The organism is Gemmata sp. SH-PL17 (assembly GCF_001610855.1).
Classification (GTDB): Bacteria; Planctomycetota; Planctomycetia; order Gemmatales; family Gemmataceae; genus Gemmata; species Gemmata massiliana.
This window is the reverse complement of record NZ_CP011271.1, coordinates 977,953-1,093,295: the sequence shown is the minus strand read 5'-3', so window position 1 is coordinate 1,093,295 and position 115,343 is coordinate 977,953. Positions and strand designations below refer to the sequence as shown.

Annotated in this window: 95 protein-coding genes and 1 pseudogene; 42 read left to right on the top strand and 54 right to left on the bottom strand. The window is 64.6% G+C overall.

Annotation, left to right across the window (positions count from 1 at the left end):
- Nucleotides 1–374: 374 nt before the first annotated feature.
- Complete coding sequence (locus tag VT84_RS04385) at nt 375–1,406, bottom strand: TolB family protein (protein ID WP_082838652.1); 1,032 nt, start codon at nt 1,404–1,406, stop codon at nt 375–377.
- A gap of 127 nt (nt 1,407–1,533) precedes the next feature.
- Here VT84_RS04385 and VT84_RS04380 point away from each other — a divergent pair, with 127 nt between their 5' ends.
- Nucleotides 1,534–1,815, top strand: coding sequence for an HNH endonuclease (locus tag VT84_RS04380; RefSeq protein WP_052553094.1), 282 nt, complete (start codon nt 1,534–1,536; stop codon nt 1,813–1,815).
- A gap of 144 nt (nt 1,816–1,959) precedes the next feature.
- Here the strand turns inward: VT84_RS04380 and VT84_RS04375 are convergent, their stop codons facing one another.
- Nucleotides 1,960–2,220 carry a hypothetical protein gene (locus VT84_RS04375; protein ID WP_052553096.1) on the bottom strand — a complete coding sequence of 87 codons (261 nt, stop codon included), beginning with the start codon at nt 2,218–2,220 and terminating at the stop codon, nt 1,960–1,962.
- A 585-nt stretch (nt 2,221–2,805) separates the two neighbouring features.
- Here VT84_RS04375 and VT84_RS04370 point away from each other — a divergent pair.
- From VT84_RS04370 to VT84_RS04360, 3 genes are all read left to right on the top strand, one after another.
- Nucleotides 2,806–3,918 (top strand): fatty acid desaturase family protein, encoded by a 1,113-nt coding sequence (locus tag VT84_RS04370; RefSeq protein ID WP_082838650.1) that lies wholly within the window; start codon nt 2,806–2,808, stop codon nt 3,916–3,918.
- 27 nt (nt 3,919–3,945) lie between these two features.
- Complete coding sequence (locus tag VT84_RS04365; protein ID WP_052553099.1) at nt 3,946–4,200, top strand: hypothetical protein; 255 nt, start codon at nt 3,946–3,948, stop codon at nt 4,198–4,200.
- A gap of 136 nt (nt 4,201–4,336) precedes the next feature.
- Nucleotides 4,337–4,717 (top strand): RNA recognition motif domain-containing protein, encoded by a 381-nt coding sequence (locus VT84_RS04360; RefSeq protein WP_082838649.1) that lies wholly within the window; start codon nt 4,337–4,339, stop codon nt 4,715–4,717.
- A 141-nt stretch (nt 4,718–4,858) separates the two neighbouring features.
- On the opposite strand, the gene VT84_RS04355 is transcribed toward VT84_RS04360, so the two are convergent.
- The 4 genes from VT84_RS04355 to VT84_RS04340 all read right to left on the bottom strand — a co-directional run bounded on the left by VT84_RS04355 (nt 4,859) and on the right by VT84_RS04340 (nt 7,375).
- Nucleotides 4,859–5,479, bottom strand: coding sequence for a metallophosphatase domain-containing protein (locus tag VT84_RS04355; protein ID WP_082838648.1), 621 nt, complete (start codon nt 5,477–5,479; stop codon nt 4,859–4,861).
- Nucleotides 5,480–5,592: 113 nt separating this feature from the next.
- Nucleotides 5,593–6,072, bottom strand: a complete 480-nt coding sequence (locus VT84_RS04350; RefSeq protein ID WP_082838647.1) for a hypothetical protein — start codon at nt 6,070–6,072, stop codon at nt 5,593–5,595.
- Nucleotides 6,073–6,422: 350 nt separating this feature from the next.
- Nucleotides 6,423–6,812, bottom strand: coding sequence for a hypothetical protein (locus VT84_RS04345; protein WP_052553103.1), 390 nt, complete (start codon nt 6,810–6,812; stop codon nt 6,423–6,425).
- A gap of 167 nt (nt 6,813–6,979) precedes the next feature.
- The gene (locus tag VT84_RS04340) at nt 6,980–7,375 is read right to left on the bottom strand and encodes a hypothetical protein (RefSeq protein ID WP_082838646.1); all 396 of its coding nucleotides are present in this window, start codon (nt 7,373–7,375) and stop codon (nt 6,980–6,982) included.
- A 281-nt stretch (nt 7,376–7,656) separates the two neighbouring features.
- Here VT84_RS04340 and VT84_RS04335 point away from each other — a divergent pair, with 281 nt between their 5' ends.
- The 4 genes from VT84_RS04335 to VT84_RS04320 all read left to right on the top strand — a co-directional run bounded on the left by VT84_RS04335 (nt 7,657) and on the right by VT84_RS04320 (nt 11,860).
- Nucleotides 7,657–7,986: an FG-GAP repeat domain-containing protein gene (locus tag VT84_RS04335; protein WP_082838645.1), complete on the top strand. Its 330-nt coding sequence runs from the start codon at nt 7,657–7,659 to the stop codon at nt 7,984–7,986.
- Between the two features lie 192 nt (nt 7,987–8,178).
- Complete coding sequence (locus tag VT84_RS04330) at nt 8,179–8,688, top strand: FG-GAP repeat domain-containing protein (RefSeq protein WP_052553109.1); 510 nt, start codon at nt 8,179–8,181, stop codon at nt 8,686–8,688.
- 121 nt (nt 8,689–8,809) lie between these two features.
- The gene (locus tag VT84_RS04325; protein WP_052553110.1) at nt 8,810–10,534 is read left to right on the top strand and encodes an ATP-binding protein; all 1,725 of its coding nucleotides are present in this window, start codon (nt 8,810–8,812) and stop codon (nt 10,532–10,534) included.
- 402 nt (nt 10,535–10,936) lie between these two features.
- Complete coding sequence (locus tag VT84_RS04320; RefSeq protein ID WP_082838643.1) at nt 10,937–11,860, top strand: BON domain-containing protein; 924 nt, start codon at nt 10,937–10,939, stop codon at nt 11,858–11,860.
- Nucleotides 11,861–12,103: 243 nt separating this feature from the next.
- Here VT84_RS04320 and VT84_RS04315 read toward each other — a convergent pair whose 3' ends face one another.
- Nucleotides 12,104–12,361: a hypothetical protein gene (locus tag VT84_RS04315; protein WP_157469182.1), complete on the bottom strand. Its 258-nt coding sequence runs from the start codon at nt 12,359–12,361 to the stop codon at nt 12,104–12,106.
- Between the two features lie 397 nt (nt 12,362–12,758).
- Here VT84_RS04315 and VT84_RS04310 point away from each other — a divergent pair, with 397 nt between their 5' ends.
- From VT84_RS04310 to VT84_RS04295, 4 genes are all read left to right on the top strand, one after another.
- Nucleotides 12,759–13,538, top strand: a complete 780-nt coding sequence (locus tag VT84_RS04310) for a metallophosphoesterase family protein (RefSeq protein ID WP_052553114.1) — start codon at nt 12,759–12,761, stop codon at nt 13,536–13,538.
- A gap of 99 nt (nt 13,539–13,637) precedes the next feature.
- The gene (locus tag VT84_RS04305; protein WP_082838641.1) at nt 13,638–13,871 is read left to right on the top strand and encodes a hypothetical protein; all 234 of its coding nucleotides are present in this window, start codon (nt 13,638–13,640) and stop codon (nt 13,869–13,871) included.
- Nucleotides 13,872–14,084: 213 nt separating this feature from the next.
- Complete coding sequence (locus VT84_RS04300) at nt 14,085–14,996, top strand: HEAT repeat domain-containing protein (protein WP_082838640.1); 912 nt, start codon at nt 14,085–14,087, stop codon at nt 14,994–14,996.
- A 274-nt stretch (nt 14,997–15,270) separates the two neighbouring features.
- Nucleotides 15,271–16,578, top strand: coding sequence for a hypothetical protein (locus VT84_RS04295; RefSeq protein ID WP_157469180.1), 1,308 nt, complete (start codon nt 15,271–15,273; stop codon nt 16,576–16,578).
- A gap of 130 nt (nt 16,579–16,708) precedes the next feature.
- Here VT84_RS04295 and VT84_RS04290 read toward each other — a convergent pair whose 3' ends face one another.
- The gene (locus VT84_RS04290; protein ID WP_162271586.1) at nt 16,709–17,620 is read right to left on the bottom strand and encodes a HEAT repeat domain-containing protein; all 912 of its coding nucleotides are present in this window, start codon (nt 17,618–17,620) and stop codon (nt 16,709–16,711) included.
- A gap of 179 nt (nt 17,621–17,799) precedes the next feature.
- Entirely contained in the window at nt 17,800–18,453 is a 654-nt protein-coding gene (locus VT84_RS04285) for a hypothetical protein (protein WP_082838637.1), read from the bottom strand.
- A gap of 60 nt (nt 18,454–18,513) precedes the next feature.
- Here VT84_RS04285 and pyk point away from each other — a divergent pair, with 60 nt between their 5' ends.
- Both pyk and VT84_RS04275 read left to right on the top strand, forming a co-directional pair.
- Complete coding sequence (pyk, locus tag VT84_RS04280; protein ID WP_052553125.1) at nt 18,514–19,953, top strand: pyruvate kinase; 1,440 nt, start codon at nt 18,514–18,516, stop codon at nt 19,951–19,953.
- 443 nt (nt 19,954–20,396) lie between these two features.
- Nucleotides 20,397–23,786: an Ig-like domain-containing protein gene (locus tag VT84_RS04275; protein WP_082838636.1), complete on the top strand. Its 3,390-nt coding sequence runs from the start codon at nt 20,397–20,399 to the stop codon at nt 23,784–23,786.
- Between the two features lie 156 nt (nt 23,787–23,942).
- Here VT84_RS04275 and hemW read toward each other — a convergent pair whose 3' ends face one another.
- The 6 genes from hemW to VT84_RS04245 form a co-directional block, all read right to left on the bottom strand.
- Nucleotides 23,943–25,118 (bottom strand): radical SAM family heme chaperone HemW, encoded by a 1,176-nt coding sequence (gene hemW, locus VT84_RS04270; RefSeq protein WP_239465680.1) that lies wholly within the window; start codon nt 25,116–25,118, stop codon nt 23,943–23,945.
- 128 nt (nt 25,119–25,246) lie between these two features.
- Nucleotides 25,247–26,404: a hypothetical protein gene (locus tag VT84_RS04265; RefSeq protein WP_157469178.1), complete on the bottom strand. Its 1,158-nt coding sequence runs from the start codon at nt 26,402–26,404 to the stop codon at nt 25,247–25,249.
- Nucleotides 26,334–27,827: an IMP dehydrogenase gene (guaB, locus tag VT84_RS04260; RefSeq protein WP_052553131.1), complete on the bottom strand. Its 1,494-nt coding sequence runs from the start codon at nt 27,825–27,827 to the stop codon at nt 26,334–26,336. Before guaB ends, VT84_RS04265 begins: the two co-directional genes overlap by 71 nt.
- 177 nt (nt 27,828–28,004) lie before the next feature.
- A complete protein-coding gene (locus VT84_RS42110) occupies nt 28,005–28,463 on the bottom strand; it encodes an anti-sigma factor domain-containing protein (protein WP_410000377.1) in 459 nt (152 codons plus the stop codon).
- Nucleotides 28,464–28,771: 308 nt separating this feature from the next.
- The gene (locus VT84_RS04250; RefSeq protein ID WP_239465676.1) at nt 28,772–29,407 is read right to left on the bottom strand and encodes a sigma-70 family RNA polymerase sigma factor; all 636 of its coding nucleotides are present in this window, start codon (nt 29,405–29,407) and stop codon (nt 28,772–28,774) included.
- Nucleotides 29,408–29,446: 39 nt separating this feature from the next.
- Nucleotides 29,447–30,280 carry a hypothetical protein gene (locus tag VT84_RS04245; protein WP_082838634.1) on the bottom strand — a complete coding sequence of 278 codons (834 nt, stop codon included), beginning with the start codon at nt 30,278–30,280 and terminating at the stop codon, nt 29,447–29,449.
- A 432-nt stretch (nt 30,281–30,712) separates the two neighbouring features.
- On the opposite strand from VT84_RS04245, the gene VT84_RS38075 reads away from it, so the two are divergent.
- From VT84_RS38075 to VT84_RS04220, 4 genes are all read left to right on the top strand, one after another.
- Complete coding sequence (locus VT84_RS38075; protein ID WP_052553135.1) at nt 30,713–31,687, top strand: hypothetical protein; 975 nt, start codon at nt 30,713–30,715, stop codon at nt 31,685–31,687.
- A 283-nt stretch (nt 31,688–31,970) separates the two neighbouring features.
- On the top strand, nt 31,971–33,599 hold the full coding sequence (locus VT84_RS39945; RefSeq protein WP_082838633.1) for a DUF1559 domain-containing protein: 1,629 nt from the start codon (nt 31,971–31,973) through the stop codon (nt 33,597–33,599).
- Nucleotides 33,600–33,717: 118 nt separating this feature from the next.
- On the top strand, nt 33,718–35,433 hold the full coding sequence (locus VT84_RS04225; RefSeq protein WP_162271585.1) for a DUF1559 domain-containing protein: 1,716 nt from the start codon (nt 33,718–33,720) through the stop codon (nt 35,431–35,433).
- A gap of 249 nt (nt 35,434–35,682) precedes the next feature.
- Entirely contained in the window at nt 35,683–37,095 is a 1,413-nt protein-coding gene (locus VT84_RS04220; RefSeq protein WP_082838631.1) for a DUF1501 domain-containing protein, read from the top strand.
- Between the two features lie 96 nt (nt 37,096–37,191).
- Here VT84_RS04220 and VT84_RS04215 read toward each other — a convergent pair whose 3' ends face one another.
- From VT84_RS04215 to VT84_RS04200, 4 genes are all read right to left on the bottom strand, one after another.
- Entirely contained in the window at nt 37,192–37,971 is a 780-nt protein-coding gene (locus tag VT84_RS04215) for a TIGR03000 domain-containing protein (protein ID WP_239465901.1), read from the bottom strand.
- A gap of 104 nt (nt 37,972–38,075) precedes the next feature.
- A complete protein-coding gene (locus tag VT84_RS04210; RefSeq protein WP_082838630.1) occupies nt 38,076–42,395 on the bottom strand; it encodes a zf-HC2 domain-containing protein in 4,320 nt (1,439 codons plus the stop codon).
- Nucleotides 42,396–42,607: 212 nt separating this feature from the next.
- Nucleotides 42,608–43,030, bottom strand: a complete 423-nt coding sequence (locus VT84_RS04205; RefSeq protein ID WP_082838629.1) for a hypothetical protein — start codon at nt 43,028–43,030, stop codon at nt 42,608–42,610.
- Nucleotides 43,021–43,647 carry an RNA polymerase sigma factor gene (locus tag VT84_RS04200; RefSeq protein ID WP_082838628.1) on the bottom strand — a complete coding sequence of 209 codons (627 nt, stop codon included), beginning with the start codon at nt 43,645–43,647 and terminating at the stop codon, nt 43,021–43,023. Before VT84_RS04200 ends, VT84_RS04205 begins: the two co-directional genes overlap by 10 nt.
- Before the next feature lie 375 nt (nt 43,648–44,022).
- Here VT84_RS04200 and tnpA point away from each other — a divergent pair, with 375 nt between their 5' ends.
- On the top strand, nt 44,023–44,475 hold the full coding sequence (gene tnpA, locus VT84_RS04195; protein WP_052553152.1) for an IS200/IS605 family transposase: 453 nt from the start codon (nt 44,023–44,025) through the stop codon (nt 44,473–44,475).
- A 225-nt stretch (nt 44,476–44,700) separates the two neighbouring features.
- Here tnpA and VT84_RS04190 read toward each other — a convergent pair whose 3' ends face one another.
- Nucleotides 44,701–48,579: a hypothetical protein gene (locus VT84_RS04190; RefSeq protein ID WP_082838627.1), complete on the bottom strand. Its 3,879-nt coding sequence runs from the start codon at nt 48,577–48,579 to the stop codon at nt 44,701–44,703.
- A gap of 371 nt (nt 48,580–48,950) precedes the next feature.
- On the opposite strand from VT84_RS04190, the gene VT84_RS04185 reads away from it, so the two are divergent.
- From VT84_RS04185 to VT84_RS04180, 3 genes are read left to right on the top strand one after another with little or no spacing between them, the layout of a single operon-like run.
- Nucleotides 48,951–50,867, top strand: coding sequence for a hypothetical protein (locus VT84_RS04185; RefSeq protein WP_082838626.1), 1,917 nt, complete (start codon nt 48,951–48,953; stop codon nt 50,865–50,867).
- Complete coding sequence (locus VT84_RS38065; RefSeq protein ID WP_162271584.1) at nt 50,864–52,561, top strand: hypothetical protein; 1,698 nt, start codon at nt 50,864–50,866, stop codon at nt 52,559–52,561. Before VT84_RS04185 ends, VT84_RS38065 begins: the two co-directional genes overlap by 4 nt.
- Before the next feature lie 45 nt (nt 52,562–52,606).
- The gene (locus tag VT84_RS04180) at nt 52,607–53,470 is read left to right on the top strand and encodes a carbon-nitrogen hydrolase family protein (protein ID WP_082838625.1); all 864 of its coding nucleotides are present in this window, start codon (nt 52,607–52,609) and stop codon (nt 53,468–53,470) included.
- A 117-nt stretch (nt 53,471–53,587) separates the two neighbouring features.
- Here VT84_RS04180 and VT84_RS04175 read toward each other — a convergent pair whose 3' ends face one another.
- The 4 genes from VT84_RS04175 to VT84_RS04160 form a co-directional block, all read right to left on the bottom strand.
- Nucleotides 53,588–54,247: an RraA family protein gene (locus tag VT84_RS04175; protein ID WP_082838624.1), complete on the bottom strand. Its 660-nt coding sequence runs from the start codon at nt 54,245–54,247 to the stop codon at nt 53,588–53,590.
- 100 nt (nt 54,248–54,347) lie between these two features.
- Nucleotides 54,348–55,304, bottom strand: coding sequence for a metallophosphoesterase family protein (locus tag VT84_RS04170; protein ID WP_052553161.1), 957 nt, complete (start codon nt 55,302–55,304; stop codon nt 54,348–54,350).
- Nucleotides 55,305–55,427: 123 nt separating this feature from the next.
- Nucleotides 55,428–55,883 (bottom strand): hypothetical protein, encoded by a 456-nt coding sequence (locus tag VT84_RS04165; RefSeq protein WP_052553163.1) that lies wholly within the window; start codon nt 55,881–55,883, stop codon nt 55,428–55,430.
- Nucleotides 55,884–55,902: 19 nt separating this feature from the next.
- On the bottom strand, nt 55,903–56,817 hold the full coding sequence (locus tag VT84_RS04160) for a DUF1559 domain-containing protein (RefSeq protein WP_052553165.1): 915 nt from the start codon (nt 56,815–56,817) through the stop codon (nt 55,903–55,905).
- A 293-nt stretch (nt 56,818–57,110) separates the two neighbouring features.
- Here VT84_RS04160 and VT84_RS40470 point away from each other — a divergent pair, with 293 nt between their 5' ends.
- Both VT84_RS40470 and VT84_RS04155 read left to right on the top strand, forming a co-directional pair.
- On the top strand, nt 57,111–57,443 hold the full coding sequence (locus VT84_RS40470) for a GntR family transcriptional regulator (RefSeq protein WP_239465675.1): 333 nt from the start codon (nt 57,111–57,113) through the stop codon (nt 57,441–57,443).
- Nucleotides 57,440–58,246, top strand: a complete 807-nt coding sequence (locus VT84_RS04155) for a LacI family DNA-binding transcriptional regulator (protein ID WP_239465674.1) — start codon at nt 57,440–57,442, stop codon at nt 58,244–58,246. The genes VT84_RS40470 and VT84_RS04155 overlap by 4 nt, the downstream gene beginning before the upstream one ends.
- 23 nt (nt 58,247–58,269) lie before the next feature.
- On the opposite strand, the gene VT84_RS04150 is transcribed toward VT84_RS04155, so the two are convergent.
- From VT84_RS04150 to VT84_RS04100, 11 genes are all read right to left on the bottom strand, one after another.
- Entirely contained in the window at nt 58,270–60,570 is a 2,301-nt protein-coding gene (locus tag VT84_RS04150; RefSeq protein ID WP_082838622.1) for a dienelactone hydrolase family protein, read from the bottom strand.
- A gap of 47 nt (nt 60,571–60,617) precedes the next feature.
- Complete coding sequence (locus VT84_RS40465; RefSeq protein ID WP_082838621.1) at nt 60,618–61,727, bottom strand: DUF1501 domain-containing protein; 1,110 nt, start codon at nt 61,725–61,727, stop codon at nt 60,618–60,620.
- 75 nt (nt 61,728–61,802) lie between these two features.
- Nucleotides 61,803–62,987: a glycosyltransferase family 4 protein gene (locus VT84_RS04140; RefSeq protein WP_162271583.1), complete on the bottom strand. Its 1,185-nt coding sequence runs from the start codon at nt 62,985–62,987 to the stop codon at nt 61,803–61,805.
- 161 nt (nt 62,988–63,148) lie between these two features.
- The gene (locus VT84_RS04135) at nt 63,149–64,111 is read right to left on the bottom strand and encodes a glycosyltransferase family 2 protein (protein WP_162271582.1); all 963 of its coding nucleotides are present in this window, start codon (nt 64,109–64,111) and stop codon (nt 63,149–63,151) included.
- Nucleotides 64,108–65,103, bottom strand: coding sequence for a glycosyltransferase (locus tag VT84_RS04130; protein ID WP_082838618.1), 996 nt, complete (start codon nt 65,101–65,103; stop codon nt 64,108–64,110). Before VT84_RS04130 ends, VT84_RS04135 begins: the two co-directional genes overlap by 4 nt.
- Nucleotides 65,100–66,194 (bottom strand): glycosyltransferase, encoded by a 1,095-nt coding sequence (locus tag VT84_RS04125; protein WP_082838617.1) that lies wholly within the window; start codon nt 66,192–66,194, stop codon nt 65,100–65,102. The genes VT84_RS04130 and VT84_RS04125 overlap by 4 nt, the downstream gene beginning before the upstream one ends.
- Nucleotides 66,195–66,208: 14 nt before the next feature.
- Nucleotides 66,209–67,129 (bottom strand): FkbM family methyltransferase, encoded by a 921-nt coding sequence (locus VT84_RS04120; protein ID WP_082838616.1) that lies wholly within the window; start codon nt 67,127–67,129, stop codon nt 66,209–66,211.
- Nucleotides 67,130–67,145: 16 nt separating this feature from the next.
- Nucleotides 67,146–68,384 (bottom strand): ABC transporter ATP-binding protein, encoded by a 1,239-nt coding sequence (locus VT84_RS04115; protein ID WP_082838615.1) that lies wholly within the window; start codon nt 68,382–68,384, stop codon nt 67,146–67,148.
- 147 nt (nt 68,385–68,531) lie between these two features.
- Complete coding sequence (locus VT84_RS04110; protein ID WP_082838614.1) at nt 68,532–69,446, bottom strand: ABC transporter permease; 915 nt, start codon at nt 69,444–69,446, stop codon at nt 68,532–68,534.
- 9 nt (nt 69,447–69,455) lie between these two features.
- A complete protein-coding gene (locus VT84_RS04105; protein ID WP_162271581.1) occupies nt 69,456–70,790 on the bottom strand; it encodes a VanZ family protein in 1,335 nt (444 codons plus the stop codon).
- Complete coding sequence (locus tag VT84_RS04100) at nt 70,787–71,860, bottom strand: exosortase/archaeosortase family protein (protein WP_162271580.1); 1,074 nt, start codon at nt 71,858–71,860, stop codon at nt 70,787–70,789. The genes VT84_RS04105 and VT84_RS04100 overlap by 4 nt, the downstream gene beginning before the upstream one ends.
- 250 nt (nt 71,861–72,110) lie before the next feature.
- Here VT84_RS04100 and VT84_RS04095 point away from each other — a divergent pair, with 250 nt between their 5' ends.
- The 7 genes and pseudogenes from VT84_RS04095 to VT84_RS04065 all read left to right on the top strand — a co-directional run bounded on the left by VT84_RS04095 (nt 72,111) and on the right by VT84_RS04065 (nt 79,077).
- Entirely contained in the window at nt 72,111–73,631 is a 1,521-nt protein-coding gene (locus tag VT84_RS04095) for an FHA domain-containing protein (RefSeq protein ID WP_082838611.1), read from the top strand.
- 121 nt (nt 73,632–73,752) lie between these two features.
- The gene (locus VT84_RS04090) at nt 73,753–74,208 is read left to right on the top strand and encodes a TIGR03067 domain-containing protein (protein WP_082838610.1); all 456 of its coding nucleotides are present in this window, start codon (nt 73,753–73,755) and stop codon (nt 74,206–74,208) included.
- A gap of 334 nt (nt 74,209–74,542) precedes the next feature.
- A complete protein-coding gene (locus VT84_RS04085) occupies nt 74,543–74,974 on the top strand; it encodes a carboxypeptidase-like regulatory domain-containing protein (RefSeq protein WP_082838609.1) in 432 nt (143 codons plus the stop codon).
- A gap of 80 nt (nt 74,975–75,054) precedes the next feature.
- Nucleotides 75,055–75,459, top strand: a pseudogene (locus VT84_RS41610) (DUF1559 domain-containing protein); the annotation flags it as partial.
- A gap of 134 nt (nt 75,460–75,593) precedes the next feature.
- Nucleotides 75,594–76,103 (top strand): DUF1559 domain-containing protein, encoded by a 510-nt coding sequence (locus VT84_RS41605; protein ID WP_255359530.1) that lies wholly within the window; start codon nt 75,594–75,596, stop codon nt 76,101–76,103.
- A gap of 179 nt (nt 76,104–76,282) precedes the next feature.
- Complete coding sequence (locus VT84_RS04070) at nt 76,283–78,154, top strand: 3-oxoacyl-[acyl-carrier-protein] synthase III C-terminal domain-containing protein (protein ID WP_204249712.1); 1,872 nt, start codon at nt 76,283–76,285, stop codon at nt 78,152–78,154.
- Nucleotides 78,155–78,156: 2 nt separating this feature from the next.
- Entirely contained in the window at nt 78,157–79,077 is a 921-nt protein-coding gene (locus VT84_RS04065) for a DUF6999 family protein (RefSeq protein ID WP_052553196.1), read from the top strand.
- Between the two features lie 266 nt (nt 79,078–79,343).
- Here VT84_RS04065 and VT84_RS04060 read toward each other — a convergent pair whose 3' ends face one another.
- The gene (locus tag VT84_RS04060) at nt 79,344–80,444 is read right to left on the bottom strand and encodes a Gfo/Idh/MocA family protein (RefSeq protein WP_082838606.1); all 1,101 of its coding nucleotides are present in this window, start codon (nt 80,442–80,444) and stop codon (nt 79,344–79,346) included.
- 131 nt (nt 80,445–80,575) lie between these two features.
- Between VT84_RS04060 and VT84_RS04055 the strand changes: the two genes are divergently transcribed.
- The 3 genes from VT84_RS04055 to VT84_RS04050 are packed head-to-tail and all read left to right on the top strand — an operon-like array spanning nt 80,576 to nt 85,309.
- Entirely contained in the window at nt 80,576–83,695 is a 3,120-nt protein-coding gene (locus tag VT84_RS04055; protein ID WP_082838605.1) for a DUF1553 domain-containing protein, read from the top strand.
- 3 nt (nt 83,696–83,698) lie between these two features.
- Nucleotides 83,699–83,830 (top strand): hypothetical protein, encoded by a 132-nt coding sequence (locus tag VT84_RS41600; protein ID WP_255359529.1) that lies wholly within the window; start codon nt 83,699–83,701, stop codon nt 83,828–83,830.
- A 21-nt stretch (nt 83,831–83,851) separates the two neighbouring features.
- Nucleotides 83,852–85,309, top strand: coding sequence for a DUF1501 domain-containing protein (locus tag VT84_RS04050; RefSeq protein WP_082838604.1), 1,458 nt, complete (start codon nt 83,852–83,854; stop codon nt 85,307–85,309).
- A 163-nt stretch (nt 85,310–85,472) separates the two neighbouring features.
- Here VT84_RS04050 and VT84_RS04045 read toward each other — a convergent pair whose 3' ends face one another.
- Nucleotides 85,473–86,249: an acyl-CoA desaturase gene (locus VT84_RS04045; protein WP_239465672.1), complete on the bottom strand. Its 777-nt coding sequence runs from the start codon at nt 86,247–86,249 to the stop codon at nt 85,473–85,475.
- 311 nt (nt 86,250–86,560) lie between these two features.
- On the opposite strand from VT84_RS04045, the gene VT84_RS04040 reads away from it, so the two are divergent.
- A complete protein-coding gene (locus tag VT84_RS04040; protein WP_052553203.1) occupies nt 86,561–87,007 on the top strand; it encodes an SRPBCC domain-containing protein in 447 nt (148 codons plus the stop codon).
- 81 nt (nt 87,008–87,088) lie between these two features.
- Here VT84_RS04040 and VT84_RS04035 read toward each other — a convergent pair whose 3' ends face one another.
- The 9 genes from VT84_RS04035 to VT84_RS03995 form a co-directional block, all read right to left on the bottom strand.
- Nucleotides 87,089–87,700, bottom strand: coding sequence for a hypothetical protein (locus VT84_RS04035; protein ID WP_082838602.1), 612 nt, complete (start codon nt 87,698–87,700; stop codon nt 87,089–87,091).
- Between the two features lie 13 nt (nt 87,701–87,713).
- Nucleotides 87,714–88,886 carry an ABC transporter permease gene (locus VT84_RS04030; RefSeq protein WP_204249711.1) on the bottom strand — a complete coding sequence of 391 codons (1,173 nt, stop codon included), beginning with the start codon at nt 88,884–88,886 and terminating at the stop codon, nt 87,714–87,716.
- An 8-nt stretch (nt 88,887–88,894) separates the two neighbouring features.
- Complete coding sequence (locus VT84_RS04025; protein ID WP_082838600.1) at nt 88,895–89,848, bottom strand: ABC transporter ATP-binding protein; 954 nt, start codon at nt 89,846–89,848, stop codon at nt 88,895–88,897.
- Between the two features lie 78 nt (nt 89,849–89,926).
- Nucleotides 89,927–90,502, bottom strand: coding sequence for a POTRA domain-containing protein (locus tag VT84_RS04020; protein ID WP_157469174.1), 576 nt, complete (start codon nt 90,500–90,502; stop codon nt 89,927–89,929).
- 183 nt (nt 90,503–90,685) lie between these two features.
- Nucleotides 90,686–91,084 (bottom strand): metallopeptidase family protein, encoded by a 399-nt coding sequence (locus tag VT84_RS04015; protein WP_052553212.1) that lies wholly within the window; start codon nt 91,082–91,084, stop codon nt 90,686–90,688.
- 31 nt (nt 91,085–91,115) lie between these two features.
- Nucleotides 91,116–92,375 (bottom strand): TIGR02996 domain-containing protein, encoded by a 1,260-nt coding sequence (locus tag VT84_RS04010; protein ID WP_082838598.1) that lies wholly within the window; start codon nt 92,373–92,375, stop codon nt 91,116–91,118.
- A 32-nt stretch (nt 92,376–92,407) separates the two neighbouring features.
- Complete coding sequence (locus tag VT84_RS04005; RefSeq protein ID WP_082838597.1) at nt 92,408–93,658, bottom strand: TIGR02996 domain-containing protein; 1,251 nt, start codon at nt 93,656–93,658, stop codon at nt 92,408–92,410.
- A gap of 24 nt (nt 93,659–93,682) precedes the next feature.
- On the bottom strand, nt 93,683–94,927 hold the full coding sequence (locus VT84_RS04000; RefSeq protein ID WP_082838596.1) for a TIGR02996 domain-containing protein: 1,245 nt from the start codon (nt 94,925–94,927) through the stop codon (nt 93,683–93,685).
- Between the two features lie 108 nt (nt 94,928–95,035).
- On the bottom strand, nt 95,036–96,301 hold the full coding sequence (locus tag VT84_RS03995) for a TIGR02996 domain-containing protein (RefSeq protein ID WP_082838595.1): 1,266 nt from the start codon (nt 96,299–96,301) through the stop codon (nt 95,036–95,038).
- Nucleotides 96,302–96,600: 299 nt separating this feature from the next.
- Between VT84_RS03995 and VT84_RS03990 the strand changes: the two genes are divergently transcribed.
- Complete coding sequence (locus VT84_RS03990; protein WP_082838594.1) at nt 96,601–97,812, top strand: hemolysin family protein; 1,212 nt, start codon at nt 96,601–96,603, stop codon at nt 97,810–97,812.
- A gap of 88 nt (nt 97,813–97,900) precedes the next feature.
- A complete protein-coding gene (locus tag VT84_RS03985) occupies nt 97,901–99,601 on the top strand; it encodes a sigma-70 family RNA polymerase sigma factor (protein ID WP_082838593.1) in 1,701 nt (566 codons plus the stop codon).
- Nucleotides 99,602–99,674: 73 nt separating this feature from the next.
- On the opposite strand, the gene VT84_RS03980 is transcribed toward VT84_RS03985, so the two are convergent.
- Entirely contained in the window at nt 99,675–100,448 is a 774-nt protein-coding gene (locus VT84_RS03980; RefSeq protein WP_162271579.1) for a WD40 repeat domain-containing protein, read from the bottom strand.
- Between the two features lie 184 nt (nt 100,449–100,632).
- Here VT84_RS03980 and VT84_RS03975 point away from each other — a divergent pair, with 184 nt between their 5' ends.
- Nucleotides 100,633–100,899 (top strand): WD40 repeat domain-containing protein, encoded by a 267-nt coding sequence (locus VT84_RS03975; protein ID WP_082838591.1) that lies wholly within the window; start codon nt 100,633–100,635, stop codon nt 100,897–100,899.
- Nucleotides 100,900–100,902: 3 nt separating this feature from the next.
- Here the strand turns inward: VT84_RS03975 and VT84_RS03970 are convergent, their stop codons facing one another.
- Both VT84_RS03970 and VT84_RS03965 read right to left on the bottom strand, forming a co-directional pair.
- Nucleotides 100,903–101,346: a hypothetical protein gene (locus VT84_RS03970; RefSeq protein WP_052553226.1), complete on the bottom strand. Its 444-nt coding sequence runs from the start codon at nt 101,344–101,346 to the stop codon at nt 100,903–100,905.
- Nucleotides 101,347–101,426: 80 nt separating this feature from the next.
- Nucleotides 101,427–102,422 carry an ROK family protein gene (locus VT84_RS03965; RefSeq protein WP_082838590.1) on the bottom strand — a complete coding sequence of 332 codons (996 nt, stop codon included), beginning with the start codon at nt 102,420–102,422 and terminating at the stop codon, nt 101,427–101,429.
- 339 nt (nt 102,423–102,761) lie between these two features.
- Here VT84_RS03965 and VT84_RS03960 point away from each other — a divergent pair, with 339 nt between their 5' ends.
- Nucleotides 102,762–103,418 (top strand): HEAT repeat domain-containing protein, encoded by a 657-nt coding sequence (locus VT84_RS03960; protein WP_052553233.1) that lies wholly within the window; start codon nt 102,762–102,764, stop codon nt 103,416–103,418.
- 48 nt (nt 103,419–103,466) lie between these two features.
- Here VT84_RS03960 and VT84_RS03955 read toward each other — a convergent pair whose 3' ends face one another.
- A complete protein-coding gene (locus VT84_RS03955) occupies nt 103,467–104,141 on the bottom strand; it encodes a hypothetical protein (RefSeq protein ID WP_082838589.1) in 675 nt (224 codons plus the stop codon).
- A 1,013-nt stretch (nt 104,142–105,154) separates the two neighbouring features.
- Here VT84_RS03955 and VT84_RS03950 point away from each other — a divergent pair.
- Nucleotides 105,155–106,000 (top strand): hypothetical protein, encoded by an 846-nt coding sequence (locus VT84_RS03950; RefSeq protein ID WP_082838588.1) that lies wholly within the window; start codon nt 105,155–105,157, stop codon nt 105,998–106,000.
- A 9-nt stretch (nt 106,001–106,009) separates the two neighbouring features.
- Here VT84_RS03950 and VT84_RS03945 read toward each other — a convergent pair whose 3' ends face one another.
- From VT84_RS03945 to ispE, 4 genes are all read right to left on the bottom strand, one after another.
- Complete coding sequence (locus VT84_RS03945) at nt 106,010–107,308, bottom strand: hypothetical protein (RefSeq protein WP_082838587.1); 1,299 nt, start codon at nt 107,306–107,308, stop codon at nt 106,010–106,012.
- 112 nt (nt 107,309–107,420) lie between these two features.
- Nucleotides 107,421–108,395, bottom strand: a complete 975-nt coding sequence (locus tag VT84_RS03940) for a TIGR02996 domain-containing protein (protein ID WP_082838586.1) — start codon at nt 108,393–108,395, stop codon at nt 107,421–107,423.
- Between the two features lie 404 nt (nt 108,396–108,799).
- Nucleotides 108,800–109,384 (bottom strand): SpoVG family protein, encoded by a 585-nt coding sequence (locus VT84_RS03935; protein WP_052553244.1) that lies wholly within the window; start codon nt 109,382–109,384, stop codon nt 108,800–108,802.
- A 21-nt stretch (nt 109,385–109,405) separates the two neighbouring features.
- Nucleotides 109,406–110,362, bottom strand: a complete 957-nt coding sequence (ispE, locus tag VT84_RS03930) for a 4-(cytidine 5'-diphospho)-2-C-methyl-D-erythritol kinase (RefSeq protein WP_082838585.1) — start codon at nt 110,360–110,362, stop codon at nt 109,406–109,408.
- A gap of 337 nt (nt 110,363–110,699) precedes the next feature.
- Between ispE and VT84_RS03925 the strand changes: the two genes are divergently transcribed.
- Nucleotides 110,700–111,644, top strand: coding sequence for a hypothetical protein (locus VT84_RS03925; protein ID WP_157469172.1), 945 nt, complete (start codon nt 110,700–110,702; stop codon nt 111,642–111,644).
- A gap of 205 nt (nt 111,645–111,849) precedes the next feature.
- Nucleotides 111,850–115,290 (top strand): PVC-type heme-binding CxxCH protein, encoded by a 3,441-nt coding sequence (locus tag VT84_RS03920; protein WP_082838584.1) that lies wholly within the window; start codon nt 111,850–111,852, stop codon nt 115,288–115,290.
- Nucleotides 115,291–115,343: the final 53 nt, after the last annotated feature.

The window sequence follows — 115,343 nt, the reverse complement described above, 5'->3', positions numbered from 1 at the left end:
AAGCAAAATGACACCGGGGAAGCGCCAGCGCTTCCCCGGTTCGTGCGTGTCGAATCACTGCGTTTACTTCTGAACCTGGTTCGCGGAACGCTCACGGCACCGCCGACCGCGGTGACCTCATCAGTGAGGCGGAACCACGATCCGCGGGGTTGCTCCCGACCGCCTCACTGATGAGGTCACCGCGGTCGAAAGCGGTGCTGGAACAGCGTTCCCCGAGACGAGTGGAAGAGCAGGCGCTCGGACGACGCAACATCGTCCTGTGGGAAGCCCACGAGCTAAACGCAGGCTACGACACGTTAACTGCGGTTCTAACCGCAAACGCTCCGTTCCGCAAGCAACGGAATTTACTCATTTGCGAAGGGTCACAACACCGGTCACTCCTTCGGCGGGGTGAAGTCGGCGATGTAGATTTGGGCCGCCTTCCCGCCCTCGCGGGACGAGGTCCACATCACCTTCGTGTAGTCCGGGCTGAACACCGGGAGCACGTCCTGGCCGGGCGCGAAGGTGATCCGCGCCTTCTTGCCCGACTCGGTGTCCATCCAGTGCAGGTCGTAGTTGGGCGGGGCCAGCGGGTTCGAGTGGTCCGCGCCGGTGTAGATGATGTGCTTGTTGTCCTTGTACCAGTACGGCGCCCAGAACACCCACTTGTCATCGGCCGTGAGCGCCTTCTCACCTGTACCGTCACTGTTGATGACGTAGAGCTGGAGCCGGTCCTTTTCCTTGCGGTCGGCGCGGAACACGATCTTCTTCCCGTCCGGGCTGAAGAACGGGCCGCCGTTGTAGCAGTTGGGCGCGTCGGTGACGCGCTTCGCGTTCGTGCCGTCGGTGCCCATTGTGAACAATTGCACATTTCCCGCGTTGCCCGCGCTGTACACGATCCGCTTGCCGTCCGCGGAGTAGCTGCCCTCGGCGGTGTACACCTTCGCGTCCGGGGTGAGGCACTTGAGCCCCGTCCCGTCGAGGTTGGCCTCGTAGATCTTCATGTGCGGGTCGAAGTCCCACGAGTACCGCCGGCGCACGCCCTTCTTCTTGTCCTCTTCGCGCTGCTTGTACTCGGCCTCCTGGTGCTTCTTCGCGTCCGGGTCGCCGTGGCTCGACGCGAAGAGAACCTTCTTGCCGCTCGGGTGGAAGTACCCGCAGGTGGTGCGCCCGATTCCGGGGCTGATGCGAGTGGCTTTGCCCGTCTTCAGGTCCATGATGAAGATCTGGTAGAACGGATTCCCGGTGTCCTTCTCCTCGGCCTGGAAGATGATCTTGGTGCCGTCCGGCGCGAAGTAGCCCTCACCGGCCCGCACGAAGTCGGTCGTGAGCTGCTTGATGTTCTTCAGGTGCGCGGTTTCGGCGGTCTTCCAGTCGTCCGGCTGAGCCGCCGGAGCGAGCGCGAGGGAGAGCAACAACACGTTCATGCGGCGTGTCCTTTCGGGTAAGCGCGAACCAATCGTGCTTCAGTGTATCATTCCTGGAAGTGGGAAGTACACCGGCGTTCTGTCGCCTCACCGCGAGCGGGCACGTGGTATGAACGAGCCGAAGCCAATGCCCTGCGGCCTGTGCGGGCGCGGGTTCCCCAAACCCGCTCTCACGCAGCACCACTGCCTGCCGAAATCCAAGGGCGGCACGAGTGACGACGTCGCGATGATCTGCTCGCAGTGCCACGGGATGGTCCACGCGACCTACACCAACGCGACGCTCGCGGCCGTGTACCCGACGATCGAAGCGCTGCGAAAAGCGCCCGAGCTAGTCGCGTTCATCAAATGGGTGCGCAAACAGCCGATCACGCGCCGAAAGCGAAACAAGGAGCGCCGCGACAAGTTGTAAGGCGCTCGGATCTTGAGGTGGTTAGTAGCGCTCGTAGGCCAGGCGCCACCAGGTACCGTTCTTCACCATAGGGTCGTGTGCGGGGAGTTCTGCGCTATGGGAAAACTCAAACGGGGGCCGGAGCCCCCGTTCGCTGCACGTCTTTTAGCTGGCTGAGTGCCACTCGCGTCCCAAGGACGTTGATACTTTCTCCAGCGCTAGCCCCACCAACACTCCGGCCGTTTCCGGAGACAAATTGCCCCCACCCGACCAGTGCCGCGCGACCCGAGCGAGGTCGGAAGGGGTCACCTGCTTTGCACCCAGCCACAGCTCGTCCGAGCGGCCCTCTTGGGATTGATACCGCAGCCGCACCCGCCCACTCTCGGTCAGCCACTCCAAGAAATCGATGGTTAGTTCATCGCTCACTATGTCTCCCTGTTTGAGTGCCGCGGCGGGTCGATCATAGCAGAGTTGACAGTGCCCCGTTCGACTATTCCGAAATAGCGCCGCCTTACCGCGGCGGTGCGGTGTCCGCGGGGATGCAGAAATCACGGACCCAGTTCGTGCCGGGTTCCGTACCACTTCGGCTCCCCGGGCACCGCCTTTACGGGATCATTTTTTCTTTGGTGGAGGTGCGGTCTTCACGGGCGCCCCCTTCGCGGCCTTCGGCTTCTTCTTCTCTCGCCCCTGGGAGTTGTTGCCTTTCGCCATCGCACGTACCTCGGTTCGGGTTCGGGAGCGGCCAAATGACCGCTGCGCTGATACTACCCGTACCGCGCGCGATGGGGGTGCGCGCTCTTCGTATTTATTCGCGAGACGTGGCGCGCGTGCCCATACAACCCGGGATTCGGTTCGTCTTTTCCCCAGTGCGACGTAAGATTAACTCTTTGGGCCGATTACGGCCCGGGAGCGGCCGGCTCGACTCGTAACTCCAAAGCCGGTGCCCGTTCGCGCAGCCGTTTCACTCGTGTGCCGCGCCGTACCCGGCCGGTTCACGGAGACCACTTCCTCATGTCGCTACGATCTGAATTTTTGGTCGGCGCCCAGGCCCCCCCCCCAAAATTCCCGAAGGACGAGGCCGGGTTCCTCAACGAACTGAAGCGCCGGGCCGATGCGTACTTCGCGGAGACCGGGTGCAGCGAGCGCGACTGCTGGCGCATGTACCTGAAGACCGCGGTGATCCTCGCGTGGCTCGCCACGTCTTACGCGCTGCTCGTGTTCGCCGCACCGACCGTGTGGCTCGCGGCCCCGCTCTCGATCTCCCTCGCGCTGGCCATTTCCGCGGTCGGGTTCAGCATCCAGCACGACGGCGGCCACCACGCCTACTCGCAGTTCGCCTGGGTGAACCGGCTCGCGGCCCTCACGCTCGATCTGATCGGGGCCAGTTCGTACATGTGGAAGTGGAAGCACGTTGTCTACCACCACACGTACCCGAACGTGGCGGGGCAGGACACCGACATCGACGTGGGGCGCGTCGCGCGCCTCGCGCCCCAGCAGCCGCGCCTCTGGTTCCACCGGTGGCAGCACCTGTACCTGTGGCCCCTGTACGGGGTGACCGCCTCCGCGTGGCACCTGTACGGCGACTTCCGGGACGTGATCGCCGGCACCATCGGGGCGCACCGCGTGCCGCGGCCCACGGGCTGGGACTTGGTCGTGTTCCTGACGGGCAAGGCGGTATCGATCGGGCTCCTGTTGGTGATCCCGATGCTGGTACACTCGTGGTGGGTGGTGCTGGTGTTCTACGCGGTGGTGACGGCGGTGGTGGGTGTGGTGCTCACGGTCGTGTTCCAGTTGGCCCACTGTGTCGGGGAGGCCGAGTTCCCGCAACCGATCGAGGGCGGGCGCCGGATGGGGGACACGTGGGCGGTCCACCAGGTCCAGACGACCGTGGATTTCGCCCGCGAGAGCCGGGTGCTGTGCTGGCTCCTGGGCGGGCTGAACTTCCAAGTGGTACACCACCTGTTCCCGCGCGTGTGCCACATCCATTACCCGGCGCTGGCGCGGATCGTCGAAGCCACGTGCCACGAGTTCGGGGTCCGGTACACGGCCCACCGCACGCTCTGGGGGGGCATCACCTCCCACTTCCGCTGGCTGCGCGAGCTCGGACAACTTCGACAGATTTGAACCCCGTTCACTCACCAGAGGTTCCACATGGCCGAGCGACTTACCGCCAAAGAGCAGGTCCAGTCCATGTTGGACCGCGGTTGGGTGTGGCGAGACGATTACTCCGACGTACTCGTCCACCCGCAGGATTACTCCCTCTCGGCCACCTACGACCGGGCCACCGGTACGCTCACGTTCTCCCCGGAGTTACTCAAGGCACTCGACCAGATCATTCCGACGCCCCCGAACCGCAACCCGCGGTACTGGCGCGACGAGCAGAAAAGCAATTCTCCCAAAAAGTAGCGGCGGGCGCACTTAATCCGTACATTGGTGCGGAATAAATGTCGCTTGCCGGTGTGGCGCGGGTACGATGGTAGCAGGTGAGACAACCTCACCTGTGTTCAATTTTCGGCCCAACCGGGCCTGGGGATTTACGACCGTGGCAACTAATCTGTACGTCGGCAACATGTCCTTCTCGACGACCGAGGATCAACTCCGAGAGGTTTTCTCTCAGTACGGCACGGTGACCAAAGTGCAGCTCATCATGGACCGGGAGACGGGGCGCCCGCGCGGGTTCGCGTTCGTGGAAATGAGCAGCGGCGCGGACCAAGCTATTGCGGCCCTCAACGGGACGCAGCTCGACGGCCGGTCCCTGACCGTTAACGAAGCCAAGCCACGTGAAGGTCGCAGCGGTGGTGGCGGTGGCGGCGGGTACGGTGGTGGCGGTGGCCGCAGCGGTGGTGGCGGCGGGTACGGTGGTGGCGGTGGCCGCAGCGGTGGTGGCGGCGGGTACGGTGGTGGCGGTGGCCGCCGGTACTAACCGTTAGAGCGAGCTACTGGGAGTGACTCCCAACGTCGCAGGCCGGGGGGATTTGCCCCGGCCGATTTTAAAGACATACGGTGCGTTGCTGTCGCGGCCGACGCCACGAATGGTGCAGGCAGCGTGTTAGTCGCCTGACCGTCAGGCTCCGTTCCCGAGTTCGATCACCACGCCCCGCCCCTTCCCCATCTGGGTGCTGGCGTTCAGGAAAATGGTCCCCGCGATGTCTGCTCGGCCCGCCGCTTCGTGGATGTGGCCGAACACGTGCAGGCGCGGCTTCACTTCCAGCACGCGATAGAGCAAGTCACGACAACCACAACACTCACCAGTTCGATTGCGGTCGAGGATGCCTTCTGACGGACCGTGCGTGATGAGTACGTCCAATCCGTTCGGGATCTGTGCCCACTTCGCCGCCAGTTCCGAACCACGGGGGAGCATGAACGCCCAGTCGGAGAAGCACGGCGTCCACGGGCTGCCGTAGAACTTCAGCCCCTCAATTTCGCAGCCGGAATCTTCGAGGTAGGTCGCGTTCGTGAGGCGGACACGGGCTTCCATCGGTGTTTCCTGGAAGCACCAGTCGTGGTTGCCACAAATGACGATCTTGTGCTTGTGTGGGAGCGTCCCGAGCCAGCGGTCGAAGTCCTCGACGTCCTTGAGCGAACCGTGTCGGGTGATGTCGCCCGCGTGAACGAGGACATCCCCTTCGGGCACGTCCGCGCGGTCGTGCCAACCGTGAGTATCGGAAATGCAAACGATGCGCACGGTGGAGCCCCTCGACCTTTACCGTACACAGATTATCAATTCGCTCGCGAGGCTGAAGCCCTGCACCGGTCGCGGAACTCGGCGAGCCCAGTGGGTCGCCTCGCACTTCGCGATCAGTACGCGGCGCGCACAGTGAAAGCTCGCCTGACGATTACGATGGCGCTACCGATCAGCCCAGCTATAGTCCATGCAACTGGAATGATGACGGAAGCCTCCAGCCGTTCGGCGGGCGAGAGATAAAAGAGGGTTCCCCCGAGCACGCCGAACCCGGGACCGGCAATGAGGCTCTTCCACCACCGGGGGCAGGCCACAGCCACAATCCCGGCGAAAATACCTGGGCCGATGAGAAGTACCAAAGCCCGAATGATTTGGGGTAGCTTGGGGATCTGCAATGCGGGTAGTGGTGAAGGCAACTGTTCCCTAACTTCTGCGGCCACACCGGACCCAAACCAGAACGCTAAGAACGTGGCTGTGTAAGCCGCGCCGAATGCGACCACAAACCATACCACGTGTTTCGCGTAGAAAACTAAAGTCGTGAGAGCGGTCCCAGCGTGCAACTTGTCTTTATCAGTCGCCTGTTCCGCTTCGGTCATTGATCACCTCCGTCCCCAGCACGGGCACCTCGCGGTGAACAGGCCGGGGCACGCACACATGACGACAGTGAGCAGGCTCGGTTTCAGCCCTTTAATAGCCTCGAAATTTTCGATCATCGCGCTGAAAGAGCCCCGTCCCGCTCTTCAATAGCCGCCTTCACCTTGGCCAGCGCGCGCAGGCTGATCTGCGAGATCCGGTCGCGCACTCACGCCAACCACCGCCCGACTTCGTACTTCGCGATCAACACATCGAGGTGAACAGCGCGATACCGGCAATCAGCAGCGCCCTAATCGAAGTGCGGGCGTGAGCGAAAATTGGAGTCAGCTTAGCCGCAACGCAGGCTCTGTGGTCAGCGACCCTTGCGGAACTTCAACACCACTTCCGCTCCGCCCTTGTCGCGGCTGACTAATACGTTCTTCGCTCGGTCGAAACTCACCTCCGACTCGCTTGGCAGAGCGTGGCCTTGCTTGCCCTTCGTGTCGAGTACGAGTACCTGTTTACCGTCCTTGGCCTCGATCTTCCACGTCCCGGTAGCCGGTGGGTTCGCCACGTCGTTAGTGATCTCGACCTTGAACGTTCCATCCTTGCGGAAGGTGTATTCGTAGCGAGTCCCCATCACGACTGCCCGCACGTCGACGTACCAGGTTCCGGACTTTAGCACCGGTGCCACATCGTCTGCTGCCGTTGAGAAACTGGCGCCGGTCAGGAGTAGTGCGGTTGCCGTGGCGATTCGGAACACAGGCAGTCCTCCAGGAGAAGCGGGCCACCGGACAGTGATCCAAAATACCATCGTTGTGTTTTTCCCACTACTCCTTCCCCAACACCAAGTCGACGCCCCAGTACCCGGCACGTGTGGCCCGGGACCACGGCAGTGATCGAACACGTCGGGGCGGTCGTAAGCTTCAGTCACGGCGTTTTCTTTTGCTGACGCTGCTCCTCCAAAACTTCGCGTTTGACGCGCTCCACCTCTCGTTCCGCTTCTTCCGCTTTCCGTTTGGCCCGTTCCGCCAGCTCCTGGAGTACGAGTGATTCGACGTGCAGTTTCCGAATCTTGGCCTTTTCCTCGCGCAGACCTCGTCGCCACTCTTGGAACTCGCGCGCCGAAATGTAATTCCTGAGATAGCCCGGGTCAGATGTGCGCCACCACCAGGTTACACAGAGGGCCTGATACCGAAAGTGTTCGTCGTCCTCGATGCGCTCCTGCAACGCCGCAACGAAGCCGGTCACGTAAGTTTTGGTGGGTGCGGGCTGCGACTCTTTCGCGAGCAGAACCAGGAGAGTGGTCGCGATAGTAAGCCCCATGTGCTAACTCCGCTGGAGTCCTCGATCGATTGCCCGCTCCCAGCATGACCGATCCGGCGCCCGGTGCAAGCGCGAACGCCGGCCCGTAACGAGCCCGGGCCGCCCACCGAGGCAGCGCATCACCTGCGCACATCTTCTGCACCTCGGCCGCCTTCCGCACCTCGGCCAGCGCAATGTAACATGCGATCAACCACAGCGAGCCGGGGGACGTAGTGATTCCGGGATGCAGAACGGCCCGGCGGCCCCTGGGTGGGGTCCATCGCCCCTCGGAGGGTCTCGAAATGCGAATCCGCTCGCGTGTAGCGCTGGGTGCCATCGGGTTGGTGCTGGTGGCCGTCGGAGCGCCTCGTCAGTCTCATGCCGATCCACGGCCCGCCGAACGGCTGACTGAGTTCGGTCCGCCCAAAGTGATCCTGGACGGTTCGGAGTTCGCAGCTCGACTCAAACCCCATTACGCGGACTTCGACGGCGACGGGAAGATCGATCTGCTAGTCGGCGCTTGGGACCGATTGCTCGTCTACCGGAACCGAGGGACCAACGCGGAGCCCGAGTACGCCAAGCCGACGTGGTTCGACGAAGCCGTGCCGTCGGGCCGCATCCCGGCCGGGTGAAGCTGCGGACTGTTCACTCCCCAGTTTGGGGACTTCGACGGCGACGGCCGAGCGGACCTGGTCTCCGGGTCCAACTGCTGTGATCCCTGGACGGTTCACCTGTTCCTGCGGAAAGCGGACGGCACTTTCGCTGCCCGCCAAGAGATCACGTTCGTCCGGTCCGACATGACGCCCCAGCAGCGGGCCTGGGTCATGCGCGGTCACTCCCAGCCACACCTGCTCGACTGGGACCGCGACGGCCGCACCGACCTGGTGCTCGCCGACTCACAGAGCTGGAAGCTCCTGGTGGGTGTCGGCCCACTTAAGGGGAAGTCCGAGGTGACCGTGAGGCCGTTCGATCTGCCGGAGGTGGCCGACCGGAAGCCCTACGACTTCCAGTTCGCCGATTGGGACGGCGACGGGGTGTTCGACGTGCTATTCGCCGGCGGGTACCTGAGCGCAGATAAACGGTGGCTCTATGACCTCTACTGGTGCCGGAACACGTCCCGTGAGGGGCAACCGCGGTTCGAGAAGCCCGTCCGGTTACTCACGGCCCCGGCGCAGTCCGACGGGTGGGGGTACGAGGGGTTCACGGTGGCGGACCGGGGCCGGGCCGGGCATCAGGATCTGGTCCTGAGCGTCAGCAAGGATTGGCAGCCGAAGCCGAAGCCGGAAAAGGGGTGGACGAACAAGAGCCAACTCGTGCTGTTTCAGCGGAAGTAAGCTCATCGGCAAGAACCGCGTCTTGCTCGATCCGCACGCAGCGCCCTAACGGTGGTTGCCTCATCTCCGTTCCCGGGGTACGGTATCCCCTGTCGCTCAGAATCGAAGCGCGGAGGAGCGCGTGCCCCGGCTGATCGTCATTCGCGGTGTTGATGAAGGGAAGCAGTTCGAGCTGACCGGGGCCACCGTTACGATCGGCCGGCACTCGGCGAACGCCGTATCGCTCCACGACACACAGGTCTCGCGCCGGCACCTCGAAGTGCGGGCGGGCGCGCACGGGTACGAACTCGTCGACCTCGGGAGCGGGAACGGCACGCTCCTGAACGGACAGCCCGTCCAGGTCGCCCCGCTGCGGAGCGGCGACGCGATCACCATCGGTCAGTCGGTGCTGATGTTCACCGTCGGGCGCAACGAGATGCCCGCGCTCGGTAACGAACTCACCGAGCGCGTGCGACTCCGGGCGCAACCGGACCAGGATCTCAACTCGGCTATCGTGCGCACCGTTGCGGCCGACGCGGGCAGCCAGATCCTCGCGCGCCCGTCCGTCGCGACCGACTGGGTCCGCACCCGCCTCGCGAGCCTCGCGGCCCTTTACGAAACCGCCGAGGTCGTCAGCCACATCCTCGACGTTGATCAGCTCCTCGACGCCGTCATGAACCTCGTGTTCAAGTCCGTGGACGCGGACCACGGGTGTTTCATGGTGCGCGACGAGAGCGGGCGCCTCATCCCCAAGGCCGTGCGGTACCGCGAGGGCACGAACCGGCAGGAAGAACTCGCCGTCAGCCACACGATCGTCGATCACGTCATCAAGGAGAAGCAGGGCGTTCTCGTGTCGGACGTCCACAACGACGACCGGTTCAGCGGGGTCGAGAGCCTCCACCGGCACAACATCCGCGAGGCTATCTGCGTCCCCATGAAGGGGCGGCGCGAAGTAGTTGGGGTGCTGTTCCTCGATACCCAATCTACACTCAAACAGTTCGTGACCCGAGGACTCGAAACGGGCAAATTCACCGAGGACCACCTGCACCTCGCCAGCGCGATCGCGCACCAAGCCGCGATCGCAGTTGAAGAGAGCCGGTACCACGAGGCGCTCGTCAACGCGGAGCGCCTCGCGGCCGTGGGTCAAACGATCGCGGCGCTCTCGCACCACATCAAGAACATCATGCAGGGCGTCCGGTTCGGGGCCGATATGGTCCGCACCGCGATCAAGGAATCCGATACCGACCTGCTCGGTAAGGGCTGGAAGCTGGTCGAGCGGAACCAGAGCCGCATCGACGAACTCATCCTCGACATGCTGAGCTACTCGAAGGAGCGCGAACCGGCAGTCGAGCCGACGGACCTCAACAAGCTCTGCGAGGACGTGCTGGAAATCATCCGCGGGCGCGCGACGGACCGCGGCGTCGCGATCGAGTGGCGCCCGGGGGTCGGTGTTTCCGTCGTCCCGTGCGACACAGAGGGCATCCACCGCGCCGCACTGAACCTCGTGAGCAACGCCATTGATGCCCTCGAAGACCACCCGAGCGCCAAGCTCTCGGTACAAGCGATCCTCGAACCGGACGGTACCTGGGCCAAAATCATCGTGATGGACAACGGCCCCGGTATCCCGACGGACAAGCTCGAAGACATCTTCCGCCCGTTCGTGAGCACGAAGGGCAGCCGCGGAACGGGTTTGGGCCTGCCAGTGAGCCGCAAGATCGTCCGCGAACACGGCGGCGACATCCTCGTTCAGAGCGTCATCGATAAGGGGAGCAAGTTCACCATCCGCCTGCCAATGAAGTCCGCGTTCACCGGCGACGCGAACGCCGCTACCGGGTTGTTCCCCGTCCTTCCGCCCCTCGAAGAATAGCGCACCGGGGCGAACACGCCCTCACAGGCGCCGGGCGATACCGGCACCTTACTCACCCCCAATTACCCCACCATCACAGGCACGAATCCACACTCACCCGAACGGGCGATTCCCCTGCGATTTCGTGGGTGATACGCCAATACGGGTGCCCGCAACGACGGGTTCCGCGGGCTGGGGAATCGGGAGCACGCGACCGCACATCTTACCCAGCCAGACCTCTTTCGCTGACCGGACACTGTTCGCTACACGGTCCCTGCGGAACGATTCGCCACATCGATTTTGTAAAAATGACACACGCGCAATTTCATCACAACTGACCGTGACAAAGAATAGAAGCACGCCCCCGCGGCGCTGCGAGTCGTAACAATCGTTACGCACCTTGCCCGCCGGTGAGGTTTCACCATGTTCGCGCACCTACTGTCATCGACAACGCTTCGCACGCTCGCCGGGTTTACCTGCGTGGCGGGCACGGTCGGCGTCGGAACACTGTTCGCAATAGACCCACTTCCCCCGGGTGCGCCGGTTTCCTCACCGGTACCACTTGTCGCTCCGGCGGCGAAGCCGGTTTCTATCTCGGACGTCGCACTCGCGCGTGCCGCCCTTGCTGCATTTGATGCGGACCCGGTGCTGAAGGATGCTCACGTTTTCGTGAGTGTGGTGGACCGCGGGGCCGTGATCGGCGGCCCGGTCACCAGCGAATCGGTGAAGAAGCGTGCGGAAGCCGTTGTGCGTGCGATCCCCGGCATCGAGTCGGTGAAGAACACGTGCTTCATCGAAGCCGACCCGGACCCGCTCATGCGGGCCGTGGCCGACCGGATGAAGCCCGGCACGAAACCGACCATTAGCAGCACGCCCCTGCCCGGCGTTTCGATCCCGCCCGCGGCCCCGGAAGGGTACATCCCGCCGGTGCCGCCGCCCCAACCGACCGACCTCGTCGCGTCGGTGCAGAAGACGGTCGTCGCCCAGCACCCGACCTCGCTCGGTCCGCCGGTCGTCGGCCTGCTCGGAGCGCCTGTGGCTCCGCACACTGTCGCTAAGGTGCCGCCAACACCAACACCAACACCGACGCCGAGCGCCCCCTCGACGGCTCCGGGCGCGCTGACCGGTTCCGCGGGCGCGAAGCCGTCGGACGTCCTCACTGCGGTCGCGGCGATTCGCGCGACGGACGCCCGTTTCGCGAAGCTGACGGCCGAACTGAAGCCCGACGGCGGGTTGTTCGTGAGCGGGTCCGCGGCGCAAATCACCGACGTGGTGGACTTCGTGGCGGAAGCCCGCAAGGTATCGGGCGTCGTCCGCGTCGCGGTGGACCCGAAGCTGGTGAAGTGATGGAATCTCGTCGGTCACAATCGACCCTCTGAAACCGAGTCTCGGCCACCGTAAGAATGGGGCCGGTTTCAGAGGCGTCCGTGCCGACTCCGGCTAACATTTGCTAACATCTTCCGGAACCCGATTGTTAGCCAATCGCCGCAACTAGCTTTCCCGCAAATTGTTGTAAAGAATCACCAGACAACGTGTCTGTGCATTTGCTACAGTAATCCGCACGTCTCGGGCCTGCAATTCCCACGTACTTCATGCGTCTGCTTTCGGCCAATAGCTGAAACAGATCTCGTGCAAAAAGCGGTCGAATGCGGTCCCGTCGTCACTCCGGATTTGCACTAACCCCTTATCCGCCAGCGCCGTTCCGCCATCGAAGATCACGAACAGCCCGTGGTACAACCCTCGTAGTTCATCGTCGACGACAGCAGCAGACTCTTCCACTGGAACCTCGGCGAACCGCCGGGCGATCCGGGCCTGCGTAGCTGCAAAGGCCGCGGCGACTTCACGCATGAATGGATCTTGAAGGTAGCTACGCCCCATCACTCCTCCGCGGCCTCCACTGTTTCCTAAAAGTGTTGAATTGACGAGAAGCGCCCGCCCAGAATAATGGTGGTAACCACCTCGGTCCTCTCGCTCAGTTTTGGGCGCCAATCACATCTGTACACGAAAAATACCACACGCCTTCTTTGGACGCAAGTATACTTACTGAGAATTTTCGCGTTCGCCGGGTCAATTACGCCCGCGCACCCTCATCCAATCACCCACGCGACAAAATCCGAGAATATTCTAATTTGATCTTTGGTCTTGATCTCTGCTGACTACGTTGTCTACTGCCCCCGTGCTTTACACCCGGTTTTCCATCACCCACCCGTTCGCGTTCTAGAATTCGCGATAGGAGGCCGTTTGCATGCGCGTTCTGGTGGTCGCGGACATCCACGGCAACAGGGCCGCGCTTGAGGCGATCCGCGAGCCGTTCGACGTGTGCCTATGTGTCGGTGACATCGTCGATTACGGCCCGGAGCCGGCGTGGTGCGTGGACTGGGTGCGCCAGAACGCGACCTACTGCGTGCGCGGGAACCACGACCACGGCGTCGCACAGAACGTCGACATTCAGGGCGCCGGCGGGTTCCGCTTCCTCACGTCGGTGACGCGCCCGATCGCGGTCGCGACCCTTTCGGGGGACCAACGGCGCTACCTCGCCGAACTGCCCACGTCCCGCATGTTTACACTCAACGGCAAGCGGTTCCTGCTCGTTCACGCCACCCCGCGTGACCCGATGGACGAGTACGCCCCGGCCGATCCCGCGTTCTGGTACCCGCGGCTCGCGGGCCTGAAGGTCGATTACGTGCTCACGGGCCACACGCACGTGCCCTACACGCTCCGGGTGCGCAACACGCTCGTCGTGAACCCCGGCAGCGTCGGGATCGGGCGCGACGGCAACCCGCACGCCTCCTACGCGATCATCGACGGCGACGACGTGCAGTTGAAGCGCATCGAGTACGCGATCGAAGAAACGGTGGGCGCAATGGAAGCAACCGTCCGCGACGCGACCGCCCGGCTCATGCTCACCGACGTCTTCCGCACCGGCGGCCTCCCGACCAAGTGGCTGCTCCGCAACGGTTCCCTGTCCAACGGCAATGGGAACGGAAACGGCAATGGGAACGGAAACGGGAAGATCGCCCACTGAGTCGAACCGCGTGTTCACGCGAGGGGCGGAAACATTCCCCTTGCATCCCAGGTTCATCCGGCTATATCCGGGCCGAAACACGAACGTGGGAGTGCAGACATGCGGGCGCTACTTGCCCTGGTCGTCGCGTGCGCGGCGGTCGGGTGCTACCAGGACAAGTACAACGTGAACAGTCCGCAGCGCGAGGACTACCAGCTCCCGCCGAACGAGACGCGCTACAACGAACCCGATAAAGCGACGTACCGCCCGCCGCCCACTCCCAAGAAGGAAGAGAACCTCCGGGACCGGAACAAGGGCGGCGGACCGGGGGGCGGCGGGCTCGGTGGGTTCTAGTGATTTCGCCGATTAACAAGCCAATTCTAATTGCACGAGCGGGCGGGCCGGTCGATTACGACCGGCTTGCCGTGCGTAGCGGTCCGGCAAATCCCCGCGCCCTCCCATTTTCCCAAAACTCCGGCAACATAGCCGCCACCGGGACGATCTCCTATTTGAGTTCTTCCCTCGAAGCCCGCGCCCACGGGGGGAGACCATTCGTGGAGCTCCCTCGTGTCGCGCACCCGGTTCCTACTCACGTTCTTTTTCGCGCTCTCCGCAATCAGCGCGGCCGACGCCAAGGCCGACAGTCTGTTTGTTCGGAAGGCGAAAGCGGTGGACGAGGCGAAAGCCCGCGCCTTGATCGAAACGCTGAAGAGCGATCCCGACGAAAAGAAGCGCAAAACCGCGGCCGATGAACTCGGCGGCGCCGATCCGCGCATGTGCCCGGACGCGGCCCCCACTCTGATCACCGCACTTCGCAAAGACACGTCCGCCGGGGTTCGGGCCGAAGCCGCGAACTCGCTCCGCCAGTTGAATGAAGTGGTTCCGCAAGCCGGCGCCGCGTTGGAAATGGCCCTCGATAACGATCCGTCGCCGCTAGTGCGCCTCGCAGCGAAGCGGGCGTTGTGGGTGTATCACCTGAACGGCTACCGTACCGCGAAGAACGAGGACGGCACCGGCAACCAGACGATCGAACCGCCCATTGCCAGCCCGTCCGGTCCGCGCCAGGTGGTGGCCTTCATCCCTGCGCCGCCCGTGCCCGTGGCTTCGCCTCCAACGGAGCCCATCGCGGCAACGCCCGTCCCGCAGCTCCCGCCGGTCGCAGCCCGCCCCACGCCACAACCCGGTCCGCGGCTGTTCTGGCCGAACATCTTGCCCGGTCCGCGGTCCGCGGTTCGCGCGGCGCTGAACCTCCCGCCACTGGTGGTTTCAAGGGACGAACCGCCGCTGGCGAAGAAGCCCGCGGTACCGGCCGTCACGATGAGCACGCCGCCGAAGCACACGCCAGAACCGCCGCTCGTTCAGCACGTACCCGTACCGACAGTATCCGAATACGTGCCGACGCTCCCTCCGTTCCAGCCGGACCTCCCGTCGGTGGTGTCTCCGCCCCTTCCCATCAGCAAGTTGAAGCAGCCTAAGTAGATGTGAAGAACGCGCAGCCTTGTTCCCCGACATACCAGCGAGAACAAGGCTGTGAATGCTGATAGAGAGCAGACGTTAAGCCATTTCTTGAACTAACACGCCCTTGCTTCGGTCACCTCAACTCGATACTGTCGGAGGGATTTCAACCCTAAAACTCGGGGAGGAGATCCCGATGGGATTGGTAACCTTCGCACTTCTTGCATTCACGCAAGAAGCTCACGCTCGCCCATTTCTCCCGATTCTTCAAAAGGAAAAGCTAGTCGCGACAGACCGAATGCTCGACATTGCGATCGAAGGGGACGGGTACTTCCAAGCCACGAACTCTTGTGGGGACTGTCTGTATACGCGCGTCGGACGGTTGCACCGGAATGTTCAAGGCAGCCTGGAAACAAGCGAAGGTTATCTCCTCTCTCCCCAAATCACCGTGCCCGAATCTGCGACCACAGTTGTGGTTGCCAGTGACGGTCTAGTTCACGCGATTGTGCCAAATCACAAGCCCCAGCCGCTCGGCCAAATTCTCCTCTACCGGTTCGCCCACCCGCAACATTTGCTGCCGTTCGAGCGCGGCTACGAGGTCGGAACCAACGAATCCGGCCCACCCAAGGTGAGCAAACCGGGCAAGAATGGCGCGGGGAAGTTCCGTCAGCGCGCGATTAACGTTCCCCCGATTGCCACATTTACGCGAGTACCAAGGGGGAACGTTACCCGTACTAATGGGATGTTCGACCTCGCGATCGAGGGGGCAGGATTCTTCCGGGTCGTTACCCCGACCCGAGAGCGACTGTTCACTCGATACGGGCGCTTCCACCTTGATGACGAGGGCCGGATCGTGACCGCCGAAGGCTACGTGCTCGAACCGCGGCTATTCCTTCCGGGAAACGCCATTGCCCTTTCGGTCGGGCTGGATGGCCACGCTTCCACACAGTTAGGAACGGACCACAATGTGGCGGTTTCCATCGGCCAACTCAACTTGTATCAGTTCCCCAAGCTGGGTGAGTTGGTAAAGGTGAAAGGGCCGTATTACAAGGAATGCAGGCAGTCGGGCGAAGCCGTCGAAAGTGCCCCCGGCGTTAAGCACGTGGGCATCGTGCGCCAGGGTTACCTCGACCGGACATCGTACATTCCGCTGCAACCGGAGGGGCAGTTCGTTCCCACGGCTCGATGCTTCGATCTCGCGATCGAGGGGCAAGGTTTTTTTGAGGTCCAAACGCCCGCGGGCGAGCGCCGGTTCACGCGGCGTGGGCGCTTCCACGTCAACACCGACGGGAAGCTCGAAACACAAGATGGATACCTTCTTCAACCGCCGGTCACGCTCCGCCTGGACACGGTCGCCGTATCCATCGAGCCCGACGGAACGGTTCGCACGCAAGTTAAGTCCCAAAAAGAGCCGGTGCGCGCGGGACAGATCGCGCTCGCGCGGTTCGCGGACCCATCCGGGCTTGGTCAGGTCAACGAGTATTACTTCGAGCCTTCCAAGTTCTCGGGACCGGCAAAGCGACTCGTTCTCGGAACGAACGGCACCGACAAAGTGTGGCAGGGGTTCCTCGAACGACCACTCCAAGGAGCAGGCGGACGCAACTAGCAAGCAATCCGCTACAGATTACTGATCCGATGCTGCGCCGCCGACTACGCGGGCGGCCGAGATGTGTGGCTGATAGCCCTTGCGGGGCAAAGATGGGAAACCATTTTCCGCAGGGCACGATCGTACTTCGTTACGCTCCCTGAATCAGCCGGATCGCCTGCTGCGCGGCCTGGCGCAGAGGTTCGGCGCCGCTGCGGGCCGCTTCGCGCAGATCCACCAGCGCGCCCGAGGCCGCAGATCCGATCCGCCCCAGTGCTTGCGCCGCGTGGACCCGGCAGGTCATTTCCGATGAAGTCGGGTCCGGAACGGGCAATTGAGCCGGGGTGAGCGCCTCGCTGTTCGGCATTTCGATGGCGGTCGGCGTGAGGGACGAAATCGGCGTGCGCGTGAGCGGGCACTCGGGCCCGCGAAGCACACGAGCGAGGAACGGGACCGCGGACCGGGCCGAAACGCCCATCCAGCCGATGGCGATGGCCGATTCCGCCCGCACGAACGGGTCCGCGTGTTGCAAGTGCGCGATGAGAGTCGCGAGCGCCGGCGCACCGATCTGACTCAGCGCCTTGGACGCGAGCCGGCACAGCACGATGTTCGTCCCGCGCATCGCTTCCGCCAGAAGCGGGACGCTCTCCGCGCCGTCCGCCCCCATGTTACCAAGCGCCTGAGCCGCGCCGGACGCGGTTCGCGGATCGGGGTCTTTGAGCGAGTTACACAAGTCTTCGAGAGCGGGACGTGCGAGCGGGCCGAGTTTCCCGAGTGCCCAAACCGCGTTCCGCCGAACGTACTTGTCGGCGTGGCCGAGCATCAGGACGAGTGTCCCGAGCGCGTCCGGCCCCATTCCGCCGATCGCGTGGGCGGCCGTTTCGCGCACCTTGGCGTTCTCGTCGTCGAGAGCGCGAACCAAGGCGGGCATCGCGTCGCGCGCGAGCCACCCCAGGCGCCCCAAATCCTTGGCCGCACGCTGCCGGTCCACCACGTTCGTGCTCCGCAGCGCACGAACGAGTGCGGGCAGCGGATCGTCGGCGGTCGCACCTGGTTGTTGCACGCTTCCGTCGCTCACCACAGGAACCGAGCGGTTGACTCCTGGCAACCACTGACAACCTTAGCTCACCCTCACCATGCGGCAACCGACTCACTACGTTTTGACTGTGCGCGAACTTTGGATTGGGCATGGGGCCGAAAATTCAGCACGGGCGAGAGCCGCTATGTTCGTTGCGTGAAAGTTCATTGAGCTTCCGAACCGCCCCGGTCCTCCGCGTTGGCCTCTTGTTGCGAATACCCGCGGGTCCGCCAATCGTTCCAGGTGATTCGAGCAAGGGCGATGAAGAGCAGAGCACAGACGGCCCGGGTGAAGCCGGTGTTAAACACGACGCTGGCATTGAACACAACGAACCCCGTGAACCCGTAAACCGCCCACGTGATCCAACGGGGTCGGCTCAGGTACGAATCGAACGCGACCCACGCCCACACCACATCTGCGAACCACACCAGCGCGAAGGCATAGTTCACGAAGATCCCGTTGCCGTACCCGCCCACCTCTCGCGTGTGCTCCCACGCCACCTCGTGCGACCACCCGTGTGCGAGGTGAAACGCGACCACAATGTGAAGTACGCACATCGCGCAGCCCCACGTGTAGATGGCGCGCACGAAAATCGTCGCCGGCTCCCAGCGGCGCCGGGCGAACGCGAGCGAGAAGCCTGTCACCCACCCTATTACCACTCCGAACGCCGTTTCCTGAATTGCCGGGTGCTGGGGGTTCATTTGTGCGGGGTCGAACAGCGAAAGAACCCCGTTGGTGGCGGCCAGGACGCTGAACATCACAACGACCGCACCCGTATCGCGAGCCGGATGCGATTGAACCCGCTCCGCTTCTGCCATACATCACCTCTCCTCTCCTTGTACTCAGCAGCCCCAGTTTACTCGACGGAGCAGTGCGCAATGAGTCGCCGAACGAAGATCGTCTCCACGCTCGGGCCGGCGACCGATTCACCGGACGTTCTGGACGCGATCCTGCGGGCCGGTGTCGATGTGGCCCGCGTCAACTTCTCCCACGGCGCACCAGAAGAACACATCGGCCGGGTCGCGAACTTCCGCGCGGCCGCTCAGCGCGTGGGCAAATTCGCCGCGGTCCTCGCCGACCTCCCCGGGCCGAAGCTCCGCGTGAAGATTTCCTCGCTCCGCTTCCTCAACGCGGGGGACAAGGTCCACTTCTCGCTCACGAGCACGCCGGTCGACGTTTCCGATCTGGTCATCACCGAACCGGAGATGCTCGCGGACGTGCGCCCCGGGCACCGGATGCTCCTCGACGACGGGCGGCTCCAACTGGAAGCGGGCGAAATCAGCGACGGGCGCGTCGTCGCCCGGGTCGTGGTGGGCGGCACGCTCCACCCGAACAAGGGGCTGAACCTGCCGGACACGCCGCTCACGATGGCCGCGCTCACCGAACGGGACCACGGCGCGCTGGCTGTGGCCGCGCGCGCGGGGGTGGATTGGGTCGCGGTTTCGTTCGTGCGCGGGCCGGAAGCCGCGGACGAAGTGCGCGCCGCGTGTGCGGCTCTGGGAATGAACGTTCCGGTCCTCGCGAAGATCGAGCGCCCCGAAGCGGTCGGGCGCGCGGGGGCGATCGTAGCCGCGTTCGACGCGATCATGGTGGCACGCGGAGATTTGGGCGTCGAACTGCCACTGGAGCGCGTGCCGACCGTGCAGAAGAGGCTGATCGCCGAAGCGCGGGCGGCCGGGAAGCCGGTCATCACCGCGACGGACATGCTCGACTCGATGCGGAACAACCCGCGCCCGACGCGCGCCGAAGCGAGCGACGTGGCGAACGCGATCTTCGACGGCACCGACGCCGTCATGCTGTCCGGCGAAACGGCCGTCGGCTCGTACCCGATCGAGGCGGTCGCGTGCATGCACCGTATCGCGGTCGAAACCGAATCGCACCTGCGCCACTCGCGCACGCCCCACACGATGTCGTTCGACGCGGCCAGCGACGACATCGACAACACCATCACCCTGGCCGCGTGCTCGCTCGCCGACGAGGTGAACGCCTCGGCCATCGTGACACCGACGCTCTCGGGGCGCACGGCCAAACTGGTCACGCGGAACCGCCCGTGGACGCCCGTCGTGGCGGTCGCGCCCACCGACGCGATATTACAGCGCCTGGCGCTCGTGTGGGGAATCACGCCCGTGCGTATGACACCGGTCGCGCCGGGCGGGGACCGCATGGCCACCGCTGTGGAAGATGCGTTCAAAGCCGGCACGGTGGCCCCGGGCGAGCGCGTCGTGATCCTCGCCGGGCACCCGATCGCGGGCGGCCCGCGGTTCCCCACCGTCCGCGTCGTTCGCGTCGGCGAAGGCGGCACGTCCTGCGAGCCGTAGAGGGGAGCGACCTCCCCCCCGTCCCCCTCCCTAAAGGGAAGGGGTGCAGGCATACGAAATCGTAGAGATCATGGCTGTTGAACGACCGTTCTTTCTCCCCTTCCCTTTAGGGAGGGGGACGGGGGGTAGGTCGCCTTCCTCTCCTTCTCATGAAATCGCTTAGAGACTAAGTTCGCCCGCACATCTGTCTCTGCCCGCACTACTTCCCATGTGAAACCGTTCGTGTCGTGCGTGTCGCGCCCGTCCTCGGTGCGGTAACGGCATGAATCCGGCGGCTTCCGACATCGTGCGCGCAATTCTTCTCCGCCACCTCAACCGGCGACCGAGTTTTAGGAGACAACACGACCCACGGTCACGAACGGCCCGAACCGCGCTGGCTCACCAGCGCTTCGCGGCCACCCGTTCGCGGGCTGACACACAACGTTGAGGAGCAACGCCGCACCATGTCACAACCGCGCACGTGTCTTTCGCTCGAAACGCTCGAAGTCCGCGAGAACCTCTCCCCCCTCTTCACCGAAACCTTCAACACCACAGCGCCGCCCGCCCTCCCGAGCGGGTGGTCGTCGTGGGCGAGCGACGGAACCACCACGTTCACGAGCGCGACCGGTCAGGGCGCGGACGGGTCCGCCGGTCTCGTGTCGAGCGCCGGGAGCCGCACGTCCTCGATGACGTGGTACCCGTCGACGTTCGACGCCGACACCGGCGCCGAGGTCTCGCTCAAGGTCGATTCGCTCGTCCCGATGTACGTGTTCGCACGCGGCACGAACCTCGAATCGGGCGACCGGAGCTACCTCGCCGCGGTCGTCACGCGCGGCCTGAAGGTGCAGCTCCTGGAGGTCAACGGCGCGAGCACGCGCGTCCTGGGGACGGTTTCTTCGCCGACCTCGTCGTACTTCTCCGGTCAGTGGGTCCGCGTCTCGCTGGTCCCCGAGGGCAGCAGCGTTAAGGTCCAGGTCGTGCGCCAGGACACGGGGCAGTACCTCGCGGCCAACGGAACGTGGCAGGCCGCGCAAACGAGCGTCATTTCCACCACCACGGCCATCACCGGTGGCGGCAAGATCGGGGTCGGGCGGAACGGGCTGTACTACGGCGCCGTTCAGCTCGACGACTTCTCCGGGTTCAGCACGGCGCCGAGCGTCACGGAGACGTTCGACACCACCCCGGTCGGATCGGCGCCGACCACGTGGAACACTTGGGCCTCCGATTCCACGGGCGGCTTCAAGACGACGCTCACGCGCGCCCTCAGTCCGGACAACGGTTTCGCCTCCAACGGGCTTTCCAACACGACGGCCCGGGCGTGGTCGAACACCGATTTACCGGCCGGCGTGGACGTGTCCGCCGCGATCTACCTGGACAGCCTCATCCCCGCACAGATCTTCGCCCGCGGGACGAACGTCCAGGGCTCCACTCCCACTTACTACGCGATCACCCTCACGCGCGGGCTGGAGGCCAAGCTCGTGAAGGTGGTGAACGGTACCGAAACGGTGCTCGCGTCGGTCAAGTCCTCCGCGTACCTCAGCGGACAATGGGTGCGGGCACGCCTGACCGTCGAGGGCAACCAACTGAAGGTGCAACTGTACCGCCCGGACACGCGGCAGTGGCTCACGCCGAACGGCACCTGGTCCGACAGCCCGGACTTTGCCGTGACGCTCAGCGATTCGAGCATCACCGGCGGCGGGAAGGCCGGGGTCGGGCGCAAGGCCGCGGTCTCCGGCACCCTGACGGTCGACGACTTCGATGCGAAGCCGATCGGCGCCGCGAGCGGGCCGCAGGTCGACGTGACGCGCGTGAACGGGACCGGGAACGTGACGGGCGAGGTCACCTTCCGCGCGACCGTCACCGGGGACTTCAACCGCATCGAGTTCCGGCTGAACAACGTGGTGCGGGCGATCTCCGCGACCGGGCCGGCCGACTGGACGTTCGACAGCACCACCGTGGTCAACGGCACGTACACGCTCGTCGTGCGCGTGTTCGACCAGGCGGGGAACGTCGCCGAGGAGGACTTCACGTTCACGGTGTCCAACCCGAACATGGACCCGCTCCCGGACCCGGTGATCCCGAAGCACTACGACTACATCCGCCTCGCGATGCTCGCGTACAGCGGGACGCCCGTCGGCGACTCGTTCGAGCAGTACCTGCTCAAGAACAGCATCGACCTCGTGATCCCGAACCCGAGCTACCTGAACACGATCAATAGCGCCTCACCGAACACGCCGCAGCTCATTTACAGTAACGTGAGCAACCTCTACCAGGGCCTGCTCACGGACTGGCTCCAGTACGCGGACCGCACCGGGGCGTCGCGCGAACTCGCGTTCTACCACGTGACGAAGGCGACCGCGTTCCAGGGCACCAGCCCGTCGTCGCAGCCGGTGACCTGGTTCTGGGGCGTGTACCAGTCGAACGGCACCGCCACCCCGACGGACGTGACCTCCGCGGCGCGGGGTGGGCGCTCGTCCAACGTGCAGTTCGGGGCCGCCGGTACGTCCACCTCGGTCGGGTTCGTGGAGAAGTTCCGCGAAATGAACATCACGCTCGCACGCGGCGCGTCGAGCGGGTGGTCCGGAACGTGGGAGTACGCGACCGCGGTGGACGCGAACGGCAACCCGACCGCGTGGAAGACGCTCGCGCTGAACAAGGACGGCACCAACGGGCTGACGGCCTCCGGGCAGATCACCTTCGACCCGCCGAGCGACTGGGTGGCCTCCTCGATGACGCCGGGCGGCGCGCGGCTCTTCTCGGTCCGGTTCCGCGTCACGAGCGGGACCGCGGCCAACGGCGCGGAACTGCTCACCGTCTTCGGGCGCGACTACGTGAACGCGAACGGCGGGCAGACCGGCACCATCCCCGCGTTCGACTACTCCGCCGACGCGAACCACGACGGGTACCTGAGCGACGCCGAGTACGCCAACCGGCAGGCCGGGATGGACGCGCGGTTCGTGTACGAGTCGCGGCTGTTCTACCCGTACTACGGGCAGATGCGGTACGTCACCAACCCGTCGTCCGCGGCGGTGCGCCACTGGGCCGCCGACTACCACCAGCGCCTGCTGGCCGGGTACCCGAACGCCGACGGCATCTTCATGGACAACGCGACCGGGAAGCTCCCGTTCCCCGGCGTCAGCGTCCTGGAGCCGACCGGAACCTTCAGCGAGGACTCCGGCGCGCTGATGAATTCCGTGTCCCGCGCGATCGGCCCGAAGTGGGTGCTGGCGAACACGGCCGGCGGCGCGACGACCGCGGACCCGATCGTGGCGAACTCGGGCGGCGCGTTCGAGGAGTTCCTGATCCGCCCGATGAGCGCCAACTGGTCCGAGGTGGGCGACGCGGTCGCGCTCATCAACCGGCGCCTGGGTACAACCGGGAACCCGTACCTCGTGATCGACAGCAGCCCCGAGGGGGGGAGCCGGTTCGATTCGCGCACGCAGGTCGCGACGCTCGCCTACTACTACCTGGTCGGTGACCCGGACCGCACGTTCCTGATGTTCTACGGCGGCGACAGCCCCTCCACCTCGTGGTCCGGGCACTGGACCCCGGTCGTAAACGTGGACGTCGGCGCCCCGGTGGGCACGATGAAGACGTTCGCAACGGGCAAAGATCCGGCGAACACGGACCTCACCTACCGGGTGCTCTCGCGCGAGTACGAGAACGCCCTCGTGCTGTACAAGCCGCTCTCCTACGCCCAGGGCAAGGGCGAGGGCACGACCGCGGACAACACCGCGACGACGCACCAACTGAACGGCACGTACCGCATCGTGAACTCGAACGGCACGCTGGGCCAGTACGTCACGTCGGTGACGCTCCGCAACGGCGAGGGCGCGATTCTGGTGAAGGCGTAATGTGGTTTGCGTAGTAGGTTGGGTTGTGCCCGGCGTTTGATCTACACCCGCTCGTTAGCACTCGCGGTTCGCCAAACGCCAAGGCGAACCGCGAGTGCTAACGAGCGGGTGTGTTGCTTTGTAGTCAAACGCTGTCGGCACGGCCCGACCTACGAATCAGGCTTCCTTCAGCAGTTCCGACACCGCGGCATCGGCGACACACTTCCCGCGGCGCGTGAGCCGCACGTCCGATCCGTTGTCGCTCACGAGAGCGTTTTCACGCAGAAGCGCGAGTGCGGCAGGAGCCAGTGTGTCCAACGCGAAGCCGGTTTGCTCGTGAAAGCGCGTGCGGTTGATCCCGTCCGCGCGCCGGAGTTGTGTCGCCATCGTCTCGAAGGCCCGCGCGCGCGGTTCCAGTTCTTCGCGCTGGAACGCGACCGGCTCTCCACTCAGTGCTTTGCGAATGTAGAGCTTCGTGTCGCGCACGTTCAGTTCGCGTGCGCCGTGTACGTAGCGCGCGGCTCCCACACCGAAACCGTAATACGCCTCGTTCGCCCAGTACCGCTCGTTGTGTCGGCACCGGAACCCGGGGCGCGCGAAGTTCGATATCTCGTAGTGCTCGAACCCGGCTTCTGCGAGCCGGTCCATCGCGCGCTCGTACATCGCGAGTTCGTCGTCCTCCGGCACCGGCGCGACTTGCCCGCGGTGCTGCCGTTTCCACAACGGTGTCCCCTTCTCGTAGGTCAGCCCGTAAGTGGAAACGTGCTGCGGCGCGAACGCGAGCGCGGCGTCCAAATCAGCGCACCAACTCGCGAGCGTCGAACCCGGCGCCCCGAAGATCAAATCGAACGACACCGTGGCAATGTGCTTTCGCGTCACTTCGACCGCGCGCCCGATATGCTCCGGCGCGTGACGCCGGTCCAGAACCGCGAGCGACTCGGGCCGGAACGACTGCACCCCGATGCTCACGCGGTTCACGCCGACTGCCGCCAGCACCGCCGCCTTCTCTTCGGTGAGTGAATCGGGATTGGCCTCAATAGAGAATTCGCGCGAGGTACCTTCGAGTGCCGACGGCAGCCAGCGCGTGATCGCCTCCAGCAAGCGTTCCAACTGATTCGCAGACAGGTGCGTGGGCGTTCCACCGCCAATGAACAAGCTCTCGACCGGGCGCGGGGCGCCCAGTGTCGCGAGTTCGGCCGCGAGCGCGTCGAGGTACAGGTCAATGAGGTGATCCTGTCCCGCGGTTACCGCGAAGTCGCAGTACCCGCAGTGGTGCGCGCAAAACGGGACGTGGATGTAAGCGGTCCGCGGGTCGAGCCAGGGAGCGAGAAGTTCCAGAGTTCCAAGTTCCAAAGTTCCAAGCTCCAGAGTTCCAAGTTCCAGAGTTCCAAGTTAGCAGAAACGAAGAAACCCGGTCGGGAAACACCCGCCGGGTCTGTTTTTAGCTTGGAACTCTGGAACCCCGAACTCGGAACCGGTCCTTACGGGAACAGGAACGCGGCCCCGGTGATGATGCCCGCTTCCGCGACGGTGCCCGTGAGGGTCAGGCCGGGCGGGTACAGGTAGTACGGGCTGGGGCTGCCGGGCAAGCACTTACCCGCGCTGGTGTCCCAGAACCCGGTTCGGCACCCGGACACGAGGCTCTGCGGCCACAACAGCACGTTGCGGTAGAAGGTGCCCGCGGACACGAGGGTCGAGAGCGGCCCGAGATCCCAGCCCTGGCGCTCGGCGTTCCGCTCCTCGAAGTGCAGGCGCCGGTGAACCACGTAGCCCGGTTCGAGGTACATCGTGTGCGGCGCGTATGCCGCCGTCTTCGGTTGGTACGCCACGCCCGGCGAGGAAATCACCGGCAGCGGCGGGAACTGGTACCCGCTGTCCTTCGGCTCCTTGATAGCCTTGAGTTCCTGCAGTGTCCGCTCTTGCTTCTGAATCTCCCCCGGATCTTTCTCTTCGCGGATCTGCTTCTCGGTAATGGCGATCCGGTCCCGGATCGTCTGGAACATGATGGCCCGTTCCAGTTCGGGGTCGTTGTAGACCGTGAAGATCTTGTCGCGCGACGGCAACTGGATCTCGCGCGGGTCGACGGGCGGGATCGGGTTCCCCACCTTCTTTTCGGGCAGGAACCCGCCCCCCTTGGGGCCGGGCTGAGCCGCGAACCCGGTCGGGACCGTGGACGGTTGAACCGGCGGCGCGAACGTGCGCTCGGGCGGCGGGAGGTTGAGCGAGGGAACCGCCGGCACGTCGGGAATCGCCGACCCGCGCGCCGGTTCCTTGTCCTTCAACTGCGCGACGCCCAAGTTTTCGGTCGCGCTCGGCAGCCCGCCACCGGTCGCGGTGAGCGCGTCGGCCGCCTTCTGGAAGTACATCACGGTTCCGGCTGAACCGGGCGTCGCCCCGGGCGCGGGGCGCGCGGGCTGTGGTTGCGCTTGCGGCGGTGGCGTTCGGGGCCGGTACCCGGGCGGGAGCGGGAGTGCCCCCGGCTGGGTGTTCGACGGTTGCGCCTGCGGCTGGGTGCCGGGCGGCTGCGCGAGGGCCGGCCCCGCGACCAGCGCCAAGAACAGAGCGGCCTTAGCCCCCGCTGTCCCCGGCGTAATCAACCGAACTGTAGTTCGGCGCTTCCTGCGTGATAGCAATGTCATGCGGGTGGCTCTCCTGCACACTCGCCGCGGTCACTTGAATGAACCGGGCCTTGGTCCGCAACTCATCGAGCGTCTTGCAGCCGCAATACCCCATTCCGGCCCGCACGCCGCCGACCAACTGGTATACAAAGGGGGCCAGGTGGCCCTTAAACGGAACTCGCCCTTCGACCCCTTCGGGTACCAGTTTCCCGTTCGTCGGCTGACCGGACCCGCCGCCCCCGCCCTGTTGGTAGCGGTCGGCGCTGCCGGCCATCATCGCACCGAGCGAACCCATTCCGCGATACTGCTTGAACGACCGCCCGCGGTACAGGATGAGCTGCCCGGGGCTTTCGGCCAGCCCCGCGAACAGCCCGCCGATCATGCACGAGTACGCGCCCGCGGCGAGTGCCTTCGTGATGTCGCCGCTGTACCGAATGCCGCCGTCCGCAATAATGGGGATGCCCGTCCCGGCCAGCCCCTTCACCACGTTCGCGATCGCCGACATCTGGGGCACGCCCACGCCCGACACGATCCGCGTTGTACAAATCGACCCCGGCCCGATGCCGCACTTAACGCCGTCGGCGCCGGCCTCGGCCAGCGCCCGGGCGCCCTCGGTGGTCGCCACGTTCCCCGCGATCACGTCAATCGAGTGCCGCTTCTTCAGCTCGCGCACCGTTTCGATCACGTTGCGGCTGTGCCCGTGGGCGGAATCCACCACCAGCACGTCCACCCCGGCCTCGATCAGCGACGCGGCCCGTTCAAAGTCGCGGACCCCGATCGCCGCCCCGACCTTCAGCCGCCCCCGCGCGTCCTTTGCCGCGTTCGGGAACTTTTGCGTCTTGTCGATGTCCTTGATCGTGATCAATCCCTTCAGTCTGAATTGATCGTCTACTAGGAGCAATTTCTCCACCTTATTTTTCGTGAGCAGCTTTTCGGCCGCGTCGAGGGTGGTGTTTTCGGGCGCGGTGACGAGGTTCCGCTTCGTCATCACCTCTTCGAGCTTCTGTTCGTTGTCGTCGAGGAACTTGAGGTCGCGCCGCGTGAGAATCCCCTTCAGGACGCCGTTCACGGTGATCGGCACGCCGCTGATGTGGTGATCCTCCATGATCTTGCGCGCGTGCCCGACGGTGTCGTCGGGCGGGAGCGTGATCGGGTCGGTGATGATCCCGTTCTCGCTCCGCTTCACCTTGTCCACCTCGCGGGTCTGCTGAGCGACGGTGAGGTTCTTGTGAATGATCCCGATCCCGCCCTCTTGGGCGAGCGCGATGGCCAGCTCGCTCTCGGTGACGGTGTCCATCGGGCTGGAAATGATCGGAACGTTGATTCGCACGTTCCGGGTCAGTTGAGTGCGGACGTCCGTATCTTTCGGCACGAGATCGCTGTACCCCGGCTCCAGCAGCACGTCATCGAATGTAATCCCCTGATACGCAATGCGGTCCTGCATGGCGGCTCCGTGGCGAAAGGCGCGAAATGGTGTGGTCTGGGATTATAGGGAGTTGAGTCAATCCGCGTTACAGAATGCGCGCTGCGAATAGCTGAAATGAACCACCGCCCTCGTGAGCGGGGTACGTAACGTGTTACGGGCACCCACCGCCCTCGCGGGCGGGGTTCACCTCCAGCATTAACCCTGTTTCGGCGTGAGCACCAGGAGCATTGGGCCGTCGCTGACCACCACACCGCCGGCCGTTTCTTTGGTGACGGCGAACGCTTTCGCGTCCTTGACCAGAATGGGGTTACGCACGCGCACGAGGACGGTACCGTCGGGCTTCACGTCGAACACCCCGCCGTCCACTGGCTCCTTCTTGGCGCGCCCACCGTCCACGATCCAGAGCTGGTACTGCTCTTTAGTTGGGTCGAGGGGGGGGAGTCCGCGAACTTCGAGGTACCCTTCCTGCTTCGCCGTACTCCACACGACTTCACCGGCGGCCCCGGCCTGCTCTCCTGCGAACTTCGCGGCCTGTGCCGTGGCGTCTTTGGTGAGTCGATCGCGTTTCAGCCGCTCTTCTTCCGGGCCTTGCACTACCGACACGTCTTTGGGCCACTGCGTGTAAACGAGCACACCGATCAAGCACGCGGCCACAGCCCAGCCCGCCCACGTTCCCCATGCGGACCGGGAACGGGAACGGGTCGGTTTGGCCGCTGCGGGCGAGACCGGAGTCAACACGGTCGCCGCAAGTTGAAGCCGCTCGGCCAGATGCGTGGGAAGCGGGTCCGGAGTGTCGATGAACGCCAAATGGACCGCGGCCGCCGCGCGTTCGAGCGCGTCCGGGTCTTCGTCCGGATACGCTTCGAGTAGCGCGTCCAGTTCCATTGTCTCGTCGGACGTTAACCCCTGAGTGGCTTCACGAGCCAAAAGGTCGTCCAGTCGGTCGAGTCGGGGATCGGTATTCACGACGCCCCTCCCCCGGCCGTGAGCCGCTCGCGCACGCGGATCAGCCCGCGGCGAATGTGTGTCTTTACGGTACCGACCGGCAGCCCGGTTTGGGCGGCGATCGCTTCGTGCGTGAGTCCCTGATAAACGGCGAGCTGGATCACCCGGCGCTCGTCCTCGCGCAGCTCGGCGAGAACGGCTGCGGCTTTCGCGGCCTCGTCCTCAATGTCGATGCGCGCGACCGTCACCGGCTCCACCGGCTCGTCGGCCAGTGTTTGTGCGGTCGGGGCGCGGCCGGTCCGTCGTTTCCGGTCGATCAACCGGCGGCGTGCGATCATGGTTACGTAAGTAGGCTCAGACGAACGGGAGGGATCGTACCGGCCCGCGTTCTTCCACAACTCGATGAACACGTCTTGAACGGCGTCTTCGGCGTCAGAGGGGTTGCCCAGAAACCGCCGCGCCAGGGACCACACCAGCCCGCCGTAGCGGGCGATGCAGTCCGGCACGGCGGCCGGGTCGCCGGCCGCGATCCGTGGGAGCACGCTGTCCGTCACCAGATCCGCCCCCTGGCCCGCGGCGCGCCAGACGCGACACCATTCGTCGCGTGCGCGCCAGCGGATGCACGAAACAACGCGACCCGTGACCGGAGCCACGGGCCGCGTCTCAATTTTCGTTATAGGTAGAGAAATCAACTAGTAACCCGATCCGCCACTGAATCCGAACGCTTTCCCCCCCGCACCGAACTGGCCACCGGCACCGAACCCGATCTGCCCGAACTGACCGAACGCCCCCTGGCCGAACATACTGAACTGCCCCGCGGCTCCGAATCCGGTTTGCCCGAACTGGCCGAACTGACCATTGAAGCCGTTCTGTCCGAACTGCCCCAACGCTCCCTGTCCGAACTGGCCCAATTGCCCGAATTGACCCGCAAAACCAAGTTGGCCACTGAAACCCATCTGGCCCTGTTGCCCGAACTGACCCGCGAACCCGAGTTGGCCGCTGAACCCCATCTGCCCGAATTGGCCACTGTTTCCAATCTGCCCGAGCTGGCCGAAGCCACCGGTTCCGGTCCCCAGATAACTCCCGATCGTCGGGTACGTCATGATGGACCCACTCGTCCCGGCCCCGGCGTTCCCACTCTGGCCGAACTGACCATTGAAGCCGTTCTGACCGAACTGACCCGTCTGCCCGAATTGACCAAACTGACCGAGTTGACCGGACTGCCCCAATTGGCCCGAGAACCCGTTCTGACCGAACTGACCGGTGAACCCGTTGGCGTTCCCGCCGTTCACACCGGTGTTCCCGGTGTTGCCCGCGGTTCCGGTGATCCCCGTGTTGCCTTGGTTATTTCCCTGAGTGCCACCCGGCGCGCGCCACGCGCCCGGGGGAACGTAGGAGAAACTGGCGACCGACCGGTACCGGCCACCCGGCGGTTGCGCTTTGAGGACGCCCGAAAGGGGCAAAAGGGCGAGCACGCCCAAGCCGCACGCCAGCCAAGTTAGCCGCCGTTGGAGAGATCCAAACATGGCACGCTCACCTCATGAAGAGAATCCGCGGGGCGCAGGTTCGACCGGCCGGACGTGCCGGTGCCAGACACCCGGTGTGCTGCGCGAGCGCCTCGAACCGACCACTTCGATCGGCGCCCACGTTAGGTGCTAAATGCGCTGATTGGGGGAACTTGCGCGAGTGATCGGAAAGAATATCCGGTAGCGCGGATGTGACACCGAGTCGAGTCACCGGAGTAATCGCGGGGAAATGCAGTGATTGTCTTGAATTATTCTGCCGGGGAGGGCGTGCCATCCGGTTCCGTAAAGATGCGATCAAAACGACACCGCCGACCCGAAAAATCGGGTCGGCGGTGCGCAATTCAAAGTCCTGCATGAAGTGGCTTAGTAAGCCGCGTTTCCGCTGAAGCCAATGTTTTTACCACCACCGAAGCCACCGCCACCGAAGCCACCTTGAATACCACCGCCGAAACCGCCCTGAATACCACCTCCGAAACCGCCAATCCCGCCACCGAAGCCACCCTGGATACCACCGCCGAAACCACCCTGAATGCCGCCAATACCACCGCCAAAACCGCCCTGGATACCGCCACCGAAACCACCTTGGATCCCGCCACCGAAGCCACCCTGGATACCGCCAATACCGCCGCCGAAGCCGCCCTGAATGCCGCCACCGATACCGCCAATACCACCGCCGAAACCGCCCTGAATACCACCACCGAAACCGCCAATGCCGCCGCCGATCCCGCCACCACCGGCCCCACCGAGGTAGCTACCGATCGTCGGGAACTGCGAAATGTTACCGCCGATTCCACCAATCCCACCAATCCCACCGCCGATCCCGCCACCAATACCACCGCCCAACCCACCACCAATACCGCCGATCCCACCGATCCCACCACCAATCCCGCCGCCCAACCCACCACCACCGAAACCACCGCCGCCGATCCCACCGCCGAAGCCACCGATCCCACCGCCACCGAAGCCACCGATCCCACCGCCACCGAAGCCACCTTGAATACCACCGCCGCCGAAGCCGCCCTGAATACCGCCGCCACCGAAGCCACCTTGAATACCGCCGCCCTGGATACCGCCTTGGTTACCCTGGATACCCTGGTTCCCGGTGTTACCCTGGTTCCCGATGTTACCCTGGTTGTTCCCGCCGTTGTTCCCAATGTTACCCAGGTTGTTGCCCAGGACAGAACCCGCGGGGCGCCAGGCACCTTGCGGTACGTAAGAGAAGCTCGCGGGCGCGCGGTACCGACCGTTCGGCGGCTGCGCTTTCAGGACTTGCGTCAACGGCAGGAGTGCGAGAACGGACAAGCCAAAGGTAGCCCAAACCAGAGACCGGTACAACGAACGGACCATGTTCCGCCTGCCTCAGTAGAGGTGTTCCGCGCGAGTCCTGTTCGCCGGGGGTCGCGGTGAAAACTCCCGGCGAATGATTTTGCCGCCATTTCGTTCGCAGTGCAGCACTTGTGCGAGCCGACGCCTACCCAAATTCACTCCCCGAGCCGCGCGTTCGGGAAACGCGAATGAGCAGCTCGGGGAGAGTGAATCCGGGTCGGTGAAATCACCGGCCGGGTGAGGCGTCTATGGGAGTGTAACGGGAAACCCCAGAAATGGTTTGCATTTCTTTTGAATTTCGATCGAATTTCCCGTGCAGGTCCGCCCCGGTCGCCCCGACCGGAACTCGATCCGGAGATTCAACATGAGTCGTTCCCCCGGTTTCCGCTGGCGCGCGACCCAATGGGCGTCACTCGCCCTACTCGTCGCAGCTATCGTTACAATCGCCCCGTTCGGCACAACGCTACCCGCCGCCGCCCAACCACCCGCCGGCCAGCTCCCAATCGAACTGCGGTACGTCCCGAACGACGCGGCCTTCTTCCTGTACGCGGATGCCGCCAAAATCTGGTCCCACGAAGCGACCAAGAGCTTCCGCGACGCGGACAAAAACACGTTCGGCCTGCTCGAAGGTGCCGCGACCAAGGTGTCCGGCATGAAGATCACGGATCTCAAAAACGTCGTAGTGTTTTACCCGAACCTCAAGCAACCGCAGGACACCGACCGGGTCGGATTCGTCCTCACCTTTACCAAAGCGTTCGACAAAAAGAAATTGGAAGACGGCCTCGCGGAGCTGTTCCTCAAGAACGCGAAAACTAAGGTGTCCGCCCCGGACGAGAAGACGGCACTGGTTCTCGTGGGGCTCGACGACGAGTACGCGAAGCCGCGCCTGCCCGCGGACGAAGGCCCGCTCTCGTCGGCCATTAAAGCCGCGGCGAGCGGCAAGCACACGCTCGTCGTGGGCACCGCGCTCGGTAGCCTCCCGGACGAGATCCGGATGGACAATCTCCCGGCCCAGGTGCGCCCGTTCCAGCCGCTCTTCCACGCCACTGCGCTCACCGCCACCCTCGACCTCGGCAAGTCCCTCGACCTCAACGTCCGCGTGAAGACCAAGCGCGCGGCCCAGGCCGTGGACGCGGAGAAGGCGCTGGCCGCGCTCGCCAAACTGCTCGGCGACGAACTCACGGGTGAGCTACCGAACCTCGAAAAAGGCGCGGCCGACAACGAGGGCTTAAAGGACGTGGTGAAGGCGCTAAAAGCGGTCGTGGCGGCCGCGAAGGGCGCGAAGTTCGAGGTGGACGACACCGAGGCCCGCGCGACCGCGACGCTCTCGCTCACGGACCTCCCGCTCGCGACCGCTTACGCGGCCGGCGTGCAGGCGTTCCAAGCAAAAGCGTCCATCAGCTCGTCGGCCAACAACCTGAAGCAAATCGCGCTGGCCATGCACAACTACCACGACGCGAACAATGCGTTCCCGCCGGCCGCGGTGTGCGACAAGAAGGGCAAGCCGCAACTGAGCTGGCGCGTCCTCATCCTGCCGTACATCGAGCAGGACGCGCTGTACAAGGAGTTCAAGCTCGACGAGCCGTGGGACAGCGAGCACAACAAGAAGCTCATCGCCAAAATGCCCAAGGTGTACGCGATGCCGGGCAAGTCCAAGCCGGGCGACACGGACACCTATTACCGCGTGTTCGTCGGTAACGGGGCCAGCTTCGACTGGCTCATGGGCACGTCACTCATCGGAATCACCGACGGCACCTCGAACACGTTCATGTGCGCGACCGGCGCGACCGCGGTCCCGTGGACCAAGCCGGACGAACTGGAGTTCGACCCGGAGAAGGACAACAGCAAGCTGATCGGGCTGGTTGTGAACGGTAAGGCCCAGGTCGCCATGTGCGACGGCTCGGTCCGCACGCTGTCAAAAATTCCTGCGAAGGAAACGCTCAACGCGCTCATTACCCGGAGCGGCGGCGAAGTAATCGGTAACGACTTCTAACCTCACCCACCCGGTGAACGGCCAGCGTGAGTGGATTGGTATGTGTTTCACTCAATTGAGTGGAACACCCCGGTCCGCTCACACTGGCCGTTCGCCCACCACAAGGAGCACCCTGAAAATGCGATTCGCACTCCGAACCGGCGGTTTCGCCGTCGTCGCGGCACTGGCCGCCGCGGTGACCGCGTTACAGCCCGACGCGGCCCCGCAATCGAGCTCCCTCTCCGCGGCGCAACCGGGCGACCTCCCGGCGGACCTCGCGCTCGTCCCGGCCGACGCGGTCGGGTTCGTCCACGTCGGGCTCGCGGAACTGTGGAAGAACGAGGTGATGGACGGGTTCCGCAAGACGTGGGAAAAGGCCGGGCCGAAGGCCCTTTCCGCCCTCGACGCGCAGTTCATCCCCGCGCCGTCCTCGATCTCGCGCGGCACCGCGTTCGTGATGCTGGACGACAAGAAGAAGCCGCAAGCGGTCGGCATCCTGGCGTTCTCCGCCGCGTTCGATCCGGCGAAAGTGGTGAAACTGTACCTGCCCAACAACACCACCGAGAAGGTGGGCTCGAAGACGGTGTACCGCACGCCGGACCACGAGGTGGAACTCTACTTCCCCGACGACAAACACATCGTCATCGGCTACGGCGGGTCGCTCAACTACTACCTCTCCAAAGAACCCGCCAAGGACGGCCCGCTGACCCCGGCGATCAAGCTCGCCGCGTCCGGCAAGGTGCTAGTCGCGTCGGCCGATATCTCGGCGCTGCCGATCCCGCCGAACGCCTTCAAGGACGTCCCGCCCGAGGGCCGCGCGATCCTGCAAGCGAAGCAGCTCACGCTCGCGGTGGACCTCGGCGCCGACGCCCGGGTCGACCTGCGCGCGACCTACGCGGACGTCGCCGCCGCTCAGGGCGCGGAGAAAGCGGTGAAGGATCTGGCCGAACTGGGCCGCAAGGAACTGGCGAAATCGAAGAAGGAACTGGAAGACAAGCTCTACGACCCGAAGATCAAGTCCCCGCGCCCGCCGAGCGACCTGCCCGAAGCGATGGCCACGGTGTTCGGGCTCGGCGCGATCAACCGGCTCGACGAGATCCTGACCGACCCGAAGTTCATCACCCGCAACAACACGGAACTCGCGCTGGCGGTGCCGCTGCCCAAGGAACTGCTCGTCGTCGGCAGCGGGTTCGTCGCGCTCGGGGCCGCGCTCGTCCTCCCCGCGGTGCAAAAGGTACGCGAGGCCGCGGCGCGCATGCAGAGTTCCAACAACCTGAAGCAGCTCGGGCTGGCGATCCACAACTACCACGACGCCAACGGCCACTTGCCCCAGGACATCGTGGACAAGAACGGGAAACCGATTTTGAGCTGGCGCGTCGCGATCCTGCCGTACATCGAGCAAGCCAACCTCTACAACCAGTTTAAACTCGACGAGCCGTGGGATAGTGCCAACAACAAGCCACTCTCGCAGGTGATGATTAAGACCTTCGTCTCACCGAACGGCGCCTTTCCCGATAAGCCCGAATTCGGGCTCACGCACTACCGCGCCGTGAGCGGCCCGGGCGCCGCGTTCGAGGCGGGCAAGAAGCTCAAACTCACCGATTTCACCGACGGCACCTCGAACACAATTATGGTGATCGAGACCAACGATGCGGTGCCGTGGGCGAAGCCGGGCGACTACCCGTTCGACCCGAAGAAGGCGCTCCCGAAGATCAACCCGGTGGGCGCCCAAAAGGTGTTCCAGGCGCTCTTCGGCGACGGCTCCGTCCGCGCGATCAGCACGGCGGTCGATGAGAAGACGCTCAAGGCGTTCTTCACCCGCGACGGCGGCGAGGTCATCAACGAGAAGGAATAGCCCGACTTCCGAATTACGAGCCGCGACCGCGAGGGAGCGGGAGACACCCGCGGTTCTCGATGGCCGCATCCGGCACGGGAGGCCGCCGTCCCGCTCCCTCGCGGTCGCGGCTCGTAATTCGGTGCCACGTTGCCACCGGTAAGTGTTCGCTTTGCGGACGCCTCGGTATCGGCTAAACTTTGTGGAAGCCCGCGGCCCGGTCGCGGGCTTCGCTCGATTTGCGAGTGCCCTCCGAACGAGTCCCACCCCATGCACTTCCCCCTTTCGCGCCGCGAAATGCTCCTCCGTACCGCCAACGGGTTCGGCGCCGCCGCGCTCGCGGCCCTGCTGGAGCAGGACGGGCGCGCCGTTGACACGGCCCGGTCCCCCAACGACCCGTTCGCCCCGAAGAAGCCCCACTTCGCGGCGAAGGCGAAGTCGGTCATCTTCCTGTTCATGGACGGCGGGCCGAGCCAGGTCGACACGTTCGACCCCAAACCGGCGCTCGAAAAGTACCACGGCAAGCCGTTCCCCACGAAGGTGGAACCGACGCAGTTCAACAACGTCGGCAACACGCTCGCCAGCCCGTGGAAGTTCAAGAAGTACGGTCAGTGCGGGATGCCCGTGAGCGACCTGTTCCCGCACGTCGGCGCCCGCGCGGACGACCTCGCGGTGATCCGCTCGATGGTCGCCAACTTCTCCGAGCACACCAACGCGAACTACTTCTGGCACAGCGGCCACGGTCAGCAGGGGCGCCCGAGCTTCGGCTCGTGGGTGACCTACGGTTTGGGAAGCGAGAGCCGCGACCTCCCCGGCTTCGTCGTCCTCGGGAGCGGGCTGATCCCGCCCGGCGGCGCCGACTGCTTCGGCAACGGGTTCCTTCCCGCGTCGTACCAGGGTTCCATCTTCCGCAACGGCGCGCACCCGGTCGCGGACATCACCCCGCCCGGCGGCGAGAGCGCGAAAACGCGGACCGCCAAGCGCGACCTGCTCCGCAAGCTCGACGCGGCGGCGAAGGACAAGTTCGGCGACAGCGACCCGCTCGACGCGGCCATCGCGAACTACGAACTGGCGTTCCGGATGCAAACGGCGGTGCCCGAACTCGCGGACCTGAGCAAGGAAACCACCGAGACGCAGAAGCTCTACGGCCTCGACGACCCGAAGACCGAAATATTCGGGCGCCAGTGCCTCGTCGCCCGGCGCCTCGTTCAGCGCGGGGTGCGTTTCGTGGAACTGCTCTGTCCGAACCTCGGGCACGACCGCTGGGACCAGCACTCGAACCTGAAGCGCGGGCACGAGGAGAACGCCCGGGCCGTGGACAAGCCCATCGCGGGCCTGCTCGCCGACCTGAAACGAACAGGGCTGCTGAACGAAACGCTCGTGATTTGGGGCGGCGAGTTCGGGCGCACGCCGGTCGCCCAGGGCAGCGACGGGCGCGACCACAACCCGTTCGGGTTCTCGATGTGGATGGCCGGCGGCGGAACGAAGGGCGGCACGATCTACGGCGAAACCGACGACTTCGGGTACCACGCGGTCAAGGACAAGGTGCAGGTCCACGACCTCCACGCGACCGCGCTGCACCTGCTCGGCTTCGACCACAAGAAGCTGACCTACCGCTTCGGCGGGCGCGACATGCGCCTCACCGACGTCCACGGCGAACTGATCGAGAAAGTGCTGGCATGAGGAAGAGGAACGGCCGCGTGAGGAGTAGGGTGAACCCCGCTCGCAAGAGCGGGGGTAGGAGGCACCCGCCGCCCTTGCGGGCGGGGTTCACGCCGGTTACTTGCCGAAGTCCACCCGGACCACTTCGCCCGGCGCACCGGTCACTTCGCGCGACATCTCCACCGTCTGTCCGCGTTCCAGCCAGCGCGCCGTGATCGTGTACTTGTACGCCTGCCCCGCTTCGAGCGGCGGGGACTCGAAGATGCGGTCGGTGCCGGTCTGCGCGGTCTTCTTCCCGTCCACGAACACGTCGGCCGTGGGTTGCGGCACCTTCACGGACAGGATGAGGCTCCCGCCGTTCTTCGCCGCGGGCACGGGCGCGACCGGTCCGCTGCTGAACTGCTCCACCGTGGGCCACACGGACACGTTCAGGTGCCGCGGGCGCGGCGACGCAGCGTAGATCCCCACCCACCCGTACCCGGCGAACCCGGGTGTGGCGCGCCACTGTCGCACGAGGTCGTTGTTGCCGAACACCCCCGGGACCGGGCCGTACACGGGCACCGGCGGACCGTAGAGGCTCAGCCCGTTCGACCACACGCTCCCCGCGCGCCCGGGAGAGCCGAAGTACGGGTACCCGAACCCGTAGTACCCGGGATAGCCGTACCCGAAGCCGGGGTACCCGTAGCCGTAGCCGGCGAACCCACCGTAGCCGTAGCGGAGGGGCGGCGGGTACCCGACGAACGGGCCGCCGTAAAGCCCGGGGTAGCTCCACGCGGGCGCGACCCGCGGACCGTAGGGGTACCCGTGGGTCACCCCCACACCGAGGAAGACGTGTTGGGCGCTCCCGATGCTGGGTAGCACCAGGCACGCCGCGACCGCCAAACCGAACGCGCGCATCTTCACGGTTGTTACTCCTTCCGGCTCCCCACTGAAATGATTCGACCCGCCGCGAGCGTTGCGCTCAGGGCGGGTCCGAAGGGAACCGGAAGTTCGGCGGTGTGTCACGGTTTCGGCGGCACGGTCGGCGCGGCCGGTGCGAGCGGTGCCGCTGGCCCATTCGGTGTCAGCTTCGTGGGCGCATTTACCGTTTGTGCGGACGGGGTAAGGATGACCATGCGGGCCTCCCCGAGCCGCCCGTCGGCGGTGTGCCCGGCGACGATCAGTCGGTAGCCGCCTGGCGCGTTGCCGAGCTGAAAGTTCAGCGTGGTCCGCCCGTCCGTCGGGAGAACGATGACGGGTTGCCAGAGAATCGTGTCCGGCGCGTCCATCATCGAGTCGGAGAACGAAGCGGATCCGGGGCGCGGGGCCGCGAACTCGCGCACGACGAGCGGCGTGGTCGGCGTTGCGGACGCCCGGAGCTGTTGGAGCGCGAGCACTTCGACGCGCGATGCGTCCTGCGCGGTTTGAGCCATCATGTTGTCCTGCGCGGCCCCGGCCGCCCCCCGTGCGGCCAGACACGCATCTAGCGACTCGGTAATCACCCGCTGGCGCTCACTCGTGTACCGCGCAACTTTGTCGTTGTCCTTCCTCAGAGAATCGACGCGCTCGTTGTACACCGTCGGCCCGCCAACGAAGCCCCCCACGGTCCCCATCGGACGGTGTTGGGTAAGATCCCCGATCGTAACCCCACTGCGGCTCATCGGGTTCCAACCGGTTGCTCCACCGGCAAGTGTTTTCGGCGCCCCCGGTTTCGCTTCGGGGCGCGTCTCCGGGCGCAGAGGGACAGGGGTCGTCGGTCCCCCCGGTCCGCCGCCCCCGTATCCCCCCCTCGGATCGGGCATGCGCCCAATGCTCGGGGGAGCGCCCGGCAAACCCGAAGGCGGATTCGGCGGCGATGGCGCGAAACCGGCCGATTTGGGCGGCGGTCCGCCGAACGATTCGACTTTGGAACCTCCACTCATCGGCACAGCCGTCCCGGGCGGGGCAAAGCTCGACTTCTCGGGGCCGTCATGTTTATTCGCCCCGAAGTTCTGCAACTGTGTGGGAGCAGCCACCACAGTGGCCGCGTCGAATTGCGGGGTCAACTTCATGTGAGGTTGTGGGGCAACGGGCGCGTCCGCGGCCGAGTCAAACACCGAATCTACGGGACGAGCCGCTTCCGCCTGTAGGATCGGTTTCGCTTGCACCTCGTGGCCCCAACCGGCAGCGACGAAGAGGAACGCGGCCAGCCCGAAAGAACCGATCGTGCTCGCCCCGAGTGGGAACCGTGTTTGGGGCCGCGCCACTGCCACCCCACCGCACAAAAGCGCGAGCGCGGCGAACCCGGCGACCCCGTACCACACCGCGGAGCGGAACTGTCGAATCGGCTCGCGGGCGCCTTCCGCACGTTCGTGCTTCTCGTCCGCGGTTCGCGCTGCGGTAGTCGCAACGCGCTCGGCTTCGCGGACCACCACCGTGTCGCGCGTGTCCTCGTGGGCCGCTTTCAAGCTGGTCCGCGCCCGACCGACGGCCTGAACCGCGCTCTCGTAAAGCGGGGCATACGTCTCGGCGATCCGGCGGTACTCGCGCGCCGCGGTCGGTTCGGCGAACACTTGGTACTGGCCGTTCTGCACCATCATCCGGGTCAGTTCCTGGTTCCGCGGCGGTGGGGGCGAGGATTTGCCCGCCACCTTCGCTTGCTCCGCGAACCGGCGCCAGCCCTGTGTGCCGAGTACGAGATCCAGCGCTTCGCCCGCGAGCTTGTGATCGGTCAGCAGGAAGTCGGCGAACTCCAGTTCTTCGGGGCTCTTCACGTCGCCCGCGAGCAGGAAGTGCGTCGGCATCGTGCGGTCCTTCGCGCCCGGCGCGGCGCCCGTGTTGACCACCGCCGCCCACAGGATCGCGGCCACGGGATTGTTCTTCTCGTCGGTCGCCGAGATCGTGCAAGTCACGCTGTCGTCCGCGGCGACCACACGTTTCGCCGTGCTCTGAGGGGCCGCTTGTGCGAAACCCGTCTGCAAACTGGGGGTGACACCGAGGGCCAAGTTGAGAACCTCACCGGGGCGCCGGAAGACGAGGCGCTCCGCGACCGGCTTCAGGTCGGGCTTCTCGTCGCCGCCCTTCACGTCCTTGGGGTCCATTTCCTCGAACGCGGTGATGCGAACCACGCCGCCACGCCCGCCGGTGAGCGGGTCCGTACCGGCCATCAGCTTCACTTCCGTGAGCTGTTCGGGCTCGACCGTCACCCGCTGCGTGTCGCAGAGTCGTCCCCGGATGTACGCCCCCACGACCAGCGTGCGCGAGCCACCGACCGAGCGCAGGTGAACGCGAATCGGTTGCCCCGGTGCCGTGATCGTGTCCGGCACGCTCATCACCACACCTTCGAGTTGCGTCTCCGGGAGCACGAACCCGGTCCGTGCGGCAACCGCGCCCGCCCCGCCCACGAGGGCGACCGACGACGTGTGAACCGGTCCGTCTACAATGGGCGCGTAAACCGTGTTCGGCGCGTCGAGTTTCAACCACGTGCGGATCCCGGCTTGCGGGATGAAAGTGAACGAGGCCAGCCCGCGGTTCGCGCCGGGCGTCCCGTCGTCACGGAGCGTTTTGACGGTCGCGAGCGTTTCCCTGCCGTCGGTAATGATCCCGCTAATGTCCACCGGCTGACCGGCGGGCGTGGTGGCGCGAACGTACACCTTGCACGGCACCCCCGCGACGATCTTGTCCCCAGACTCCGGGAAGAACTCGACGAAGAGCCGCCGACCGACCACGGGCACGCGGTCCGCGACCATTTCGCTGCGCCCGCCGGCCCGGAACGCGACCTTCAGGCGCACGTCGCCGTTGGTCAACTCCTCTGGCAGCGCGAAGCGGACACGCGCGCGCCCTTGAGCGTCGGTCCTCGGCGCGACCTCCACCCCATCAAGAGTGACGCCGTCGACTTCGACCGCGACCCCGGCCACTTCTGCGTCCGCGACGGGTTTTTCCTGGAAACTCAGGTCCGCCCACGCCTCCACCGTGTCGCCCGGGCAGAAGGACTTGCCCGCGAACCCGATCAGCTTACCGTAGTGGTCCGCCGTGCCGTTTCGGACCTTCACGGTGCGAGTGACCGGCATCGGGAGCGTGGGCGTGAACCCGCCCGAGGGTTGAGGGAGTTCGTGGAGGACGAGCGTGTAGTCGCCGTCCGCGAGGTCCGCGGGGAGCACGAATTCGCCACACCCGACGCCGCGGATCGGGCGCCCGTCGGCGGTACGAATCGGCTCGACGCGCCCGTTCGCCCCACCGGTCACGCGCACGAGGTCGGTGCAGCCCATCGCAACCAGACCAGGGAGCGGGCGCCCGAAGTGGTTGTTCCCGGAAACGAGGTCGTAGCGGAGGATCTGTTCGCGCTGCGGTGGCCGGAGCGTGACGCGGTCGAGCGTGAGCGAGCGGAAGAAAAGGCGCTCGCCGGGCCGGTACGTGTGCTTGTCGGTCACGAGGAGCGTGGTGAACACGGGGCCGGCGAGCCGCACCTCCTGGATCGGCGTGCGGACGTTGGTCTTCTCGTCCACCTGCGCGACGACGAGCGTGAGGTCGTCGTCCGGCTTCACCTTCGTCCACACGCTGGCGGGGAGCCGGATCTCGTGCCGGTTCCCGCGCTTCTCGTGGTCGAGTTCCTGGGTGTAGAGGACCGCGTCGCTGCTGCGCACCTCGGCGACCATCTTCCGGCGCGACGCCCACACGTCGCGCTCGTCCCGCACGACGACGAAGAAGTCGTTGGGCGCGCCCGGCTGAACGGTCGCGGGCTTCTGCACGTCGATCGTGAGTTTGCGGTTGGTCGTGGCTTCGACCGCGGCCTTTTGCGCGTCCATCCATTTATCGAGGAGCGCGGCCTGCCCTTGTTCCGCGGTCGTGAGTTTAAGTTCCGCTTCCTTCAGCCGGCCGTCGCGCACGTTCTGGGCGCTGGCGACCGCGAGTTTGGCGTCGTCCGCTTCGCGGTCCGCGACTTCTGCACTACGCTGGGCGACCGCGGCGCGCTCGTGAATGTTCAGAACCGGCACGACGGTTCCCGGGATCGCGATCAACACCGCAACGGCCACAGCCCACGGGAGCGCAACGGCCAGCCGGCGCAACATGCGGCCACTTTGATGGTCGGCGGGCGCCTGCGAAAGCGGGACTGACGGGGCGGCGAGGGTCGGCGTGCGGGTGTGCGACTTCTGCGGCGCGGGGGCCGGCGGCTCGAACTTCGTGTTCGGGAACGCGGACTTCGCAGCTCGCGCGAACAATCCCTGAACGCGAGCGGTTTCGGCACGCGCGTCGCTGCACTGGGGGCAGTTCGCGAGGTGCGCGTCGACCTCCGCGGCCTCGCTCCCTTCGAGGAGACCGTACAGGTGGTCGAGCAACAGGGTTTGGCAGTGTTCGCAGTTCATCGTCGTCTCGTCCCGGCGGGCGGGTCGGGTCTGTTTTGTCCGTGTCACGCGCCTGGGTCGGGTCTCACCCCCGGCCACTGGTGGCTAACATTTGCTAACATTTCGGCCCTCCAGGGCCTCCCTCCCAACGCGCTCCCTGCTCGTTACTGATACCGTCTACGAACCGTCAGTCTAAAGCACTCGCGAACCATTCCGACTAGCTACAGGCTCCACTAGCTCTTGACGCGCTCGAAGCGCCGGGGTTCGAGGGGTTCCGCGCACTTGAGTACGAGAACGGCCCCATCCAACCTCACGAGCGGCATCTCAACGGTCTTCCCGATAAGTTCCTTGTCGTCGGCTTCGGCGCATTTCCAAACCAAAACCGGCGCTTGTGCGTCCCCGCGAATCGCCCATTTTCCTCTGCTAACATTCGGTACGGGGCCGGCTCCCCTCCACTCATACGTCCCATCCGCTCGGAACGTGAGGCGGCCGTCGCACGGTCCGCCGAGCCATTCACCCTGTAACTTCGCGGCCACAGCCGCCTGTTCCTTCTCAGCTTTAGCACGTTCGGCCGGCACCGGGGCAGCGGCCCCGGGCGTAGCACAAAGTACAACGAAGAGGGCCGCAAAAGTGCCCCGGATTGTGCTCACGAACATGGCTCTTCCTCAGTAGCCCCGGCCGGATTGAGCACCTTGCGGAGTTTAATGAGAGCGGTGCGCATCTGGGTCTTCACGGTGCCCACGGGTGCGCTCCGGATCTCGGCGATCTGCTCGTAAGTGAGATCGCCGTTTTGTCGCAGCAGGAACACTTCTTTTTCGTCCTGGCGCAACTGCGAGATCGCCTGGCGGAGCCGGTCGAGGGCTTCCTGGTCCTCGGCGACCCGGCCCGGCGCTTCATCCCGCGTCGGCAGCATCACGTCGTCCTCTGGGAGCGGTCGGCTCTTGCGGTTCCACGCGCTGCGCTGGAAGTCCTTGGCGGCATTCAGCCCCACGCGGAAGATCCACGCGCGCAGGTTCTGCACGTCGGGCACCGAGCTGCGCGCCCGCCAGCACTTGAGGAACGCTTCCTGGGCCGCGTCCTGCGCGTCGTCGGCGTTCCCGAGCAGGTACAGCAGGGTACTCACGAGTTCGTCGCGTACCTGGTTGAAGGTGGCCACGAGCGTGTCGTCGCTGGGGCGGTCCGCCGATGTGGGCGGACCGACGACGGGCGCGTCCGGGGCGGGGTCCGAGCCCGCGATCGGCCGCGAAATCGGGGGCGCGCCGGGTTTGGCCATATCCTCCTACCAACTAGACGACGACCGACCCCGAACCGATTGGCGAAATGCCGGGAGACAGAGAAGGCACCAACGCATGGTATCGGCGCCCGGCGCGCAACGGCAAGCGGAAAGGGCGGGGCGGGGCGAATGTAACAAGGCGTAACGGCGAGAGGTCAACCATGCAATCGCGCTGATCCGCCAGGGGTTTCGCGTTGGTGTCGTTGATTGCGTGGCCAGTCCGCGTGATCGCATAACGCGCCAGGGCATTCGCGTTGGGCGCGGCCGGTATCATTGATCGCGTAGCCCGGTTTCGCGTTGAGGCCCGCCAGGGGTTTCGCGTTGCTCCACCCCTGGCTACGCGCCTGCGCCCCTACCGGGGCTGAAGAGGGGTTTATGCCGCAATCATTCACGCGCCTGCACTACCATCTCGTATTCAGCACCAAGTACCGCATGCCCGTGATTACCGACGAGATGCGCCCGCGGTTGTGGAACTACCTGGGTGGGATTGTTCGTGAGGAAGGCGGAGTGCCGGTGGCAATTGGTGGGACCGCCGACCACGTCCATTTGCTTGTTACACTCCGTCAACAGCCAGCACTTTCGGATGTACTACGTCACCTCAAGGCCGGTTCGTCAGGTTGGGTTCACGATATGTTCCCAGAAGTAGATAACTTCTGGTGGCAAACCGGCTACGGCGCGTTCACCGTGAGCCACTCCGGGATCGATAAGGTTGCAGCGTACATCGCGAACCAAGAAGAGCATCACAAACACCGAACGTTCCAAGACGAATTCCGCACGTTGCTCACCAAACACGGGCATGAATTTGCTGAGGAAGACCTTTGGGATTAATACCCCTCTTCAGCCCCGGTAGGGGCGCAGGCGCGTAGCCAGGGGTGGAGCAACGCGAAACCCCTGGCGGGCTACGCGATCACGCGAATGGGTCACGCAATCAACGGTACCAACGCGCCCCTCCCCGACGGGCCAATACCCCACGCGAAACCGGGCTACGCAATCAACGATACCAACGCGAACCCCCTGGCGCGCTAGCACGTTATCTTTGATTGCGCTCCCGCCCTACCCCGCCTTCTTCAGCCCCGCGGGCGCGTCCGGGGCGTTGTCCGCGACGTGTTTGAGCAACTTCTCCCAGGCATCGTCGCTGAAAGGCGTGTCGCGTGCGATGCGCTGGAGGTCGGCGAGCAGTTCGGCCGCGGACTGATACGGCTGCGCCGCCGCGACCGTATCCGCCATCGGTGGTTCCGCGTCCGCTTCCAGGCGCCGGATCACGGCCCACAGCGATTCCGGGAAGCCCTTCGTTTTCGCCACGCGCTTCCGACCGGCGAGCTGTGACCACCCGAACGCGACCTGCCCGAACGCTCGCAAGTCGGCCGCGAACGTGGCGTCGCTCGTTTCCGGACCGGCGGGACCGATCAACCACGACGGTTCGCCGAAGCCGGTCACCTTCAGCACACCGTCGGACGTGAGAACGAACGAATCGGACGTGAGCCGGCCGTGTGCCAGCCCCACGCGGTGGGCCGCGTCGAGGGCGCCGGCGGCCATCGTCGCGAGCCGGACCCAGCACCCGGGGTGCGCGGCGAACGCGGGCCAGTCCGCGCTGAACAGCCCCGTCAGCCACTCTTGAAGGACGGCCGGTCGGCCGTTGATGTCGAGCACCTCGACGATGCCCGCGAGGTGCGGGCTGGCGGCGTCGCGTGCGGCCGAGAACCGCTGCCGGAACTCGTCCGGGTGAACCGCGTCCTGCATCTCGGCTTCGCTGAGGTGGCGCAGGAGGTACAGCCCGCCGGACTTCTCGCCGGTGCGCTTCGGGTCGTGAACGCGATAAATCGCTTCCTTGGGCGCAACGCGGAGCCGGTCGATAACGCGGAACCGGCCGAGCACGAGTGAGTCGAGGTTCCCGGCCTCGATAAGTGCGAGCTGGTACAGCGTGATGGCGCCGCTCGCGAGTAGCACCTGACGCAGTGTCCGGCGCTGGCGGGTGGCCTCTTCCCAAAGCGCGGTGAGTGTGTCCGGATCGACCAGCCCCGACGACCGCAGCAGTTCGCCGAGTTGCCGGTCGCCCGGTTCGAGTTCTTCGAGAACGGTTTCGGCTCCGCGCGGCACTACTCCAGTGGGAAGCGGCGTGCTGTCACCTGTGTCCGCCAGACGCGGGAGCGCCGGTTCGGGTTCCGACTCGGTGCCCCGCGCGCCGCGTTCGGCGTTCCCGCGCGCGAGTTCGCGCAACTTCTTGCGGTACCACTCGCGCATGTCGGAGAGGTGGCGCTCCATCTCCGTCCGTCGAGCGGTGAACTCCTCGCGCTCGCGCCGGAGCCGGTCGGTTTCTTCTGCCAGCTTCTGCGTCGCGTCAGCGGCGGCGGTCGCGGCTTCGGCGGCGGCGGCTTGCTTCGCGTCGAGCCGCGTTTCGCTCGAACTCAGCAGGCGCCGCATCTCGGCCACGGTGCCCTGCCATTCGATCAGCTGCTGTCGGAACGCGGTGACCGCGAGCCGGTGCTCGTCCTTCGCGCGGTCGAGTTCTTCGTTCTTCTCGCGCAGGCGCTCGCTCTCTTCGCGGATCTGCGCGCGGGCTGCTTCGAGATCGGTACGGCTCGTGCGGGCGAACTCGTTCAACTCATTGAGGTGTCCGCGGAGCATGTCGCGTGCGCCGGCGAGTCGGTCGAGGGCCAGTTTCGCCTGTTCGTCGAGTTCCGGGGCCTGGGTGCGAAGAGCTTCGAGGTCCGCTTCGACCTCGGTGCGGAAGCGCGCCAGTTGGTCGCGTGCGGCTTGGTCGGCCTCCAGCGCCGCGGCGCGATCGGCCTCCCACGTCGCCCGTGCCGCAGCCAGCGACTTGCGTTCCGCCGCGACCGCCGCGCCCACGTCCTTGAGCCGGCCCACTTGCCGCGCGAGCGCCTGTTCCTTGTCGGCGAAGTCGACGGCCTGGCGTTCCACGCTCGCGGCCTGCGCAGCCAGTTCCAACCGGCGCGACGCGAGTTCGTCTTCGGCCGCCTGACGGGACGCTTCCAGGGCGGCGCGGGCTTCGTTCACGGACGCGCGCTCGGCCGCCATTTGACGGGCCAGATCGTCGAGCGCCTTCCCGCGCGTGTTCAGGTCTTCCGCGCGCCGGCGGAGTTGTTCTTGCAGCGCTTGCCGGGCCTCTTCGGACTGCGACATCGCCGCTTCGCGCTCGCGCACCGCCACGCGATCGGCTTCGAGCCGGCTTTGCAGATCAACCGCTTGCGTCATGCGGCCCTTGAGCATCCCGGCCTGTTCCGCGAACTCGGCCGATCGGACGTCCAGTTCCGTTTCGCGCTCCTGAATCCGCGTCGCTTCGGCCGCGAGCGCCTCTTTCTGCACGCGGATCTCTTCCAGCCCGGCCGTCAGGAGCGAATCGCGTTCGTCGAGCCGCTGGCGCTCCTGGTCCGCGTTCTCCTGCACCGCATTGAGTGCGGCGCGAACCTCTTCCGCTTCCTGAATGCGCCGGCGCAGTTCGGCCATCGACTCGTCTTCGCGCGCACGGGCGGCCGCGAGTTGCCACGCTTCGCGCTCCATGTCCTGCCGACTGCGGTCGAGCTTCGCGCGAAAGACTGCCACCACCGCCTGTTGCGCTTCGAGTTGCCCGGCGCGCTCGGCCAGAGTCGCGGTCTGGGTGTCGAGTTCCGCCTTCTGGCGGTCGAGCCGCTCGGCCTCGGCACGCAAACGTTCCTGTTCGCTCGCCGCGAGCCGGACAGTTTCTTCCCACTCGGCCGCGTCATAACGCAGTTGGTCGAGCCGCGCGTCCACTTCTTGCGTGCGGAGGGTCAGGTTGCGTTCCAGTTCTTCGGCCGCGGCCATCCGGCGCTCGAGCCGAACAAGGTCTTCCTGGAATCGGGCGCGTTCCGATTCGTACTCGTCGCGTGCGGTGCGGACCAATCCCTCGCGGTGCGTGACCACTTGCTCGCGCACATTGAGGTCGGTTTCCCACGACGTCAGGCGATCCGTCTCGGCCGCGCGCCGGGCCTCGAACGTGTCGCTCGCGCGCTCGAAGATGTCGCGATCGGCCGCGAACAGTTCGCGCTGGCGCGACAGTTCTTGCATCTGCACCGCGGTGCGAGCTTGTTCGGCACGAAGAGATTGCAGTTGCGGTTCAAAAGCCGTGCGCTCCCCCTCGAACGCCTCGCGATCGGTCCGGAGCTGTTCGCCCCGACGGGCCAACTCTTCGCGCTGCTTGCCGCATTCGTCCGTCCACTGCTGCTTCAACGCGACCAGTTCGTCGCGCGTGCGAGCGAGTTCGGCCTCGCGCGCCGCGGCTTCTTCGGCCCGGCGGTCGGCCAGTTCCTGCTCGATCGCGCGCCGGCGGTCGTGCCACAACGCGCGATCCGCTTCGAGTTCCTCGGCGAACTGGTCGAGGTCGCGCCGGCGGCGAATCAGTTCCGCGTCGCGTGCCTCCCACGACGCCCGGCGATCGGCTTCCTCTGCATCCAGAGCGCGTTTACGAGTTTCGAGGCGCTCGTATTCCGCCGTGAAGTCGGGCGCGGGCAGTTCCGGCTCGTCGTCGACCGGGGACGCGAGCGGCACCTCATCGAGCGAAGCGAACTTCGGCGCGATGTACGTAACCGGTGGTTCGGGAACCGCTTGCGCCGGGATCTGAACCACGACCACGACGCCCGCGACGTGAACAGTGTCCGTGTGCTGAAGGGGGTAAACCGCACCGGCCTGAATCGGCGAGCCGTTGAGTAATACCGGCATCGCGGCCGTTACGCGGCGAATGCCGACGAAGTCGGGCTTGCGCGTGAGTTGCACCACAACTAGCGGTGCCCCGGGAACGGTCAACCGCAGATCGCACCCCGCGGCGGCGCCGATGAGGAACTCTTCGCCCGTGAAATCGTAGCTAACCGCGCGCCCGATGCCCGTGCGCGCGTCGAGCCGGACCTTGGGAAGGTCGGGCCGGTCGCCGGGTGCGGGGTTCGGCAGCGGGGCCATCATGGTGAAGGTTCCATCCCTCCCGGAGAGCGGTCCGGGCGCGCCGTCATAGCGTGCGGATTCAGAGATTATGGAGATTGGAACGCATTCCGGGACCGTTGACAAGCCGAACTGCGCGGAGCCAAAAATGACGGCGATTCAAGTTGGGCCCTGACATCCATTTATGAACCCTCTCCAATTTTAAGGGCTTCCGTGTTCTTCACATCACGGTGGATTCTGGGGGGTACCAAAATACAGAGCCGGTTCACCGGCCGTGTACCGCGCCCCTCAAAGAGCGCTCCTCGAACCGAACTGCAGCCCCTGCTTGACCGTACATGTGGGAGAACCTAGCGTGATACCACGTCCGTCCTTGCGCCATCATCGATGAGGTCGTCGTGAAGCTGTCCGTTCCGCCGCCGCCACCACCGCCGCCCAGTGACGGAACCCCGGGGGCGGGCTCCCCCGAGGAACCGAACGAACAGCCCGACGCCACCGCGAGCGCGCCCGTCGAGCAACCCGCGGCCCCCGGCGCTCCGAAATCGAAGCCCGCGGTGTGGCCGAGTTGGTTCAGCGGCATCGACGCGGCCCTCGTCGGTCTGGTGGTGCTGTTCGCGTTCGTCGCGGCGTCGTTCGCGGCCCGCAACTCGGACCTGTGGCTCCACCTCGCGACCGGCAAGCGCCTGTTCGCGGGCGAATACGTCCCCGGCGGCAGCGACCCGTTCAGCTACAGCGCCGAGGGGCGCGCCTGGGTGAACCACAGTTGGCTCGCGGCCCCCGTGATGTACCTGCTGTACGGCGGGGACGGGGTGGTGCTCGTGGCCGCGAAAGCGCTGCTCGTCGCGCTCGCGTTCGGCCTGCTGATCGCGATCCGCCGGCCCCAATTCGCGCTCTGGCCGTGGGCCGCGGTCGCGTGCGTGGGGGTGCTCGCGGCGGCCCCCCAATTCACACTGCGCCCGCTCGTGGCGTCGATGCTGTTCTTCGCGGCCACACTGTTCCTGTTGTTCCGCGTGCCGCACAAAAAGGGCTCGAAGCAGTTCCCGATCGCCACCGGGGTCACGTTCTGGCTGTGGGCGAGTTGCGACCAGTGGTTCTTCGTCGGACCGCTCGCGCTGGCGCTCCTTCTGCTCGGCGACCTGATCCAGAAGTACGGCTTCAACGCGCCGGACGAACCCGAGGGCACTACCGACGCGGACGCGCTCGGCCGGTTGCCCGGCACCGCGGCGCTCGCGAAGGCGCTCGGGATCGGCCTCTTGGCCTGCACCCTGACCCCGAACCACGTCCGCGTGTGGCAACTCCCGTTCGAGCTGGTCGGCGCGCCCGGGGCCGCCTCGGACCCGAGTATGAAGCTGCTCCTTTCGGCCCCCTACGACATGGGCCTTTACGCCGAGAACCCGCAGCTCGGGTACAACGCGAACGGGTTGTGCTACGTTCTGCTCCTGGTACTCGGCGCCACGGTCGTCGCCCTGGCCGGTAGCCTGGGCGTCGGCCGGGTCCGCGTTTCGCACGTCGCGCTGTGGTTCGGCTTCGCGGTCCTGAGCCTCCTGAGCGTGTACGCCGTTCCGTTCTTCGTGCTGGTCGCGGTCCCGCTCGTGGCGGCGCAGTTGAACGCCTTCGGCGCGCGCGCCGAACTCAAGACGTGGGGCGACCCGCGCACCCGGCTGCTGCTGATCGCGTCGTCCGGCGGGCGCGTCCTCTCGGTCCTCGGCGTGTGCATTTTGTGCGTACTGGCGTACCCGGGCTGGGTCCACCCGGACGCGAGCACCCCGGCGCTCGCGCGGCGCGTGGCCTGGGCCGTTGAGCCCGACCGCGGGCTGGTTCAGGCGGCCGAGCAGCTCAACACGTGGCGCCAGGGCGGCGACCTCCCGGCCGAGGCCCGCGGGATCATCACGAACATCGATCTGGCGAACTACGCGGCCTGGTTCGCGCCGACCGAGAGGGTGCTCATCAACGGGCGCCTCAACCACCACCGGCGCGAGCTGGCGGACTACATCGCGCTCCGCCGGGGGTTCGGGCTGGTCCCGACCGAAAATGAACTGCCCCAGCAACGGGACGCGACCGACGTACTGGCCCGCCACAGCGCGGAGTACGTGGTCATGTCCGCCTCCGTCAACCCCGGCAGCAGCGCCCCGGACCCGCGCTTCGCGGCCCAGGTTCCCATCCTCGTGCTGTACCAGCAGTGGGGGACGTGGTCCGAGTGGTACACGGACGGGCGCACCGCGGTGTTCGGCTGGCGCCCGGAACCGACCGGGGCCGGCCCTCGTTCGCGGCCCTGCACCTGGACCCCGCGCTCAAGGCGTTCGGACCGGGGGTGAAGAAGGTACCGGACCCGGTGGTACAACAGCTCCTCGTCCAGGCCGGCTGGGAGGAGGCCTTCGTCCGCGCCCCGCGCCCCGCACCGGCGGGGGCGGTCGAGGCGTTCGGGTGGCTCGATTACAAGAACGCGCTGCTCCAGCGCCAGGTCATCCGCCAGAACTGGGTGCACCCCGCCACGGTCGGCTGGCTGGCGGGCCAACACACGTGGCACCACTTCGCCCTGCGCACGGCGGGGGCCCTGGAGCTGATCCAGATCGTGCCCCAGTACGCCGGGGCCGAGACCGAGGCCGCCGCGATGCGCGCCTTGCCCGTCCTGGCGCTCCGGGCCGCGCGCCGGGCCATCGCGGAGGACCCGGACCACCCGGACGGCTACTACGCCCTCGCCCACGCCCTGCGCGACACCGACCTCCCGTTCAGCGAGAGCGAGCGGTCGCTGGGGATGGTGGTCGCGTACCGCCAGTGCCTGAGCCGGTACCCGAAGGCCGACCGGTACGCGCGCGGGCAGTTCTCCGCGCGGGCGTCGCAGGTCGCCTTTGAGCTGGCCCAAACGTACCTCGGGCGGCGGCTCCCGTGGTCGGAACGGGGCCGGAACGCGATCGAGTTCACCGGGTTCCCGGTCGACGTGGCGCCGTTCCGGGACCGGCTCGGGATCGGGCAACCCGTCTTCCAAAACGTTGAGACCAAGGCGTACCAGCGCGCGGCTTTTAACGCGCCCAACGCGCCCCTGGCCCCTCTGTACAACGGGCTACCGTTCCTGCTCCCACTCGACACGGCGCGCGAGGCGCTCCAGACGGCCCTCGAATACGCCCCGATCGATTTCCCCAACGAGAGCGACGAGCAGAAGAAGTTCGCCAAGCAAATAGAAACCTATAAAACCGCCGTCGATAACCTGCTGATCCGGTACAAGGAGCGGTACGAGACGACCAAAGGGCTCTCGCCGAAGTTGCCCGCCCTCGTTATCAGCGCGATCCGGAACTGCATGCCGAGCGAGGCGCTCAACCTCCTGAACAACAAAGAACTGGACCCGGAATCCAACAAAGACGGGTATTTCACGGCCCTACAAATCGCACTCGAACTCGCTACCGGCCAAATCGAGAACGCCTCGGAAAGGCTCAAGAGGCTCTCCGAGCCGGACAACGCCAAGAAGCTCGAACAGTTGCCCGCACTCGAATCCATACAGGCTCTCAAATATCAGACCCTCATAATTGCCGGCGAGTACAAGGCGGCCGGCGATACCCTCGAGGCGCTCAGCCCCAACATCGGTCAATTGGACAAGCTCAAGAAGCCGCCCGGCCCCGAACTGCCGCTGGAATACGTGCAGCGCGTCATCGTCGCCGCGGGCCTCACCAAGAACCCGGAGAAGTTCCCCCCGCGGCTGCTCGCCCCGCCGCTCTCAATGATTCCGGGGCACGACCAGGTGCTCCACGCGCACATTTGGCTCAACACGTGGGACTCGTTGCGCGTGATGATCCAGCGGGGGATCCTCGAGCACCTGACTTCCGAGAGCCACTTTTTCACCCGCCGGGGCGTCCTGTTCCTTTTGGAGGGCGACGTCCCGTCCGCGAAAGAGCGGTTCAAGGAGTCGCTCCGCAAGCCCCCCGAAGGGTGGGGGCTGCCCTCAACGCACTCACCGCTCGCCGATCAGTACCTCCTGTTGATCGAACGGGCCGAGAAGAAAGCCGTCAAACCGTAAGTCGGCGCACGCGGAACCGCCCCGCGTGCGCCGGGCGAGGTGCTCATGTCGAACTGGACCGTGGCCGGCGTGCAGATGAGCTGCGCGCTCGGCGACCGCGCAGCGAACCGCGCCGCGCTCGTCACGAACCTGCGCCGGGCCGCCGAGCGCGGGGCGCAGCTCGTGGTGTTCCCGGAGTGCGTGCTCTCCGGGTACGGGTTCACGTCGCGCGCGCACGCCCTTAGTGCCGCGGAACCGCTCCCCGGCCCGAGCACCGAGTTCGTCGCGAAGGCGTGCGCCGAACTCGGCGTGTGGGCCGTCTTCGGGCTGCTCGAAAGCGCGCCCGGCGACAAGCTCTACAACGCCGCGGCGCTGGTCGGGCCGCGGGGTTTTGTCGCGGGCTATCGCAAGTTACACCTGCCCTGCCTCGGAGCGGACCGGTTCACCGATCCGGGCGACCGACCGCTCGCGGTCCACGACCTGGGCGGGCTGAAGATCGGGATGAACATCTGCTTTGATGGGAGCTTCCCCGAATCGGCCCGTATTCTTACGCTCCTCGGGGCGGACCTCGTCGTCCTCCCGACGAACTGGGCCACGAACGCCCGCAAGATGGCCGAACTGGTGTCCGCGGCGCGCGCGTGGGAAAACCACATTTATTACCTCGCGGTGAACCGGGTCGGCGACGAGAGCGGGTTCCGCTACATCGGCCTGAGTTCGGCCGCGGACTACACGGGCAACGTGCTCCACTTCGCCCCCGAGGGCGAAGAAGCGATCTTCACGATCGACGTGGATCCGGCGGCCGCGGCCCAGAAGCGCGTGGTAACGTGCGCCGGCGAATACGAGATCGACCGCGTGAACTGGCGGCGCCCGGAAATGTACGGCCCGCTGGTCGCGAACCCCGGCGCGTTCACCGGGCACTTCAACAAGTGACGCGGTAAAGAGTTTTGGACAGGATTAACAGGATCGACAGGATTCAAAACGGATTCACATCGAGTTTCCTCTTCATCCCGTTGATCCTGTTAATCCCGTCCAAAACTCTTCACGTCTTCACAGAATCCCGAACTTCTTGAACGCCTCGGTCGTGGTCATTCCGCCCGCGAGCGCCTTCCGCACGAGATTCTCGCCGCTCACTTTCTCCTCGGCCAATCGCAACGCCTCTTCCGCGGCGACGGACGGGATGACCACGATGCCGTCGTGATCGGCGAGGATCAGGTCGCCCGGGTACACCAGCACGTCCGCACAAGAGATGGGGACGTTGTGGGTCACCACGTCCAGGCGCCCGAGACTGTCCGCGGGGTGGAAACCGACGTGGAACACCGGGAACCCCATCTCCTTGATCGCCAGCGAGTCGCGCGTCGGGCCGTCGAGGACCACCCCGCGGCACCCGCGGTAGGTCGCGGCCGTCGAGAGCAGTTCGCCCCAGAAACTACACGCGGACTCGGACACCACGAGCACGTCGCCGTTCTGGAGCGAATCGACCGCGGCGAGTTCGCCCGCGTAGGGGTGCGGCGGGGCTACGTCACGGGCGGGAACCGTCTGCACGGTGAGCGCGAACCCGGCGGCCTTCGCCTCCGGCCACAGCGGGCGCACCCGGGGGTTCATGCACTGGTTGCGGTACCCGAGTTTGTCGAGAACATCCGCGACGACAGGGGTGTAGAGTTTTGCGAGCCGGTCGACCCATTCGAGCGCGCGAGGCGGGGTGGTCATCAGAACCCTCAAACAAAAAACGGCGGGGGAACCCGAAGGTATCCCGTCCGCCGTGAATGGGCAAATGATTCTGTCGCCCGACTCGTAAATGTGGCCGCGCTCAGTCCTTCAGTTCCTTACCCTGCCACTTGCGGGCCTTCCACCCGTAGTCAACAAAGTCGTAGCTGAAGGTGCCGTCGGCGAAGAGGTCGAGTTTGCCGTAGCACGGCGGGAACCCGTACTCGCTGCCACCCCACCACGCGCCGCACGCGGCCCCGCCGCAGATGTACCACACCCCGCGGTACTCGCACCGGTCGCACGTGTGCATGTGCCCGCTCAGGCAGAGCTTCACGTGCGGGTTCTTGCGGAACACTTCGCTGATGGCCCAGCAGTCCGCGTGGTGCCACACGCCCGGCACCACGTTGTCGTTGTTCTTGCGGCACCCATCGCCGTACACCTGGGACGTGACACTCAGAATGGGCACGTGGCTAAGCACGACCGTCGGGAGCTTCGTCTTCGCGAGGTCGGCCTTCAGCCAGTCGAAGTGTTCGGGCGAGAGCGTGGCGTACTTCGGCCAGTTGCACATGCTGTTGAGCGACACGAAGTGCCAGCCGTTCTTGTCGAAGCTGTAGTACGGTGCCGGCATCCCGAGCACGCCGGTCATCAGCGCGAAGCCCTTTTTCTCGGCCGGGATCGCGTCGGTAGGCTCGTTGCCGTCCCACACGTCGTGATTGCCCAGGCACGAGTAAATCGGGGCCGGGGCGCTCTTCACCGCTTCTTTCCACACAGCGATGTGTTCCGCGGCCTTCGCGCCGGTCGTTTTGCCGTCCACGGACATCACCGCGTCGCCGGTGTTCAGGATCAGTTCGGGCTTGCCATCCTTCTGGCTCGCCATGTGCGAGAACATCGCGGCCACGCCTTGGGGCGCTTCACGGTCCTTCGTGATGTGAACGTCGGTGATGTGCGCGGCCCGCAGCACCGGCTTACGGTCGGCCGCTCGTGCCGTGGAGATGAAGCCGGGAAGCGCTGCGGCGCCGATCGCCGCGCCGAACAGATCGCGTCGGGAGGGAGAAGTCATTATGGAACACCGAATTGCGTAGAGGATGGTGAACGGCTCGGCGTAAGCCGGCCGGTACTTACAGGAAGCACCAACCGCTTACGCCGGACTGTTCGCAAAAAGGTTTGGCCCGCACCGAAGGCTTTACTTCAGGTCAACCGACCACTCCTGGTCGGGTTCCTTCAGGTCGAACGAGAGCCCGGACTTGTCCGCGTCGGCGAAGCGCGCGGGAAGCATCGGTCCCGCGACCTTACTCACCTCTGCGGACGAGGATTTCTTGCCGGCCTTCTCGTCCGTGACGCCCTTCGCCTGACTGCTGGGCGGGTCGAACTCGCCCTTCACGGCCGAGCGCGGCGCTACCGTCTGGATGGACACCTTGATCGGGCCGAGGGCCACGCCGCTCACGTCGTAGGTGCCGTCCGGCTTGAGGTCAAGCACGTGCGTTTTGGAGTCCTGGGCGATGAAGATCACGGTGGCGCCGGTGAGCGGCTTGCCCTGGTACTTGATCGTCCCGTGAACGCGCCCGCGCGGCACGTCCCCGCCGCACCCGGCCAGAACAACCGCGACGGTCGTGGCCGCCGCGAAGAAGATCGCTCGCATGGGTTCACTCCGGGTCGGGTTACCAGTTGCTGCTGAGGACTTCGCCGCCGGTCGGGGTGCACGCCCACCACCACGTGTTCGGGTCGACGCCGGCGGACACCATCCGGCCGCTCCCGTCGCCCAGCGCGACCAGGATACCGGCCGAGCGCGGCGAGCTGGCCAGGCGCGGGTCACAGTTCGAGTTGGTCGCCGCCCACGTCGGGTTCACCTGGAACTTGGACGCGGAGCCCGTGATCTGGTAGCCGAACACCGGGTTCCACTCGTTCCACGAGGTCCGCCCGTAGGCCCAAATGTTGTACTTCGCCCCGCTGTAGCCCGACGGGATCGCGTTGTTCAGGCACACCGCGGTCTTTTCGGCGTAGAAGATCGTGTTCGAGGTGCCGTCGGTGAGGGAGGTCATCCGCATGACCTTGTTGTTGCTCGTCTTGAACCACCACCCGAGGGCCTGGAAGTTGGCCGCGTAGCTGGTGACGCCGTAGTTGCCCCAGCCGGCGTCGTTGTACAACCCGTTCGGCGGGCACGACGGGTCCGACGGGCTCACGTAAGACTTCACGCCGTAGTTGGTGTAGACCGACCAGAAATAGTTCGTGCTGCCCTTGTTCGCCAGGTTCGCCAGGTTGTCCTGCTCGATGTACGGCAGGATGTAGAAGAGCGCCGACCCGGCCTTGTTCCACATCGCGGCCGAATCGCTGCCGTCCCAGTCGTTCCACGCGAGCGGGAACTGGTTGTTCGCGTCGTGGTAGTTGTGCGTCGCCAGCGCCATCTGTTTGAGGTTGTTCTGCGACGTCATGCGGGCCGCGGCCTCGCGCACTTTCTGCACCGCGGGGAGCAACAGCCCGATCAAAATCGCAATGATGGCGATGACAACGAGCAACTCGATGAGCGTGAAGCCGGACGGAACTCCGGCCTTCGACTTTTGGCGTGCGTGCGCCATGACGTTACTCCACGGGATTGGATGAGAGTGTCCGAACAGATAGCCCGTCTGTGAGGGAACAATAACGATACAGAAGAGTAATTGCCATTCGATCTGTGTTAAGAAACAGCGAATTTGATCGAATCTGTAGCAATCATAAATTCTTGCCTTCTACAAAAGCGGTTGCACACCGCGTAAACTCTGGTAAATTCCCTTACAAGAGGCGGATCTGTCTCGCAATTGGCTCGCTCAGAGACAATCCTGCCGACTTCGATTGAATGGTACAGACAGCCGACTTCCCGCCGGAGCGATCTGTGTCTCGTTCTGAAACGCCGCCCGACGACTCGTCTCCCAAATACGTTCACCTCGCCGAGCAACTCGCCGCCCGCTTGCAAGCCGGCGAATGGGGGCTTGGCAAGGTGCCGACCGTGCGCGACATCGCCGGGACGTATGACGTGTCTTCGTTCACCGCGTCGCGTGCGCTGCAGTTGCTCCGCGACCGCGGACTCGTGGTCACACGCGATCGGTCCGGATCGTATGTTGCGAACGAGCGCTCAGCCCCTCCCCCGGCTACACCAGCGGGCCGATGGGCGGTGGTCACGCGGGTGTCCCGGGACCGTGGCAGAGTGCGTCCGAAGCGGTGGTGAAGGTCGGTTTCGAGCGCGTGGCGACGGAAGGGTCGTTCGCGGTTCACCCGCTCGAACTGTCACCCGGGAGCGGGCGCGTGGAAGCCGAACTGATCGCCGGGCGCATCGCGGACAATGGCGCGAAAGGTGTCTTCTTCCTCCCCTCGCGCGTCTCGGAAGAAGCGTGCCGACAGGACGAATGGTTCCTAGCCGGGTGCCGCAGAGTCGGGTTACCGGTGGTACTCCTCGACCGCAACCTGCGCGGCGTGGACCGCCCCCTGGAATACGACCTCGTCGCGTCGGACCACTTCGACGGCGGGCTGCGCTGTACCGAACACCTGTTGGGGTTGGGGCGGAAGAACGTGGCGTGCGTAATCGCGTCCCCGACGAGCACCCACACCGACCGGCTCGCGGGGTACCTCTCCGCACTTCAGAAAGTGAGCAACGGCTATTCTCCACGGGTCGTGCGGGTGCCCGAGCACCTGGACGCGCGCGAGGCGTACCCGTGGATCGCGGACGAACTCGTCCGGATCGGGGTCGACGGCGTGATCTGCTATCAGGATTATGTCGCGGTCGGGGTGATGCTGGAACTGTTCCGCCGCGGGCTGAACGTCCCGCGCGACGTGGCCGTGGTCGGGTGCGACGATCTCCCGATCGGCCAGAGTTTCGCGCTCGGCGTCTCGTCCTACAGCTACCCGTCCGAAGCCATCGCGCGGACGGCGCTGCGCGTCATAGCGAACCGCATTGCGCACCCCAACGACCCGCTCGCGAAGGTCGTGCTCGCCGGCCGGCTCGTGGTCCGCGACAGCACGGTAACGGGCTGAGGTTTACTCTCTTAATCCAGGGATTACTTCGGGTAGTCGAGCTTGGCCTTCAGGAACGCGAACGTCCCCTTCGCGTTGATCTGGTGGCCACCGGGGAAGAACTCGATCGTCGTGTTGCCGGGGATCTTGAGCCGGTTCGCGTACAGGTACCGCACTTTGGCGAACTCGTAAGCCACCATCTCGTCGGTCCCCACGCCGTCGTCGTGCCCGCGCTCCACCATGAAGGGGCGCGGGGCGATCAAATAGGCCATCTCCGCGTAGTTGAACGTGTTGCCGAGATCGAACTCGTACATTTCGTACTCGCGCGTCCACATGTAACTGCGGTCCAGATCGACCGACACGTTCTTGCCGATCCACTCGTTGAAGTCGCCGGAGCAGATCGAAAGGCAGTAGCGCTTCTCGACGGCCGGCACGCGCATCGCGGTCTTCCCGCCATAAGAGAGGCCGTAAAACGCGATCTTCTTGGGGTCCACGTTCGGAAGCGTTTCGAGCCAGTCGAGCGTGCGCTGGTGCTGCCGGATGATGAAGCTGAACAGCGAAAGCTTGAGCGGGTTCGCCTTCCGCTGGACTTGGCGGAACACGTTCTCGCCGTAGTACGGGTTCTGCGGCGCGTACACGATGTAACCGAGTTCCACGAGCCGGCGCGAGAAGTGGTTGTAAACGGTACGCTGCTCGACATCGATCGTGTGCCGCGGGGTGCCTTCGAGACCGTGCTGGCACACCACGACCGGCCGTTTTTCGCCGGGCTTCAGGTCTTTGGGGAGGAGCAGAATGCCATATGCGAATACATCATCGTACACGTCGAGCACCACTTCGTACCCGGCCCACGTTTTCTCATCATAGACTTGTCGCGTGCGCGGATTGAGCGGCCCCTTCGGGTCGGGCAACTTGCCGATCACTTCCGTGTGGAAGTAATCGCGGTACCAGTCACACGACTTCTCCCACGCCTCGGGCGAACGCGCGTCGGCCTTCTTCCAGAACTCTTTCCGTACCGCCTCCGAGTCGCGCCAGAGCTTCTGCGTGTAGGCGACGAGTTGGTCGAACTGGCGCTTGTGGCGCGCGACTGGGGAGAAATCCTGACGCAAGTCGGTCGGCGGGACGCGCCCATCAGTGGCTTTGTTCCGCAAATTTAATGGCAGCACGAGCTGATCGAGACCGGCTGCTGGAACCAGCTTCTCGGCTAGTGCCATGCTACACTTATTAACACCGGCACCGCCGGTGAGGTCGTTGATGCGCTTCCATTCGGTCTCGATCTGCTCGATCGGGCACCCGCCAAGAGTACCGGGGGCGGCCCCCCCGCGCCCCGGTTGCGGTTTCGCCGGGCCATCGAATTTAGGCGTCTCACAGTTCCCGATGAACACCAGCCGGGGCGCCGCAAGCGCGGCAAGTTCCGCGTCGCCGAATTCGTGCTGTAGCCCCCACACATTGCGGTCGAGGGGGGCGTTCCACACGTCCGGCTTCGCGCCAAAGTAACCGCTGACGGCCAACCGTTCGATCCGCGCGTCGAGCGCGCCGGCACACAGCGCAACCAGCCCACCTTCCCCGTACCCGGCGGCCCACACAGGAGGGCGGTCCTTTGGGGCGGACAACCAATCGACCGCCGCCAGCACCTTCTGGACCTCGTACCCGATCAGCGTGCGCCCCATTTCGTAGGCCATGCGGTGAACGAACTCGCGGTGCGGCAAATTGGTAGTCCGCCCGAGCTTCGGGTTTGCGGAGAGCGTATCGCGCCGGTCGATGAGAACCGGGACGAGCACGCGGCACTCGCTCTCTGCGAGCCGGCGGGCGAACTGCGAAATCGCGGGCAAGCCCGGCGACAGCCCGACGATCTGTTCCGGTGTCTGGTCCGCATCCGGAACGGCAACGACGGCCGCAACAATCTTCCCGCGCGGCTCCAGAAGCAGCCCTTCGGCGTCGAGGCCGGGCAACACCGCCCAACGCACAGCGAACACCTTGTAGCGCTCGGTTTCCGCGACGGCAAAACGCTCTGGAACCCCGAGATACTCTAAGTGCGGGATCGAGCGCTTATCGACGACCCCGAGATACTTCCGGAGCCGCTCTCGATTGGGATCGACGGACTTTGCAAAGGCTTCGGGCGATGAGTTGTCGGTCTTCCACAGCGCTTCACGACTCTTCACGGACGCCGCCAGCGCACGGTCGAGGTACTTGTGCATCCCCGCGACCATCTTTTCGGACAGGTTTCCTTCATCCCCCAGCGGCTTGGTGTTGGGAAGCGCAACGGGGTCGGCGGCAAAAAGAGGAGCCGCAGATAACGCGGATGAAGACACGATCAGGAACAGAACTCGATGGAATGCGGGCTTCATGTCTGATCCTTCTTCGCTCTGCGTGATCTGCGGCGGGATGTTTTTGTTCAGAACAGTTCCGTGACCGGCGCCCCGGGGTACACCGCGACGGGCGCACCATCCGGCCCCGGAATGGTCGCGTTGTGCGGAACGCCGAGCGCGTGGAAGACGGTGCTCACGAGTTCCTGTGGCGAAACCGGTCGGGCGCTCGGTTCGCTCCCGATGCGGTCCGATGCCCCAATGACGCGCCCACCCTTCACACCGCCACCCGCGACCAGTGCGGTCCAGCACCCGGCCCAGTGATCGCGCCCGCCGTTGGAGTTCAGTTTCGGCGTGCGTCCGAACTCGCCCGTCGCGACCACCAGTGTCGATTCCAACTGTCCGCGATCTTCGAGGTCCGTGAGGAGTCGCGCAACCGCCGTATCGAAGCTCGGCGCCACCGTATCGCGAACATCACCGAGCGTCGTGCGGAGCGAACCGCCGTCCGCGTGGCAATCCCACGAAGGCGCGTCGAAAACGGTAGGGAACTGATTGATGGTCATGAATCGCAATCCGAGATCATCCATCACTGAGGCAAATCTGCAGCACTCATCAAATGGCATGGTGGGGTGATAGAGCGGGTGCATAATTGTCGGAGCGCCCCCGAGTTTTAGCCAGCCTGTACCTTGTCCGTGGCTAACGGAAATACCTGTGTCGATGGTTGCGTTCGGCATGGCCATCCAACTCGACGTGTCGGACCACTTCCGCCCGAAACGGTGATCGATCACCGCGCCCACATTCGGCCATTCGGGACCGTCGCGGAAGAGGCGGCCGGTGTTCAGCAGTTGGAACCCGCACTCGTGAACCGGCGGGGCGTCGTGGTGCATCGAGCGAATCAGGCTGAACTTGTCGGTCAACTTCGCGAGTTGCGGGAACAGTTCGCTCAGGTGCGTTCCCGGCGTCGCGGTCTGAATGGGCCGGAACGGTCCGCGCACGTCACTCGGCGCATCCGGCTTCGGGTCGAACGTATCGAGGTGCGCCGGGCCGCCCACCATGTTGATAAAGATGCAGCTCTTCGCATTCCCGAGTGCGGCCGGTGCATTTGCGTTTCCGCTCGCAGCGCCAGCCAGTGCGAACCCGGCGGCACCGGCTACAGTAGTACGGAGGAAGTCGCGACGTGTGGGGGTCGTCTCGGACATGATTGCGATCCGGTGAGGACGAAGCGGCGAAGTGGCCTCATCGTACCGGACCCGCACGCAGATGCAATTAGCTGATTACTTCTTCGCGCTCATCGACTTCGCCAGCCCTTCGACCGCAGTGCGTGCAGCGGCATCCCAACTGTGCCGCTCGATCACCCACCGCCGGACCGATTCGCCAGCAGTTGTGCGATGGGCCGCGTCCGACCACAACGTCCCCAGCGCCCGTACCCAATCTTCGGGCGAACTGGCGACGAGCGCGCCGCTCTCGGTCGGGTGACGCAGACCGTTCAGCGCGACGGACGAACACACGATCGGCTTGCCCATCGCCGCGGCTTCGAGGAACTTGTTCTTGATGCCCCCTCCGCTCACGAACGGGAACACCACCGCTTGGTGTGTGGCCACCGCTGCGCGCAGGTCCGGCAAGTCGGCAATGAGTTCGATTCCGTTGTGCCCGGTCAGCGCACGAACCGCGGGCGTCGGGCTGAAGCCGTAGACCGTGAACGTCGCGTTCGGGTACGCGGCGCGAACGCGCGGCCACACGCGCCCGCAGAACCATTCGAGCGCCTGCACGTTCGGCCCGAAATCGAGTCGACCCCAAAAAGTACAACTGTGTTCGCGCTGCGGCACGTCGAGCGGGCGGAAGTGCTCTGCGTCCACACCGTTGGGCACCACATCGATTCCGCGAACACCCGCGACCCAACGCATCGCCCGTTTGTCGGCGTCGGTAACGACCCACACCCGATCGAGCATCGGTCGGTACGCGCGCTCGTACACGCCCTTAATCAGCGCCTGCTTTATCTCGCTCCACGTTCGCGGGCGGAACGCGCGCACCTGCGAGACATGGTGCCACGCCCATTCGTCGGCCGCGTACCATACTCGCAGCCGGTCCTTCACCGCACCGAGGTACGGCAACACGTTCAACCCAACCACAACCACGCCGTCCGCCTTCATATCGAGCGCAGCTTGCCCGACCGCGCGCACGCGGTTCTCGTCCACACCCCAATAACTCTGGAACTTCCGCTGCAGCCAACGGAACTGCGGTTCGGGGCCGACCGCCGGCTCCCCTCGCTTCGGGAACACGCGCTGGAACGCGAGCGGCAACCCGGCGACTGCTTCGGGGTGCGGTTCGGTTGCGGTGAGCAACCCCACCTCGTGACCGAGTTTCGCCAGCGCCTGCATCATGTGGAAGCAATGGACATCGTGACCGCTCGAACGCGGCCAGGAGAGCGAGTCTTTGACGAATAGCAATCGGAGGGACATCAAAACCATCTTTCGTGAGCAAAACACTGTGTCAGCTTGATGTGTTTAGTCTTGTGTTCGTGGCACAGGCCTCTGGCCTGTGGAGGCGCTCACACAGGCCAGAGGCCTGTGCCACAAGCACAAAGCCCAGGCATCCAACGCAGCGCAAAACGCCATCACCCTCAACCGGCGACCCAACTCGAATACGCCACGCAGCGCGGGCACGCTCCAACGGTTCCGGGCGCGATACGGTCCCGTGCGGCGCGTCGCGGCGTCGATGAGCCCTTCGAGGACCGCGTCGGCCGCGTCGCGTTGCGAGGCCTCACGTTCGTGGCAGTAGCGGTGGTACGCATAGCGCAGGTAGGTTGCGTAGGCCGAGAACAGCCCGCGCCCGCTTGCCCGTCGGTGCTTCCGTATGAGCCGCGCGAGGTTCCGCGTGTCGTAGTATCGTTGCCACTTCTTTCCCGCGCGCTTGAACGCGGTCGACCCTTGTGCCACACGAGCGGTTCGGCCAGCACACCGCACCCGAAGCCGACCTCCTTCACCCGCAGGCAGAAATCGGCTTCTTCGTGAATGAGGAAGAAGTGGTCGTCGATTAGCCCGGCGCGCTGGAACACGTCCGCGCGCACCATCATGCAGCAGCCGTTTACGATGTCGGTTTCGTCCACCGCGGGCGGATCGGCCCGGCGCTCGGGGACCACCTTCCGCTGGAAGAACCCGGGGAAGTGCGGCGGGTTGAACGTCACACCGTCGGTCATCACCACATCGGGCTCGTCCATGTAGCGGATCACGGGACCGATCACGCCGAACCGCGGGTGTGCCCGGAACGCGCCGAGCAGGCGCGCGACGATGTCGGGCGCAACGGTCGTGTCGTTGTTCAGTAACATCACGAAATCGGCGCCGCGCTCCAGCGCGTAGCGAATGCCGGTGTTGTTCCCGCCGGACCAGCCGAGATTCTCGGTGTTACGAACAATGTGAACCCACGGGAACTCCGCCGCGAGTTCGGCCGTCGGGTCCGGGTGCGAAGCGTTATCGACGAGGACCACGTGCGCGGGGGCCGAAAGTTCCGCGAGCGAGCGCAGGCACTTCCGCGTATCTTCGGTTCCGTTGTAGTTGACCGGTACGATCCACACGTTCGGGGTCACGCGCGGCCCCCCGGTGCGACCGTGTGCTTCAGCCCGCGCACCCGGCGGGCGAGCGCGCCGGGTAGCGTGCAGAAGGTCGCGAGTGCGAGCGTCGCCGGGCGCACATCGCCCGCGCGCACGGACCGCCAGAACCTCTTGCGCGCGTCCGCGATGTCGCCGCGATCGTAGGCGAGATAGGCATGACTAAAGAGGTGCGTCCGGAGTTGGGCGCGTATGAAGCGCCGATCGAACGACGAGAGCGGGCACTTCACCAACACGTTCCGGAGCGACTGCACGAACTCGGCAATCATTTTGTCGTGGTTGCTCGACATGTTATCGAGGTGCCGCGTGTACTTCGCGAGCGGTTCGGCCATGTACGCCCAGGTGAACCGGTGCGCCATCCGCAACCACAACTCCCAGTCCGCAGCGCCACAAAGTTGGGGATCGAAACCGCCAATCGCAGCGAATGCCTCGCGCCGCACGATCGTCGCGCCAATAAACACCGGGTTCCGCACGGCCATCCGGCGGAAAAACGGCCCGCGCTCCAGAACACGAAAGCCCGGCTCCGGTTCCGAATGCGGCAACCGGAAGAACGCCTCTTGCCCCGCGGACTCGATCCACGAAACGTAACCCTCTTGCGGGTTGCCCATTTTCGATTCGGCGAACAGTGCATCCACTTCCGGGTGCGCATCGAGGAACCGTACCGCGTGGGCCGGCGCTCCCGTGAGCCATTCGTCATCGCAATCGAGGAAGCCCACATAGCGCCCGCGGCTCACCGCGAAGGCCGCGTTGCGTGCGGTCGCGGGCGTTCCACTGTTCGGCTGCCACAAGTATTTCGCGTCTGGGTTTGTGGCCGCGACGACCTCGCGCGTGTCGTCCGTCGAGCCGTCGTCGGAAACGATGATCTCCAGGTCCGGTACACCGCTCGCCCGCAGCGCGACAAGGCACTCGCGCACGTACCCGGACCGGTTGTACGTCGGGATAATGACGGTCAGCGAGCAAGGTTGATTCATGGCGTGCCGACCTCCGCAGTTCGCGGCGCACGAACGGGGCACGTCCGGTGGAACCACTCCGCGACCGGGCACACGACCTCGCTCCACGGCACGCGGTCCGCGATTCGCCGGGCCGCTTGATGGCGCGCGGGTACGTCACCGGCAAAGAACGCACGCACGGCGTTGCACAGCCCTTCAACCGAGCTGACCGGGAAGCACACCCCGGCGTCCGGCTCCTGCGCGAGCGCGGCCCGAAAGTATGGTAGTTCCGACGCGACGAACCCGCGCCCGAGCGTAGCCGTGGTGAGCAAGCTCCCGCTCCCAGTAATCTTCGCATAGGGAAGCAAGAAACAATCCGCGGCCGCGAACAAATCGCTCACGACTTGGTCGGACTGACTCTCCAGAAGCAGCGTCACATTTGCAGTACCGGCCGCGGTCCGGCGCAGCTCGTCCGCGAAGGTCGGGTCTGGTGGACGGCCCGCAACGATGAGGTGGTACGCCGCGCCGAGACGCTTAGCCGCTTCGATGGCCAGATCGAAGCGTTTGTACGGTCTGATGTTCCCCTGGCACAGCAGTACGCGACATGCCGGATCGATTCCGAAGCGGGCGAGCGTTTCCGTTCGTGGGGCAGCGGGCGGGAAGACGCCGTCGTAGTTCCCGTGTTCCATCACGCACACACGCTCGCGCGAGCCGCCGAACCGCCGCACGAACTGGTCCGCGGCCCATTCGTCGTGAACGACACACAGGTCCGCGAACCGCGCGAGCAGCCGATAGCCGAGTTCGTCGAGTCGGCCGCTCCCTTCATGGTGCTCCACGTCGTGAAGCGTCCAGACGATGCGAATCCCGAGAGATCGGGCGAGCCGCAGGTACTTCCAGAATCCGGCCAGTCCGCGTGCCCGTGCCCACAGCGACGACCCGCGACAGCGCCAGATTTGCTCCGGTGCCCACTGGAACTGGACCGCGTCGATCGTGCCCGCGTGCGCGCGCAAGAAGTCGTCGCGCACTTCGCACCCGGGGCCGAGAGTCACCCCGTGTGCCGCCAGCGCGCCGTAGTACAGGTCGAGATAGCGGTTCTCGATCCGCACGTTCGGCCAGTTGGAAACGATCGGCATGGCGCGACTCGTGGTCACCGGCGGAACAGGAGGTTCAGCATCTGGGCATCGGGCACGGCCGGGTTCAGCGGCGGGAGGTGGTCGTCCACGCGCTCAATAGCCACGGGAGTCAGGCTGCAATCCGCGCCGATCAGGGAGCACGCGAACCCGCGTGCGCGGAACCATTCCAGGTACACGGTCGGATCGCCCCCCGCGTTGCGAATGCCGATGGGCCAGTATTCGGTGAGGATCGCCCGCGGGCGGTCCGTGCGAATCAGGCCGTCCAGCCCCGCGACCACGTGCGGTTCGTAGCCCTGCACGTCGATTTTGATGAAGTCCGGTGCGTGCCAGTCGTTCGCCGTGAAGAGGTCATCGAGCCGCACGACCGGCACTTCCACGAACGCGCGCCCGGCGGAATCGCCGTCGGTGTAGAGCCGGTGATCGCCCAGATTACCGACCGACTTGAAGAGTTTCGCGGTTCCCGGTGCGCCGCCCGCGGCGACGTTCACGGCGATTCCCCCGCGTGCGCTCAGCTTCAAGTTCTTCTGAAGCAATCCGAAGTTGTACGGCTCCGGTTCAATCGCAATGACGCGGCCCGTGTCGCCGACCAGCTTCGCCGCGAGTGTGGCGAGGTATCCGAGATTCCCGCCCACATCGAGGTACGTCATCCCGGGCCGGAGCAGCGCGCGCAGCGTAGCGGCCTCCGGTTCCTCGTAGCGGCCGTGAATGAAGATCCGGCGCCCCACCCCGAAGTCGCGCAAATCGACCCACAACCGGCCGTGCGGCACGCGCACCGTTCGCACGGCACGCCCCAGCGACACGAGCCGGCGCGCGAGCCACTCACCGCGCGCGGCGGGGGTCGTCACGAGCGCTGCGGCCCACGCGCGCCAGTGGTACAGTGGGCCGCGCACGAACGCGGGGACCAGAGTTTGGTACGCTTGCACGATCGCCGACATCGGGCCTCCACCCGGGTCAATCTCCGATTCGTTCCTCGGTCCACTCTAGCAGCGGCATCACCACGCCGAGCCGGTTCTCGATCTGTTGGAGCGAGCCGATCGCGGACACCTCGAAGTCGAGCACCGATTCGAGCAGGTCGTGTCCGCGGTCACCGACTTGGTTCGCTGCCACGAGCAAGTGATAGCGGCCCGGCGCGAGCAGGTGCGCCGGGAACCCCACGCGCGCCACGAATCGCCCGGGCCGGCGCGCGGTGCAGAACGCGCGTTTCGTGTCGTTGTCCGCGGTAGTGAGCACCGTTTGCCCGTCGTCGCGGTTCAAACGGAACGCGATCTGAGTGCTCGCGGGCGCGGCCACCTCGTACTCGATCTCAATGGCGAACGACTGGTCCGGGAGCAGCGCGGGCGCAACGGTCCCGTCTGCCCGGCGCACGCGGACCGTTTTGAGCGTCACGCGCCGGTTCGCACTTGGTTCGCGCGTGTCGGTCCACTCGGCCGCGAGATCGCCGCGCTGCGTGAGGTACGCGCGAACGGCTTCCGCCGGCGGCCCGTCCGTCACCACCTTGCCCTCAGCCAACACAATGGCGCGCGAGCACAGGTTCTGCACCGCGGTCATGTTGTGGCTGACGAACAGCACCGTGCGCCCACCGGCCGAAACCTCGCGCATCTTCCCCAAGCACCGGTTCTGGAACTCCGCGTCGCCGACCGCGAGCACCTCGTCGATGATGAGGATCTCGGGGTTCAGGTGCGCTGCGACCGCGAACGCGAGCCGCACGTACATGCCGCTCGAATACCGCTTCACCGGCGTGTCGAGGAACCCCTCCACGCCCGCGAACGCGACGATCGCGTCGAAGCTCCGGGTGATCTCACGGCGGCTCATCCCGAGCACGCTGCCGTTCAGGAAGATGTTCTCGCGCCCGGTCAGTTCCGGGTGAAACCCGGTGCCCACTTCGAGGAGGCTCCCGACGCGCCCGCGCAGCTCCACGCGCCCGCCGGTCGGGTCCGCGATCCGCGACAGGATCTTCAGCAGTGTGCTCTTACCGGCCCCGTTGCGGCCGATGATGCCGACCACCTCACCGCGCTTCACCTCGAACGAAACGCCCTTCAGCGCCCAGAAGTCCTCGGCTTCGGATGAGGTCGAAGCGCCCCTCGAACGCAGCGCGGACGCGAGCCACTCCGTGAGGTTCAGCCCGCCCTTCGGCCGACCGCCCAACCGGAACTGTTTCGTCAGATTCTCGACACGAATCGCCGGGTGCATGGCCTCAACTACTGTTCGTCCACAAGGCCGGAACACTTACGCAGGTACCAATCCACGGTGCCGGGCGAACGGCCGGTGTGAGCCGGCCGGTACGGGCAGCATGTCCCGAGCGCCCCAATGTGTTCGCCCAGAGCTACTTGGCACTTCCTAAATCGTGTCCGCGAAGGATCGCTCCACGCGGCGGAAGTACAGCACACCCGCAACCGCGAAGAGTACGCCTACGGCCGATGACACGCCGAAAGCGTACCAGTCGATTGCCCCACCGAGCGCTGATTGGCGGAACGCGAGCACCAGCCCGTAGGCCGGGTTCAGCGGGAGGTAAGTTTGAGCTGTTGGCCCGAGTGCTTCGGTCGGCAAGTAGATGCTCGGCGTCGCGAACATCCACAACTGCACGCCGAACGTGAGCACGTACTTGAAGTCGCGCTGCGACACGATCAGCGCCGCGAGCAGTACGCCCACTCCAGCCGACGCGACCGCAAGCATTAGCACTACGAGCGGCATCGCGAGGATCGACCACCCGGGCACGACGCCGAACGACAGAGCTATAACCGCGAGCAAGCCCGACGCAATGACCAAATCGAACACACTGACGCCGACCGTACTGAGCGGGATCACGAGGCGCGGGAAGTAGATTTTCGTCACGAGCCGCTCGTTCGCGACCACGCTGCCAGCCGCCGTGGTCACGGTGCCCCCGAAGAACGTCCACGCGACCATCCCGGCGAATACGAACAGCGGGTAGTGCTCGATCCCGTTCGACGTTCCGGCCATCTTGCCGAGGAACAACACGAACACGGCCATCGTCGCGAGCGGCTGCGCGACCGCCCAGCCGAGCCCGAGGACCGTCTGCTTGTACCGAACCTTGACGTCGCGCAGCGCGAGAAAAAACAACAGCTCGCGGTAGCGCCAGAGTTCCCGCACGTCGGGCAGCGCCCAGCCGCGTTGCGGTTCCAGTACAGTGAGGGGCGGTTCGGTCTCGGCTGTTGGCGCAGAAGCACCCGCTACCAGCTCCGGAATCTCTCCGCGCACAGTATCGGCTTCGGGTTGCGCATCGGTAACCACCATACCCTACCTTTAGCACACGGGGCGGGGCGTTCGCGCTGGCGAACTGCCGCTTCGCACACAAGTTAAACTCGAACCGACCACACCAACCGCCGCGCCGAGGCCGCCGAGCAGCACGTCGGTGATGCAGGGCGTGTGCGTGTCGTACCAGCGCTGCCCGTTCTCGAAGAACGCGGAGACGGCCACCCCTAAAATGACGGCAATCGCCACAGCGGCGCTAACCGATCCGTGCGGACCACGTCGGGAGCGCGGGGGCAAACGCCAGGCTGCAACAAGCACGCCGAGCAGCCCGAACAGCACCAACTTCGTGAGCATCTCTTCGAGCGTAAAGAGCGGATCACCGCTTTCGAGCGGGCGCCCGGGCATCCAGTCGAACGGGCGGGGCATTTCGAGCCGCGGAGCGTTCGCAGGAGGCTGTGTGACGGGCGTCATCCCGGCGAACCACACGATTCCCCAACTCATCGCGAACGGGATCGCGAGCCCCTCGTGGTGAACGCGCCCCGCGTACCACCCGGCGATCACGGCCAGCGTGCCGACGACCGCGTCCGTTGTACTCGGGGTGCGAGACTTCACAACCAACTGGGCCGATTCCAAACACAGCGCAACAGCCCCGGCCACGAGCGCAACGCGAATTACGCTCCACGACTGTACCCGCCCCCCGAGCCGTGCCGCGAGCACCCCGAGCGGGAAGTACAGGCCCACGAGTTTGGCCAACTTCGCGATCTGCTCCCACCGCTCCGCGGCGTTCAGCCCCTCGAAGGTGCCGAACGGCACGAACCGAACCGTGTCGCGTATCTTCCGATACAGTTCGGCCGGACTCGCACTGAGATCGAGCGGGAGTACCTGAATGAATGCGAGCAGCGCGAGATACGCAATGAGCACTTTTCCAGCGGCGTTCACATCGGCCCGCGCCCACATCAGGCGAACGTGGTCCGTGAGCTTCTGGCCCCACAGCACCCACGCCACCATTCCCGCGAGAGCGCCCAAGCCCTGCGCCACGATGTCCGATACCGAGCAGGTACGTTCGACGGTGTAGAGCTGCGTGAACTCGACTGCGCTGGAAAACAGCGCACAGACAGGCAGGAGGAGTGCCCCGCGCCCCGCGACCTTGCGCCGCGGCCACGAACGATCGACGGCCACTAGTCCCAGGAGCACGAAGCCGAGGGGCGTTCCGAGCATCACGTTCGCGATTGCGTCGGACCGCGAGGTGATCTTCACGCCGTCAGCCAGGACGCGCCCGAAGCTGTTCGTGCGCGGGCCGAAGTGAAACGGCACGAGGCTGCCGTACACGATGAACGCGGCCACCCCGACCAAGGCCCACGCATACACCCCGCGCACGGACTTCACCGACTCGCCCCCTCGGACGGGGCCGGTTGGGGAACCGCGGCGGGCTTTGCCGGCTGTGCCGCAGTCGGGAGTGCGGCGGGCGCCCGCGTGCTGCCCTTCCCTGGTGCGGGCGCGGTCATGATGAGATACGCCGGGTTCGCCGAATTCATTTTGAGCATTTCCTCGCGGCTCGCCTTCCCACCTTCGTCCACGAACACCCAGTCCAGGAGCTTCAACTCTCCCCACAACACGGCCAGCGCCAGGGGCATCATCATCCACCCCGCGAAGTCGTGGAACACCCGGTCCCCGAGTTCCTTACCGGCTTCGTTATACAGCACCCCGGTGAGCGCGATCCGCAACACGTTCGAGAGCACCGCGACGGGCACGGCCGAAACGAGGATCAGCCCGCGGTCGAGCCACGGGCGCTGCACGAGCACCGCCATCCCGGTCGCGAGCGCGGCGAACGTGAGCAACATGCTCAGCCCGCTGCACGCCTCCTCGACCCGCAGCACGTGGTCCTTGACGTGCAGGATGATCCCCTCGCGGTACGTCGGGTAGCCAATGGTTTGAAGTACGAACTCGGACGCGATCGACGCGACCTTCTGGAGCTGCCAGCCAAGGGCGTGCTCGACCCGCCAGGGCAGCGGGAACATGAACAGCAGGAACGCGAGCGCCGGCCACAACCACTTCAGCGCCTTCCATCCGCCCAAAAGTAGGGTCACGCCGCACAGGTTCAGCACGAACGACAGCCCCTGCATCCACTCCTTACCGACGTTCCGGTCGCCGAACACGACGAACAGCCCGCCCCCGACCGCGAGGAACGCGAGCCCCCACGGTTCTGGCCAGCGAACGCGCTCGGGCGCCCACGCGCGCCAGCGCCACGCCAGGTACGCCGCGAAAAACGGCACGAGGAACCCGTGCGAGTAGTCCGGCTTCAGCCACTCCCCGTAGCAGTATCGGAACAGGGCGGCGTAAACGAACACCAGCACCCCGACGAGTGCGACCAGGGCCGCGATCCAGCCGGGCGTGCGAACCACTTCGGCGGCGAGAGCGGAACCGGACCGCGACGGAGAGGGGGAGGCAGAACTCACTGATGCGGTCTCCGAGCGAGCGGTGGGCAGTTCAACATATACCAGAATCGGGCGCAACGGGGCAGGCCGATTTCCGGGCCGATTGCAACCGTAGGACACGTTCGCGGGCTACGATTCGCGCACAAAGTTCCCGCAGAGAGTGCGAAGTGTGTTAGCGTAAACTATGGTTATCGGTCGGATTGGGGTGTATACTCACTAGTGCCTCCTCTCCGGTACTTGCCCCGCATCCGTCCCGGCAGGGCTTTGGTCCGTGAACGATCCTCTAATCGCCCGGTTCGCCGGCGCCTGCGGCGCGACCGCCCCGCTGGACCTGCGCGTTGATCTGGCCGGCGGCGGCCTGCTCGCCGAAGGTTCGGTCGACCAACCGTTCACCCTCGTCGGGCGCGACGACTCCTGCGACGTCACCCTTTCCGACCCCGACATCAACCCGAGGCACGCCTGGCTCCAGACCCTCGGCGGGCGCGTGTTCGCCGTCGATCTGGGGAGCCGCACGGGGCTCGTGTGGCCGAGCGGCACCCGCGGGCCCGGCTGGCTCGACGCGGGCGTCGCCGCGAAGGTCGGGCCGTTCCTGCTCCGGCTCCGCGTGCCCGTCACCGACCGCCCCAGCACGTTCCCCCCGGACTACAACCCGCTCGCGGCTGATACGGGCGCCAAAACGCGATCGGTGGTGTCGCTGGAGTTCCGGAACGGGAAACGGGCCAAAGACCGCTGGGCGGTGAACCGGCTCATCACGCTCGTCGGGCGCTCGCCCGATTGCAAAATCCACCTGACGGCCGACGACATCTCCCTGTACCACTGCGGCCTCGTGTCCACGCGCGACGGGCTGTGGGTCGTGGACCTGTCCGGGCGCGGGGTCGTGGTGAACGGCGAGCGCATGCGCGTCGCGCCGCTCACCAACGGCGCGGAACTGTGGGTCGGGCGGTTCCTGATCGGGTGCCAGTATCAAGCCTCGGCCCCGCCGTTCGCCAGTTCTTCGGGTGCGCCCCCCGGCGACCACGGGGTCATGAACTCGGCCTCGACCTCGAAGAACTCGCCGGTGCTCCCGTCCGAAACTCCCGCCCCGAAACCGGCCCAGGGAACGGAAGACGAAGTCGAACTCGGGGCCACGCCCGAATCGGCCGACGATCTGCCGAACTCGCACATCATGGCCGATGCGTTCCGGCTGCCGGCCGGAGGGAACGGGCCGGCCTCGAACCCGATCACCGTCTCCAATTCCGGCCCGCCCCCGACCACCGCCGCGCCCGTTCTCCCCGAAGTGCCGCTGGCGGGGCTGTTCAGCGCGCTCGGGTTGGAACCAACTGATCAGGAGCCGCTCGCGCCAATTTTGCGCCAAATGGCCGATCTCCACGCCCGGATGTCCGGCGAATTCGAGCAGTGGTTGCGCCTGGTCGCCCGGCTGTTCGGTCGGGTGAGGCACGAGCACCTGTCGATCGTTCAGACCGAGCTGAACTGGATCGAAGCGCTGACAGTTGAAATCACGTCCCTTCAATCGGAAATCTCGCGCCAGGTGGTCGCCCGCGCCGCTACGGACGGCGTGCCGGTCCCCTCGACCGACGGGCACGTGTTCCCCCGCCCGCCCGCGGACCCGGGCGCGGCGCGCCCGGAAGCGTGGGTGCCACCGTCCGCGCGCACCCCCATTCCCGATCCCCCGATCCCGCGCAGCCTCGACACGACACCCGCACCGGCACAAAGTCTGGACCGGCTCCACGCGCTCCAACACGAGCGCGCCACGCGGTGGCAGGCGGTCATCGCGCTCTTCTCGCGCGGCTGAAGCCCCGGTTCGGTCGAACTTACAAATCGCACGACAGGTCTGGAATCCGTTCCCGAGAACGATTACGCTAATATCTCATTTGTGCGCTTCGCGCCCGGGAGCCAACGCGAAAGACGGAGTCATGCGTCGACCTTTTGGCAGCGGGCTGGTGACTGCGCTCCTCGTGCTCGCGATTGGGTGTGGTAAAAAAGCCGATCCGCCGCGCAACGAGAGCATCGAGGGCGCGTGGCTCCTCGTCCGGTTGGAGGCCGGCGGCGCGGTCCAGGACAAGTACGTTAGCGCGATGCCGGAAGGGGAAAAGACGGTCAAAATCACCGCGAACCAGTTAACGTTCCCCGGGGGCAATAAGGAGGCGCCGCTGAGCTACACGCTCGATTCCTCGAAAAGCCCCAACGAAATCGACATGAGCGGAACGAACCCGAACGGCCAGTCCGAAAAGATGTACGGTGTCTGCAAGCTCGAAGGTGACAAGCTCACGATCTGCGCCGCGAAATCCGAAAACCCCGCGGACCGCCCGAAGGAGTTCAAAACCTCCGCCACCGTTCAAGCGCTGCTCATGGTTTTTGAGAAGAAGTAGTTTTTTGAGACTGCGAACCGTCGCACGGGCCTCGCACCCGTGCATCACGCTCCCGCCCACGCACACGCTCTCCCGCCCCTCTGATACGGGGCACGTCCATTTCTCTCCCCGAACCGCCCATTCGCCCACCGGGGGTGTGTAGCCCTCGCCCAAAGCCCCAACTCCGTCCCACCAACGGATACCGGGCCGGCGCGCGCATTCATATTGCAACGCACATCAGCCACCCTATTTCCCGAACGTAATTTGACAATTTTCGCTTGATCGAAGCGCAGATACGTGAGATATATTCACGAGTTCTTCATTGCCCCTCTCTCGCTCATCTTTAGAGGCTCTCATGTTCTCGTTCCGCGGGTTCGTCCCATTATTTGTCCTCATTGTTTTCTCGACCGGGTGTTCCGATCCGCACGGTGGACGGAAGGAGATCTCCGGGACGGTCAAATTCAAGGGCCAATCGCTCAAAGACGGCACGGTGTCGTTCGAGCCGCTCGACGGGCAACCGACCCGCGCGACCGTGCTGCTGACCGCGGGGGATTTCACGATCCCCAGACCGACCGGCCTCGTACCGGGCCGGTACCTGCTCCGCGTGTCGGCGGGCGACGGCAAGACGGCGGTTAACCCGGTCGAGGCCGACAAGCCGCCCGGTCCCGGCGGGGGCACCAACATCATCTCTAAGGAACTAATCCCGGCCGACTGGAACGTGAAATCCAAGCAGGAGCGCACGGTCGCCGCGGACGGCCCGAACCGGTTCGAGATCGAGATCCCTTAAAAATCGCCCTTCTCCTTGTTCCGCCGCGGGTTTTTCGTCTGTCCTCTCTCATTTCTGTTTTTTCAGAAAGGAAGACGCTCATGTACCTCCGGTCCCGTTCTCATTACCTCGGTCGCGGGGCGCCCCGGACGCGCGCGTTCACGCTGATCGAACTGTTGGTGGTGATCGCGATTATTGCGATCCTGATCGGGCTGCTGTTGCCCGCCGTGCAAAAGGTGCGCGAGGCCGCCGCGCGCATGAAGTGCAGTAACAACCTCAAGCAGATCAGTCTCGGGAACATGAGTCACGAGAGCGCGATCGGCACGTTCATCCCCGGCGTCAGCCGCACGGGGTGCTGCTGGGGCACCTGGCAGGTGCCGATCCTGCCGTACATCGAACAGGACAACATCTTCAAGATCTACACGAACTTCGGCGGCCTGGACGCCGGCCCGCGGTACGCGGGCGGGGGGAACGCGGACGTCGCGAACAAGCGGATCCCGACGTTCACCTGCCCGAGCGACACGCCGAGCGTGATCGGAACCATTACGCAGCACAACTACGTGCTGAACGCCGGGAACACCAGCCTCTACCAGTCACAGATCCCGATCGGGTGTACCGGCGGGTCGGTCACCAGCACCACGTGTACGAGCTTCGGCGGCGCCCCGTTCGGGTGGTACGAAGACCCGCGACCCTGGCCGCGGGCGGCGACTCCTCGCCCGTGGATTACGGCGCCGGCAACCCGGCCTTCGGGCGCTGCGGGCGCCCGCGGAAGATCGCCGAGATCACCGACGGCACGAGCAACACGCTCATGGCGTCGGAGGTCTGCCAGGGGCAGGGCGGGGGCGACTACCGCGGGTTCTCGTGGTGGGGCGGGGCCGCCGGGTTCACCGCGTACAGCCAGCCGAACAGCACCGACCCCGACGTGCTGACCGGGGCCGGGTGCAACAGCACACCCCCGAACGCCCCCTGCACCACCACCTCCACGGCCTCGCGCCCGCGCATGCAGGTGGCCCGCAGCCGGCACACCAACGGCGTCACCGTGGCCATGTGCGACGGGAGCGTCCGGTTCGTGCCGAACTCGATCAGCCTGGTGACGTGGCGCGCCCTGAGTACCTCCCAGGGCGGTGAAGTTCTTGGTAACGACGGGTGATCGAATGCCCCAACGGGCGGCGTACCCGCGCTGCCCGTTGACTCCCGCGTTCCGTTCGGTTAGCACTGTCATTTCCGTCGCACAACCGGCGAGTTTTCACACTCGGAACGTCTTCTTGTAGTGCGGCGAATCGCCCGCGGCGGACGCGGCGAGCGCCCGTCATTCACAAGGACACCCCGGTGCAACGCCGCTGCTTCATCACCTCGGTCGGGCAGTTTCTCCCCGGCGAACCGGTCACGAACGAACAGATGGAAGCGCGATTGGGACAAATCGGCCCCAAGCCCTCGGGCCTGCGCGAGCGCGTGCTGCGTCAGAACAGGATCGAGCAGCGCTACTACGCGATCGACGACAACCAGCACACGACGCACACCAACGCGCAAATGGCGGCTCGCGCCGTCCGCGATGCGATCGCCCACAGCACGCTCGACCTGAAGGACGTGCGACTCCTCGTTGCAGCCACTTCGCAGGGCGACTTACCGCTCCCCGGCTTCGCGAGCATGGTCCACGGCGAACTCGACATGCCGCCGTGCGAGATCGCCACGATCCACGGCATCTGCGCGAGTAGCGTGGTCGCGCTGCGGCACGCCGCGCTCGCCGTTGGGTCGGGGGAAGTGCCCAACGCGGTGTGCGTCGCCAGCGAGTTCGCCAGCCGGTTGCTCAAAGCGTCCCGTTTTCGCGCCCAGGGTTACGGCGAAGGCAAGCGCCTGCCTTTCGAGACCGAGTTCCTGCGGTGGATGCTCTCAGACGGCGCGGGGGCGCTCCTCCTGGCGAACGAACCGGCCCCCGCCGGCCTGTCGCTCGAAATCGAGACGATTGCGCTGAAGTCCTACGCGAGCCAGTTCCCGCCGTGCATGTTCGTCGGCAACCGCGACGAGGTGCTCGCCGACCCGCAAGTCGGCTGGCTGGATCACCCGGATTATGAGACCGCATCGCGTGCGGGAGCGATCAACCTGCACCAGAGTACCGAGCTACTCACCGACGTGGTGCGGTTGTGCGTGAACGGCGTGTTTGAATTGATTGAAGAGGGCAAACTCGACCCGAAAGGTGTCGATTGGTGGGTCACCCACTACTCGTCGCACCTGTTCCGCGAGCAGGCGAACGAGCGGTTCGTTCGGGGCGGACTGACGATCGATCCCGAGCGCGTGTTCACGAACCTCTACACGAGCGGAAACGTCGGGTCCGCGTCGTTCCCGCTGATGCTCGGCGACCTCTTCCGCAGCGGAAAATTGGAACCCGGTCAGCGCATCGTGTGTATCGTGCCCGAAAGCGGCCGGTTCATGTTCGGCTACGTGATCCTGCGCGTCGTCGGAAGCACTAGCCCCCATGTGCGCCCGACCGCGGTCGTTCCCACTGTCTCTGAGCCGCCCGACATCAAGACCAGCGGTTCACCCCTCGAAGAGTCACTGGTACGACAACTCGCAGGGGTGTGGACCGCGTTCGAGACGCGCCTGAACCGCGCGCCGATCGTGGCGAAGATGTTCGACGGGCGCGTAACGCTTCAGGACTACCGCGATCTGCTGTTCAACTTGCGGCAGCAGGTGATCGACGGGTCGCGGTGGATCTCGCGGGCCGCGTCGAACGTGACGCGCGAGCACTTCCCGATCCGGTCCGCGTTCATCGGGCACTCGCGCGACGAGCACCGCGACTTCGAGATGATCGAACGCGATTACGTATCGGTGGGCGGAAATGCGGAAGAAATCCGCGCGGGCCAGAAGAACATCGGCAGCACGGCTCTCTCGGAGTACATCCTGAGTCGCGCGAGCCGCGAGAACCCGTTCGACCTGATCGGCGCGATGTTTATTATTGAGGGTTTGGGGCGCCGGGTGGCCGCGCGCTGGGCCGAACTGATCCGCACCCAGTTGAACCTCGACCCGCGCCAGGTATCGTTTCTCGCGTACCACTCCGCGAGCGACGACGTCCACTTCGAGCGCCTCGACGCCGCGGTGCAGTCCGGCATCCTGACCGAAAAGCTGGTCGACGAGATCGTGACGGCCGCCAAGGTGGTGGCCCGGCTGTACGTCCTGCAACTCGAAGAGATCGGGAACTTCTAACGATGCCGCCCACCGACGCGACGCAGAAGCTCCAGAGCATCAAGCACAACCCGCTCGACCCGAACCCGTGGCTCGCGCTCTACATGGACACGAGCGTGCCGCTCCACGCGGTCGCGAAGGCGAACTTCCTAGTGGACGTGGCCTCCACGTCGCGCCAGTGGTTCCTGCCGATGATCCGGCCGTTCTGCCGGCTCACGATCTGCGGGTTCAAGGTGCTGAAAACGGTGATGCCGCGGTTCCTCACGTCGTCGTGGTTGCTGCACCACTCGATCTACTGGGGGCTGAAGTGGTTCGTGTCGCCCTACGCGAACTACCTCGTGATGCGCCACTTCCACATCGGCACTGAGCTGCTCCAGTTTATCGCGAAGAACGCGAAGGGCGTGAACATGGAGTTCGTGGGGCTGCGCCCGGAGAAGCTGCACGACCTGACACAGAACGTGTTCCTGCAACACGACCTGAACATCTTCAACTTCATCATCGAGATCAACCGGCAGCTCAACGAGCAGGGGCTGGAACTCCAACCGAAGGGCGACCTCGACTTCAGTTGCATCACCGACGGCGAGTTCCCGATCGAGGACATGCCGCACGGCTGGTTCAACTTTATCGACCTCGAATCGGCGATCGAAATGTACACGCCGATGTACCAACTGCTCCTGACCGACAGTGATTTCTGGCGCGCGTGCAACTCGCTCCAACTGGACGAGACGATCGCACTCTACGCGACCACGCTCCTGAACGACCACCGGTACTTGGGGCTGGTGAACAACAAGCACCCGATCGTCCCGAGTTCCACACTCGGCGCGGCCCACCGGCTCATGCTCCACGGTTTGGCGGCCGAGTTCCTGCACGCCTTCCTGGTCCGCCAGAAGCGCACGCGCGAGAACAAGGCGGACGCCGTGAAACAGGACCGACCACCGCAGTAATGTGAGTTCGGCTCACGTCCGAAGACACATGCCCGTTCGCGACCTACCGAAATTGACTTTTCCCTATACGTGTTTAAAATAAACACGCTGATCCAGTATCAGATTAATCTCTTTGGCGATTCTAGAATTCTTCGGCCAACCGCAAACAACGCGACGATGTTAGCCGAATGTTAGTGGCGCTGGTCATTTTCTCCGGCGAAAAATCAAATTAGGCGTCACCCGTCCCAAGATGTTAGCAATTGTTAGCCACGTGAAGTGCGCCTCGTTCACCCACCCGGCGAGGAAGCGTTGACCAACTCCGGCGCCTCGATCTTCGGTAGCTTGTATTCTTGCTTGAGTGACGGGCGCGGTTTGGACGGGGCCGGATCGAGCCGAACTGCTCGGCCGGTCGCACACGACTTCTCGATGGCCTCGATAATGGCGATGTCCGTCAGCCCTTCAAGGCCGTTCGGCTCCGGTTCGCGGTTATTCAAAACGCAGTCGGAGAAATAGGCAATTTCCGCCCCAACCTGGTCGCGTTCCGGGAATCGCGCTTCCTTCGTTTTGCCTTCTTTATCCGTGAGGCGCATGGTGATGTCGCCGCGAAACGTGTAGGCGAGTTCCATTCCCAGGTTACCTGTCGTGCCGACGACGCGGTACTCGGACACGTTGGCCTCGCCGAACCCGCAGGTGAACGTCGCGAGCCGCTCCTTCGGGAACCGCATCACCCCGGTCACCAGTTCCGGCACCTCACGGAACCGTGTTTCGCGGTTGCTCGCGCTGAACGCGGTGACTTCGATGGGGTCGTCCTGGAACAAGTAGCGCGCGGCATTGATGCAGTAGATCCCGATGTCCATGAGCGGGTGACCGGCGAGGTCCGCATCGAGTCGCGTGTTCCCCTCTTGGACCTGTTGGGTGAACACCGAATTGAACACGCGCGGTTCGCCGATCTTGCCGTCCTTAATGTGTTCAATGGCCAGGAGGTTCGCGGACTCGAAGTGCAGCCGGTACGCGATCATCAGCTTCACGCCGGCGTCGTTACAGGCGTCGATCATCGCGCGGCACTCGGCGGCGGTCGCGGCCATCGGCTTCTCGCAAAGCACGTGAACGTGCTCTTTTGCGGCCCGAACCGTGTACTCCTTGTGCATAGAATTGGGCAGCGCGATGTACACCGCGTCGATGGTGCCGCTTTCGAGCAGGTCTCCGTACTGTTCGTATCCGTAAGCCGGGACGCCGTACTGCTCACCGACGTCCTTTTGCTTCACCGGGTCACCGGAAACGATGGCGGCAAGTTTCGCGTTCTCCGCGTTCGGGAACGCAGGCAGAATCGCCTCTTGTGCGAACCAACCGGTCCCGACCACCGCGAACCGCACCTGTTTCGTGCTCATCAGGGCACCTCGTGCTCGGGGCGAAGGTGCTCAAGGAGATGCACCGCGCGTGCCGAAGGGCGCCCGTCGCTTCCCTTCACAGCCGCGTGTTGGTAACTTCTGTGAATATCCCGCCTGCCGAGGATCCGCTGATGCGCATTTCGACCTCCCTCCGCGCTGCGCTTTTCGTGGTAGTGTTCGCTCTCGCTGCTCGCGCGATCTCCGCCCCAGTTGCCGGTACCCCCGTCACACAACCCAAAGACAAAGGCCAGGAAAAGGTTGATCCCGATCACGTCGCGAAGATGGCGAGGGGCACGGAACTCTTCAAAACGAGCGTGCGTGGAATTCTCCAAGCGAAGTGCGTGAAGTGTCATAGCGGGGAACGACTCGAAGGCGGGTTCGACATGAACACCCGCGAACTCGCAATGAAGGGAGGCGAGCGCGGACCAGCCCTCGTGCCCGGCGATCACAAGAAGAGCCTCCTGTATCAGCTCACGGCTCACCAAAAAGAGCCGCACATGCCCTACGAACGGGCCAAGCTCGCGGACGCGGACATCGCCAAAATCGCGGAGTGGATCGACTTAGGCGCGCCCTACGACAAGCCGTTCGTCGCGATCGATGAGACAGCGTGGACCAAGAAGGTCACGCCCGCAGAGGGAAAGGAGCACTGGGCTTACCAACCGCTCTTGAAGGACATCAAGAACCCCAAACCGGACGCAAAAACCCCGATCGACGGGTTCATACTGGCGAAGCTCGAAACCGCGGGCATCAAACCGAACCCCGCGACCGACAAGCGAACACTGATTCGCCGCGCTTACCTCGGCCTCATCGGGCTACCACCGACGCCGGAACAGGTCGACTCGTTCCTGAAGGACGAAACGCCCCAAGCCTACGCGAAGGTGATCGACGGGTTGCTCGCGTCACCGCACTTCGGCGAAAAACAGGCGCGGCACTGGCTCGACCTCGTGCGGTTCGCCGAGAGCCACGGCTTCGAGCACGACTACGACCGCCCCACCGCGTACCACTACCGCGACTTCGTGATTAAGGCACTGAACGCCGATCTGCCGTTCGACACGTTCGCGAAGTGGCAACTCGCGGGCGACGAGATCGCGCCGAACGACCCACTCGCGATGATAGCGACCGGCTACCTCGCGGCCGGGGTCCACAGTACGCAGATCACGAAAAATGAGGTCGAAAAGCACCGGTACGACGAACTCGACGACGTGCTCGCGAACGTCGGCACCACATTCCTGGGGCTCACCGTCGGCTGCGCCCGGTGCCACGACCACAAGTTCGACGCGATCCCCGCACGCGACTACTACCGGATGCTCGCGGCGTTCACCACAACCGTCCGCACGGAGGTGGATCTTGATCTCGATCCAAAGGGGTATGCGAAGGCAAAGGCGGCGTTTGATGCGGACCACAAGCGGTTCACGGACGCACTCGTGAAGTTCGAGAAAGACCAACTGCCGGCGCGGTTCGCGAACTGGGAAAAGGAAAGGAACGGTAAAGCTGTTCCCGCGGATGCTTGGGTGCTACCGAAGATCACGGCGAGCAAGTCCGCGGGTGGGGCCACATTCACTGCACAACCCGATGGTAGCGTGCTGTTTTCTGGGAAGAATCCCACCACCGAAACTTTGACCTTTGAGGTGATTACCGCCCTGGAAAGCATCAAGTCCCTGCGACTCGAAGCGCTCGCGCACTCATCGTTCGTGAAGAACGGCCCGGGGCGGGCTGCGAACGGCAACTTCGCTCTGTCCGACATCCGCGTGCTCGCAGAGGCGCTCGAACAGAAAGGATCGCAACCAGCGGTCCGCGTGAAACTCGCCAGCCCCCGCGCCACCTTCGAGCAAAAGGGCCTCGGAGTCGCGAACACGATCGACGACAACACGACGACCGCGTGGGCTGTTGACCCGCAATTTGGCAAAGATCACGCCGCGGCATTCACGTTCGAGAAACCGGTCGGTTTCCCGGGCGGAACGAAACTTACGATCACGCTGGCCTTCAACAACAACACGGGCCACGGAATCGGGCGGCCGCGCATCAGTTTGAGCGCGAACGAGAAGCCCGACCTCACCGGTAGTGCGACGAGCGAAATCGTGCGCACGGCACTCGCTCTCTCCGCCGATAAGCGAGCACCTGAACAAATCGCGGCTGTTTTAGCGTGGTACGCACCACAAGATGCGGAGTTCCAAAAACTCCAAAAGGCCGAACGCGACCACCTCGCGACCGCACCGAAACCCAACAAGGTCAAAGCGCTCGTATCGAGCGAGGGCCTGCCCGCGATTCGGCTCCACACTCAGGGTGACGATTACCTGAAGGAAACGCACTTCCTGCGCCGCGGCGACCCGGCCCAGAAGTCGGGCGTCGCATCGGTCGCGTTCCTGCAAACGTTGATGCCCGACGCGGAAGCGCAAGCCAAGTGGGTGAAGCCCCCGCCCGCGGGTTCGCGCCTCAGTTACCAGCGCACCGCGTTCGCGAACTGGATGACGGACGCGGAAAACGGGGCCGGGCACCTCGTCGCTCGCGTGATCGTGAACCGCCTTTGGGCGCAGCACTTCGGTAAGGGACTGGTCACTACAACGAGCGACTTCGGTGTTCGCGGAGAGCCGCCCAGCCACCCCGAGTTGCTCGACTACCTCGCCGGTGAACTCATCCGCAACAACTGGAAGTTGAAACCGATTCACAAGCTGATCGTGACGAGCGCCGCCTACCAGCAAAGCTCCGCACGCGACGAGGAAAAGGCGCGTCTCGACCCGGACAACAAGCTCGTGTGGCGTCAGCCGGTGCGCCGGCTGCAAGCCGAAGTGATCCGTGACAGCATCCTGGCCGTCGGTGGCCGACTGAACACGACCATGTACGGCCCCGGCACGCTGAGCGAAGAAAGCCCGCGGCGCAGCATCTACTTCACTATGAAACGGAGCAAGCTGATCCCGTCACTGGTCGTGTTCGATGCACCCGACGGCACGACGGGTGTGGGCGACCGACCGAGTACAACGGTCGCGCCGCAATCCCTGCACCTGATGAACAACCCGCACGTGCGTGCGGCGGCCTACGGCTTGGCCAAGCGCGCAACGGCCGACAGCAAAACCAGTGACGCGGACGCGGTCACACTGGCGTACAAGCTCGCGCTGTGTCGCGAACCGACCAGGGACGAACTCGCCGACGCGACCGCGTTCCTGAAGGGCCACACCGGAACCGCTCGTGAAACCGCAATGGCCGACCTGTGCCAGGTGCTGTTCTGCCTGAACGAGTTCCTGTACGTGGAGTGAGACATGAGCGACTGCCCACTTAAAGTGTGCCAGCTCACCGATCCGGGTGTTGTTGAAGTGTTTTTCAACGCGGGCGAAAGCGCACCCGATCTCGACATGCTCCGCAACATGCTCCCGTCGCAACCGCAAGCCTGACCCCGCCACTGCGAGAACCTCATGCTCGACCTCCCCCGCTGGTTCGCGTCACCGAAAGCCGCGTACCCCTCTCGGCGCGCGTTCTTGAGTCGCGCCGGAGGCGGCTTCGGCGTGCTCGCTCTCGCCGACCTTCTGCGCGCGGAAGAAAAATCCACGGCCCGCGCCGAAGACCCGCTCGCGGCCAAGAAGCCGCACTTCGAGGCGAAGGCCAAGTCCGTCATCTGGCTGTTCATGAACGGTGGGCCGTCCCAGGTGGACACCTGGGACTACAAGCCCGAACTCGAAAAGCGCGACGGTCAGGAGTTGAAGGGCTTCGACCCGAGCACCGGGTTCTTCACCGGTCAGGTCGGGCCACTCATGAAATCGCCGTTCAAGTTCGCGAAGCACGGGCAGTGCGGGAAGATGGTCAGCGACCTGTTCCCGCACATGGCCAAGCACGTGGATAAGATGGCGTTCGTTCACTCGCTCTGGAGCGACTCGAACAACCACTCCCCGGCGCTGTTCAAGATGAACACCGGAATGGCACGTATGGGGTTCCCGTGCGTCGGGAGTTGGGTCACTTACGGCATGGGTAGCGAGAGCCGTAACCTGCCGGCGTTCTGCGTGATGTACGACACGCTCGGGCGCGGCATCCCGAAGGGGCACTCGCTCAATTGGGGTGCGGGCTTCCTGCCCACCGTTTATCAGGGCACCGCGTTCAAACCGCAGGGCGACCCGATCGACAACCTCACGCGCCCGACCGACATCACCCCCGAGCGCCAGCGCGGTCAGCTCGACCTGCTCGCGAAGCTGAACCAGAAGGGCGCGGACAAGCACCCCGGCGAGGCCGACTGGACCGCGCGCGTCGAGTCCTACGAGCTCGCGTACCGGATGCAGATGGCCGCACCGGACGCGCTCGATCTGTCGAAAGAGACGGAGGAGACGAAGAAGCTCTACGGCATCGATAACCCGAAGGCGACGCACTTCGCGAAGCAGTGCCTCATCGCGCGGCGCCTGGTAGAAAAGGGCGTGCGCTTCGTTCAGATCTACAGCGGCGGCATGGAGAACGACCTGAGCTGGGACGGGCACAATGATATCGCGAAGAACCACGGCGGGTTCGCAAAAGAAACGGACCAACCCATCGCGGCGCTACTCGAAGACCTCGCGCGCAAGGGACTGCTCGACAGCACGCTGGTCATCTGGGGCGGCGAGTTCGGGCGGCTCCCAATTGTTCAGAAGGGCAACAACGGCCGCGACCACAACCCGCACGCGATCACCTACTGGATGGCCGGTGGCGGGGTGAAGGGCGGTACGAGCTACGGCGCGAGCGATGAGATTGGCTTCAAGGCCGCAGAGAACCGCGTGAGCGTCAACGACTTCCACGCGACCGTGCTGCACCTGATGGGGCTCGATCACAAGAAGCTGACGTACCGCTACAACGGACGCGATTTCCGACTGACGGATGTAGCCGGCACTGTGGTGAAAGACATCCTGGCGTAGAGGGAGAAAGGCAAACAGAAGAACCCGCCACGGATAAACACAGAGAACACGGATCAGAACCGGAACAAGACCGAAATCAGAATCATGTTGATTCTGCTATTCGACCGAAGCTCGTCCGTTCTGATCCGTGTTCTCTGTGTTTATCCGTGGCCGATTTGCTCTTCTAATCCGCGGCGCACGCTTCTTCCGCCGCGAGCGCTTTGCTATTCAGTGCCTTTTCGGTTGGTTCGCGGATGTCCCACACCAGCCCGATTACTCCCAGCGCGCGGATGATGTAGTAACTCATGTCGATCTCCCACCACTTGAACCCCTGGCGGGCACAGCTCTGGTAGTGGTGGTGATTGTTGTGCCAGCCCTCGCCCATCGTCAGGATCGCGGCCCACCAGCAGTTCTTGCTCTGGTCGGTCGTCTCGTACCGGCGCGTCCCGAACAGATGGCACGCGGAGTTCACCAGGAACGTCGCGTGGTACAGCAGCACGGTGCCGACCAGGAAGCTCCACACCACTCCGCTCCAGTCGGCGAGGGCGTAGCACAGGACCGCGAGCGCCAGCCCCGGCACCCAGGTGAAGAACGTGTCCAACACCCGCAGTTCCGGGTACCTTTCAAAGTCCTTCAGTGCGGGGGCGTCACGGAAACGACCGGAGATCACCCAGCCCACGTGCGCCCACCACACCGTGCGAACGATCGGCGAGTGCGGGTCGTCTTCTTGGTCGGAGTGTTTATGGTGGTGGCGGTGGTGCCCGGCCCACCAGAGCGGCCCCTTCTGCATTGCGGCGCAGCCGATCCACGCGAGCACGAACTGGAACCACCGGCTCGTCTTGTAGGCCCGGTGCGCGAAGTACCGGTGGTACACGCCCGTAATGCCGAACATCCGCACGACGTAGAACAGTAGCCCCAACCCCACCGCTTCCCAGGTGATCGGCACGAAGAACGGCGTCACTACCGCCGCGACGTGCAGTCCGATGAACGGGATCGCCCGGAGCCGCGCGTACCAGCCGACCGGCGGGCGCGGAAGTTTCAGCGCGGGGAGCGTGGGGACTTGCAGAGCGGGAACGACGCCCGATTGCGGTGCGGCGGTCGAAATGGGAGCGGCTCCGTGGTGTCCGGGCGTGAGTGCCGGTTCGAGTCCAAAGTAAAATAGGACTCACAGGTGGCAAATGCTCGCACGAAATCTGGAATTGTGCAACGTGGATACAATGGGCGAAATCCCCGCGGGCACCCCGCCCGCGAGCAATCTTCAGTGAGCGCCTCATGATTCACTTTGAAGGTAACCAAGCTATTCCCCTGCCACCCGCCGAAGTCGCGGCCAAACTCTCCGACGCGGGGTTCCTCGCAAATTGTGTCCCCGACGCGCAGGTGTCCGAAGCGACCGCGGATCACTCGGTAGGCAAGATCAAGCCGAAGCTGTCGTTCCTCACGGGCAGTCTGACGCTCGACGCGACCGTAACGGCGCGCGACGCCGGTAAGTCGGTCGCGTACAAGATCGACACGAAGACGATGGGCGCGAGCAGCACCGTAGAGACGAAACTGGAGTTCAAGGACGGCGAAAACGGTGGCACACTCGTCCACTGGGCCGGCGATTTGGTGGCCGTTACTGGGTTGCTCAAGATGGTGCCGAAGGGACTACTCGAAGGCACCGCTAAAAAGGTGATCGAAGATGTGTGGGCCGCGGTTGCTGCGCGGCTGACGACGGGGTGAGTGTTCAGATCGGAGCTTGCCGATTTACGATTGGAGGCACGTCGCGCGACGGCCTCCGGTTTACCAACCGACGATCACAACTCAGCGCACGGCTTCGTATCGTGCCGTCTGAACCGTCTTCACGAGTTTGTCCATTGTGAGTTGGTCGAGCGCGCCGTTGAGTTTCAGCCGCAGTTTGCCGGCCGCGTCGAGGACGATCACGTTCGTTTCGCCCGCCGTCAGGCCGAACGATTCCTTCATCTTGTCCGCGAAGTCGAGCCACACCACGACGTCCGGCGAACCTTTTGCAATCTGCTTGCTGATGGCCGGGCGGATCGCCCCGGGCACCTTCCCACAGCACGCGACCGGCACCACAATCACGTTCGGCGACACCTGCCCCGGCTTCAGTCCTTCGAGCGGCGCGACCGGCGCGGCTTGGGCCTTCGCGGGCGTTTGGCCCTTCGCGTCCGGGTGCCAGTACACGTGGAGTTGCTCACCGAGAGCGCGACACGCCTCGTTCCCCTTGCGGTCACCAAACACCACGACGACCACGTGCCCGCGCAGGTCCGCGACGTCCGTTTTCCGGTCGAATTGGTCTTCGAGCGCAAGCTCGACCGTTTTCTGAGCCGGTCCGGGCATCGCGGCAGGCGGTTGCGCGTGAACCGACGCGACGGCGATCAGTGCGACGAACCCGGTCCACATCAATCGCTTCATCGGGATTCCCCCGCTAGATTTTTCCTTGCCGCAAACGCAATTCCGCGAACCGTAATCGCATCGCGGCGATCGTTAGCAGCAACACTGTGAAACCGGCGACGACCACAATGTTGGGCGCGACAGCCCAGAAGCCACCGGCCTGCCACGTGGCCGTTTCAAATCCGCGTAGCGCCCACGTCGTCGGAAGTGCCAGCGAAATGTCACGCGCCCATTCGGGCAGCAGAAAGGCCGGCACCCACAACCCGCCGAGCATCGATACACCCAGAATCACCAAAATGCTGACGTTCCGCGCCCGAGCCTCGGTTCCGCCGAGTGCAGCCACAAGCAATCCCGTGGACGCGGCGAGTCCACACGCGACCACAGCGAGGAGTACGAAGCCGATCACGGAGCCGTCGATCTTCACACCGAACGCGAGATAGCCGACACCGAACGTGACTAGCACTTGCAACAGCGCAACCATCCCGGTCGCGAGCGCTTTACCCGCGACCACGCAGGAGAGGGGCACGGCCGCGGCCCGCACGCGGGTCCACACGCTCCGCGAGCGCTCGCGAAGCAAAAGCAGCCCACTCTCCATGCCCCAGAACAGCAGATATTGCAACGTCATTCCGCAGAAACTGTGCGCATAGGAGTTGAACTGTGCCCCGGCGAACGGGGCCGCGGTCACCGTTTCGATCCTGAATGGCGGGGCAAGTGCGTCCTCAGTGCTGTCTTTCAGAACGTCACGGAACGCTTCGCGCGTGACCCGCTTCATGACGGCTTCGGTGACGATCCCCTGCGCCATCTGGCGCTCGGCGGTCGCGTTCGGGTGACACAGCAAGAGAAGCTCGGGTTGTTCGGTGGTGACACCCGGCTGCCAGTTCTTGAGTTGCTCGAAACCGGTTGGGAGTACGACGGCCACAATCTTGCGTTCAGCAACCGCAGATTCGGCTTCCGAACGAGTGACTTCCCTGACATCCAAACGCGGCGAAGCAAGCAGTTCGTCGGCAACCTGGCGCGTGAACGGCCCGTCGTCCTCGACGACGATAACCACGGGCAATTTCGTTGCGGTACCGGATACGGGCCGAGAAAAGATCGTACCGAACGCGGACGCGAGCAGCACCGGCACAACGAAGCACAGCGCGGCCGCGCGCCGGTCGGCCCAAAAGAGCCACCAATCCTTGCGGGCGAGCACCAGCGCCAGTGACACCTTGCTCCTCACGCCCGCTCTCCCGTTTCGCACTCTTCCGAACGCAGCGCCCGCTCCAGCGCGCCGGCGGGCGTGCGGAACGATTCCAATTCAAGACCTTCCACCAACAGCGCCGCAAGCGCAGTACCAAGTTGTTCGCTCGTGTCCGCAGAAAGGCGCAACCGGCGGCCGGTAATCTCCAGTTCCGCGCGCGCGTTGAGGCGCTGACGGATCGCCCGTTCGAGGTACTTAGGCGGGCGCGTGCGGAGGTGCCCGTACAAAACAGCGCGATCGATTCGGTGCGTGTGGAGCAGTTCCGACGGTGGACCGTTCGCGACGAGCCGCCCCCCTTCCAAAACCGCGATGCGATCGCATCCCGTTTCGGCTTCATCCATGTGGTGCGTGGTGAGCAGGATCGCGTGACCGTCGTCTCGGAAGCGTGTGAGATCGGCGAAAAGCGCGTCGCGGCTCGCGGGATCAAGTGACGCGGTCGGTTCGTCGAGGAGCAACACAGGCGGATCATGGAGCAGCGCAACTGCGAGATTCAAGCGCTGTCTCATACCGCCAGAGAACGCAGAAACGCGATCTTGAGCACGATCGGTGAGTTTCACGCGGGCGAGCGCCCGCGTCACCCGCCGGCGCAAGTCGTGACCGGTCAGGCCGTACAGTTGGCCGAAGAACGTGAGATTGGCCGCGGCCGTGAGTTCTTCGTAAACGGCCGGTTCTTGCGGCACCAAGCCAACGCGCTGGGCGAACCCGACCGGGTCTGCGGTCCGGGTGCGATCGTCGACTGTAACCGTGCCACACACGGGATCGAGCACACCCGCGGCGACCGCGAGCGTGGTGCTCTTACCGGACCCGTTCGGGCCGAGCAGACCGACAATTTCCCCGCGCCGAACGTCGAGTGACACGCGCTCGATGGCAGTGCGCGCGCCGTAGCGCACGGTCACATCAACGAGGCTAAGGGCCACCGGCAGCGGCATGTGTGAACCCCGGCTTAGAAGCTTTGGTAGCCGGGGAATAGCGACGGGTCAAAAGAGTTGCAAGGCGAACGGCGCCGGTCAGCGTTTGAGTTCTTCGACGCGCACGCGGATGTCCTTGAATTGAGCATCCTGTTTGTTGGAGACGACCTCAACAACTACGTCACGGAACCCGGTTTTTTCGAGTTTGATGCGAGCCTCTTCCAACACGGGGTAGCGCAGCACCTCACCGGGACGAATGCCAATCACGTCGAGGATTTTCTTCTCGTCTTTCTCTGCGGTCCCCTCGAGAAGAATGCGCCCCACGCGATCCGGCGCTCCGGGCTTCACATCCTTCAGTGTAACACCCAGTTTCTGAAGTCGTTCGGTTTGCAACTGAAGCCTCTTGCGGAGAACGGCCTTCAGTTCCTGTTCCTTCTTCTCCAAATCGGCCTTTTGTGCGTGCAGGCGCTCCAGTTCGGCAATCAGGTCGTCGACCGTTTTTTCTACCGGAATCGGCGGCAGAGTGATCGGCGAGGAACCGGGCAACGGAAGTCCCGTCGGAGGGATCAGCGGACTGCCCGGGTTCGGGATCGGCTGTGGCGCCGGTTGCTGCGCACGCACCTCACCACAGACGCACAGCAAGCCGACCGACACGAGTAGCGCTCGGGTGCTCACGTTCACCTCCTCGGTTAGACCGCGCGGAGGTTAATCGTGCGCAAAGGAGACGGTCAAGTGCGACCCGGAAGAAGTAGAATCGCGGAGTTCGGAATGCGGAACGGAAGACGGGGGAAAGAAGCGTGATCGGAACAGGCACAGCGTTTCGGCTTTCACTCCGCGTTCCACATTCCGCATTCCGCATTACCCAAACGGGTCGGGGTTATCGTCGAATCGTTCGAGATCGCGGTCGGACCAGCCGAAGTGGTGAGCAATTTCGTGAACGACGGTTTTCCGGATCTCGATCTGCAACTCGTGCGAGTCGGGAAAATCGTCTTCGAGCGGGTTGCGGAAGATCAGGATGCGGTTCGGGTTCTCCAGCATTTCGCTGGCTTGTACGCCCTCCATCGGCATGAAGTATCCGTACAGCGAATCGCCCGCCTCGATCTCCTCGTCCGTGAACCCCGCGTCCCGCAGGAACTCGACCGACGGCTCCTCTTCCACGTCGATGACGACGTTTTCGAGGTGCTCCTTGATCTCGTCCGGCAGCGAATCAATGGCGCGACGGACGACGGCCGCGAACTTCTTCATGCTCATGCCCATGCCCTTATACTCGCGGAAGCACGGGCGCGGGTCAACCGAACGGATCGGGTACCACGAACACAACCGCGGCGCCGAACTTCTTCACCAGCGCGCCCCGGCTCTCGGGGCTCAGGGCGTCCCGATCGAGCACAAGAGCGGTCAGGTCCGGTGGCACCGGGGCGTTGAGCAGGTGTTTCACACCGATTTGCGAGAGCGGGTTTCGCCGCAAGACCACTTCCACCAAGTTGCCCCACCACTTCGCCTGCGTAACGTGCCGAACGCCCTTGTCTCCGATGTGGCACCCAGACAAATCGATCGCACGCAGCGCGGTCAACGAGTGCGTCAGTGAGAGCACCTTCACCGCGCGTGGGGTGAGCGCGTTCCCGTGGAGCGTCAGTCGGCGCAAGTTCGTGAGGCGGTCGCTGCGTGCGAACGCCTCTAATCCGTCCGGGCGCATCCCGACGCTAATGAGCGTGAGGTCGCGGAGCCCGGGTGGGAGCGTACCGGCCAACACACGCAGCCCGTCGTCCGACAGCGGTTCATTGACAAAATGGAGTTCCGCCAATTTGTGCGCAATCGGGCCATCGAACAACCTGCGCAGAGAGTCTGCCGCGAGTCCCATAACAGAGAACGAGAGCCGCTCAAGCGGTGCGCCTGTGTTGAGCGCGTCGAGAAGTGCGTCGCGCGATTCGTATCCCATGTGAAAGTGTAGCCCGCGAACAGCTCGACCGAGGTACGAGCGAAACAGGTCTTCGATGACCTCCGGCATTCCGGCACCACTCGCGCGGTTGAAATGCAGATCTGTGACACGCTCGATACCCACCGCATCACGTATGGCGAACAATGGCTCAATGGGGCTGATAGCGAACACGATCTCCCGCAAACGGCTCAAGCGATCGGACTCTGCTACATGGCGCCAGTCGTCGAGAAGGGCGCCGCGCAAGGTCACCTTCCCAATCGGTGCGCGATCGAACAGCGGAGCGATGCGCGCGTCCCACTCCGAGGCCATAAGCACCTCGACCCACCAACCGAACCCGCGACGGAACGGGGCCGGCGCCCATTCAACGGCCACCGAGAGCTTCGGAAGTGCGGGGCGAAACCCTTCGCCAGTCACTACGTTCGGTTCGCGCCATTTGCACCGGACCGCGAACGGTTCCCACGGCGCGGTGTGCGCGAGTTCGACCTGCGCGCGGACGAAAGCCGCGTGCGCGGGTTCGTCGTGTTCGTCCAGGTAGTCCGCGAATATGAGTCGCGGGGTATCCTCATCGGGCTGGTCACAGATGGCGCTCACGAGCGCGTCGCGGTCAGACATGGAGGCATTTTACTCGCGACACGGCACAAAAATCACACACGCACGCGGTCGCCCATTTTCGCCTTGAGCAACTCCTTCGACTCTCCGGACGCGGGTGAACCGGTCAAATCGAGGAACACCAACCCGTTGGCGAGCGGAGATTCGAGGATTGCCAGCACGCCCTCGTCCCCGACCATGCAGTAGCTGAGATTCAGAACAAGTAACCCTGCGAAGTGGGGTGACCGGGCGATTGCGATCGCGCCGGCGTTTCCGATAGCATTTGAGGCCAGATCAAGAACGCGCAGGTTACTCACTTCGTAACAGTTCGCGAGTTCGGCAGCGAGCACCGCGTTTACACCGTTTTGCCGGTACACGAGCCGTCGTAACCGCGACAAAGTAAGCGACGTCAACAGCACGCGCAACCCGGCCGGTCCCGCCGCAGTTTCACTCAGATCGAGATCGTGCAGGCGTTCGAGCGCTAAACGGGCAACCGCTTCGTGCAAACCCGTAGCGCCCGATCGATTACCGCTCAGTCGCAAACGCTCAACACCAGCAACCGCGGATGCCGTAAGTAGGCGCCGAACGTCCTCGCCGGTCAATCCGGCCCGGGCGAACGACAACTCGCGAAGGCGAACCGGCCCGGCGGAATCTGTGATCGCGCGCACGACGAGCGGCCCACCCGCCACGCCATCCAGTTCCAGGCGCGCGAGTCGTGGAAACAAAGGAGAATGCAGTAACGAGCCGACCGCATCGGGAGACAGTCCATTGTCGCTCGCGTTCAGTTCTTCGAGGACCGGCGCATCGGCGAGTCGGGCCACTACGCGCTCGGGGAGGTGGGCGCGATGCACTCGCAGCCCCCGCAATCGGGCGAAGTGCGGCGACCGGAATAATTCGCCCGCCGCACCGTCATTGCTTGCAAATGCGAGTGTCGCGACCGGAGTTTCGGCAAACAGGCGGTCGGCTTGAGCCAGAAATTGCCGCGGGTTCAAGCGAATGCCCCACGGGAACCCGCGTCGCAAGAGCGGCCCGTTCAGCAGCTCAGTAACCCACGGAAGGCGGCGTACCCATCCATCTCCCTCGCGGCGCGGTTTCTCGATCAACCCCCACCGCAGGCGTTCGGGCGCGAACTCATCGAGGTGAGACATCGCGATGTCATCGCGAATGAACGCGGCCCGGTCACGCGCGCCGACCGGATCAGGGAGCGCGCTCGCGTTCTCGTCGAGCCAGTCCGCAAACATGAGGCGCGGAGTATCGTCCGCCGAGTTCGCGCAGATCGCACGCAGTAGAGCGTCGTGATCGGTCATTCGCGGGATGGAATGCGGTGTACGTTAGAGGAAAACGCGGTCGCCGAAACGTTTCCGCAAGCGCCCCACGGGGGCGGAATCGATCGCGTTACCGTAGAGGTTGAGGTACATCAGATTGTTCAAGTGCTCGCTGCGAGCCAGCGCTTCGGCACCCGCGTCCCCGATGTGTGCTTCCGCGACATCGAGCACCAACAACCCCGCGAGGTTCGCGCTTTTCGCAAGCGACTCCGCGCCACGATCACCAACTCGGTTTTCGTGCAAGTTAAGGACACGGAGGTTCGCGGCGGGTGCCCCTGCGACCCACGTCGCCGCCGTTGAAGCGAGATTATTGCCACCGAGTGTGAGGCTCCGCAGCTCTGAAAAGAAGCCGGCGCCGACCAGTGCCGCGACGCCTTCAACGGTTGGCCGAGTTCGCAAAAGGTGCAAGGCGCGCAAATTAGGAAGCATTGCCCCCGCGAGCGCGGTCAGACCTGCTTCGCCTAAGTTGTTGTCACTCAGATCAAGGTCTTCGACTGTCCGCAATGCCGCCGACGTGACTAACAAGTCGAGCGAGTCCGCCGAGAGCCGGTTGCCCGAAAGATCGAGCTTCTTCAACCGCGGCGGGCTTGAAAGTCGGGCTAGCGCCCCGACCAACGACCCGCCGCCGGGCCGGTCCTCTCGCGCGCTGAGACCCGTGAGTTGTGGGAACACCCGACTCCGCACAACCGCGGCGACGGCCGCCTGCGTCGTCAGTTGCGAGCCGAGGTGCAAGTCGGTGAGGCGTTCAAAGTGTTCCGAGTTAAGCAAGCGCCGAGCCGCAGGCCCACCGGCACCTTGCACGAACGACAAACTCCGCAGTCGGTTTAGCCAGGGGCAGGCCGCTAGTTCCGCCGTATCCGCAACCCGTGTGACGGCAAGTTCGAGTGATTCAATGGGGTACCGCGCAAAAAGCTCGTCGGCATGTGCGACGAAAGTGCCCCCATTGTTGGCTTGGATCGCCCCCGGTAGCCCCCGGCGAAATGGGTCGCGCGCCCAGGAGAGGCCGTCCGGAAGCGGCGGCAGCTCTGTGATCCAGCGCCCGCCGTCCACTTTTTTCTTTTGATCGTGGTACCGCGAGCGGATCGCAAACGGGTCGTATTCCGGTAGGCGGCTCAATTCGACGTGCGTGCGGATGAACGCGGCCCGGCGCGGGTCACCGCTCTCTTCGAGCGCGTCCGCGTAGACCAGACGCAGTGTATCGTCGTCGGGGTTATCGAGAACGGCACGGTAAAGTGCATCGCGGTCATTCATGACAAAACGGAACGGGTCCGGCGAGACAACGTGAACGCGATGAGTTCGAGACACCGCGCGGGCTTGGATTCTGTTCTATCCCGTTATCCCATCGAAAACTCGCCCGCCTTACAAACACACGCGGTCTCCGAACCGCTCGATCAGTGCAGCGCGAGCGACGTCACCGAACGCACGGCCGGAATGGGTACGCAAGTCGAGCCGAATCAGGTGATTCAAGTGCGGCGATTCGGCGAGTGCGAGGGCGCCCGTGTCACCGATTCCCGTTTCGCACAGACCGAGTTCGAGTACCCCCGCCAGCGCACCCGATCCGGCGAGGCTCACGGCCCCGGAGTCGCGGACGTGATTATTCGAGAGGTTCAGTACGCGCAGCCCGCGGAACCCGCTGCACGCAGCAACCGCTTTCACGGCAGTCGGCCCCAGTGCGTTGTGGGATAGGTCGAGCAGGCGCAATCCGGCCAGTCCACCGGCTTCTGTCAGTGCCTTCACCCCGGGCACGCCGGGTCGCGTTCGGCTGAGGTTCAGCGTGCGCAGGCCGCGAACGATTCCACTCTCGGCGAGTTCCCTGATTCCCTCCCCAGCGAGCGGGTTGTCGCTCACATCCAAGTGTTGAAGATCCTGAAGCGCGGGGAGCCGAAATAGAGCTTCGGCGTCGTTGCGGTCCACGCGATTGTTCGGAAGTGACAACCGCGATAGTTCCCCTCCACTCGGGGCCGCACCAAGCGCGTCGATCAGTAGGGCAGGCGGGAAATTGTTCGCGCTCAATTCGAGTGCTTTCAGGCGACCGAACAGCGGCGACGCGGCTAGCGTACTCAACCCCTCCGGTTCGAGAGCATCTCCCTCGAACCCGAGTTCCGTGACGTTGCTTGTGTGCGGTGACTCGGCGAGTCGAGCGACATCGGCCGGACCGAACCAACCGGTAGAAAACGTGAGCCGGTGCAGTCGGGTCAGGTGAGGCCATTCGGAGAGTGAGGCAAGGTCGGGGCGGTCGCGCGGGTCCAAATCAATGGCCTGAATCGGGGCCATATCGAACACCGCGTCGCCGCTTTCCAGGAACGCGGCCAGCGACCGCACGCCGATTTTCCACGGAAACCCGCGGCGGAACTCGAACCGATTCCACTCGCACCCGGGGGACGGTGGTTTCGGGAGCTGTTCCGTCATGCACCAACCGGTCGCCACGGCAGGGTCGTGCTGGCGCACGTTCACCCAACCCGAGTCGTAGACGGGAAGGCGGGCGAGCGCGACCTGCGTGCGGATGAACGCCGCGCGCCGACTCTCGCCGTTCTCATCAATGAGATCGGCAAAGGCGAGGCGGGGAGTGTCCTCGTCCGGGTGCGCACAAATGGCGCGGTACAGTGCATCGTGCGAGCTGGTCATCGGCTCCAGTTCGTCCTCCGTGGCGATTCCACCAGCGCAGTCTACGCGGGCCGCACCACCCGCGCCTATGCCAGTGGCGGAACGGGTTCCGCTCACGAGTCAAGATGGGATATCGACCGTTTTTGGAGTGTTCCTCGGCATTATTTCGCTCGGTGCCAACCTGTGCGACCCAGTTTTGTAGACATTTCTCCCGGTCCGGCTTCTGTTTCGGTCACTGCGCCGGGCGCGGATAGAATACTCAGCGCCCGAAGCCGCACTGTGCGGTTCCGGGCCGCTTCAAGATTTAGGGAACCTCCAAAGTGGCTGCGTGGTCCGCTGATTCTCTCGCACTTTTGGCCAACGCCGAGGGCGAGATGAGCCAGGCGCTCCTGGTCGTGGGGTTAGTCGCGATACCGCTATTGGTTGCGATCAACGGGTTCTTTGTCGCGGCCGAGTTCGCGCTCGTCGCGGTTCGCAAAACGCGAGTCGAAGAACTGGTGAACCAGGGGCGCCCCGGCGCCCCTGGTTTACTTGCGGCCGTGAACGACCTGAACCGGAGCGTGGCCGCGTGCCAACTCGGGATCACGGTCGCCAGCCTCGCGCTCGGGTTCGTTAGCGAACCGGCCATTCACCGACTCATTCACCCGCTCCTGTCGGGGCTCCCGGGCGAGTGGTCGCGGGTGCTCTCTATTCTCATCACGCTGTCACTCATCACGTACATGCACGTCGTGTTCGGCGAGCAGATGCCGAAACTCGCCGCGCTGCAAGAGAGCGAGTGGGTCGGGTTGTGGGTGGCTCGGCCGGTCTACCTGTTTGGGCGGGCAATGTCGCCGATCATCCAGCTCATGAACGGATCGAGTAACTGGTTCCTCCGGCGCCTGGGCTACCACGGGGACGGTGAGGAGGGCGAAGTTCACACCGTAGACGAGTTGCGCCTGTTGGTCGAAGACAGCGAAGAGGCGGGCGAGATCGACCCGGACGCCGCGGACATGGTGCTGGGCGTGTTCGCGCTCGCGGACAAGGTGGTACGCGACTGCATGGTACCGGCCGAAAAAATGGCCGCGCTCGACGTGTCCACCTCGCCCGACCGGGTACTCGAAATCGCCCGGCTGGGCGCCCACACGCGCATGCCGGTTTTCGACGGCACGCCGGACAAAATCGTCGGCATCGTGAACACGAAGGACTTGTTCTTCCTGTTCAGCACGTCCGGCGCGGTAGTGCTCGAAGACGCACTGTACCCGGCCACGTTCCTCAGCCCCGACGAACCGGTCGCGAACGCATTCCGCCTGTTCCGTAAATCGCACCGCCCGATGGCGATCGTGCGCGACGCGGAAGGGAAAGTGCTGGGGCTAATTACCCTCGAAGACGTGTTAGAAGAGATCGTAGGCGACATCGAGGACGAGCACGACGTACCCGTTCCGAAGCTGAAGCTCGCCCGCCGGCGCCCGGGCAGCGCGCCGAACAAGTCCGGCACCCACCAACCGTTGAAACCGCGCGCCCCGGAACCGCGCGACAAGCCGGCCGGAAGTTGATCCCCGTGTGGCACTCGGCGCCATTTTCTTGGGCTGCTGTCGCGGGCGCGGAGCACCTGTCAGGTAACTCGCCGTTCCGAGGTGCCACATGCCCACGACGCCCGCCGAGATCGCCCGCCGTGCCCTGACCGATCACATTGCCGCCCGGTCCCCAGCAGAACTGTTGACGCAGTTCGCGAAGACGAGCGACCCGGAAGCATTCGCCGGACTGGTTCAGCAGTTCGGGCCGCTCGTACTGGGCGTGTGCCGCCGCGTCCTCGGACCGTCTGTTGAAGTGGACGACGCATTTCAAGCCGTGTTCCTCGCGCTCGCGCGACAAGCCCGTTCCTTTCGCGACGCTCGCACGTTACCCGCGTGGCTCCACCGCGTCGCACTGCGCACGGCTCGCAAGGCACTCACTCAGCGCACTTCGGGGCCAATTGCCACAACGACGGCGAGCGAACCCGCGGACCCGACCGACCCGTTCGCAAACGTGTCGTGGGGTGACGTGCGTCGCGTGCTGGACGAAGAACTCGACGCACTGCCGAAAAAGTTCCGCGGACCGGTGGTGTTGTGCTGGCTCGACGGGCTGACACAGGACGAAGCCGCCGCGAAACTCGGCACGTCGCTGAACACCCTCAAGCGCCGACTCGGTGTGGGCCGTGAATTGCTCCGTACACGGCTCACGCGCCGCGGGTTGGCTCCCGTATTGGCCGCGACTGCGGTTCTGGTGCCCAATGGCCTCCGGGCCGACGTTCCTCGATCGCTCGCGGCGGCTGCGATCAAAACCGCAAAAGGAACGGGTACACGCACGGCCGGGGTGTCGCGAATAGCGTCGTTCGCGACCACCGCGATCGTAGCGGCGTGCGGCCTCGCCTTCGTGTCGGCCGGACACGCGCCACCTGAAATTGCCCCTCCCCCGCGCACGCTTACCGCGCCGGGCCGCCCCTCGGACGATCCCGCCGTTCCCCTGCCAGCAGGTGTTACGGCCCGGTTCGGAGGTACGCGCTTCCGCGCACTGGGCGGCATCGACTGCGCCACTCTATCGCCGGACGGCGCGCGCCTGGCCGTTGCCAACGGGGCGGGCGTTCAAATCTACGAAACGGCAACATGGCGGTTGTTGAAAACGTTCCCCACCGATGGGGCCGGCGGGACGTGGGCTTACAGAGATGTCCTCGTATTTTCTCCCGACGGCAACCAGCTCGCCTACACCCAGAACGGGCGGTTCGCATTTGTTTGGGATCTGAAGAGTGACAAACTGATGCACCGGTTCGACGGCCGCGATCGCTGGCGGTGGCAGGCATTTTGCGCGTTCACCCCGGACGGGTTGCTGGCCCTCTCGGACAAGGAAAAGCTCCGCTTTTTTGACCCGAATACGGGCGACGAGAAGCGGTCGGTGACCGCACCATGCACGATTGCCCTGTCGCCCGATGCGAAGCATTTCGTCCGTCACCTCAACCGGACCGAGCCGGCTCTCGTACTGGGCGATGCGGTAACCGGAACGGACTTGCACACCTTCAGTTCCGACGTTGGGTGGTGGCCGCGGGTGTCGTTCACCCCGGACGCAAAGCGGCTCGTGCTCGCCCCGGTGAACACTACCGAGATCGAAGTTTGGGACGTCGCGAAGCGCGCACTCGTGAAACGATTCCGCGCACCCGCGGCAGAACCCACCGCGACCCTGACCGAGCACCGCGGCGGCCTGACACCGGACGGTAACGAAGTGTGGCTCCAAGTCCCGGGTGGTGAGATTATCCGGTGGGACATGAACACGTTTCAAGAACGGCCACGGTTAACGGCTCGGGGCTCATGAGGCGGTAGAGGTGGAGGTTTAGTGCAGGACGCTGTCGGGCAACGAATTGCGACCAGCCTCCACCTCTACCGCCTCATGAGCCAACGCTCTTTATCGCGTCGGTAGCGTTCTCGGAATGCACGTCGAATCGCGCGCGAACGGTGCCGTCGAGTGGGTTGATGATGCAGACGTGATCTTCGGGTAACGTCGTGGCGAGCGTTCGGTTATCGGTGGCCCAAGCGAACAGTGCATCGCCGACGCGCCGCTTGTGCTCCCTTTCTTCGTGATCGACCTCGATACGGTGTTTTTCTTTTCCGGTGGCCACGTCGAGTATGAGGATCTCACCGTGTTCGTCGGCCGCGAGCCACCGCCCGTCCGAATTGGTGACCGCGCGGAAGCTCTTGACCGCTAATTTGGCGTGCTCTTTTCCGGTCCTGGTGTGCCACACACTGGCATTTTCCGGGTACCGAGCGATGACCGTCCGGTTCCCGGTCGTGAACCCCAGCGGCCACACGGACCACGCCGTTTTCTCCCGGGTATCCCAGGGCCGCGACCACAACTCTTTTCCGTTGGGTATCTCGAATGCGCGGACCGCGGCGCGGTGTTTGGTCTGTTCGTTTTGGTAGTCCCCTTCGCCTATCCCAAGTGCCAAACTGTCCGGGCTGAACACCAACTTCAGTACCGGTTCACCCTTTTCGCGGATCGTGCGTACCGGCTCGCCGGTGGTCGCATCGAGCAAATCGAGCCGGCCGCTCGAATCGCCGACCGCGACAAATGCGTCATCCGGCGAAAGCGCGAACGTGGTCGCGTCGTGGTACCGGTTTGGTACCGTTCGCTCCCGCCCGGTGTGCCGGTCGAAGACCCGCACCCAGCCCGGTGAGCAGGGAACGAGAATGGTGCGCTGGTCCGTTAGTGGGAACAGTCCGTTCGTTACGAGATTGTTCCGAGCCGTGGCTCATGAGGCGGTAGAGGTGGAGGCTGGTCGCAATTCGTTGCCCGACAGCGTCCTGCACTAAACCTCCACCTCTACCGCCTCATGAGCCCCGAGCGTTTTGTGGCGCAGCAGAGGGCACTCGATTCGCGCCCTGGCCCTTTCACCAGACGGGAAGCAGCTACTCGCGGCAGCACTCAACGGCTGGTTCGTGGCACTCTGGGATACCCGCACCGGTAAACGGCTTGCCAAATTGGAGAACGGTTTCCAGATAGACGCCGTCGCGTTCAGTTCAGACGGGAAGAGCGCGTTCACGTTCGGTGGAACCGGCCTCGGTTACCGTTGGGACATTGAGGCGCTCATTACGGCGCAAAAGCCAAAGAAATGACGGTCACCAGCCCGCGTCCTCGTCGTCGTAGAGCGACGGGCGCTCGTCGATATCGGCGAGACTCGCGCCGAGTATCCCGACCTTCACTCCGTGTTTGCGCAACTCGGCCGTCGCGTACCCGCTCACCAGTGTGAGGACGAGTAACCCCATACAGGGCACGACTGTCGCGAAACCGAAGACGAGCGCGGCGAACGCGCCCCGTAACTCCCACGACAACAGGAAAACGAAGATCCCGCCGACGCCACCGAGGATGAGCGTGAGAACGAACGGGAATTGCATGTCCGGTTCGCGCCCCCGTGCCAGAACGGTCAGCGCGATGAACCCGGCCCACAGCGCGAGTTGTGCCAGCACGACCGCAATCAGCCACCGGTGGTAACGGGCGATCCGCTTCAACCCTTCGACCGGGCGCTCGTAACTCGGCCGGTCGAACTCGTCCCACGCGGCCATGTCCGCTCTCCACATTCGATCCCCACCCGGCGAGATGGGGAACGGTACCCGTTAAACCCTTCGGAGAGGAGAGCGACGCCTTACGCTTTTCGTTGAACCAACAAGCGGGCACACCCCGCAGCGCCAATGAACCCCGCGTCCGAACCGAGGCTCGCGAACCCGATCTTCACGTTCTTCGTCGGGAACGGGAGGCCGAAGCGCTTCACGTACACATCGATCTTCGACCGGAACCACTCGCCCGCGGCGACCATTCCGCCCCCGTACACGATCATCTCCGGGTCCACGGCCGCGATCACCGCACACGCTCCGAGTGCCAGATAATAAGCGGTGTCGTCCACCACCTTCTGAGCCAGTTCGTCGCCCTCGGCCGCGTGCCGGAAGATCACCTTCGCGGTGAAATCTTCATCGTTGGCCGTGTAGTAGTCGCGCAACTTGCTCGCCGGTCCGCGCCAGCACGCCATGTCCTCGCGTGCCCGGCGAACCACGTTAGTCGCGCTCGCGTAAGCTTCGAGGCACCCGCGTGCGCCGCACCCGCACTGCCGACCGGTGTCGGGCATCGCGATCCGCAAGTGCCCCAATTCCCCACCGTGGCTGTGCTCGCCCTCAATGATTGTGTCATCGAGGATGATCCCCCCGCCGACGCCGGTCCCCAAAGTGAACAGTACCATGCTTTTCGCGTCACTGGCGGCCCCCACCCAGAACTCGCCGTAGGCCGCGGCATTCGCATCGTTCTGATATGCGGTCGGCTTGTTGAATGCCTTCGCAACGTGGTCCCGCACCGGAACGTTCTTCCACGGCTTCAGGTTCGGCGGGTCGAGAATCAGACCCGCTTTGATGTCCATTAGCCCCGGTGTCGCGACCCCGATCGCGGTAATGTCGGCGAGAGTGAGGTTGGCGGCTTCGATCGCTTTGCGGATCGTCGCGCACATCGTTTCCAGCCCCTCCTCCTGCCCACGCTCGGGATTGGTGTCCATCACCACCGGCGCGGACAGTGGGCGCCCGTCGCTCGTTACAACGGCGGCCTTCATCGTGGTTCCGCCCACGTCTAAACCGACGAAATTTTCCTGTGCGGCCATTATTGCCTCAGTTAACTGCGTTTATGTATGTGCGTATTTCGCGCCGGGATTTCATGTGTAGCCTTCATCCCGCTCCCGGGAATACGGTGCGGGGAGCGAAATACAAACCGCGAAACGCGAAATAGCAAACACTTTCCACAAGTTGTACCGATAGCACCAGGTTGTGACAGGTGAAGACGTTAACGTGTGTTAGCGCCGATCCCAGAGTGTTAACTACCCGCGCTTCGGGGCGCAAATCATTCGAGTCGGGGCGCTCTTTCGTTCGGTAGTGATCTACGGTTGCCAGAAGGAACATCCCCTGCGATCGCCCGCTGGTCGCCCCGCCCAGAAGCGCACATTATGGAACCGCTCACGCCGCAAGTGATGCACAAGCTGGTCTTCACCATCCTCGTCCACGGGTTGCCAGACGCGCAGACGAACGTGGCCTACGATGTGCTCCTTGAAGCCCAAAACAACCCGAACCCGCAAGTGCGCGAGCTGGCCGTGGTCGCGCTCGCCGAGTTACCGGTGCCCGCTCCCAAGCGGGTCACGGCTCTAGCGAAGGGGCTGCGCGACGCTTCGGCCCGCGTTCGGCGCCGGGCGGCCCGGGCGCTGGGGGACTTCGGCGCTCAAGCCATTCCCGCTGTTCCCGCTCTCGTGATCGGTCTGCGCGACATTGACACCAGCGTGCGCCGCGACTGTGCCGGGACACTCGGGCGCCTCGGACCGGCCGCAGGTCCGGGAGCACAAGGATTGGTCAACCTGTTGTCCGAACCGGAAACCCGCAGCCGCGTGGTGGCCGCGACCGCACTCAAGCGCATCGGGAACGAAGCCGTCCCGGTGCTCCTGGTTGGTTTGCGCAATGCGGACGCCGATTTCCGCTCTCGGTGTGCAAAGGTGCTGACCCACATCGCACCAGACGATAACGAAGTGGCCGAAGCGATTCGTGTTGTCGTGGCCGAAGACGAATTGGCCAGAACCACCGAATTCGTCCCGCTCGCGATGGCCGTGAACTGACTCCGTCCGGAAAAAGAAGGGTGAAAAGACGGTCTTAGAGCGCTCGTCCTAATTCCTCGTGAGCCTTTTACTCTTCGTCGATTCCTTGCTTCGGGAGCAACAGTAGAAATCGGGCGCCCACTCCAAAGATTCGTCCCCCGTGGGGTTGGCCAGCGCGCGGACGACGTTTTCGTGTTGCGCGGCGAAATCGCCGTGGAAGAAGATGAGTTGGATGCGCTCGTTGGCGTCGAGGTGGAACCGGAGGCTGTACGGCTTGAGCAGCGCGACGCGGCGGTCGCGCAAGTGCTTTTCGGCCCACCAGCGGGTTCCCGTTCGGGCCGATTCCTCGGCGCGGTTCATTAACCCGTCGATCAGTAAGCGGAACTCCCGAATGCTGTCACCGTCCACGACCACGCCCGGGGCGCCGGGGATCTGCCCTCGAATCCGGAAGCCCTCGGTGCGCCGGCCCGCGTTCCAGGCCGCGATCCAGGCGTTGAGTCGCGCCCCCCATTCCGGTTTGTCGTGGTCGGTCTGCACCACGACGACCGGCGGCGCGTTGAGCAGTGTCGTTTCAAAAAGCAGGTCGAAGGCGTCCGAGTCGACGTAATCCACCCTCGTGGCTTGCAGGTTGAACTGCTGCGCCGAATTGCGCGGGGTGGGGGCCGGTTTTGTGGTGTGGCACCCGTAGGCGACCACGAACCCGAGACTGACGAACGGGGCCAGTCGGGACACGAGCGATTTCATAGCGGGTTCCCGATGCTTGCCCCCTACGCGGATCGCGACACGATACCGCACCGGAATAGGGACATGGCCGGAGCATCTCTCTTCAAAAATTTTGCGCGGGAAGTGTGTCGCCCATGCCACAAACGGTGCGTCCCGTCCAGGGCAGTTTTTGTTTTTGAATGCGGCGACAAGGGCCATTCCCTTAGAGCCCAGGGGCGTTCCTCGTGCCACCTTGGCGCGAGCGGGCTTGTTGGATAGACGGGGCGCTCCTTCGGCCCGAAGTGTCCGGTGCCCGCGCGTTCGCTGTACGAGGCCGCGCTGGGCTCTTGGGCGTCTTGCCATCGAGGGCACCGTGGTCACCATGTTCTGTCTGAAGGACGTGCGGCGCCGTAATTGAGGGCGAGTACCCGTTCACGGTCAAGGACAACCAGCCCACACTGCACGACGACATCGCCTGTACGTTCGCCGCGTCGTCGGCTTTTTTCCCCACCAACAGCCCCGATGGGCCGCTGAGCAGGGATACCGCCACCAACAAGGGACACGGTCGGGGCTAGGCCCGCACCCTGACAGTCCCCTGCCCGACCTCGCCTAAGTGTTCCAACTCCACCGGATGCGCCGGTTCTCGGACGGGCACACCGAACAGGAGACGGCCACGGAATCACCAGTCCGCACCCGTGGGCCCCCGGCGCGGCTCGACGACGGCAACGGAACCGCAACCATTGGTCCGTTGAGAACAACCGACACCGGGTCCGCGACGTCACCCGCGGTGAGGACGTGGGCCGGATTCGGTGTGGGAACAATCCGCACGTCCGAGCGCGCACCGGAACGTCTCAAACCACGTGCGCGCCCAAATTACCAACGTCGCGACCGCACTTCGGCGATTCACGATCTACCCCTTGTGAAGCACTCCGACTACTCCACTACCGCACCCCGCTACGCGAGAACTAAACCGCCCTGTAGAGTGCTTCCGCCGTGAAACCCGTGCCCCTATACTCGTGGGAACTACTTCACGAATCGGTAGTTATGGTTCGGTTATGACACCGTTTGATTGTTGCGTGTTGTGTGGTGGGGACGGGGCGTGGGCGTTCGAGCCGCTCGCACGCGAACTCGCTGCCGCGCTGTGGGTGGACGTGTCACCCGAGCCGCGACGGTTCAATTACGTGCTCTTTGCGGATTCCGTTCCGTTACCGAACGGCTGCGCGTCGTTTGTTCCGCTCGATGCGATCGCGCTTGCGGGCGACAAGCGCCGGGCGGCGGAAGCCTTCGCTCGGCACGGAGTGCCGAGTCCCGAAACGCACCTCTTCGACACGTGGGGCGCGGTGCAGCAATTCCGGGCGTCTCGCGCGGACACAGAGTGGTGCCTGAAGTTTCCCACCGCGAGCGGCGCGAGCGGGCACCGGATGCTGACCGACGCGGCACCGCCCAAATGGTGGCCGGCGCCGTTCGTGGTGCAAGAATTCGTGCGATTAGAGCGACCGGAGGTGTACCGGATTTACGCTGCTGGGGGCACAACGTTCGGCTGGATGGCGCGCCGATACCCGGCCGGCGCGACCACTTCGCCGTGGGTGGCACACGCTCGCGGGGCGCAGTACGAGCGTGCGGGCGCTGCGCCAGACGCAGCGATCGCGGTGGCGCGGGCCGCACTGCATGCGACCGGTCTACTCGAATCGTTCGGGTGCGTTGATTTACTCCAGAAACCGACGGGCGAATGGGTCGCACTGGAAGTCGGCACCGACGGGCTGGTGAATCACGTTGACCGCGCGCTGGGCGATACGAACATGGAACACGAGATCCAGCGCCGGATCGCAGAAGCGTTTTGGAACTGGGTGGGTGTCGCGCCGCCGTGGGGCACTTCGTGGCAGCGCGAAGCAACAGGGTGAGCGCCTGCGTTACTTCTTCCAGTAATCCGGCAAGTCCGGGAGTGTGTCGCGGAGGATTTCGAGCACTGCCTCGCGATCGGCCGCGGTCAGGTGCGCGAACGGTGCGGAGGTATCCTTCTCTGTGAGCACGTCGTGGAGCCGCTTCAGAGTGTGGTCCTTCACTTCTTTCGGCAGTTTGGCGAAACCCGTCGAGTAAATGAGGTAACTGCACGGGTACTTGAATAGCCGGGCCTTGAGATCAAATTCGCGGAGCGAACGCCCCTGCTTGTCGAACGGTCCGCGCGCCGCGAACTCTTTCGCGAACGCCGACGTGCCCTCGACCGGGCCTTCCAGTTTCGCCTCCCCGCTGAACAGCAGGTATTTCGCCAATTCGTCGCCCGCGGACGCGATCCGGCGCTGGGCGCTCTCCCACCTGTGACCAACCGGTTCACCGAGGTTCTTGTTCAGCGTTTCTTCGTAGTGATGCGCTTGCTTGGTGCCGATCAGCGCGCGGGCGAGGCGATTGTGCCCCTCCGTTTGGTGCTCGTAGACCATCAGCGCGACGATGTCGCTGTGCGGGGTGAGGTAGTTCGCGACCGTGAACCGCGACTTCAGTTCGGTCACGTTCTGGCCGGTCGCGTTTCCTTCGGCCGCCGGGTCTTTCTTGTTCTCGACGACCCAGTTGCCCATGTGTTTCTGCTTCCCGTGCGTGCCCGTCACGTACCACCCGCCCCAGCGCTCCGCAAACGGACTGGAGTGATTCGTCCGGAACGTGCCCGCGTTGAGGAGCGGCATCCCGACGCGATCGGTGAACACGGAGCGCACGAGGTGCCCCGGCGCGCCGCCCGTCGCGTTGGAGGCGTGACAAGTGAGGCAACTGTCGCGCTGGCGGAGGAACTCGACCTTGCCGTCCAGTTCCGGTTCTTGGTCGAGCGTGTAGAACGCGGTGCCGATGTTGGTATCGACCGCGGACAGTTCGAGCACGTCCCCGCGCAGGCAGAAGCCGACATAAACGTCGTCGTTGAAGTAGAGCGCACGCGGCGTTTTGGGCGTGATCCGCTCGCGCTGGAAACTGGTCTTGGAGAAGACGAGGATCTGTGACGATTGCGGCACGTTCAGTTCTTTGAGGAGTGCCGGTAAGTACCCGTGGTCTTCCGCAAACTTGAGCTTCACCTGACCGGCCGTGATCCGCTTCTGAAGTGCGGTGACGGCGTTCTCAGCCCGTGCGGTCTTGTAGTTGATCGGCTCGCGTTCGAGTTCATCAATCTGCGCAGTCACCGGCGGCGCAACAACACACGTGGCGACAATCGAGAACGTGAGTCGGAGCATGAGCCGACCTCGAAGCGGAAGAGCGAACAGGCAGGAGGGCGATTCGGCAGGTACAAAGGAAGTGTAGCAGACGAAAGTGGACAGTAAAGTCTTATTTCTAAGCCGATGCTGATTAGAAGGGGACCGAATTATTGGGATCGAGGATAAATTTGCGCAGAAAGGCGGGGAGGGATTCTCGCGAGGCTTGTGAAGCAACACGCAGTGATACGTGGGCTTCCTGTTCGCCACCCAATTCCTTGTGTGTAACTATGGCGTTATTTGTCTCAAAAATACGAGTCGTGCTCCACATCGTAGGCCGCGGAAAATGTCGTTCGAGATCAGCAAGGAGATCGACACCTTGTGGGCGGTAAAAGCGACACTGAGACACGCGAGCAGGGTACGTCATGAGCATGTGAAAAATGGCGTCTGTCACCGATTGCGCAAGAAGGCGGTCTGGTACGCCAACATTCAATCCGTAAGGCCATTCAAAGAAATAAACGGGTGGGTCGGGCACGCAACCATCGATCTGCCGAATGCCCCAACGGTGCCCTTGGTGAAGGTCCACCACAGAAATAGCCGACGCATTCGGCGTTGCCTCAACTTCAAACACGCCACCAAACATAAAGGAGTTATCGATACCACCCGAAGCATCTCTTCCAAAGGAGATCCATTCCCGTACCGATGGCGGTAACCTCCTTCTCAATCGCGCTTCCACTTCGGCGATCTCGGATTGCCGACCACCAACGTCTGGCATCGGAACACAGTGCCAGCGTTCTGTGAACTCGCGGATCAGTCGCCAGCGCTCGCGCCAGCCGTCCGGGATGCCGTGCCAGAACACCGGTTCGCACTCGGTGCCGTACTTCATGAGCGCGCACCACTCCGAGCCGGCCATTGTGCGGAGTTCGTTGCGGCGCGGTTTCAGTTCCCAGAACCGATCGGCGAACACCGGTACCTGCCGCATCTCCTCTTCGGCGCGGATCAGTTCGCCGCGCGGGTCGTTGTGTTCGTCGAGCCAGTCCGCGTAGACGAGGCGCAGCGTGCGCTCGTGCGGTTCGGCCCGGATCGCGTTTAGGAAATCGTCGTTCGTGTGGAGCATGGCTGAAGACATGATCGCCTCTCACGAACGAGAGGAAAAGAGCGGAGCGAAAGTTCTGCCGCGATCCCGCTACGGTGCTTGTACATGAGTGCGCATCGGGGTACGCTGCGGGGGTGTTGTTGGTGTGTGTTTAGCTCGGTGCTTTGCACCAGGCTGATGTTGCGTCAGCCGAGCGAATGGTCAGGAATGCGGCTTGAGGAAGGCTGTTCCAGCACCGCTTTCGCCCGGAGGGGGAATTCCCCTTCAGTGGTCTGGGACAACCCCGCGAGTCGTGGTTCCACTGAAGGGGAATTCCCCCTCCGGGCGGCAGTGCCGTGAGCCTTCCACAATCCAGGTCGAATAGTAGACCTCACCACAACTCAAACGCAAAAGCCCCAGGTTTTACCTGGGGCTTTTAGTTTTTGTACATCTGCAAGTCACACGATCCCGGACGCGAAATCGTCGGGCCGTCCGCTCTTGGCGACGGGGGCCGGTGCGTCGGCGCCGTGGAAGTGCGTGCCCTTCGGGGCCGCGTGCGGGCCGTGCGCTTTGACCGTCTTGCCCATCTCGGTCACCATGCCGCCGTAGCTCATGGGGACGTCGTCGTCGAAGTCGAACTCGTCGTAGGTGCAGACGTAGCCCGGGAGCTTCGAGCGCTCCTTCTCCTTCGAGTAGGCCTCCACCACGGCCGCCTGGATCAGCTCGCGGGCGCCGCTGTGGATCGGGTGCGCGATGTCCGCGTGCAATTTCGCGCGCCCGTCAACAGCACGCATCGCGCGCTGGTCGTCGAGCCGCGTGCCGCACTGGTTGCAGAACCGCGCCCGCAGGTGGTTCTTGCCGCTGCACCGACAGCACCGGTCGGTGAGCTTGCGGCTCGGCATGGCCACGAACACGCCCTTGGTCCCCTCGATGACCTTCAAATCCCGGACGACGAAGGCGTTGTCGAAGGTGACCGAGCAGAACGCGAGCAGGCGCTCGTTGTTCTCCTCACACAACTTGATGCGAACTTCCGTGATGACCACCGCACGTCTCCTTCAGCGGGATCAGGGGGTAAAACCGTGAACTACGAGTACGCGAGATTCGGGTTCGTCGGCCGGGCGCGAGTCCGTAAAGGCCGCGGCCACACTGTGTGCTTCACGGGCGTCGCGACAGGGGGCGAAGACCGTCGAGCCGCTGCCGGACATCATCGCCCCGGCCGGGTTCAAGCGGCCCAGGCGCTCCCGGATGCGGCCCACGACCGGCTCGATCGCGAAGGCCGGTTCTTCCAACCGGTTGAACATCGCCGCGCCCAGGGCCGCCGCGTCGCGCGCCCGGAACGCCGCACGCACGCGCCCGCCGCTCACCGGCTCCTGCGGGACCGTGAGGCGCCGGTACACGCCCACCGTGCTGATCCCCACGGGAGGGAACACCAGCACGAAGTACGGCCCCACACCCGCGCCGCGATCAACCGGTTCCGGTGTCGTGATCTCCCCGCGCCCGGTACACCATGCGGCCGGCAGCGAGAGGAAGAACGCCACGTCCGAACCAATGAACGCGGCAATAGCGACAAGTTCTTCGCGTGTCAGCGCCAATTTCCAGATTTGATTCAAGCCCACGATCGCGGCCGCCGCGTCGCTCGATCCGCCGCCCAAACCGGCCTGCGTGGGAATGCGCTTCGTGAGGTGAATAACGGCCCCGAGATCGGGTCGGTTGGCCCGTGTGCGCAGGGCGGCTGCCGCTTTGTGAACGAGATTGTCCGGGCCGGTTGAGAGCGTCGCCGGATCGCATGTAAGAGTGATTTCACCGTTCGGCGCGGCACGCATTTCGAGCGTGTCGAACAGGCTCACCGCGACCATAAGGGATTCGAGGTCGTGGTAGCCGTCCGGGCGCTTGCGGAGGATTTCCAGGAACAGATTGAGTTTTGCGGGTGCGGCAAGAACGACGGCATCCGACCCGGCGAAAAACGCCGGATGGACCGGTAGCGGGTCCGCTTGCGGAGTCGGGGCGCTTGAGCGCGTCATTGGTGTCGGGGCAACTCACCGGCGAGGGGAGCGGCCCATCCGTGGGTGCGAATCGAGTCCGTGCTGCCGGCAATTAAGAAGCGCCCGCGGTTTGCGGTCAACGGGCACTTTAAGCTGAGAGCGAACGTTAAACGAAGATTCCGGGTGCGTCAAGAGGGGGATTTGGGCGAATTGTGCCTTTCACCGTACCAGATCAGGGGTTCGGAACGGAATTTTGCCTCACCCCTACACCGGTCCGGAATCCGTTCTACGCTCGTTGTTGCTCAGATCGCCGCACTCCGCACAGGAAGTTGCCGCTATGCTGCCGCAGCGCTCGTCGGGATCGATTGCTCACCCCGTGAATCGTGTTATCGGCGTTGGGGCGCCGGCCCCTTCGTATGAAGCGGTGAAGCGGCGGGTGCTCGCGAAGCTCGAAGACCGGCTCGACATGAGCGCGTCGAAGCGGATGCCGCAATCTCTTTTGCGCCAGAGCCTTAGACAACACGCCGAGCAAATTACCGATCAGGAAGCACGCGGATTTGCCAAGGCCGACCGCGACCGCCTGATTGACGAGTCTCTGGCCGAGATACTGGGGTTCGGGCCACTCGAAGAGCTGTTCAACGATGTGAACGTGCGCGAAGTCATGTTGACCGGTCCCGGTACGGTGATCGCGCGCCGCGAACACGGGCAGTGGCTCCCCACGAGCGTGAAGTTCCGTGACGAGGCCCACGTCCGCGCGACGCTCGACCGGATCGCGACGCACGCCGAACCGATCGGCCCGGTCATGACCAGCATCGCGCTGTTCGATATGCGCCTGCCCAACGGGTTCCGCGCGATCGCGGTGATCCCGCCGGAAGCCCTCGATCAGCCCGCAACGGCCTCGTTCCTCCGCGAATCGCCGCTCCCGGGCGGAATGCTCCCCAAAGACGCGAGCGGCGCGTTCCCCGGACTGCCGGCCACCGGCTCGACCTCGCAGGGGACGCTCAAAACGGTATCCGCCCCCACCACCCCTCCGCGCTCCAACAGCGGCACCACGTTATTGCCAGGTACTCGCGTACCCAGTGAGCCGCCCGCGTCGGGGATCAGCGACCCGTTGGCGCGCCACCGCGTTCGGATTCTGGAGCGCCTGCTCTCCAAGTTCGCGGCGCTGAAGGTGTACGACGTGACGCGGCTCGAAATCACCGAATTGCGGAAGATCGTCAGCGCCTATATCCGCGAGTATGGCGAGTCCGAAAAGGTCTACCTGAGTGACACCGATCAGGGTCGGATCATGCTCGAAATCCTCACCTCACTTCAGCGGTAAAGCCTCCGACCCCTCCCCAACCCCTCCCCTAAACGGAGAGGGGCTTAAAACCGGCGCTTGTGCTGTGAGTTCTTCTGTCTATGTTTTCTCCCCCTTCCTTTTTTAGGGAAGGGGGTTGGGGGGTTAGGTTCTTCTCTTTGCATCTCGCTCGCTGGCCGAATACCATCATCCTTCCGGCTTCTTATCAGTCAGAAGGACGATCCTCATGCCGCGTCTCTCCCTCGCGTTTGCACTCACCTTGCTCGTATCGCTCGGCGGACTGTCTCCCCCCGCACACCTCTATGCCCAAAAAGAGTTCGGGTTCGACAACCAGAAGGGTTCGGGGCAGCCGTACCTCAAACCGGACGAAACGGTCGCGAAGATCAAAGTGCCCGACGAGTTCGAGGTGAAACTGTTCGCGGGCGAGCCGCAGGTGGTGAACCCGGTCGCGTTCACGGTGGACGAGAAGGGGCGCATCTGGGTCGTGGAGTGCTTCGAGTACCCGAAGCGCACGCCGAAGGGCAAGGCGCCGCGCGACCGCATCGTGATCCTCGAAGACACCGACGGGGACGGCGTGTGCGACAAGCGCACCGTGTTCGCCGAGGGCAAGGACTTCCCCGTGACGGAAGAGCGAAAGAAGGCCGGTCTGGGCGCGTTCGATCTGTGTACCGGCATCGAGGTCGGTCACGGCGGCGTGTTCGTCGGGGCCGCGCCGTATCTGTGGTTCATCGAGAACAAGGACGACAAGGCCGGGAAGTTCGATGTGCTCCTGAAGGGTTTCGGCAGCCAGGACACGCACGAAACGCTGAACACGTTCCAGTGGGGACCGGACGGCTGGCTGTACGGTCTACACGGCATCTTCACGAACTCCGCGGTGAAGCCGGGCGACCAGCTCGACGGCCCGGAGGCCCGCATCAACGGCGGCATCTGGCGCTACCACCCGAAACTGAAGAAGTTCGAGATCTTCGCCGAGGGGACATCGAACCCCTGGGGCATGGACTGGCGCAACACGGACGGGCAGTTCATCCTCGCGTGCTGCGTGATCCCGCACCTGTACCACATCGTTCCCGGCGGCATTTACAAGCGCCAGGCGGGGGCGAGCTTCAACCCGCACGTGTACGGCTACCTCAACGAGATCTGCGATCACACGTTCCACAAGGAATCGGGCTGGGCGCACGCGGGCCTCATCTCGCTCGACGTACCGCACATTCCCAAGCGGTTCCAGAACAGCGTGATCTTCGGCAGCATCCACGGGTGCAGCATCAAGCAGAATATCCTGAAGCCCAACGGCAGCACGTACACCGCGAGCCGCGGCGACGACTTCCTGGTGAGCGGCGACAAGAACTTCCGCCCGATCAACATGAAGTGGGGACCGAACGGCGACATCTACCTCATCGACTGGCACGACCAGAACCCGTGCCACCAAACCAACCCCGACGACTGGGACTACGAGCGCGGCCGCGTGTACCGCATCCAACTGAAAGGGACGAAGACGAAGAAGCCCGAGGACATGTCGAAGCTGACGACAGAAGAGATTCTCAACGGCGTGCTGATTCGCGAAGACAACCCGTACCGCTACCGAACGGCACTTCGGCTGCTGTCCGAGCGCAGCGGGGGCATCACCGAGAAGCAGCGTGACAGCGCCCGCGTCCTCGCGGGCCTAGGCATCGCGGACGCGCACCTGCGCATCCGCGGGCTGTGGGCGTCGGACGTGTCCGGCGGGTTGTACGACATGCGATACACGGAAGACGGCTTCCTCGACACCAAACCGCCCGCGATGCGAGCTACCACCGCGCGGTTCACCGGGCAGAACGACCCGCGCATGTTCGGCAGCGACCCTGTGGCTGAGAAACTGGTCGCCGAGCGCCTCGGCCACCTCGTCGAGCAAGCCAAGAAAGACGCTTCGCCGGTGGTGCGCCGTGAACTCGCCTCGACTGCGATTCGCCTGTCCGACAAGCACGACGTAATGCCGCTCCTTCGCGCACTGATGGCCCACAAGGAGGACGCGAAAGACCCGGTCATTCCGCAACTCGTGTGGCTCGCATACGAGCGGATCATCGCGAAGAAGGAGGGAGCAAGCACCCCCGCGGAGAAGGAACTCGGGTGGCTCGCGGAGGAGGCACCGAAGAACGAGTTCGTGCGCGACCAGATCGTACCGAAGGTGATGCGCCGGCTCGTCGCGACGGGGCAGCCGAGCGACCTGCGGTTGTGCGTCGAGTTCGTCACGAAGCTGAAGGACGCGGACGCCCGCGCCAAAGCACTCGAAGGACTGGCGATTGCGCTCGACAAGCAATCCATCAACGCGCCCGAGGGGTGGGCCGCGCTGCAAGCAGAGATCGCAAAGGAGAACAACGCCAAGCACGTCGCGCTGGCGAACAAGCTCGGGGTGGTCTTCCGCGACCCGGCCGCACTCAAGCGTGCCGTCGATATCGTGGCGAATACCGGACTCGCCGCCGACGTGCGGGCCGAAGCTGCGCGGCAACTCGGCTCGATCCGGGCGCCGGAAACGGTCGCGCTGCTGCTGAGCATCGTGCGCACGGACACCTCCGACACGGTGCGCAGCGAAGCCGTTCGCGCACTGGCCGGGTTCGACGTCCCGAAGCTCGGGGACGACCTGCTCGCGGGCTGGAAGGACTACCCGAAGGCCGTGCGCCCGGACATCATCAACGCACTCGCGACCCGCAAGGAATGGGCGCGGGTTCTGCTCAACGCGATGGCCGACAAGAAGATCGACCGCGCGGAGGTGACCGACAACACGATCCTCCGCGTGCAAGCGTTCAACGACAAGGCTCTGAATGCGCTCATCGAAAAGGCGTGGGGCCGCACGCGGACGACGCCCGCGGACCTCGCGAAGCTCATCGATAAGACGCGCGAGTCGCTGTACGAGGCGCCGGCGTCGTTCGAGCGCGGGCGCAAGGTGTTCGAGAACAACTGCGGGAAGTGCCACAAGTTCGAGGGCAAAGGCGCTGAAGTCGGCCCGCCGCTCGACGGCGCCGGGCGCGACATCGAGTACATCCTCGGTAACGTGCTCGATCCGAACCGCGTGATCGGCGCGCCGTACTTCCTCCGCACCGCCCGGTTGACCGACGATACCGTGTTCTCGGGCCTGCTCGCGGAAGAGGACGACAAGACCATCACGCTGAAGCTCGAAAACGCGGTGCTGAAGAAGATCAAGAAGGAGGATCTCGCCGAGCCGGTCCGCGTGGCCGAGAAATCACTCATGCCCGAGGGCCTGGGTTACAACATGACGCCCCAGGACTTCCGCGACTTGGTGCGGTATCTGATGGCGAACCCGTTCGTCACCGACGTCACGGTGAACGGCACGAAGCACGCGGTCGGCGCGCCGGGCCGGGTGGTGCTCCCCGATACGAAGGGCGCGCCCGCGGTGGTCGAAGCCGAAGTGACCGCGGCGAGCGAACTGAAGACGCGGGTGCTGATCGGTTCGACGGCCGACTACGAGGTGCGGCTCGACGGGAAGGTGATCGGCACCGGTCGAGGAGCGGGTAAGGAGACGCGCCCGGACCGCGACGGCTTCGACGTGACAGTCCCCGCGGGCAAACACACCCTCGCGGTAGTGGTGAAGGGCGGCGGGCCGAACGCGGTCTACGCGCGCTTCCTCGATCCCGATCGCAAGCTGAAGTACCCTGACGCGGGCGAGAAGAAGTAACGCACATTGAGACGGCCGGTGCCGCGCGCCTGTTCCGCACCGGCCGTCGCCCA

What these genes read in the sequence shown, in the direction of transcription:
- VT84_RS04385 (WP_082838652.1), bottom strand. Translation starts at nt 1,406, where the DNA reads ATGAACGTGTTGTTGCTCTCCCTCGCGCTCGCTCCGGCGGCTCAGCCG.
- VT84_RS04380 (WP_052553094.1), top strand. Translation starts at nt 1,534, where the DNA reads ATGCCCTGCGGCCTGTGCGGGCGCGGGTTCCCCAAACCCGCTCTCACG.
- VT84_RS04370 (WP_082838650.1), top strand. Translation starts at nt 2,806, where the DNA reads ATGTCGCTACGATCTGAATTTTTGGTCGGCGCCCAGGCCCCCCCCCCA.
- VT84_RS04365 (WP_052553099.1), top strand. Translation starts at nt 3,946, where the DNA reads ATGGCCGAGCGACTTACCGCCAAAGAGCAGGTCCAGTCCATGTTGGAC.
- VT84_RS04350 (WP_082838647.1), bottom strand. Translation starts at nt 6,072, where the DNA reads ATGACCGAAGCGGAACAGGCGACTGATAAAGACAAGTTGCACGCTGGG.
- VT84_RS04340 (WP_082838646.1), bottom strand. Translation starts at nt 7,375, where the DNA reads ATGGGGCTTACTATCGCGACCACTCTCCTGGTTCTGCTCGCGAAAGAG.
- VT84_RS04335 (WP_082838645.1), top strand. Translation starts at nt 7,657, where the DNA reads ATGCGAATCCGCTCGCGTGTAGCGCTGGGTGCCATCGGGTTGGTGCTG.
- VT84_RS04330 (WP_052553109.1), top strand. Translation starts at nt 8,179, where the DNA reads ATGCGCGGTCACTCCCAGCCACACCTGCTCGACTGGGACCGCGACGGC.
- VT84_RS04320 (WP_082838643.1), top strand. Translation starts at nt 10,937, where the DNA reads ATGTTCGCGCACCTACTGTCATCGACAACGCTTCGCACGCTCGCCGGG.
- VT84_RS04315 (WP_157469182.1), bottom strand. Translation starts at nt 12,361, where the DNA reads ATGCGTGAAGTCGCCGCGGCCTTTGCAGCTACGCAGGCCCGGATCGCC.
- VT84_RS04310 (WP_052553114.1), top strand. Translation starts at nt 12,759, where the DNA reads ATGCGCGTTCTGGTGGTCGCGGACATCCACGGCAACAGGGCCGCGCTT.
- VT84_RS04305 (WP_082838641.1), top strand. Translation starts at nt 13,638, where the DNA reads ATGCGGGCGCTACTTGCCCTGGTCGTCGCGTGCGCGGCGGTCGGGTGC.
- VT84_RS04295 (WP_157469180.1), top strand. Translation starts at nt 15,271, where the DNA reads ATGCTCGACATTGCGATCGAAGGGGACGGGTACTTCCAAGCCACGAAC.
- VT84_RS04285 (WP_082838637.1), bottom strand. Translation starts at nt 18,453, where the DNA reads ATGGCAGAAGCGGAGCGGGTTCAATCGCATCCGGCTCGCGATACGGGT.
- pyk (WP_052553125.1), top strand. Translation starts at nt 18,514, where the DNA reads ATGAGTCGCCGAACGAAGATCGTCTCCACGCTCGGGCCGGCGACCGAT.
- VT84_RS04275 (WP_082838636.1), top strand. Translation starts at nt 20,397, where the DNA reads ATGTCACAACCGCGCACGTGTCTTTCGCTCGAAACGCTCGAAGTCCGC.
- VT84_RS04265 (WP_157469178.1), bottom strand. Translation starts at nt 26,404, where the DNA reads ATGACATTGCTATCACGCAGGAAGCGCCGAACTACAGTTCGGTTGATT.
- guaB (WP_052553131.1), bottom strand. Translation starts at nt 27,827, where the DNA reads ATGCAGGACCGCATTGCGTATCAGGGGATTACATTCGATGACGTGCTG.
- VT84_RS04245 (WP_082838634.1), bottom strand. Translation starts at nt 30,280, where the DNA reads ATGTTTGGATCTCTCCAACGGCGGCTAACTTGGCTGGCGTGCGGCTTG.
- VT84_RS39945 (WP_082838633.1), top strand. Translation starts at nt 31,971, where the DNA reads ATGAGTCGTTCCCCCGGTTTCCGCTGGCGCGCGACCCAATGGGCGTCA.
- VT84_RS04225 (WP_162271585.1), top strand. Translation starts at nt 33,718, where the DNA reads ATGCGATTCGCACTCCGAACCGGCGGTTTCGCCGTCGTCGCGGCACTG.
- VT84_RS04220 (WP_082838631.1), top strand. Translation starts at nt 35,683, where the DNA reads ATGCACTTCCCCCTTTCGCGCCGCGAAATGCTCCTCCGTACCGCCAAC.
- VT84_RS04215 (WP_239465901.1), bottom strand. Translation starts at nt 37,971, where the DNA reads ATGCGCGCGTTCGGTTTGGCGGTCGCGGCGTGCCTGGTGCTACCCAGC.
- VT84_RS04210 (WP_082838630.1), bottom strand. Translation starts at nt 42,395, where the DNA reads ATGAACTGCGAACACTGCCAAACCCTGTTGCTCGACCACCTGTACGGT.
- VT84_RS04205 (WP_082838629.1), bottom strand. Translation starts at nt 43,030, where the DNA reads ATGTTCGTGAGCACAATCCGGGGCACTTTTGCGGCCCTCTTCGTTGTA.
- VT84_RS04200 (WP_082838628.1), bottom strand. Translation starts at nt 43,647, where the DNA reads ATGGCCAAACCCGGCGCGCCCCCGATTTCGCGGCCGATCGCGGGCTCG.
- tnpA (WP_052553152.1), top strand. Translation starts at nt 44,023, where the DNA reads ATGCCGCAATCATTCACGCGCCTGCACTACCATCTCGTATTCAGCACC.
- VT84_RS04190 (WP_082838627.1), bottom strand. Translation starts at nt 48,579, where the DNA reads ATGATGGCCCCGCTGCCGAACCCCGCACCCGGCGACCGGCCCGACCTT.
- VT84_RS04180 (WP_082838625.1), top strand. Translation starts at nt 52,607, where the DNA reads ATGTCGAACTGGACCGTGGCCGGCGTGCAGATGAGCTGCGCGCTCGGC.
- VT84_RS04175 (WP_082838624.1), bottom strand. Translation starts at nt 54,247, where the DNA reads ATGACCACCCCGCCTCGCGCGCTCGAATGGGTCGACCGGCTCGCAAAA.
- VT84_RS04170 (WP_052553161.1), bottom strand. Translation starts at nt 55,304, where the DNA reads ATGACTTCTCCCTCCCGACGCGATCTGTTCGGCGCGGCGATCGGCGCC.
- VT84_RS04165 (WP_052553163.1), bottom strand. Translation starts at nt 55,883, where the DNA reads ATGCGAGCGATCTTCTTCGCGGCGGCCACGACCGTCGCGGTTGTTCTG.
- VT84_RS04160 (WP_052553165.1), bottom strand. Translation starts at nt 56,817, where the DNA reads ATGGCGCACGCACGCCAAAAGTCGAAGGCCGGAGTTCCGTCCGGCTTC.
- VT84_RS04150 (WP_082838622.1), bottom strand. Translation starts at nt 60,570, where the DNA reads ATGAAGCCCGCATTCCATCGAGTTCTGTTCCTGATCGTGTCTTCATCC.
- VT84_RS40465 (WP_082838621.1), bottom strand. Translation starts at nt 61,727, where the DNA reads ATGTCCGAGACGACCCCCACACGTCGCGACTTCCTCCGTACTACTGTA.
- VT84_RS04140 (WP_162271583.1), bottom strand. Translation starts at nt 62,987, where the DNA reads ATGTCCCTCCGATTGCTATTCGTCAAAGACTCGCTCTCCTGGCCGCGT.
- VT84_RS04130 (WP_082838618.1), bottom strand. Translation starts at nt 65,103, where the DNA reads ATGAATCAACCTTGCTCGCTGACCGTCATTATCCCGACGTACAACCGG.
- VT84_RS04125 (WP_082838617.1), bottom strand. Translation starts at nt 66,194, where the DNA reads ATGCCGATCGTTTCCAACTGGCCGAACGTGCGGATCGAGAACCGCTAT.
- VT84_RS04120 (WP_082838616.1), bottom strand. Translation starts at nt 67,129, where the DNA reads ATGTCGGCGATCGTGCAAGCGTACCAAACTCTGGTCCCCGCGTTCGTG.
- VT84_RS04115 (WP_082838615.1), bottom strand. Translation starts at nt 68,384, where the DNA reads ATGCACCCGGCGATTCGTGTCGAGAATCTGACGAAACAGTTCCGGTTG.
- VT84_RS04110 (WP_082838614.1), bottom strand. Translation starts at nt 69,446, where the DNA reads ATGGTGGTTACCGATGCGCAACCCGAAGCCGATACTGTGCGCGGAGAG.
- VT84_RS04090 (WP_082838610.1), top strand. Translation starts at nt 73,753, where the DNA reads ATGCGTCGACCTTTTGGCAGCGGGCTGGTGACTGCGCTCCTCGTGCTC.
- VT84_RS04085 (WP_082838609.1), top strand. Translation starts at nt 74,543, where the DNA reads ATGTTCTCGTTCCGCGGGTTCGTCCCATTATTTGTCCTCATTGTTTTC.
- VT84_RS04065 (WP_052553196.1), top strand. Translation starts at nt 78,157, where the DNA reads ATGCCGCCCACCGACGCGACGCAGAAGCTCCAGAGCATCAAGCACAAC.
- VT84_RS04060 (WP_082838606.1), bottom strand. Translation starts at nt 80,444, where the DNA reads ATGAGCACGAAACAGGTGCGGTTCGCGGTGGTCGGGACCGGTTGGTTC.
- VT84_RS04055 (WP_082838605.1), top strand. Translation starts at nt 80,576, where the DNA reads ATGCGCATTTCGACCTCCCTCCGCGCTGCGCTTTTCGTGGTAGTGTTC.
- VT84_RS41600 (WP_255359529.1), top strand. Translation starts at nt 83,699, where the DNA reads ATGAGCGACTGCCCACTTAAAGTGTGCCAGCTCACCGATCCGGGTGTT.
- VT84_RS04050 (WP_082838604.1), top strand. Translation starts at nt 83,852, where the DNA reads ATGCTCGACCTCCCCCGCTGGTTCGCGTCACCGAAAGCCGCGTACCCC.
- VT84_RS04040 (WP_052553203.1), top strand. Translation starts at nt 86,561, where the DNA reads ATGATTCACTTTGAAGGTAACCAAGCTATTCCCCTGCCACCCGCCGAA.
- VT84_RS04035 (WP_082838602.1), bottom strand. Translation starts at nt 87,700, where the DNA reads ATGAAGCGATTGATGTGGACCGGGTTCGTCGCACTGATCGCCGTCGCG.
- VT84_RS04025 (WP_082838600.1), bottom strand. Translation starts at nt 89,848, where the DNA reads ATGCCGCTGCCGGTGGCCCTTAGCCTCGTTGATGTGACCGTGCGCTAC.
- VT84_RS04015 (WP_052553212.1), bottom strand. Translation starts at nt 91,084, where the DNA reads ATGGGCATGAGCATGAAGAAGTTCGCGGCCGTCGTCCGTCGCGCCATT.
- VT84_RS04010 (WP_082838598.1), bottom strand. Translation starts at nt 92,375, where the DNA reads ATGTCTGACCGCGACGCGCTCGTGAGCGCCATCTGTGACCAGCCCGAT.
- VT84_RS04005 (WP_082838597.1), bottom strand. Translation starts at nt 93,658, where the DNA reads ATGACCGATCACGACGCTCTACTGCGTGCGATCTGCGCGAACTCGGCG.
- VT84_RS04000 (WP_082838596.1), bottom strand. Translation starts at nt 94,927, where the DNA reads ATGAATGACCGCGATGCACTTTACCGTGCCGTTCTCGATAACCCCGAC.
- VT84_RS03995 (WP_082838595.1), bottom strand. Translation starts at nt 96,301, where the DNA reads ATGACCAGCTCGCACGATGCACTGTACCGCGCCATTTGTGCGCACCCG.
- VT84_RS03985 (WP_082838593.1), top strand. Translation starts at nt 97,901, where the DNA reads ATGCCCACGACGCCCGCCGAGATCGCCCGCCGTGCCCTGACCGATCAC.
- VT84_RS03970 (WP_052553226.1), bottom strand. Translation starts at nt 101,346, where the DNA reads ATGGCCGCGTGGGACGAGTTCGACCGGCCGAGTTACGAGCGCCCGGTC.
- VT84_RS03965 (WP_082838590.1), bottom strand. Translation starts at nt 102,422, where the DNA reads ATGGCCGCACAGGAAAATTTCGTCGGTTTAGACGTGGGCGGAACCACG.
- VT84_RS03960 (WP_052553233.1), top strand. Translation starts at nt 102,762, where the DNA reads ATGGAACCGCTCACGCCGCAAGTGATGCACAAGCTGGTCTTCACCATC.
- VT84_RS03955 (WP_082838589.1), bottom strand. Translation starts at nt 104,141, where the DNA reads ATGAAATCGCTCGTGTCCCGACTGGCCCCGTTCGTCAGTCTCGGGTTC.
- VT84_RS03950 (WP_082838588.1), top strand. Translation starts at nt 105,155, where the DNA reads ATGACACCGTTTGATTGTTGCGTGTTGTGTGGTGGGGACGGGGCGTGG.
- VT84_RS03945 (WP_082838587.1), bottom strand. Translation starts at nt 107,308, where the DNA reads ATGCTCCGACTCACGTTCTCGATTGTCGCCACGTGTGTTGTTGCGCCG.
- VT84_RS03940 (WP_082838586.1), bottom strand. Translation starts at nt 108,395, where the DNA reads ATGTCTTCAGCCATGCTCCACACGAACGACGATTTCCTAAACGCGATC.
- ispE (WP_082838585.1), bottom strand. Translation starts at nt 110,362, where the DNA reads ATGACGCGCTCAAGCGCCCCGACTCCGCAAGCGGACCCGCTACCGGTC.
- VT84_RS03920 (WP_082838584.1), top strand. Translation starts at nt 111,850, where the DNA reads ATGCCGCGTCTCTCCCTCGCGTTTGCACTCACCTTGCTCGTATCGCTC.